Source organism: Gardnerella sp. DNF01144, assembly GCF_049244245.1.
In the GTDB taxonomy this organism is placed as follows: domain Bacteria; phylum Actinomycetota; class Actinomycetes; order Actinomycetales; family Bifidobacteriaceae; genus Bifidobacterium; species Bifidobacterium piotii.
In genome coordinates this window covers 865071-980413 of record NZ_CP058390.1, presented here as the reverse complement: position 1 = coordinate 980413, position 115343 = coordinate 865071, and the positions used below count along the sequence as shown (strand labels likewise).

Sequence of the window (115343 nt, the reverse complement as noted above, 5' to 3'; positions counted from 1 at the left end):
CAGGCTAAGGGACGCTTACGCACTTTAGTTGGAGCTAAAGCAGGCTTGCGATTAACGCCTCAAATCCAATTTGTTTACGATGAAGTTCCTAGCGAAGCTCACGAGATTGAAGACATTTTGGTTGCGGCTCGCAAGCGTGACGAGGAGCTAGCTAAAGCGCGAGAAACAGCGCAATATGCTGGGGAAGCGGATCCGTATAAAAAGCCTCGTGAAGATGAGGATTTTGACGACGAGGATTTTGACGAAGACAGCGACTTTGAAGACGACGACTTTGCGGATTCTAGCGACTCTGCGGATTCTGGCGACTTTGATAGCGATGTAAATAGCGATTTTAGCGAGGGCAATGAGTAGTCCTGAATTACCATCTTCTAGCAAAGTACCATCTTCTGGCATTTTGCTAGTAGATAAGCCAAAAGGCGTTACCAGTCACGATGTTGTATCTTTTGCACGCGGCTTGTTGCACACTAAACGAGTGGGTCATGCTGGCACTCTTGACCCAATGGCAACAGGCTTGCTGATTCTTGGCTTTGGTAACGCCACGCGCTTGCTCAACTATTTGCTTGGTCACAATAAAACGTACGAAGCTGTGATTCGTCTTGGCGAGTCAACTAATACGGATGACGCAGACGGAAATGTTGTTTCAAGCGTGGATGATGAAAATGGCATTATAAACTTTGCAAATATTGATGAAATTCTTAAAGAATTGCGCGTTGTAATAGCAAAGAATTTTACTGGCTCGATTATGCAAACGCCAACATCTTTTTCTGCTATAAAAGTAAACGGCGTTCGTGCTTACGACTTAGCGCGTGAAGGTAAAGATGTTCATTTAGAGCCTAGAGAAGTTTTTATTTACGATTTTTCTTTGCTGGATGCGCATTTTAGTGTGGGCGTAAGTGGCGCGAAAGTTATTGATGTGCGCGCAAGCGTTTCTTGCTCTAGTGGCACGTATATTCGCGCTCTAGCACGCGATTTGGGGCGTGTTCTTGGAGTTGGAGGACACTTAGTTAGCCTTAGAAGAACGCGTATTGGCGATTTTTCTATAGAAGATAGTCGCGTGCTTAAGCTTAAAAGTGTTATTCGCACATTTACAAGCAAAAATGGCGTGACTCAAACTCGCGCGAAGGTTGTTTTAGACGATTTATACTATTCGCAAGGTTCATGCGAATCGCAAGCTGCTGGCGATTCGCCATCTGCTTTGCCAGCCTCGTCGCCTCTAGAAAACACTCTTAATCAACGCTTGCTAAGCATGTTTGAATCTGCAAAATTAACAATGCAAACAGTAGAAGTAAGTGAAAATCAAGCTAAAGACTTGCGATTTGGCAGAAAAATCACGATTTCTGCTATTAGTGCAAAAGACGCTACAAAGAACGCTATTGCATACGTAAAAGCCGCAAAAGATGAGCAAAACGACGTTGTTGCTGTTTTGCAGACCGCACAAAAGCGTCAAGCAACCGCAGATTTAAGCAGAACGGTTTCTATATCTCAAGCCAAAATTACAACAACAAACGAAAAAATCGAAAAAAATACAAATCAAATAGAAGCTAAACCAATTGTAGTATTTGTACAAAGCTAGTTTGCTGGTAAAATAGATGTTAGTGTGAAAATGGGGTTGCGGCAAAGTGGCGTCTAAAATAAAGCGATACCAATATTTGCGGCTCTTGCGAACAGTAAGGATATGATGAAGGTCATAGACATTCGACCAGATGCCAACGGTATGATTAGTTGGCCAACGTTGAGCGCTCAACGTAAGTCAGTTGTTACAATAGGTGTATTCGACGGAATGCATCTTGGGCATCGTAAAGTTATTGAGCGAACAGTGGAGATTGCTCGTAAAAACAACGCGTTCTCGGTTGTTATAATGTTTGACCCTCGTCCAAGCGTTGTGCACGAAAATCCAGATTTATTCGACGATTTTGGCGATGACGCGCAAATTCCAGTAGATTCGCAAGCGCTGACAAGCGTTCGCCAGCGGCTTAGAGTTTTACAGCAGTTAGACGTTGACCACGTTATTATAGTTCGATACAGCCTTGCTTTTGCTGCAAAATCGTACAGATTCTTCCTAGGGCAACTAGTTGGAAAGCTTGGCATGCGCGCGCTTGTTTTGGGATCGGATGCAGCTTTGGGCGCTAAAAGAGCTGGAAACGTTCATGCTATTAAAGAGCTTTCTCAAGCTACAGGCGTTTTTAGTCTTGTTGTTGTAGATGATTTTGGGCCAGGAGATGTTCGAGTTCCAGACCCGATTGTTCCAGAGGTTCCTTTAGAAGGCGGAGAGCCAAAAGACCCTGCAGATGGCATGAATAAGGCGGAATATCGCGCTTGGAGCAAGGGTATGCCGAATAAAAAGGTTCGTGCTTGGAGCTCTACAAATGTGCGATGGATGCTTGCAAATGGTAGGGTTCGAGATGCTGGAGATATTCTTGGCCAACCTCATAGAGTAGAAGGCGTTGTTGTTCACGGAGCTGGTCGCGGCCATCAAATTGGCTTCCCAACTGTGAATCTTGGAGAGCGAATTGACGGATATATTCCTGTTGATGGTGTGTATGCTGGTTGGATCATTGATTTAGACGCAGACGAGCAAAATGGCGCTTCGTATAGCAGAAACATTCCTAGCGTGGGTGTTTTGCGTAAAGATGAGCTTCATCTTGGATTGCATTCGCCTTGGCGTTGGGCGGCTGCGATTTCAGTTGGCACTAATCCTACTTTTGAAGATGACGCATCAAATGTATCAAACGCATCAAATAGCGCGGATGCTTACGACGATACTCTAGAAGAGCAATCGTCTAATCGAACTGTTGAAGCATATGCGTTAACAGATAAGATTCAAGACTTATACGGGCATAGGGTTTGCATTGAGTTTGCGCGCTTCTTGCGCCCTCAGCAAGCATTTGACTCGCAAGAGCAGCTTAAAGACGCTATTAGCAAAGACGTTGAGCAAACGCGCGCGCTAGTGTCGGAATGATTTAAAGAAGTTTTGCGTTTCTGGGTCGCTGCAAGCGTCCATAACTTCGTACGGCGTGCCGTTTTCTGCAACAACGCCGTTTCTAAGCAAAACTACTCTGTCGGCAGCTTCGTGCGCAAAATGCATCTCGTGAGTGGCCATTAAAATGGTTGTTCCTTGCTGCTTTAGCTCTGCAACCATGTCTAGAACTTCGCCAACAAGCATTGGGTCTAGCGCGGAAGTAATCTCGTCTAGAAGCAGAAGTTGTGGGCTTGTCATAAGCGCGCGAGCAATCGCCACTCGCTGCTGCTGTCCGCCCGAAAGCTGATCTGGGTAGGATTTTGCTTTATTTTCTAGCTTAATCCTAGATAGAAGCTCCATTGCGCGGCTTTCTGCGCGATCTTTGCTCCAATGATGAACTTTTCGCGCAGCAAGAGTTACGTTATCTAAAACACTCATATGCGTAAAAAGATTGAATTGCTGGAACACAACTCCGATTTGAGATCTAATTTGATCTTGATTTATGCGTGGGTCTGTAATATCTGTGTTTCCAAGCCAAACTTGACCGTCGTCTACTCGCTCAAGCAAATTAATGCACTTCATAAGAGTAGATTTGCCACTTCCAGAAGGCCCTAAAAGAGCCACCACTTCGTGAGGCGCAATATCAAAAGAAATACCTTTAAGAACAGGCGTTGAGTTATACGATTTTCGAATATTGCTTAAGCGCAAAACTGGGGTTGAATCCGTGTTATCGCTTGCATTTGTTTGATTGCTTGTGTTTGTGTAATCACTCATTTGTTGATTTACCTTTTGATTTGTTACGTTACTCATCACACAGTTCCTCCGTTTAGCTCGCGCTTGCGAAGTCTTGCTGTATACCAATCGTTTAGAACAATAAACGGAATGCTTAGCGCTATAAACACAACGCTTGCTACAACGTATGGAGTGAAGTTATAAGAAGTTGCAACAGATATTTGAGCGGCTCGAACTGCGTCTACAGCTCCCAAAACAGATATAAGCCCTGCGTCTTTTTGCATAGATATAAAGTCGTTCATTAATGCAGGAGCCACTTTTCTTAAGCCAAGAGGAATTACCACTAATCGCACAGTTTGACCAGATGTTAAGCCGAGTGATCTTGCGGATGCTCGCATAGAAGGGTGTACGTCTTCAAATCCTGCGCGCAATACCTCTCCAACGTATGCGGAGTAGCTCATAACAATGGCGATTGTGCCGAGTATTGCTGGTGGAATGCGCCCAAAAAGCTGCAATCCTGGTATGCCGAAGCCGATTAAGTAAAGCACAACAAGCATTGGTATGCCGCGCATAATGGTTGTGTAGAATTGCGCTATAGCGCGCAATGGGAAAAGCATTGGGCTTACGCTTGTGCGAATAACTGCGATTAAAGTTCCAAGTATTGCAACTCCTATTACAGCAAACACAAGCACTTGCAAATTAAGCATTAAGCCTTGCAAAACAGATGGCAAAGATAGCATAAAGTATTTGCCAGAAAAGAACGTTTCGCGCACTCTTGGCCAACCAGGGCTCATTGCAAGCGCCGCAATGCACACGCCAAGCAATACTAAAGTGCTTATTATGCTTGTTAAAACAGATTTAAGATTCTGTTTTTTGCGTATTGCTCTGCGCTCAAGCTCGATATTGCTTAAAGCGCACGTTCCTTCATCTAATGCCGTATTAGCGCTAGATAGTGACGACGCATTAGTGAGTAACTTATTTGATTCGTTGCTTGCAGAATCTGTTGTACTGCCGTTAAGTACTGTCATTGGCGGTAGCCTGAGCCTTTCGACATAATGAATGATACGCACTATTGTAAGCACTTTTATGTGACGATTGGGTTACAAATTGCTTACAATAATGCGTATTGGTAATGACGTTGGTACGATTTTTATTTATTTTGATCTATTTTTAATCTATTTTGTTTGATTTAATTTAGATCAATTTACTTAAGAACTGGCACATCAGTTGTGTACTCTGCAAGCCACTTTTCTTGAAGCTTCTTCAAAGTGCCATCTTTTTCTAGAGCATTCACAGCCTTAGTAACGTCTGCAGTAAGCTTAGATCCTTTTGGAAGAACAAGGCCAGTTCCTTCCTTATCTTCCGATCCTGCAATCTGTCCAAGAACAACACCATCCTTAACTTGCTTACTGCGAACAATGTTCACAGAAGATGGAGTATCTATAACAAGTGCGTCGATTTGCTTAGAGTCAAGAGCCTGAACCAAAGCGTCGTTATCGTTAAAGGTTTGAATATCGCTCTTAATCTTGTCTTTAGCAAAGCTGTAGCTTGTTGTTCCAACCATTGCGCCAATCTGCGCGGTTTTAAGATCTGCTAAAGTCTTTGCGTTAGCAAACTTGCTGTCTTTTTTAACAACAACGCCTTGAGTTGCGTTGTAGTAGCTTGGCGAAAAGTCTACTGCCTTCTTGCGTTCTTCGGTAATAGAGAACTGTTGAAGGTTAAAGTCAAAGTCCTTTGGGCCTGGAGTTACTGCGGAGTCGAAGGTTGTGCGAACCCACTTAACCTTGTCTTTGCCGTAGCCAAGTTTCTTTGCAACAGCGTATGCTACTGCGGATTCGTATCCTTTGCCGTTTTCTGGCTTGTTATCGTACATCCAAGGTGTGTAAGTTGGCTGAGCTGTGCCGATTGTCAAAACGCCTGGAGTGATCGTCTTTTGGTTTGGATCTTGTGCGTTTTGGCTTCCGCATGCCGCTGTGCTAACCATTGATGCAATTGCTAATGCTGCTGCAGCGATTTTTGTAGCTGCGATTGCTACGCGGTTAGTGTGCAAGTTGTTATGTACGAAAATAGCCATTTTTTCTCCTTGTTTTTGCTAAAACCTTAAAATTTTCGCTTATTCGTTTTTTAAGCGATTTAAGTAGGTTTTGCGGCCGTACATTTGATAGTTTATAAGACGATAGACGCATTTAAGGCTTAATTGTTACAGAATTGTTATCGTGATTGTTTATAACGTGCTATATTTTGTTGATTTAATGGCGTAAATTTGCTCTACTTATGTTCAATTTTGTAAATGTTAAGTGGCTGTTACAATCGGTGTGTTGCGGTGTGTTGTGTTGTTTTGGCGTGTATTTACGATTTTAGAGTCATAAGTATTTGACTGTATTTGGTTGTATTTGATTATGTTTGACTATATTTGATTTTGTTAGATTTTATTAGATTAGATTTATCGAACTTATTTTAGGGGAGACTATGCAAAAGGAATTTTCAATCGGTAATTCTGGCGATTTTAGCAATCTTTCAAATCTCGCTGTTATAGTGGCGCTTCAAAAAGAGGCTCAACCTATTTTGCAAGCTTTTAGTGGCGAATATAAGTCTTGGCAAGATTACGGTGTTACTTTTATTCAAGGTAAAATCGCGTCTAATAACAAATGTAATAAAGCAGTTCTTACAATATGCATTGCTGGAATGGGAAAGTGTGCTGCAGCTGCAGCAGCTCAGGCGCTTATAATCGAAACTAAGCCACAAGTGTTGATTTTTAGCGGAATCGCAGGAGCATTAAATCCGCGTCTTAATGTTGGAGACATTGTTATAGGCAAGAATCTTCACTATTTAGAAACAAATACGCAAATTATTGCCGAGTGCTCTCCGTATAAGGACGTTTTTGAATCGGATTCAAAATTATGCGATTTAGCGGCAAATCAAGCGAAGTTATTAGGCTTTAGGCTTGAAAAGTCTTTGCAAGAATCATCTTCGGCTGCTTGCGATTCTTCCGCGGGATTTAAGCAAAGCGCGTCTAATAAGAGCGAAAATGGCGTTGCATACGTTTGCGGAAACATAGCAACAAGCGACCAATTTAACACAGACCCAAAGATTCTAGACGCAGTTCGCGAAGAGGTTTTTGGCGATTGCGAAGAGATGGAAGGCGCTGCAGTGGCGCATATTGCAGCTAAAAATGGCGTGCCATTCCTTGCGATTCGCGCAATGAGTAATCGTTGCGGAGAATCCTATGAATCGCTTGATGCGCATAAAGACGATTTAGTTCTTGCTGCAAATCGCGCTGCAAGTTTGACTTTGAGCGTTTTGAACGCGCTTGTTAAATAGCTTACTCGTTTTTAGGCGCTAAATTAAATCCGCTAAAAGTAAAACCAGGGCTTACAACGCAAGACACTAGAACGTCTGCGTTGCTAGGAACGGTTCGCTGCCATGTTCCAGCAGGAATCACAAGGTGACCGCGCGTAGATAAGCCGTTGTGTTCTTTAGTGTTTCCAAGCGTAAAACGTTGCAAATCCGCCTCCGCGCAAGGATTTACGCCACAACCGCCAAGCTCAATCGTAAGATTTGCTGGCCCATGCCAAAGCCAAATCTCGTCTGCGTCAACTTTATGCCACGCGCTTGAATCGCCAGCTGGTAAAAGAAAGTAAATAAGCGATGCTAGTGGCCTTGGAGCGTTTGAACTAGAGTTTTCGTCAACTTTAGTATCACTTAAGTTTGCGCTCGCGTTTTCGTTGTTATTTGCGCTATACAGTTGAGATGCTTGCCAATCGCGAGCGTACCATCCGCCTTCTGGGTGGGCTTCTAAGTGCAATTCTTTAACAAGATTTTTTGCGTAATCGCTCATATCTTCTAATTTAATGCTCATAATATCTCCTGATATTTTCTGATTTATTTTGCGAGACTTATTAGTCAAGACTTATTGCGCAAAAGCGCCATTATTGTACACAAGATTTCCAGATATTACTGTTGCTTTTGCACTACCTGCGCCGTGACGAACAAAATTATGCAAAGTCTCTTCAACTCCTTGTGGCGAGCTTGTGTCTGTTGGAATGTTAAAGAATGCAAGGTCGGCCGTGGCTCCAGCATTAATTTGGCCAATTCTGTGCGGTCCTACGTGCAAGCCCATAACGCTTGCGCCGCCTAAAGTAAGCATGCGAATAATTCGATGCGTTAAATCATCTTTTCTATAGCCCTGTGCCGTTGCTAAGTCGTAGACTTTTGCAGCGTCGTCTAAAACGTCTAAAGATGGAGAAGAAGATAGGGAATCCGTACCAATCGCAAGTAAGTTTCCTTCTTCCATATAGTCGCGAATTGGCGCGTCTCTCTCTGTAACAGTAATGCGATTGGACCTTGGGCAAAGTGCCACTCCAACTCCGCGTTGGCGCAAAATCCTGCGGTCTTCGCCATCCGCCCAAACGCCGTGCGCAATATGAACGTCTGGCCCCAAAGACCCAAGCTGATCCAAAAACTGAATTGCAGATGCCGTCATTCCGTGCGATTTAAGTTCGCTATAGCTTTCCCAAACATTGCTATTCCAATCTGGCGCAGAATACGTAGTTAGCGTATCTGCGTGATTTCCTGCCTCCATCGGCGTTTCGGCCAAGTGTATGTGCAAGCGCATGTTTAGCTGCCGCGCAATGTCTGGCAAATCCACAAACGGCTCTGTTTCTAGGCTATAAGGCGCATGTGGGCTAATACCTATACTCGGTATGCTGCCGTTGTTCATCATTTGCCCAAGCATTTCTAGCAGCTTAGCGTAGCCTTCTTCCTTCCAATCAACGTTTTTCCAGCCCATTACCTCCCAATAGGCAATTCCGTGCATTCCCTGGCTTGCAAGCGCTCCAACCGCTTCAATATCGGTTACAATGTCGGCAGCTGCTGTTGTGCCAGATTCCACCATCATTCTTGCGCCTTCGTATGCAGAAGTCTTCCAAGTTGTTAGCGATGGATTTTTTTGTTTATCTTCTTGCAACTTGTCGTAAACAACGTTAAATCCTTGCTCCCAATCGTGGAAATTTCTATATTCTCCGCGTCCTACGCTTGCCATATTTGTGTATTGCAAATGCGTGTGTGCATTAATAAGACCTGGCGTCATAAGACCGTGCCAATGCTTCTCGTTTCTAAACATTTGCATATAAGAATCGCTTGGCATCTCGTCTTTTAGAATATTAAGAACCCATTGACGCGTTCCAACGTGCACAACGCGTCCGTTAGATACAGCAACGGCACCTTCGGGGATTATTGGCCCCGTTACTGGAATAACCATTGATGCACTGTATAGTGTGACTTCGCTAAGTGGTGTTGGGTGTGCAAGTTTGCGTATTGGGTCTGTAAGCATTGTGTTCCTTAAGGAATTACGTTGTACTATTTTTGCTTTATTTATTCTATTATTGCTCAGATTTATTATGTTTTGGTTAATTGATTTATGCTAAATGTTTGCTTCTTCTGCAAATCGCGTTAAATCCCACTTATATCCGTTGTTTTTATTGGCTTCGCTTGCGCTATATCCGCGTTTTTCTAGTGCGATTCTTGCTATTTGATTATCGGAGCTTTCTGGCAATTGGTAGATTCCAGAATCAAGTCGATTTTCGTTATTTTTATTGCCATTTTTATTGCTATTGCCGTCTTTATTGCCATTGTGCTCTAGCAAATACGCAACTGCGCTCACTTGAACAGCAAAACTAAAGTCCATAATCTCAATAGGATTTCCGCCGCCTGTAGTGTAATTTGTGCCGTCTCCTTCGCTTATTAGCGTGATCTGCGGACCTAGTGGAACTTGGATTTTTCTTTGTGCTGTTCCAACAACTGGCTTAAAATCAGGGATTTCGTCTAATGCAATCTCGTTTGCAATTCCACCAATAACAGCCAAAATTGCGTTTTCTTGCATGTTTTGCATATTTTGCAATGTAATCGTGTGTCTAACGCCTGTTGCAGAAACAATCATATTGCTTTCTTTAACAGCGCATTCAAGATTTTTAGCTTCAAATCCGTCGAAAACTGCGCGTAAAGCTTGAACAGGATTTGTGTCGCAAATCGTAACTTTTGCACCCAATGCGCGTATTCTTAATGCAAATCCGCGGCCAACTGGTCCGTATCCAACAACAGTTACTTTAGCGTTTTCAAAGCATTCGCTTCCAAGAATTTGTTGCATTGTTGTAACGCATGTTTCTCCAGTTCCATGACGATTGTCAAAATCGGTTTTTAGAGCGCTATTATTTACTGCGATTACGGGGTAGTGCAAGTGCCCAGCTTTTTGCATTGCTTCAAAAGCGCGCACTCCACTTGTTGTTTCTTCGGCAACGCCTATTAGATTTGCTGCGATTTGTGGGCGTTCTAGGCTTGCTAGGCGCGCAAAGCTTGCGCCATCGTCGATTATTATGTTTGGCTGTATTTCGTCTAGAAGTTTTAGAGCGCCTTCGTGCGTTTGCTCAGGAGACCAATCGCGGTTTGCTTGCACTAAAATGCCCTCTTTTTTAAGTTGATCTGCCACTCTCTGGTCGGTTTCGTCTGGGCTGCAAAAAACGCCAACAATCGCTCCGTGAGCGTGTAGCTCCCTCAGTAGCACGGCTGTTTTTGGCTCTAGCACAAGGCAAACAGCTATTCTAACGCCTTCTAGATTAAGGCCATTTTCTTGTAAATTGTTAAGTAACGTGCGCATTACTGGCATGTGGCTTTGCGCGTAGTCAATGGCATCTTTTCCGCTTAAATTAGGCGCGTCTACAGTGGTCTCTAGGTTTTTTGCGCATATTTTTACGCAAAAATCAGCATCTTCCTTAGAATTTACGGGAATTATTCCCCAAGATTGCGCATTTTGCAAGAATTTTTGCACATTGCTATTGTTGTCGCTATTGATGTTGTTGATGTTAATGTTGTTGTTTTCTTTATTTTCATCTTCAATAAACACTCGCGAACCTGCAAGCGAGCGATTAGTTTTTTGTGATGTAAAAGCAGCCCATTTGCTAAAGTCAACCATATTAATCTCCATTAATCTCCTACAATCCCAGCGCGCTCAACGCTTCTTTAAGATTATTTACTTCAACTACATCAATTCCTGCAACGTGAATCTTTTTTTGCAAATGGCAAACAATCGCACGTTTATAGCCAATTCTTGCAGCTTCTTTAAGTCTAGTTTCCATTCTAGAAGCCGATCGAACTTGGCCAGTCAAGCTAATCTCGCCAATTGCGCATGTAAAAGGTAAAACTGGCTTATTTTTTGCAGCGCTTGCAAGGGACGCCACTATTGCTAAATCGCAAGAAGGCTCTTTTGCTTTAGCGCCAGCAATCGTAGAAACGTAAATGTCTTTAGCAAGAAGATTTAATCCGCCATGCCTATATAAAACTGCTGTAAGCATAGCGATTCTATTTGTATCTACTCCCGAAACTGCACGTCTAGGAGCAGGCAGAACAGAGTCTGTAACAAGCGCTTGAACCTCAATAGCAAGGCTTCGATTGCCCTCTAAAGTAAGCGTTACGCATGTGCCTTCGTTTTTGCAATCCTCGTTAGAAGACAAAAACAGGCCAGAAGGGTCCAGAACTTCCTCAATGCCGCATCCGCTCATATCGAAGCATCCAACTTCGTCTGTAGGTCCAAAACGATTTTTAACAGCGCGAAGCATGCGCAATGCCGTTTGACTATCTCCTTCAAATTGGCAAACTGTGTCTACAAGATGTTCAAGCGTGCGCGGACCTGCAATCGAGCCGTCTTTTGTAACGTGACCAACTAAAAGCACTGGAATATTACAAGTTTTAGCAACGTCAATAAGCGCGCTAGCTACTTCTCTAACTTGAGTGGAGCCTCCTGTAATGCCATCAACATCGCTAGAAACAATAGTTTGTGCTGAATCAACAATTGCAAGTGTTGGCTTATACTTTTCGATTAATGCTAAAGCTGTGTTTAAGTCTGTTGTAGAAGCAAGAAGAAGATTTTGACTTATAGCGTTTATGCGTGATGCGCGCAATTTTACTTGCGACTTTGATTCTTCGCCAGAAATGTATAGGACTATGCTTTCTTTGGATTTGCCGCCATTTTTAGCTACTTTTCCAGCGGTTTCTAAAAGCAGAGTAGACTTTCCGATTCCTGGCTCGCCTGCTATAAGCGTTACGGACCCTGGAACAAGGCCTCCGCCTAAAACGCGGTCAAATTCGCTAAATCCCGTGTGTATTCTAATTCCATTATCTGCTTGAATGCTGCTAATCGGCTGTGCGTCTACGCTGGAATCGATGTTTAATGCGGCAATCGCGTTTGTTTTTGCGCTTCTTGAATTTCTAGACGATCTTAAAGCTTTAGAAACGCCACTTTGCAACTTTGGCTCGCTAAACTCGCTTAGCGTACCCCATTCGCCGCATTCTGGGCAGCGGCCGTACCATTTTGACCCACTCCAACCACATTCGGAGCACAAGTAATAAGTAGAAGATTTTGCAGCCATGATTTGACGCTAGCTGCATTTATAGACATTTTGCCGTCATACTTTTGTGAGATAATCCAAGTATGTTTAACAGTGTTATGTGGGGTAAAAAATGAATTCTTATACAAATAATTCTTCTACTTCTTCGCAAGGATTTTCTGCGTCTCATAACAATTTACGAAAAGTGCTTATTGTTGCATTAATAGTTGTTGTTTTGGCAATTGTTTCCGCGTTTGTTTGGCCAGGTTGGGCGTTAAATCACCAGCAAAATACGCAACCCGCTAAAACGCAAGTGCCTTCTGCAAAAACGCCATCTATTAAGGCTAAAGATTTGCCTAGCACGTCTACTGCGCTGTTAAAAGCTATGCCAGATACTGTTCTTGATTTTGCGCGTGTTGATGCTTCTGCTAGCGCAAAATGGTCTTCGGCTTCTCCTTTAGAAGAATACACAGTTAAGTATTCAACTGGAGAATCTGGAAGTGATGTTTCGCTTGTTGTTGCTCAATGGAGCAGTCGCGACCTAGCGAATAAGCAATATGAGCTTTTGCTAGATGGATTAAGTGGGGTAGATGTTGCTTCTGGAAAAATTCAAGTTTCTGGAAAAACCACTGGCAGCTATGTGTTAAAGACTGAGTCGGGCAATAAAGCTAAAGCTAGTGCCATTTGGCAAAACGACACAGCTGTGTTTGAGTTAACCGGATCAAAGCAATCTGTTGAAAGATTCTATAAGCAATTTCCAATGTAAACTTTGCAAAATATAAGCTGTTTTGCATGTGTTTTGTATGTGTTTAACGTATGGTTTTGCGCATGTTTTGCATGTGTTTTTGTAAAACTTTGCTTTAGGATTTTCCAAAGTCGTCAAAACGGTGTAACATTAGGCAAGTTGCACACTTTACATATGAATGGAGGCTTCAGATGGGTTCTGTCATCAAGAAGCGCCGCAAGCGGATGAGCAAGAAGAAGCACCGCAAACTGCTGCGTAAGACTCGTCATCAGCGTAAGTAATGCTGTTTGGCGCGCCTGCCCGTTTGGGCACGTAACACTTTTGAAAGCGTTGGATTTTCCAGCGCTTTTTTTATTACGATTGAAAATTACCCTGATTGAAGAATGTAAAAAATTTCCCGAAAATGTACGTAAAACAGTGGATTTTACGCACACTCTCGGGAAATGATTGGTTAAATATTAGATTATGTAGACTGCTGCTTACTTATTTGGGTTTGTAAGAGTGCGAGGGCCGTTTGGATCTCCAACAATCACAGTATCAACCATGTTCAAGAACAGGCCGTGCTCAACAACGCCAACAGTTTCAATCAAGTCTTTAGCAAGCTCTTGTGGGTGGTCAATGCGCTCCAAATGCAAGTCAACTACAAAGTTGTTCTCGTCTGTGCGTACTTCTTTGCCATTTGCATCAAGTCGCAAAACTGGCTTGTATCCGCGCTTCTCGAACTTACGAATCACTTGAGCAGATCCAAATGGAATTACCTCAACAGGCAGTGGGAACTTGCCGATTGTGTCAACTACCTTGCTTGCGTCTACAATCCACACAATGCGATCGGAGTTGATTGCAACAATCTTTTCCCAAAGAAGAGCTGCGCCGCCGCCCTTAATGCCGTTAAAGTTCTTATCAACTTCGTCTGATCCGTCAATCGTAACGTCAATATGGTCAACATCGTTAATGTCAAGAATCTTAATGCCGTAGCCTTCTGCCTGCTCTTGAGTGCGGCGAGAAGTTGTAACTCCAGTAAAGCTTAAGCCTTCTTCCTTAACTCTGCGGCCAAGCTCGTCTACTAAGAATCGCACTGTAGAGCCGGTTCCAAGACCAACCATCATGCCATTTTGTACGATTTTTGCGGCCTCAATGCCAGCTGCTTTCTTTAGCGCGTCTTGTTGTGCTTTATCCATTTGTGCCTACTTTCTTGCTTTTGGCAGGTTGTTACCACGCTATTTTGCGCGATTATGTGCGATTTTTAGCGATTGCTAATCGCATCTGTTCCATACATATTACATATTAGTCTGCTTTAAGATTTTTGTTCTGTTATTTTTCGCATTTGTTTGCGTTTGTTTGAATATAAAATTCGGTTGGTTCTAGGTTAAAAGTGCCATCTGGCATAACGTATCCGCTTAACTGTATTGTGCCTGTTATAAAGCGTGGATTTCCGTTAAAACTTGGGCTTGTGTTTGGAGCAGGCGTAAATTGCAATGTTCCGCATACGCGCAATCCTGGAACTGCTTTATATTTTTGCTCTGATTTATTTTGTGATTCGTTATTTTGGGATTCGTTATTTTCATGCGATTCGTCTGCGTCTTTTGATTCTTCTATGGCTTTCGATTCGTCATTTGTATTAATGATTTGCGTAGATGAGTCGCAAGCAGCATTGTTATTTGCGTATTTAGTGGCATCGCTAAATGTTTCACGCTCTGTTTCACGGCTTGTTTCACGCGTATTATCGCCATTAAAATCAGGATTAATATCTTCTCCAACGCATCTGCCAATGTGGTATTCGCTACTAGAAATTTTTCCATCCAATAGCATTTTTGCATCTTGCGGAACGTCAACGCCATCTGAATATGAGGAAGAAATCAACGATTTCCACCCTTCTAGTGGCAAATATCCATCCTTCAATTTGCTGCGGCAATCTTCGGCATAAGTTCTAGCAAGCTCGTCAACTTTCTCGTTTCCAGCGTTTCCAGCGTGTCCCTTAACCCAAACAAACTTAACGGAGCCTTTGCGCTTGCAAATCTCCGAATCGATTGCGCGAATAAGTTCTGCATTTTTTACAGGCTCTTTTTTGGAGTTCTTCCAACCGTTCTTTTTCCAACCATGAATCCAAGTTGTTGCACAATTAATTGCATATTGCGAGTCGCTTTCGATTGTTAAAGGTTCGCTTCCAGGATGCGCTCGCAAAGCTTCTAGAACTGCGCATAATTCGCCTATTTGATTCGTGCCGTTAGTAGCTCCGCCTGCATCCGCGTTACCAGCGTGATTGTGCTCGTGAGCGTTGCCCGCTTCGTCTATGTGGTCTGCCCAAGCCCAGCCCATTGATCCATTTGGATTTCCTAGAGCAGATCCGTCTGTAGAAACAACAATCATTGCAAAACCTTTCAAAAAATGCGCTGGCAGCATCAGCAACCAGCGCATATAGAAGCTGTTAACTTCGACTAATCGTAAATCAACTTCGATTAACAGAAGTTGATTTTAACTAATCGCAATTAAGCGTTACGCTAAAGCCTTGTCTACTACAGCAGTAGCTTCCTCAAGCACCTTGTCAAGCGCTTCTGGAGAAACGAAGGACTCAGCATAAACCTTGTAAATGTTCTCGGTACCAGATGGGCGAGCAGCGAACCAATTGTTCTTAGTTGTAACCTTCAAGCCGCCAATCTTAGCGCCGTTTCCAGGAGCCTCAGTGAGCTTTGCTGTAATATCTTCGCCAGCAAGCTTAGTCGCTTCAACGTCGTTGCCGCTAAGAGCTGCAAACTTTTGCTTTTGCTCAAGAGTGGTTGGAGTATCTACGCGCTTGTACCAGCTTTCGCCAAAGCGAGCAACCTGGTCTTGATGAAGCTGAGCAGGATTCTTGCCAGTCTTTGCAGTGATTTCTGCAGCGAGCAAATCAGGAATCAAACCATCTTTATCGGTGGTCCACACGCGGCCATCCTTGCGCAAGAAGCTCATGCCAGAGCTTTCCTCGCCGCCGAAAGCAACTTCGCCACTAAAGAGTGGGTCAACAAACCACTTAAAGCCAACAGGAACTTCCACAAGCTTTGCGTTAATAGAAGCAGCTACGCGGTCAATCAAAGAAGAAGACACAAGCGTCTTGCCGATTGCAGTATTCTTTGGCCAATCTGGACGAGCGCCGCCGAACAAGTATTCCACGCACACTGCAATGTAGTGGTTCGGGTTCATAACACCCCAGTTAGGGCACACAATACCGTGTCGGTCGGCATCTGGATCGGTGCCACCAACCAGATCGTACTTATCCCAAGCGCCAGCGTTAAGCTGATCAACTAAGCCCTTCATTGCGTAAGGGGAGCTTGGATCCATACGAATCTTGCCATCGTGGTCGATTGTCATGAATCGCCAAGTTGGGTCAACATCTGGGCGCACAACGCCAATGTTTAAGCCGTACTTTTCGTTCATAAGTGGCCAGTAGTTTACGCTTGCGCCGCCGAGTGGGTCAATTCCCAAGCGCACACCGCTAGAGCGAATTACATCGAAGTCAATAACGTTTGCCAAATCGCTAACGTAGTGTTCGCGGTAATCGAAGCCTTCAACCAAATCAGACTTGATTGCTTCCTCGAAAGGCACGCGCTTAATGGACTTGTAATTGTCGAGCAATTCGTTTGCGCGGTTTGCAATCGCATTAGTTACGTCTGCTGGGGCAGGGCCGCCGGTTACAGGATCGTACTTAAAACCACCGTCGGTTGGAGGATTGTGCGAAGGGGTTACAACAATACCATCAGCCAAGCCATCTCCGCTAAAACGCTGAGTGCCATCTGCTGCGCGATTATGCGTCAAAATAGCTTGCGACACAACAGGTGTTGGAACAAAGTCGCCGCGCGAGTCCACACGAACGTGAACGCCGTTAGCAACCAAAACCTCAATAGCAGTTTTTTGAGCAGGCTCAGAAAGAGCGTGCGTATCTCGACCAATATAAAGTGGGCCAGTTACGCCAGCGCTCTTGCGATATTCTGCAATGGCTTGTGTGATTGCAACAATGTGAGCTTCGTTAAACGAAGTTTTCAAAGCAGAACCACGATGACCAGACGTGCCGAAAATAACGCGCTGTTCTGGAATATCGGAATTTGGAACTTCATCGTAGTAAGCGCCAATCAAAGCGTCAACGTCTACTAGATCTTCTGGGGTGGCGGGCATTCCCGCATTTTTTGCTACCATAATTTTTTATTTTGCCACGGCGGCGGTATTTTCTAATGTATTTTTCTGTTTACTGTTGCGCGAGGGCTGCAGATTTCTCTCCTCGCAAGTCCCGTCGCTTCGCTCCTCTTTTATTGCTCGTATAGAAATCTATAGCCCTCTTACATGCTTGAACAATTGCGTATATCTTAAACGGCTGAAATCGTAGACTAAACGGCGGTATTTTGGGTTAAAGAAGATTGCAAACTCTGTGGCACGCGCACGCATAATGCTCGTTTATCTACACTAAAACGCAAGTGTTTTGTGTATCCCAAAATATCTCCATCAACCTGCACGGGAGCAGGCCGTTCTAGCTTAACTTCGGCTTCAACACCTTGCGATTGGTCAATCTTGGAGTTTGTAGAAAGTGGGCTTTGTTGCGCTTTTCCTGTAACGGTTTGGTGCACAACATCTCCAAACAAGTTAGCCCATCCAATTAATCCGCCAGAAGTGTCAATAATCTCAAAGTCGAGTATGCCATCGTCGTAAGCAGCATCTGGCATAAGTGAAAACATTGGAATCTGGCCGCAATTTCCAGCCATAAGCGTGCGGAAAGATATTGCACTAGATGTGTAATCCGTTCCATCTTTGCGCGTAAAAGTAACGTCTCCGCGGTATTTTGGCGCAAACAAGTGCTTAACGCCTGCAACAAAGTACGCAAGCCAGCTTATATTCTTTTTAAGCGCTGGATTAGTGTCGTCTATCATAAGCGCGTCGAATCCGATTCCCGCAATAATCAAAAACGCGTGACCGTGGTCTTCGTACGGTTTATCGAGTATAAAAACGCGACCAACGTCAACAAACCTAGATCCATGGCTAGTTGCCACTTTTAGCGCGGCTTGAACATCGTCTACAGGAATCCCCATGTTTCGCGCAAACAAGTTTCCCGTTCCAATTGGAATTATTCCCATTGCGTGGTTTGTTCCGCTAACTGCGCTCGCAACCGTTCTAACAGTGCCATCTCCGCCAACAGCAACAACAACATTTGCGCCATTTTTCAAAGCTTCTAGCGCGCATTCGCGCCCGTCTTTATTAAGCTGCGTATCTATTATTTCGTACGTAAAATCGTTAGAAGCACAGTAATCTTTAATGCTTTTTCGGTATTCTTCGGCTTGCGGTTTAGAAGGATTTAGTATAAAAGCGTAGTGAACGCTGTCTCCATGCCTTTCTGCCAGTTTTTCTGCTAAATGATGCTTCTTCAGGGTACGCGTAACTATCATGATGACGAATGGCGCAAAAACTAGCGCAAAAACAATCACCATTAACGCAATTGTTGCTTGAATTGGCATATCTGGCATATTTATTATTCTTGCACACATCTTTAAGATATGGACATTATTTTGACAATATTTATAAAATTTGATTATTTCTTTACATTTTCATCACTTATTACGTTATTTCGCGCGTTGCTGCGTCTGATTAAGCGCTTGATTGCTGCATTTGATTAGCGCGTTGATTATGAGCTTGATTATGCGTTTAACTACATTTTGACGCTGGCATGTTTGCTTAGTTAGTGCCATTTATATGATTTTTATATGCTAAGCAAGTGATAGACTTACAATGTGCGTTTGCGCGTAGAACTAGCAGGGGTTTAAGGTTATGTCTGAATCGCAAGAAAATAATATGAGCGTTTTTGAATCCGACGATACTGAACAATTTGAAGTATCGAAAAAACGTGTTAAAGGAAATAAGTCAGCGCTTGTATTGCTTTACTCGTTTATTATTTTCTTGATACTTGTAGTTGCGGCTTTTGTAGGGTCGCAAGCATACTTCCGTGACCGTGTTGCTCCTGGAGTGCATTTTGCTGGCAGCAGTGAAGTTTCGGGCGCTCAAGTTGAAAAAGTCACAGATGCTGTAAATAGGGCGATTGAAAACACAAAGATTGAGATTAAAGACGATTCTGGAAAAAGCTCTGTTGAAACGCTTAAAGACTTATCGGTAAGCGTAGATAAAAGTGCAACTGTGCAAAACATTATGCGCGCAAAGCACAATAATGTGTTTACAATGCTTATGCCTTGGTTGCAAGAAAACGTTGGACTTAAAGCCAAGCTAGACAACGAAAGCATGGACGCGTACATTGTTAAAAAGTTTGTTAGCGAAAAAGATAGGGCAATGCCTTATACTGCTAAGTTCGATTCTTCTTCTAACTCTTATGTTGTAGAAGATGGTGTTCCAGGGCGTACAATCATAACTTTGCCAGTTCGCGAGGCTATTAAGCGTGTTCTAGAAAATCCTGGTAAAACAGTAAAAGTTACGGTTGGCTCTCGTAAGGTAGAAGCTCCAATTAAACGTGATGTAGCGCAGAAAACTGTTGATCAACTCAATAATTTGATATCTAAAAAAATTACGTTAGACAATGGCGATTCAAAAGATTTTACGCTTTCAAAGGCTGTTTTAGCATCTTGGATTAAGATTGATGCAGATTGTGCAAAAAAGAAGATTTCGTACAAGGTTGATTCGTCTGCTGCCGACGCATGGCTTTCTAAAGAGCTTGCTAAAAATCTTAATCAACAAAAAGTAGACCAAGAAGATACGTACAACAAGCAAGGAAAGTTTATATTAACAACGCTTAAGGGTGCAAATGGCATAGAAGTTAAGTATTCTAAAGACTTTGCAAACAAGGTTGTTCAAGCTGTAGAAAAGTCGGCAGATGCAAAGCTTAGTGTTCCAACAAATGTTGTTAAATTTGGAATCGAAAAAAAGACTGTTGACATGCGCGTTGTTGTTAACAAGTCAAACCAAACAATAAGCGTTTACAAAGATGATCAGCTTCTTAAAACATTCCCAGTTTGCAGTGGCTCAAATGGTTATTACGAAACGCCAAACGGAACGTACTTTATTTACTTGCGCTACCGAGTGCAAGATATGCGCGGATTTAACCGAAACGGCTCTAGGTATTTCTTGCCCGGAATCACTTGGGTTAGCTACTTTAACGGCGGAATATCATTCCACACCGCTCTTTGGAACAATGTTGGTATATCTCAAGGATACCCTGCAAAGTACGGTTCTCATGGATGCATAAACATGTATGAGCAGGACGCAAAGTGGGTGTTTGAAAACTGCCCTCGCGGAACCGTTGTGGAAGTTGTTGGAGAACAACCAGATGGACCAGTTCGCTAATAAAGCACCGAATTTGAAGGGCGATTTGCCTGCTGCAGCTAGAAGAGTTAGTAGCACTCCGATTCAGGTTCGTGTTACAGAAACGCTGTTCGATGCTCCTTCTAGCGAAGAGCGCTTAGATAAAAAACCTCCGATTGTTCAATTTGCTAGAAAGTTCGCAACGTCTAGCTTTGGACTTTGGGTGCGCATAAGTGGCAAAATCGCTCGGAATTTTGGCTGGTTTCCTAGCGTTGAGCCATACATTGGTTACGGTACCGATCGCTACGCGCGCTTGATTTGCCGAACTGTTCTAGCGCCTAAAAATGGACATCATTCCGCGTTAAAGCGCGGTATTTACGCGATGCTTGTTGTTCCTGCAATTCGTGTTAAGGTTGCTCTAAGTATTGATAACGTTGCTGTTGAATGGGCGCAGGTTGGCGATTCTTCTGTTTACGATAAGCCAGATTCTGCGTATAACAGCAGCGCAGAATATTGCGTTTCGGATTGTTCGGGTTACTTGGATTTGGTTACCGAAAGGTCGCTTTTGCCAGGCGAACACAAGGTTTCGTACAAGGTTGATAATCGCAATCCTGTTGAAGCAAGCATGTTTGTTATATCGGAGCAAACGCCTTTAGGTATTATTTCCGACGTTGACGATACCATTATGGTCACTCAAGCGCCTTCGCCTCTTAGAGCTGCTTACAATTTGCTTATTATGAATCCAGAGCATAGGCATGCTGTTGATGGAATGAGTCACTTTTTTAAGCGTATTAAGGATTCAATTCCTAGCACTCCTTTCTTCTACCTTTCCACTTCTCCTTGGAATGTGGAAGCTTCAATCCGACACTTTATTTTGCGCGAAGGTTTTCCTGCGGGGCCTCTTCTTCTTAGGGATTTAGACCCGCGTCCTAAGACTTTTGTTCCAACTGGACCACAGCACAAGCTTGAGTTTGCTCAACAGCTTATGGATGATTTTCCAGACATGCGATTTGTTCTTATTGGAGATGACGGTCAAAAAGACCCTTCGACTTATGCAAAAATCATTGAAAAATTCCCAAATCGCGTTCTTGCTGTTGGCATACGTCAGCTTAAAAAAGACGCAACTTTGGTTGATTTTAGGCGAAGCATGTCTAAGAATTTTGGTGTGACTCTTGCATCTTCTAGAGTTGCTAAAACTTGCAATGATATTTTTGTTGAAGCTAAGGGTGCAGCTGGTACTTTTGAAGGTGTTCCATTCTTTGCTGCTCAAAATGGCAATTTGCTAGAAGATATTATGATTCCGTTTATTATGGATTCTGTTAATTGCAAAGAATGATTTTAATCAAAGACTGATTTTAAGTGTTCTAAGTGTTGTAAATATTTTAAGTGTTGTAAGTGTTGTAAAGATCATAAAGATTGTAAAGGTTATAAATGGAAGATAATTCGCTAAAAGTTGGTGATTTTAATACTGCTAAAAAGCCACTTCTTGCAAAACGAGTTGACTACGTTCGTAAGTTCCACAACGATGTGTTTGTAGACGAATATGCGTGGATGAGTAACACTAAATCCAAGGAGTTGCGCGAGTATATTGATGCTCAAAATGAGTACACTAACAAACGCGTTTCTAGTTTAGAGTCTTTACGTAAACATTTGTTTAGCGAGCTAAAAAGTCGTGTTCAAGAAACAGATATGTCGGTTCCAACTCGCATGGATGGCTATTGGTATTACGTTAGAACCGAAGAAGGCAAACAATATGGCGTTCAATGCCGTATGAAAATTAAGAGCGAAGATGATTGGAATCCACCTGTTATAGATGAGCGCGCTCATGCTGGTCAAACGCCATGCGAAGAGGTTATTTTTGACGCAAATATAGAAGCTAACCGTTTTAATGGCGGATTCTTTCAGCTTGGCGGAATGGATATTAGCTTAGACGGTAAGCGAATGCTGTTTGGAGTTGATTCTAAGGGCGATGAAAGATTTGACTTTTATATTCGCGATTTTTGCGCGGATAAAAGTGGCGATTTTGATTGCAAAAATGGCGAAAATATAGAAGAAAATGGTAGCGAAAGTGCCGATTACATCACTCGCTATAACAATAGTTTTGTAACACTTTCGGATTGCATAAAAGGCATATCTTCTGCGCTTTTAACACCAGATGGAAAATGGGTTTTCTACGTAACTTTAGATAGTGCTTGGAGGCCATACCAAGTGTTTAGGCATAAGGTTGGAACAAGTGTAGAAAATGACGTTAAAGTTTTTGAAGATTTAGACGAACGCTTTTTTGTTAGCGTGTACGAAAGCTTCGACGAGCGAAGCGTTATTATAAACAGCAGCTCTAAAACCACTTCACGCGTGTTAATGTTGCCTCTAAGCACACCAGAAGGCGATTTTAGAATGGTGCTTAAGCCTATAGAAAACGTAGAATACGACGTTTCGTTTGCGTGCTTTGAAAATGCTGGTCAAGATGGCAAAGACATTCCACTAATGTTTGTAAGCCACAATCTTAAAAATCCTAATTTTCAAATTGATGTTATAGATTTGCGAAAATACTCTGCAGATTCAATGCCATTTAACATTGGCGAAGGTTATTGCATTGCGCAAGGGTCTCCATACGGATGCCAAAATGGTGATTTAATAGAAAAAGGCGCGAGCAAAAAAGCCATTAGTGCGCCATATTACAACAGCCAAAATCCTAAGATTTTGCAAGGATTACGCGGCTTAAGCGTGGATGGTTTAAGCGTTTATAAAAACTACGTTGCTCTTTCTTTCCGCGCGAATGGCTTGCCTCAATTGGCAGTTATGACTAAAAGCAATGCCGTTGAAGATTTTAAGACTGGCTGTCCATGGAGATTCCGTCTTGTAAAAGAAGATGGGTTTGTAGGAAATTCTTGCGATTGCGCGGTTTCTTGCGATTCTTTGGATCTTAACGATTCGTTGGAGGCTAGCGATTCTTGCGCAAAAGTCGCAAGCTTCCGTTCCACAAGCGCTCGCAAAGAATTATCTAAAATAAGTCTTGAACAAGCAAAAAATAGTCGAATCAGCCTTATTGTTGCAACGGGAAATCCGTGTTATGAAGCGCCAAAAATACGTTATTCTTGCTCAAGTTACGCAACTCTTGGAGCGTTAAAAGAACTAGACCCAGCAACAGGTAAAAGCGTTTTGCTTAAGCGCGGAAAAATTTTAGGCGATTTTAACGAAAACGACTACGCAGAAAAACGAGTGTGGGTTAAAGTTCGAGATGGCGAGAGCGTGCCAGTTTCGCTAGTTTGGAAAAAAGACGCTGTTGCAAAAACTAATGCAATGTTTATAACCGCTTACGGAGCGTACGAGATTAGCAGCGATCCGTATTTTTCTGTTGCGCGTTTAAGCATGCTAGACAGAGGCGTGCTTTTTGCTCAAGTTCATGTGCGAGGCGGTGGAGAAATGGGTCGCGCGTGGTATGAGAATGGCAGGCGTCGCAACAAAAAACACACTTTTGAGGATTTTGTAGATGTTACGCGCGCTTTGCAACAAGCAGGGTATGCTGATGCAAATCATACTGTTGCAAATGGCGGTTCTGCAGGCGGGCTTCTTATGGGAGCTGTGGCAAATATGGCTCCGCAATGCTACGCAGGAATCGAAGCGGATGTTCCTTTTGTAGACGCGCTTACGTCTATGCTAGACGACTCACTGCCTCTTACTGTTACCGAGTGGGACGAGTGGGGAGACCCGTTGCACAATGCGCAAGATTACGTGTATCTAAAGTCTTACACGCCTTACGAGAATGTGCCTGAGCGTATTGAGCAGGGAGAGTTTCCAAAAATTCTTATAACGTCTTCGATTAACGACACTCGCGTTCTTGTTACGGAGCCGCTTAAGTGGCTTGCGCGATTGCAGGCGGCTGGAGCGGATGCTATTGCGCGCATTGAAACAGAAGGCGGCCACGGCGGAGGCTCTGGCAGGTATAAAAAGTGGGAAGAAGTTTGTTACGAAAACGCGTGGTGTTTAGATGCCATGGGTATTTCGTAGAATATTTTTAAAACACATTGGAGGCTGATTGTGGTAATAGTAAAGCCAGATAAGCCCTACGTGGAAGACCTTCCGTTAACGCATACAGCGTTATTTAAGCAAGTGCCGCTAGACCAAGCGAGGGAGCTGCTAGAACACTTGCATGAGTCGGTTTTTTCTAAGGGGCAGGCGATTTTTAACGAAGGAGATACGGATCGCCGCATGTATCTTTTGGAGCGCGGCCGCGTTAAGCTAGTTCGTCATTCTAGAGATAATCGTGTGCAATTGCTTAGCATTCACACACATGGAGAAATTCTTGGGGAGATTCCTGTTTTTGACCCGTATGGTGGGCCGCGCACGGCATCTGCGATTGCTATTACAGATAAAACTCGCGTGCTGTGGCTAGAAAACGAAGTACTTTTTAACTGGTTAGGTCACCATCCTAGAGTTGCTGTAGACATGCTTCAAGTTTTGGCAGCGCGTTTAAGGGCAAATAACGAGCATATTTCTGATCTTGTTTTTATGGACGTTCCAGCAAGATTAGCTAAAACGCTTTTGAATCTTGCTTCTAGATTTGGAGAGCCTGTTAGAGAAGGCGTGCTTGTTCCTCACGATTTAACTCAAGAAGAGCTTGCGCAATTGGTTGGATCTTCTAGAGAAACAGTTAATAAAGCGTTGATGGATTTTGCGCAAAGAGGTTGGATTAAAAGGCACGGAAGGTCGATTATTATTTACGAGCCTGGAATGTTGATTCGCAGAGCAGAAAGATAAATCGCGCAAATAGCGCAAATCTTATAAATTGCGATTTTTGCGTGCCGCAACGTAGAGGCAAGCCTCTAGAATAGTACGCATGCCTAAAAAGAAATCCCTAACAACTCGTAGAGTACTCGCACTGTTTCTTACGTACATCACTTTGTGTGTTGCAGGTGGTGTGGCTTCTAGTATTCTATTTGTTCCAGGGGTAATGAGCATAAACAGCGTTGTTAAGTCTGTTGTGCCTTCTCTTAGGGTAGATGGCATTGATTTTGACGTTACTGCATTGCCGCAAAAATCGCGATTATACGCTTCCGATGGCAAAACTGTTATTGCCACTTTTTATGCTCAAAACCGCACTGTTGTGCCGCTTAGGCGAATATCGCAATACATGCAACAAGCAATGGTTGCTCGAGAAGATCGACGATTCTTTGAACATTCTGGCGTAGATGTTCAAGGCGTTATGCGTGCGTTTGTGCAAACGTTTATTAAAAAGTCAGATATGCAAGGTGGATCTTCCTTAACGCAGCAGTACGTTAAAAACGTTCTTATGATTAAAGCTAGGGAAGATAACGATCCTATATCGGAATATCACGCTGCAGAAAGTACTGTTGCCAGAAAATTGCGAGAAATGCTAATCGCAATTCAAATGGAGAAAAAATACTCAAAGCTAGAGATTCTACAAGGTTACTTAAACGTTGCACAATTCGGTAGTAATAACCTTTATGGTGTAGAAACTGCTGCAAAACGCTACTTTAATACTACGGCAGCAAAGCTTAATCTTGTTCAGTCTGCAACGATTGCATCAATTACAAAAAATCCTTCTAGGTATGATCCTTCTATAGAAGAAAATTGGCCAGAATCTCAAAAGCAGAGGAATATTGTTCTTGATTTAATGCTTAGGCAGAATTTTATAACCCAAAAAGAACATGATGATGCTGTAAAAATTCCAATTAAAGATACACTTAATATTCAGCACGAAGTTGCAAATGTTGGATGCCAAGCTGCTGGAGATGCTGCATTCTTTTGCGATTATGTTACTAAGAAAATCTTGAATTCACGCGAGTTTGGTAAAACCACTGTTGCGCGTCAAAAGCTTCTTAACGAAGGCGGATTAGACATTTACACAACAATGGATATTCTTGCAAACTCTTCTGCAATGGATACAGCTAGGGCTACTGTTCCAATACACGATCCAAGCGGTTTTGAAGTTTCGATTGCTGCTATTAAACCTGGAACTGGAGAAGTACTTGGATTTGGAAGCAACCGTATTTACGATGCTACAGATGCAGCAAAATCAGACCCTACGCACACTGCGATTAACTACGCTGTAGACGAGCGAGACGGCGGAGGCTTAGGCTGGCAGATTGGTTCTACGTGGAAGCCAATTAACATTGTTGCTTGGTTGCTTGCTGGAAAGTCGATTAATCAGCCTCTAAGAACAAGCATGCTTTATAACAACACTGATTTTTCTTGCGCAAGGTATCGTGGAATTGGTCGCTGGTCTGTTCAAAACTCTGGTGGCGGTAGTGTTAGCCCAGAAACACCTTTAATGGGTCTTGTTCATTCTCATAACACTATTCAGGCAGCAATGGGAACCCAGCTTAAGCTTTGTGCTGTTGCGGAGGCAGCTAAAACGTTGGGGTATCACAATTCGCCACTGGGTCAAGAAGATGTGTTCTCTAAGAACTCGTTCAATCCTCCTATGTTGATTGGTGCTGTGCAAGCTTCGCCGCTTACAATGGCAAATGTTTATGCAACAATCGCAGCTAATGGCGTTCAGTGCGATCCTATAGCCATTAAGCGCGTAGTAGACAAGAATGGTAAGCGTTTGCGTGTTCCTAGCGCTAATTGCCATCAAGCAATACCAAAGAAGGTTGCTCAAACGGCAGCATACGCTATTAATCAAGGCGTTGTTCAGCCAACTGGTGTTGCGCATATGGCTCAGCTAGAAGGTGGGCGAAAAACGTTTACTAAAACTGGTACTAACGAAGACTTTTACATGGCAACAGCTGGATTTGTGCCAAATAAGGTGTCTGCGTTTATTGCGGTTGGAAATGCGGAAGTTCAAAAGAGCTTTAACAACATGCGCATTAATGGCGTCTACCACAGCACATGGTATGGTACCTACATTGCTATGCCTGCTTGGAAAAAGTTTATGGATACGTACCTAAAGGCATCTAACACGCCTATGGATAACGATTACGGAAAACCAGATCCAAAGTATATGGCTGGCGGAAAAATGCCGTTGACTAGCGAGCAGATGCGCAGGCAGTATGAGTTGCAACAGCAGCGTGATAGAGAAGAAGAAGCGCGCAGACAGGCAGCTCAAGAGCAAAGCCAGGATTCGCAAAGCGACCAGAGTGCGCAAGGCTCTCAGGATTCGCAAGGTGATCAAAACTCGCAACAAGATGCAACTACAAACGGACGCTACGCAACGGGCGACGGAAGGCAAGACCAATATTCTGGTAACGCCAGCAGTGGAGATACCTCCAGCTCGTATTCTGGCGGAACTCGCTAGCGTATGGTCGCTAGCGTGTGGTCGCTAGTGTGTGTTGTTGCTAGTGTGACTCGTCGCCTAGAGCGCGTCTACTCCAACAGCATCTTTAACACTATTAAAGCCGTCTTTTCTAAGTATTTTTGCAAGACCGCGCTTTAGCGTTGTAATTTGTTGAGGGCCTCTGTACATAAGAGAAGAAACGAACATAACTAAGTCGGCGCCGTTTCTAATCTTTTGATACGCTTGTTCAGCGGTAAATACTCCGCCGATTCCAGCAATTGCAAAGCGAGACCCAAACTCGCTTCTAGTGCGCTTAATAAGATCGTTGCTTGCGGCAAATGTTGGAGAACCCGAGATTCCACCTTGCCAATCTGCAGGAATGTCTAGCCCATCTCGATTCTTGCGCAAATTTGCAATGCTTACGCCATCAACCTTATGCTCGCTTAAAACGTCTAGCAAAGACTTAAATTGAGGCCATCCGCCCTTTAAGTTCAAAGGCATTTTTACAAGAGTTGGCTGAGGCCTGCTAACTTTGTCTAAAACACTAAAAAGCTTATCTAAAGCATCTGGATTGCTAAAAGGCTCGCCAGCCATAGTGTTTGGGCAAGAAATATTAACCTCAATCATCGAGCTTTTGCCGCTTGCGCGCTCCATGGATATGCGATAATCTTCAATGCCTTCGTCTAAATCACCAACAAGATTATCGTTAGTTCGCGCGATGCTTACAGAAATTTGCATGCTTTTAGCATTCGTCCACGCTTTTTCTACTCTAGGAATCACAAATTCGCTGCCGTCGTTTGCAAGACCTGCATGAACAAGAAGCGAATCATATTGCGGAAGCCTATGATACCAAGGCTTAGCGTTTCCTGCACATGGACGAGCGGTTGTGGAGCCAACTGTTTCAAATCCAAAACCAGCGTTGTCTAGAACTGTGCACAAGTCGCAGTTTTTATCGAGTCCTGCGCTTAAGCCAAATGGATTTGCAAAATCCACTCCCATAACTTGCGTTTGTAAAATTGGATCTGTGTAGTCAATCATTTGTCGCAAAAGCCACATTAATCCAGGAACTCGTTCGCTTATTTTGCAAAATGCAATCATGCGGTCGTGTGCTTCGTCTGGCGGAATGTTAAACACTAAGTGTGGCTTAATAATGTGCTTGTAGCTAAAAGTAAATAAGTCTGTTGCGGCAAGATTCACAGAATTGTGTAAAGAATTTTCAGATACGTAACTCATGATTCAATACTATACGACGTTGAGCATTTTGCAATTTTGGTACAAAGCGAATCGACTTGCATTAGCGCGCTACGCTCTAAGCGAAAAAGGCAGGTCGTTGCGAATGGTATAGCAGCACAGCTATATTTGTGAGTTATGCCTACTTATGATTTGGGACTAGAACATGTTTCCCTTGAATTTGCAACAAAAACGATTTTCAAAGACGTAACTCAAGGCGTTTTTGAAGGCGATCGCATAGGAATCGTAGGCAAAAATGGAGATGGAAAGTCCACTCTTTTAAAGCTTCTTCAAGGCGCGATTAGCCCAGATTTTGGAAGAGTTACGCGTAGAAATGGCCTAACTTTTGGCATTTTAAGCCAGCGAGATCCGCTAGACGATAATGCTACGGTTCGCCAAGTTGCATTGGAGAATCGCCAGGATTACGAGTGGGCTGCAGATTCAAAGCAGCGAGAAATTGTGGAGGCTCTTTTGGGCGGAATCAACCTTGAAGCTAAGGTTGGTACGCTTTCTGGCGGACAGCGTAGGCGCGCGGATTTGGCAAGGCTTCTGCTGCATGATTGGGATATTTTGGCTTTGGACGAGCCTACGAATCATCTTGATGTTCTTACAATTCATTGGCTTGCGGAGCATCTTTTGCATAGGTGGCAAGACGGGCAGGGCGCTCTTTTGCTTGTTACACACGATAGATGGTTTTTAGACGAAGTTTGCTCTTCTATGTGGGAAGTTCACGATGGCGCAATCGACCCGTTTGAAGGCGGCTACAGTGCGTACATGATGCAGCGAGTTGAGCGCGAACGCCAGGCGGATGTTCGCGAGGAGCGCAGGCGGAATTTGGCTCGTAAAGAGCTTGCGTGGCTTTCTAGAGGTGCTCGAGCGCGTTCTACAAAGCAAAAATTCCACGTTAAGCAAGCTCGCGAGCTTATAGCAGACGTTCCACCAATGCGAGATACTCTTGAGCTAAAAAGAATGGCAACTTCTCGACTTGGCAAGCAAGTTGTTGATTTGATTGACGTTACGCAAATTTTTGAGGATTCATCAAAGCCTGTTGGAACAGATGCGGATATTGTAAAATCGCCATTTTCGCAACCTACGCATGATGGTAGCGTTACGATTTCTGTAGAAGAATCGCAAGTAGAATCGCAAGAATCGTCATTATTGCAAGAAGAATCGTCATTAAAAGAAACGTGTGCAGCATTACAAAAAACGATTAGCGGCCGCATGATTTTAGACAATCAAACGTGGCTAATAGGACCTGGAGACAGATTCGGCATAGTCGGAGCTAATGGCGCTGGAAAATCAACGCTTTTAAGCATAATCGACGGATCTTTGCGTCCAACTAAAGGTCATGTAAATATTGGCAAAACTGTAAAATTTGCCGTTCTTTCTCAGCGCTTAGAAGAGCTGGAAAAGCTTGGAAAATATAAGGTTAAAGAGGTTTTGAGCCGATACAAGCCAAGCTACATAATCGACGGCAAAGAAGTGACTCCTGGTCAGCTTATGGAGAGGCTTGGTTTTAAGCCAGAGCAGCTTATGACGCCGATTGCAGACCTTTCTGGCGGCCAAAAACGCCGCATGCAATTGCTTTTGATTCTTCTAAACGAGCCAAATGTGTTGATAATGGACGAGCCTGGAAACGATCTAGACACCGACATGCTTGCAGTTATGGAAGATTTACTAGACACATGGCCAGGCACTTTGATTGTTGTCTCGCACGATAGATACTTGCTTGAGCGAGTGACTGATCAGCAATTTGCGTTGATTGACGGCAAGATTCGCCATCTTCCAGGCGGAGTTGATGAGTATTTAAAGATTATGGAAGACTACGAGCGTGCAAATATGCAAGAGTCTAAGGCAGATTTTGCGGCGGAATCTGGGAGTAAGTCGGAGTCAAAGTCGGAGTCTGCAGAAGGTGTTGGATTAGATTCAAATCAAAAGTCAAATCAAAAGTCAAATCAAAAAACTGAAGCAAAATTAAGCGGAAAAGCGTACTACGATGCTACAAGAAGAGTTGCTGCAATAGAGCGCAAGCTAGAAAAGCTTGAAGAAGAAAAAAGCGCGATTGAGCAAAAAATGGCAAGCCACGATCCTAGCGATTTTGTTGGCTTGCAAGAGCTTAACGAGAAGTTGCAGGCGAATCAAAGCGAATCTAGCGCGTTAGAAGAAGAGTGGCTTGAGCTCAGCGAGCAGATTTGATACAAAAGTCTACAGTTTTGCATCGCGATTTTGCTCAAGATTAATGCCACGTGCTAGTTAATGCCGCGTGCTAAATTGTTGAATTATGGCTCAAATTAAGGATATGTTGGAATCTGTAAAACCTATTCGCTTTGATGGCAGAGACGTGGACGAGTTGCGGCCAGTAAAAATCACGCGCAATTTTACAAACGTTCCAGAAGGCTCCGTTCTTATTGAGTGCGGAAATACGCGCGTTATGTGTACTGCCACTTTTACTATTGGAGTTCCGCGCTGGAGGCGAGACACTGGTTTAGGTTGGGTTACAGCCGAGTACTCAATGCTTCCAAGGGCCACTGCCGAGCGCACCGATCGCGAGTCTGTTAAGGGCAAAATCGGCGGACGCACGCACGAGATTAGTCGTCTTATTGGTCGCTGCCTTAGGGGCGTTATAGACATGAAGGCAATGGGCGAGTGCCTTATTCAAATCGATTGCGATGTTCTTCAAGCAGATGGCGGCACGCGTACAGCTTCGATTACGGGTGCGTATGTGGCTCTTGTGGATGCGCTAAATTGGGCCGAAAAGCACAAGCATATTCGCAGCGCTAAAAACGTTATTAAAGACTCTGTTTCTGCTGTTTCAGTGGGCGTGATTAATGGCACTCCAATGCTTGATTTGCCTTATGTAGAAGATAGTCAAGCTATGACAGATATGAATGTTGCTATGACTGGTTCGGGCAATTTTATTGAGATTCAAGGCACAGCGGAGCATCGCCCGTTTAATCGCGATGAGCTTAACGTTTTGCTTGATTTGGCATCTAAGGGGAATCGCGAGCTTCAAGCGGCTCAGCGTGCAGCTTTAAGTCAAAATTAAATTAAGTCAAAATTAAATAAAGTTTATAAAAATTTATGTCTGTTTATTAGATAAATTACTAAGGAGTGGCGAGCGTGAAACTTGTTGTGGCAACGCATAATGAGGGTAAACTCGTTGAAATTAAGCGGATTCTTAGCGAAGAGTTTGCGGAAATATCGGAGCGCATTGAGCTTGTTACTGCTGGCTCTTTGGGGCTTCCAGACCCAGTGGAAACAGGCGTGACTTTTGAGCAAAACGCGCTAATCAAGGCTAGAGACGTTGCGCAAAGAACTGGATTACCTGCGGTTGCTGACGATTCTGGCTTGATTGTAGACGTTTTGGGCGCGGCTCCAGGCATACTTTCTGCTCGCTGGAGCGGTGTTCATGGAGATGACAAAGCAAATAATGCGCTTTTGCTTAAGCAGCTGGAAGATATTCCAGACGAATGCCGAACTGCGCGATTTAGATGCGCGGCGGCTCTTGCTGTTCCTAAAGACTGCGTTGATGCGGATCTGGAAAACGCTATGTGGAAAAATAACGGTTTTGAGACTGTTCGCGTGGGAGAGATGGTTGGGCGTTTGATTCGCGAGCCTAGAGGTTGCAATGGTTTTGGCTACGATCCGCTTTTTGTGCCAAATAATCAGCCCGTTAGGGATGGCGTTCAAATGCACGATTTAACTAGCGCGCAACTTAGTCAGCAAGAAAAAAATGCGATTTCTCATCGCGGCAACGCTTTGAGGGCGATTTTGCCTGAGTTAAAGGCGATGTTTATTGAGTAGTTGTGATTTAATTTGCGATTAGTAGTGGTGATAAACTCACGATTTTAGCTTGCGATTAAACTACAAAATGTGCGCGAGATGGGACTTGAACCCACACGTCGTAAGACACAGGAACCTAAATCCTGCGCGTCTACCATTCCGCCACTCGCGCAAAATCGCCTAAACAGGCAAAAAATGGGTTTTTTAAGAGCCACTTGACAGAATCGAACTGTCGACCTTCTCATTACGAGTGAGACGCTCTACCGACTGAGCTAAAGTGGCAGCTGCCCGAGAAGCATTCGCGACTCGCGCACAAATCAAATACTATATATGAATATTTCGATTTTGTCTAGTGCGCCGCGCCGTAATGTTCGCATGTGTTCTAGTCAAAGTGTATTTCTGTCCGCTTTTGTGAGTATCTTGGCAATTGGAAGATGTGATGCAAGCACCTTGCTTAAGCTCATTTTTACACTTGTTTACATTATGATTTTTGCTTACGATTCATGATGATTTTGCATTGTGTTTAAGTGTGCCAAAGATTGTGCTTAGACTTAAAACATTTATATAAAACATTTATAAATCATCACATCACATAATAAAGATGAAAGGACCTAGAAATGGCCATCAATCCACCAGTTGACGCCGTTAAGACCCCAGAATGGGCTGCATTGCAAAAGCACTATGATGAGTTGCAATCCGAAGGCGTGAGCCTGAAGAAGTGGTTTGCCGAAGATGCAAATCGCGTGGATAAGTTGAGCTTCGAAGCTGGAGACCTCCACTTCGATCTTTCTAAGAATTTGATTAAGCCAGAGACGCTTAAGCTTTTCGCAAACCTTGCTAAGGCTGTAAAGCTCGACGAGCGCACTAAGGCAATGTACACTGGCGTGCACATTAACAACACCGAAGACCGCGCAGTTTTGCACACTGCTTTGCGCCGCCCAGCCGAAGACGCTGGCAAGTTTATTGTAGACGGCCAAGATACCGTTGCAGACGTTCGCGAGGTTTTGGGTCGCATTTACGACTTTGCTAACGAAGTTCGCTCTGGAGAGTGGAAGGGCGTTACTGGCAAGAACATTAAGACCGTTGTAAACATTGGTATTGGCGGCTCCGACTTGGGTCCAGTCATGGTTTACGAAGCCTTAAAGCCATACGCCGACGCTGGTATTAGCGCTCGCTACGTTTCCAACATTGATCCAAACGATATGGCCGAAAAGACCAAGGATTTGGATCCAGAAACCACACTTTTCATCATTGTTTCTAAGACTTTCACCACTTTGGAAACTTTGACTAACGCTCGTAGCGCTCGCACTTGGTTGCTTAACAAGCTTCAGGAGAGTGGTGTTATTGACGGCAGTGATGCAAAGAAGGCAGAAGCTGTTGCAAAGCACTTCGTGGCTGTTTCCACCAACCTCGAAAAGGTTGAAGAGTTCGGCATTAACCCAACCAACGCCTTTGGCTTCTGGAACTGGGTTGGCGGCCGCTACTCTGTAGATTCCGCTGTTGGCACTTCTTTGGCTGTTGTTTTAGGACCAGAGCGCTTTGAGGAATTCTTGAAGGGCTTCCACGCAATCGATACCTACTTTGCTGAGACTCCATTCGAGAAGAATGTTGTGGTTCTTCTTGGTATGCTCAACGTTTGGTACCGCAACTTCTACAAGGTTGCTTCCCACGCTGTTCTTCCATACGATCAGTACTTGCATCGCTTCCCAGCGTATTTGCAGCAGCTCACTATGGAATCCAACGGCAAGTCGGTTCGCTGGGATGGCACTCCTGTAACAAGCGAAACTGGCGAAATCTTCTGGGGCGAGCCAGGCACCAATGGCCAGCACGCTTTCTACCAGTTGATTCACCAGGGCACTCAGCTTATTCCAGCTGATTTTATTGCCTTTGTAAATACGCCAAATCCTACTAAAGATGGCGATCAAGATGTTCACGAGCTCTTCTTGGGCAACTATCTTGCACAGACTAAGGCTCTTGCTTTCGGTAAGACTGCAGACGAAGTTCGCGCTGAAGGCACTCCAGAAGAGATTGTTCCAGCTCGCGTATTTAGCGGCAACCGTCCAACCACTTCCATCTTTGGCGATGCTTTGACTCCATTTAGCTTGGGCGAGTTGATTGCTCTCTACGAGCACATCACCTTTGTTGAAGGCACTGTTTGGGGCTTGGATTCTTACGATCAGTGGGGTGTGGAGCTTGGCAAGCAGCTTGCAAAGCAGATTACTCCTGCAATCTCTAAGGATGATAGCGCTTTGGCAGCTCAGGATGCTTCCACGCAGAGCTTGATTCGCTTCTACCGCGCTCATCGCAAGTAAGTGAGCGAGTAGCAATCTTATTTGATTGTTAATCTAAAGCCTCTTGTTGAAAAGCCTCTTGGCGTCTACTTGTCAAGGGGCTTTTTTGTACGTGATTTGGGTTAAATATGGTACAAAGTGCGTCGATTGGTTCCGCTTTTTGTACGTGTTTTAGGCCAAATATGGTACAAAATGCGGAAAGTTTGTTGCTTGACACAAGATTGGCGATATTTTATAATTAGCACGAACTTAAGGAGGTGATTGCTGTGAAACATGACAGTACGGGCTGTAATCAAAGTGCTAATACTGTTAACGCTGTTAGTGACGATTCAGACAGTGTTAGTAGTAGTACGGACGTTCCTCCTGAATATAAAAAGCCAGCAATCGCCGCCAAAATACTTGCGTTTAGTGATTTAGTGATTTAGCTGATTAGGCTTACTAGCTTTATTAGGATTACGCAAAATAGTGGTGATAAGCGGCTCTCAAAGAAAATACGCGTTACCAGAGGACTTATCATGACAATATTTACAACATCTGGAAAAAGTAGTGCCAGCGCGCAAGTAGACGAAAACACTCGTTTTTGGTCCGACATTATTGTGTGCGTTGGCATAATCGCACTTTTTGGAGTAAGCGCTTTCCTTTTGCAGCGCATTAACCAGCCGATTGGACCTAGTGGCATACCTTCCGCGGTTTCAACAGACCTTATTAATTTGCCTTATTACACGCTTAGATCCGTGTTCCGCATGATGCTTGCGCTTATAGCATCGCTGATTTTTACGATTATTTACGGATCTCTTGCAGCGCGCAGCCGTCGTTTGGGCAAGGTGCTTATTCCGTTGCTAGACATTTTGCAATCCGTTCCAATTCTTGGCTTCCTTTCGGCTACAGTAACGATTTGGCTTGTTATTTTCCCAGGATCGATGATGGGCGTTGAAGCCGCTTCGATTTTTGCGATTTTTACAAGCCAGGCTTGGAATATGACTTTCTCATTCCACCGTTCGCTTTTAAGTGAGCCTAAGGAGTTAGACGAGGCAGTGCGCAGCTTGCAACTTACGCATTGGCAGAGATTCTGGGTGCTGGATATGCCAAATGCAATGATTCCGCTGCTTTGGAATTGCATGATGAGCGTTGGCGGCGGATGGTTCTTCCTTACTGCTTCCGAGATGATTTCCGTAAACAATCACACTTATGCGCTGCCTGGAGTAGGTAGCTTTGTTGCGCAATCTGCTGCAGAAAACAAGCTTGGAAATATTTGGTGGGCCATTTTATCCATGATTATTGTTGTGCTTGCAATCGACTTCTTCCTTTGGAAGCCGCTTACCGCGTGGGCAGAGCGATTCCGCATAACGCAAAGCGCGTCCGATGAAGAGCGAAAGAGTGCGATTTTAACGCTGATTCGTCATTCGCATGCCGACGAAGTTATTAGCAAGCTGTTTTCGCCTATTCGCGAGTGGCTGGAATTGGCTACGCGCCCATTCGGACGCACGGGTGCAAAATGGCCTCGTAAAGCGTCTGCCCGCAAGCTTGGCGATTTAGTTTTTAACGTTGTAATGATTGTTCTAATTATTGCTGCGGCTGCGCAAATGCTTTACTTTGTAGCAACTCGTACGGGTTTGCAAGAGTTTGTTACAGCTGGAGCGTTAGGCGCTTTGACTTTTGTGCGCGTTGCAGTGTTGATTTTTGTAAGCTCGCTGATTTGGGTGCCAGTAGGCGTGTATATTGGCATGAATCCTAAGATTTCTCGCATTATGCAACCTGTTGTGCAAATCTTGGCTAGCTTCCCAGCAAACTTTATATTCCCATTTGCAATGATGTGGTTTATGGCTTGGCACATTGACCTTGGCTGGGGAAGTATTATTTTGATGGCGCTTGGCACGCAATGGTACATTCTGTTTAACGTTATTGCAGGCGCTAGTGCGATTCCAGACGATTTACGAGAAATGACAAGAAGCTTTAGATTAAATCGTGTACTTAAGTGGAAGACTCTTGTTTTGCCTGCGATTTTTGGATCTTGGTGTACTGGCGGAATTACGGCTGCTGGCGGCGCTTGGAACGCTTCGATTGTTGCAGAGATTGTTGAATACGGCAAGAATCACATGGCAACTCAAGGTTTGGGCGCGTATATTACGAATGCAACAACCGTTGGTGATTCCGTAAAAACGCTTGTGGGAGTAACTGTTATGAGCTTAATAGTTGTGTTAAGTAATCGACTGTTCTGGGCGCCTTTGCAAAGGTACTCCGCAAAAAGATTCGTGTTGAATTAAACGATTGGCTAATCGCAAGTAACCGATGATTAGTTGCTTGTTAGTTGCCATTAATCGCTAAATCAATATAAATAAAATCAATAAATTCAAAAATTAAACTTATAAACTTACAAACTTTACGAAAAGATTGGCAAAATTATGAACACTTTGAACAAAAACGCGCAAAAGGCTGCGCAGTCTTCAATTACAAGCGACATTATTGACGCAAAGCACATAAGCCAGAGCTTTACTTCGGATAGTGGCACTACTCAGCACGTACTTCACGACATATCGTTTACGCTGCGTGAAGGCGAAATCGTTGCAATTCTAGGGCGTTCTGGCGCGGGAAAGTCAACCTTCTTGCGAACAATGGCAGGCTTAATTCAGCCAACAGAGGGAACGGTTACGTATCGCGGACGCGAGCTTACAGGGCCAAACCCAGGAGTGGCAATCGTTTTCCAAACCTTCGCACTTATGCCGTGGCTTACAGTTCAAGACAATGTGGAGCTTGGCTTGCGCGCTAGAGGCGTTAGTAAAGAGAAGCGCACGGAGCTTGCGCTCGCAGCAATAGATGCAATCGGCTTGGACGGCTTTGAAACAGCGTACCCAAAGGAGCTTTCGGGCGGTATGCGCCAGCGTGTAGGCATTGCTCGCGCGCTTGTTTTGCGCCCAGACGCTTTGTTTATGGATGAGCCATTCTCGGCTCTCGACGTTCTTACAGCAGAAAATCTTCGCCAAGAAGTGCTTAAGCTTTGGTCTAGCGAAGAACGCGATATTAAGTCTGTTTTAATTGTTACGCACAATATTGAAGAAGCTGTGCAAATGGCGGATCGCGTGGTGGTTTTGGGGTCTCATCCAGGTCATTTGATTGCAGATGTGCAAGTTGATTTGCCTCGACCAAGAGACAAGCATAGTGCTGAATTTGAGGCGATGGTAGATAATCTTTATGCTATTTTGACTGGCTCGAATCCAGAAAGCGATCTTGAATCGCAGAATGCGGATTCGTCGGCTGCTAGCGATTCGTCTAGTGCTGCTAGCGACTCTTTGCCTGCGGAGCAAGCGGATGCGGAAGAAACTGAGGCTGCTGCAATCGCAGATATGCTTATTCAAAAGCATTACGATGCAGAAGTGGAAGCTAAACAAAACGAAGAGCAAGCGGATGCGGGCGAGCAAAAGCCAGAGCCAGTTGCTGTGCGCTTGCTGCCTAATGCAACGCCAGGAGGCATGGCTGGTTTGCTAGACGTTATATCGGAAGAGCCAGATGGCATTGATTTGGCTGATTTGGCTGCGGATTTGTCGTTTGAAATCGATGACTTGTTCCCGCTTGTGGATGCTGGAACAATGCTTGATTTGCTAACAGCAGAAAATGGCCATATTACGATTACGCAAGCTGGTCAAGAGTGGCATAATGCCGACATTTTGCACAGCAAGCAGGTGTTTGCGCGACTTGCGATTGAGCATGCGCCTCTTGTTCACGCGATTGACCAGGCTTTGAGTCGAAACCGCAACGGCAAGCTTCGCGGTGAGTTGATTTTGGATTTGCTTCGCAGTAAGCATACGGACGCTTTGGCTCGTCAGCAATTTGATATTGCGATTAGCTGGGGCCGTTATGGTGAGCTTTTTGACTACGATGCAGACGACGACGAGTTAACGCGTACTGTTGAAACAGCGCCGCTTAATGGCGTTGCGTGATAAAATAGTGCGAAATAGTGCTAAATAATGTCCATTATTGAGCATAAATTTATGTTCGTATGCTTTCAATAAGCGGATGCCGCATAGTCTGCTTATTAGTAGTCTAGCCAGCTTTTGAAGATTGGCGGATGGAAGCCCCAAAAAGCAAACTTTTTGGGAAAGATTATTCAAAGTAAAGTTAAAAAGTCAAAATTAAAATTAGACAATTTACTTTGATAAAACTTGCGCTGATATGCGGCGGCGATGGAGGAATTATTATGGTGAATGCTGTAGAAGCATTTGATGCTAAGCATCTTAAGGCTGCAGAAGAAATCCCAGCTTTCCGTCCTGGAGATACTGTTGACGTTAACGTTAAGATTCAGGAAGGCAACAACACTCGTATTCAGACCTTTACTGGCGTAGTTATTGCTCGTAAGGGTGCTGGCGTTCGCGAGACTTTTGTTGTTCGTAAGGTTAGCTTTGGTACTGGTGTTGAGCGTCGCTTCCCACTTCATTCTCCAGCTATCGATTCGATTAAGCTGGTTCGTAGTGGTCGCGTTCGTCGCGCTAAGCTTTACTACTTGCGCGCTTTGCGTGGCAAGGCTGCTCGTATTGCCGAGCGTCGTGACAACAGCGCTGCTAAGTAAATTTATTTAGGTTAAGGATTTACATAAGGATTAATATGCATTCCGAAGACTTGCAAAATAGCGATAATCATATTGTTAATGTAGCAGGTCACGGCTTGAATCCTTCTCCTGTTCCACCCGAGCCAGAAGTCAAGCGTAATCTTGCTTCTGGCTTTGGTGTTATGAGCGTTTTTAATTTTGGCTCTAAGAGTGCTGGGGCTGGTATGCACTCTAAACATTGCAAAATCAGGGGAAATCACGTTTCTGGTAATTGCGTGAATAATCGCGATTATACGAATTACGCTTTGCGTGGTAATAATTCGGAGCAAAATAATCGTCAAAATTCTCAAGAGCAAAATGGCTCTAAAGCAAGAACAGTAAAGCTTTTCAAAACTTCTTGGAAAGAGCTTATTGCTTGGTATCTTGTTCCTATTATTGTTGTGATTCTTTTGCGTATTTTTATTCTTGGCGTGTATTTTATACCGTCGGGATCTATGCTAGACACAATTCATATAGGCGATTACGTTGTTACATCTAAACTAACTCCTAGGGTTTTTCCGCTAAATCGTGGTGATATTGTTGTTTTCGAAGATCCCGCTAATTGGCTAAGTGGAGAAAGCAGCAGTGGTGGCATTCTTGCAGGCAAAGATTTAATTAAGCGTCTTATTGGTCTTCCTGGAGATACAGTTGAGTGCAAGGGAGATGGCGACCCGATTTTGGTTAATGGCGTTCCAGTTCTTGAATCTGCTTACATTAGGCCAGGAGTAAGTCCGAGCGCGTTTGCGTTTAAGGTAAAAGTTAAGCCAGGTCACGTTTTTGTTCTTGGAGATAATCGCGCTAATTCCGCGGATTCTAGGTATCATAAGAACGATGGAGACGACGGTTTAGTGCCAATTTCTAAAATTGAAGGCGTTGCGTTTATGCGTTTTTGGCCACTTAATCGTATGGGTATTTTTGAAAATCACAGCGATGCTTTTGACGATGTAAAAGCCAAATCTGCAAATAAGTAGACGTAAGTAGACGTAATTAAGCATAAGTAGATATCGCAAATAAGTAGTGCAAATAAGTAGTTAAGAGTAGGCAAATTTGGCAATTATTCCATCTTTTGACTTTGAGCAAAACCTTATAAGCAGCGGATTTGACTGGGTTATTGGCTTAGACGAAGTTGGCCGCGGTAGTCTTGCTGGTCCTGTTATGGTTGGTGCAGCGCTTTTTAGTGCGCAAAAGATTAAATCGGGTAGTTTTCCGCAAGGTTTAGCGGATTCTAAGCTTCTTAATGCGCATAAGCGAGAGGGTCTACTGGATCCGATTGAAAATTGGTGCGATGCTTTTGCTGTTGGCTCTTGTACAAATCGTCAAATTGACGAGTGGGGTATTAGCTACGCTCTTGGTGTTGCTGCGATTAATGCAATTAACGATGTTCAAAATCGCATGCGCTCTAGCCTTAAAGATGCGCGGATTGCTGCGATTTTGGACGGTCCGTTCAATTACGTTGGCAAAGCTTTAGGTACTTTTGATGCGCCTAGTATGCAATTTTCTGTAAAAGTTCACACTTTAGTTAAGGCAGATCAAAAGTGTGCTAGTGTTTCTGCGGCTTCTGTTATTGCAAAGGTGACTCGAGATTCGTTGATGATTGATTTAGCGCAAAATCCAAAATATGCTGTTTACGATTGGGCGCATAACAAGGGCTATGGTTCTAAAGCGCATAGGGATGCGATTCTTGAGCACGGCGCTAGCGATTTGCACCGTTTGAGTTGGCATTTGGGGTAGTGCGCATTTTGTGTAGCTAGCAATCTACAATTCGGCGTGTTGATGCCTGGCGTTTAGCGTAATCTTATGTGTTGTAATAGGTAGCGAATCTGTGTGTTAGAGAGTGCTTGTAGAAGTGCATTTTACGGGTTTGAAAAGTGATTTATAGTGCTTTAAGAGTTTAGATGTTAGATGTGCTGTGAGTATTAGATTTGTTTGATGTTTGATGTTTGATGTTTAGATATTTAGATGTTTGACTGTTTTTGTGTTTGTTTGCACTGGTTAAATGTGTTCGCTCTTATGCATAATATAACTACGTTGATTTTGTAGGTTTTATGAACAAGAAAAGGATAGTTAAATGATTAGTCGTTTCTTTGCTTTTGTTCCAGGTGTTAAACATCTGGTTGCCTTAAGAGCGGCGTGTCTTGCTATATCTTCTCTTGCAAACATCGGTTTTGTGTATGTTTGTGTTGGTATTCTTTCGCCTATTTTGATTCCAGCAAAATATACTGGTAAATCTTTGCTTAGCTCCGTTGAGTTAACGTCTTATTTGATTTCGCTTGTTGGTATTTTGATTATAAAATACATTGCTTTCCATCAATCTTGTATTTTTTCTACCGAGATTGGCACTCGCGTAGCTATGAAGCTTCGACCGAAGATGTTGCGATCTATGATTTCGCTCAGTTCGGCTAACCGTAATGATTCTGTTGAATATTCTTCGATTTGCGTAAATGAAGATATTGCTTGGGTTCAGCGTTGGGCTGGTTTGCTTTTGCCGCAAATTTTTGCAGCTTTTCCTATGCCTTTTGCTGTTAGCATTGCGTTGTTCTCAATCAACACTTATCTAGCGAGTATTTGCCTCGTTGCGGCCGTTTTTTCTGCTTTAGCTCTTTGTACTGCGCTTTATAACGTTCGTGTTTTGTTGCGTTGTTTGTGCGCTTTTTTGGCGTATTTTATGGTTGCGGTTGCTGTTGTTTGCACGGTTTGGCTTCTTTCAGTTAGGTCTGTTGGTCTTCCTGCAGCAATGCTAACTTTGCCTCTGCTTATGTTAAGCGTGGATCCAATTCGCCGAGTTGCTAATTGCATGCATATTAAAAATCGTGCTGTTTTGGGGCTAAATAATATTGGCAATTTGTTCAAAAGTGTTGCTGCTAATGGTGGTTCTTCCAATAATTCATCTACTTTGGATTCCGAATATTCACAATCCGTGCTAGAAAAAATAGACAATAAGTCGTCTTTGAGTATTCCAGATGGCGCTAGCAACGTTTCTCTTCATGTTCGTTGTAATTTTGTTAAGAATAATCGTCCTTTGCGCGCATCTTTTAATGTTTCTAGTGGAAAACTGAATGTAATGCCAAGCGAGTATTACGATTTAGTTGCGAATAACGTTATTAATGGCGTTACTTTTAGTTCTAAATCGAATGTTGCGCTATCTTACAGTGATAGTTACGCTTTGCCTGATTTGGGTGCGGATTCGCCATTTGTGGCATCTGATTTTGGCGATATTGTGGGAAATCCTTCTTATATAACTCTAAATAATGTAGATCCTGGTGCATTGGCGGATCTTGTAACGATTGTTCGCAAGAATAGTCACATGTTTTCTGCCACTTTGCGAGAAAACTTACTGATGGCGTCTAAAAATGCTACTACAACGTCTATGTGGCAGGCACTTGGGGCTGCTCGCGCGGATGGTGTTGTTTATGCAGATTACAACGGTTTAGACTTGCGAGTAGAAAATATTCATGCCGAAAATAAGCAAGACATTCTTAGGCGACTTGTTATGGCACGCGCGTTGATTCGCCGCACTCCTGTATACATTTTTGACTATTCTTCTAAAAACATTAGCGCTAAAGAAGCTAAAAACTTATGCGATATTTTGCGCAAAATTGCCAAAAAAGCAACTATTCTTGTGTTTCTTCCAAGCGATAGCTACGCCACTAGTGCAGACAATTTAGTTAAAGTTAGTGTGTTTAGTGATTCGCGTGCGCGAGCTGCATCTGTAGGCGCACTAAGTGGTGATTCAAATGGCGATTTACGCGCGCACAATGACGATACAAGTAGCGATTCAAGTGGCGATGAGCGTGAAAATGAGCGTGAGAATATTGCGCATAATAGTGGCAAAAAATCAAAAGTGTCTTACTTAAAGAAAGCATTATTTGCCATTCTCAGTGCCTTCTCAACTGTAATAAACATTGTTTGTGCTTTGTTGATTCCTGTTTGCGCAATCGCAGCAATGTTTGCTATAGCAAGCAGGCCGCTTTTTGGCTTAGGTGTTAAAGACTACGTTCTTGTTGTAGTTGTTTGCGCATGCTTAAGATGCTTAACGCTTGTTGCGTCTTTTGCAGGACTAGACCTTCATCACGCTCACTTACACAAGGCAGGTCTTAGTATGAGCGTTGGAATGATTCTTTCGATTATTCCAGCAATCGTTTTGCTAAGCTATTTTAGTGTTCAAATCGCGATTTTTGCGTCTGTGATTTGTTTGCTAATCGTGTTTGTAATCCCAGGATTGTTTAGTTTGAGCCTTAAAAGCTTTATTAATAAAGTTCATCTAGATCAAAAAATGGTTGAACTAGAAGTAGATGATGTAGAGCTTGGTTTGCAAGAAGTATTGGCATTCCGTCAAGGAGACTATTGCGTTAAACGAGTTGTTGATTCAATGCGAAAATTGGCTCAGCAACGCGTAAGATTATCGCGCAAAGTCGGCAGAATGCAAGCGATTCTTATGTCGGTTTCTCTTATTGGAATCGCAAACGCAATAATGCTTGTTTCTAGCACAATACATCCGCTTGTAACTAAGAATCCGCAATGGAACGTTGTGTACGCAGTTATGGCAATCATTATTCTTATTAGCCTTATTCAGCAAGTGCTCAACATTGTTATACGTCGTATTCCTTGGGTTGTAGATATTAATCATGCTGCGCAATCGTAGTAACCGTAGTAGTCGTAGTAACCGTAGAGTAGGTGATGCGCGCTATAGCAACGCTCCAATCTCTAGGAGCGTAACGTCTTTTATATGGCTTATTGCGCTCGCGATTCTTATAGGAATTGTTATTGGCTTAGTTTTGCCTAAACTCAACCAAGATGTTGGGAATATTACTGGAGAATACGTTGCCAGTGGAGATGCTGCAGAAAAGCTTAGCAAGTTAAAAGTAGATAAGTCGCATGCTTCTGGATATAACAGAAGCGTTTTTGGGTATAGAACTACAGACGATGATAAAAACGGTTGTGATGTTCGAGAAGACGTTCTTGCGCGCGATTTAACGCATGTTCGCTTTAAGTATGCGGGATCTTGCAAAGTTGCGTCTGGGCTTTTACACGATCCATATACAGGATTAGATATTAACTTTGTGCGAGGCAGAAAAACTAGCTCGCTTGTTCAAATTGACCACGTTGTGGCTCTAGAAAACGCTTGGCAGTCGGGTGCTTGGAAGTGGAATCGCGCTAAGCGACTTAAGTTTGGTAACGATATGCTTAACCTTCTTGCCGTGCAAGGAGCAGCAAACCAAGAAAAAGGCTCTGCTTCTGCGGCCTATTGGCTTCCATCTAATAAGTCTTTTAGATGCGGTTATGTAGCTAGGCAGATTGCTGTTAAGTATAAGTACGACCTTAGCATTACAAGCGCCGAAAAGCAGAGTATGGCGTCTGTTTTGCACGGGTGTTCTGCGCAAGAGCTGCCTACAAAGTAGAGCGGTGAGCGGTGAGCGGTGTTGTGTTGTTGCGTTGTGGCATCGACGTTCGCTGTGCGAATGTACTTCGATTTTCCGCATTTTGTACCATTTTTGGCCTAAATCACGTACAAAAAGCGGCGTTGTGCAAATAAAAAAAGTGTGCAAACCAAAACTGATTTGCACACTTATTAATCAACGTTAAATTAAAGACTTAAAGCTATGTTAGGCTTTTTAGGCTTCCCACTTAGTAGGCTCAATAACCTCTTTGCCGCCCATGTATGCTTGCATAGCTTTTGGAATGTCAATCGAACCATCTTCGTGCTGATGATTTTCCAAAATAGCAACAAGCCAGCGAGTAGTAGCCAAAGTGCCATTAAGCGTGCTAACTGGGCGAGTTCCGCCATCTTCTATGCGCTCGCGAACATTCAAGCGACGAGCCTGATACTCAGTGCAATTAGAAGTAGAAGTAAGCTCGCGGTAGCGACCCTGAGTTGGAACCCAAGCTTCGCAATCAAACTTACGAGCAGCAGAAGAGCCAAGGTCGCCAGCAGCGGTATCGATAATGCGGTAAGGCACTTCCACCTTAGCGAGCATCTCTTGCTCCATTCCAAGCAACTTTTGATGTTCTGCGCGAGAATCTTCCTGCTTGCAATAAACAAACATTTCTACCTTATCGAATTGATGCACGCGAATAATGCCAGAAGTATCTTTTCCAGCAGCACCAGCTTCTCGGCGGTAGCAGCTCGACCAGCCACAGTAGCGCAAAGCGCCATTGCTTAAGTCAAGGATTTCATCCTCATGCATGCCAGCAAGAGCAACCTCGGATGTGCCAACTAGGTATTGGTCATCTGGCTCGCGAAGGCGATAAATCTCGTCTGCGTGCGAATTTAAGAATCCAGTTCCGCGCATAACTTCTGGACGCACAAGTGTTGGCGTAATCGCAAGCGTAAAGCCGTGCTCTTCTGCTTGGTCTACAGCCATTGTAAGCATTGCGATTTGCAAGCGTGCCACAGCTCCGCGCAAGAAGTAGAAGCGCGAACCTGCAACCTTAACGCCTCTGCGCATATCGATTCCAGCAACGCCAGTTCCAAGAGTCAAGTGGTCTTTTGGCTCAAAGCCTTCTGCTGCAAAGTCGCGAGGTGTGCCAACCTTTTTAACAACAACGTAGTCGTCTTCTCCGCCTTCTGGAGCTTCGTCTTCTACAATGTTAGAAAGCTTCCACATTGCTGTTGTGTAGTCGGCAGTAGCTTGCTCGGATTGAGCCTTAAACTGTGCAACTTTTTGCGCTAACTCTTTTGTTTGTGCAATAAGTTCGGCTTTTTGATCAGCGCTTGCGGCAGCTACCTTTTTGCCAATTGCTTTTTGATCGGCTCTAGCTGCCTCAAATGCCTTTAAGCTTGTGCGGCGCAAATCATCTGCGCGAAGCACTTCATCGACAAGTTCTACGGACTCGCCACGTTTGCGTTGCGACTCCTTAACTACGTCGGCATGTTCACGAATAAATTGGATATCAAGCATGTTTTCTAGCCTAGTGCCGTAAGGCGACAGATAATGCGTATGAGCATGGTGCGAATGGCATACGCAAATGAGCATGTGTACGTGTAAAATTTATTAAATCTTGTTTTAAGGAGTAAAAATGGCACTTATTCACGCTACTCAAGAAGATTTTGAGAAGATTGCAAGCACCAACGAGGTAGTTGTTGTTGATTTTTGGGCCACTTGGTGCGGTCCTTGCCGTGCTTTTGGGCCGATTTTTGAGCAAGTAAGCGCAAAGTTTGAAGATGTTCCGTTTGTTAAAGTAGACATTGATCAGTCTCCAGATTTGGCGAGTGCAGCTGCGATTAAAGCGGTTCCAACAGTTATGGTTATTAAGCGCGGAGATGTTATTTATCGTCAAGCTGGCGCTTTGCTTCCCGCTGATTTAGAAGATTTAGTTAATCAAGCTAAGGCTTATGATTCTAGTAAAGATGATGAAAATAATAAAGATAATGAAGGTGATTCTGTAAGCGAGTAAAGCGAATTTAATAAGAGTGTGAAATAATCGCAAGAACCTTGATTTTTAGCGCTTCTCTTTACATAAGACTACAATTATATATACTTTGTGCAAAAAGTCGTATAACTAAAGATCGTATAAAAGATCGTATAACGTTTTAGATTTACACTTTGCACTAACTTCTATCAAGGAGAGTTATGACAAGTCACAGAAAGAAAACTGTTACGCTTACTTCATTGAGCATGCGTCAATGGGCAAGAGTTGCAGCAATTTTTGTTAGTATTGTGGCTGTTGTAGTTCTTGGAATTGTTTCTCGAAACTTTTATTCTGGTTCCAAATCAAATTCCGCAAAGTCTTATGTAACCGCCTATTCGGCTACAGATAGCGAAAATCAGGTTTCTCGTGGTGCATACAGAAACTCGCTTAAACCATCTAAAAAAGGCGCAACTTCTTATATTACTGTAAATATAAATGGCCATCATCGCGCGGTTTTTGGAACAGATTTTACAAATGTTAAGTCCGTTTTAGAAGCGGGAGACATAACTTTGGATTCACACGACGTTGTTACGCCGTCTCTTGATTCAAAGGTTAGCGAATCTACAGTTATAACTATTAAGCGTGCGGGAGCAAAGTTAGAAACTTCCGACGAGCCTATTGCGTTTAATACGGTTAAAAAAGAGACATCTGCTCTTCCAAAAGGCACGGAAAAGGTTAAAGAGCAGGGCGCGCCTGGTGTTATGGAAACAAGCAAAATTGTTACGCGTGCAGGTAAGAAGATTTTGTCTTCCAATGTTTTTGTATCTTTTGTTAAGCAAGCTCCAAAAGATAGGGTTGTTCTTGTTGGAACTGGCGGTGCTAGTGTAGATTCTGATTTTGCTGCGTCTATTGGAACCACTGTTCCAGCAGGCGAGATGCAAGAGTGGGCGCATTCGTGGCTGCTTTCAAACGGATATAGCGAGGCTGATTTTACTGCTACCGTGTTTATTATTTCGCACGAATCAGGCTGGCGCGTAAACGCTATGAATCCTTCTGGCGCATACGGTTTGCCACAAGCTTTGCCTGGAAGAAAGATGTCTTCTATGGGAGCCGATTGGGCAACTAATTATCAAACTCAGCTTCGTTGGTTCTGGAATTATTGCAATGGTCGTTATGGGTCGATTCAAGGCGCGTATAGGCATTGGTTGTCGCATCGAAGCTACTGATTTGGCGTGTAGCTACTGATTTGGCGTGTAATGAATCTTTTGAGAATCGTTGGTTTTTGAGAATCGTGTGTTTGTAGTTTGTAGTTTGTAGCTTTGTAAACAACAAACTCACGGAGTAGACTTATAGGCTTGTTTTAAGGCGATTATTGTAGAGTCGAGTATGTTTCTTGGTTTTGCAATAATCGCTGATTATTTTATGCGTGTTTTGCAAATATGGAAGGAAGTTTAAGTGACAATATTGCCTAGAAAATCATGGTTTAATAAGAGTAGTGACTCTGCTAGCAAGTCTTATAAATGCAAGCCTTTTGGGAATTTGCGTGAACTTAGCCATGCTCTTGTTGGTGAGCAAGCGTATAAGAACAATCGTCTTACGCGAGCAGCCTTGGTTTCTTTGGCAATTCTAACTTTTATAACTTTTATTGGTAATTTTGCGCAATTGCAACTTACGGCCGCGCTGCCAACGATTGTTCGCGAATTTAACATTAGCGTTACTACAGGTCAGTGGCTTACGTCTATTTTTCAGTTGATTATGGCCATTATGGTGCCGCTTACTGCGTTTTTAACTAGGCGATTTTCCACGCGTCAAATCGTTATATCGTCTATGATTCTTTTTACGCTTGGCTCGATTATGGCGTGGCTTAGCAATGATTTTATTATGGCGTTGGCTGGCCGCACTTTAGAGGCGATTGGTACTGGCGTTATGTGGCCCGTGTTGCAAATCACCGTGTTTTCTGTGTATCCAGTAACGCGGCGTGGAATGGCAATGGGCAGCGTTGGCATGGCTATGAGCATTGCGCCAGCAATCGGGCCAACTGTTGGAGGCATGCAAACTGATTTCAACGGGTGGCGTTCAATCTTTCTTTCGCTTAGCATTATTGGCGTAATTTCTATTGTTCTTTCTGCGTTCTTCTTGCATAATTTTGGCGAGCAAGATCGCAGCGCAAAAGCCGACTTTTTCTCCGTTGGTCTTTCGATTATTGGTTTCGGCGGCGTTATGTTTGGCTTTACAAACATTGAAGCGTACGGAATTTCTAGCGCGTTTTCTTGGGCGCCTATGCTTGTTGGTGCGTGCGGAGTTGCATGGTTTGTTGCGAGACAGTTGCGCGCGCACGCTAGTGGTAAGCAACCACTACTTGGCATTAACGTTTTGAAGAATCGCTATTTTACAATTGGAACGGCTTGCGCATGCTTAACGTTCTTTGCATTTAGCTCGATTATGGTTGTTATTCCACTCTATATTCAGTCTGATCGCGGTTTTTCCGCCACTATGAGCGGACTCGTGCTTTTGCCTGGCGCGTTTGGAATGGCCATTTCGCAATACTTTGGCGGACGCATGCTCGATCGTTTTGGCGTGCGGCCAGTGGCAATGGCTGGCTCGTTGATTTTGCTTTTTGGCACAGTAATGATGAGCCTTATAGACATGCATACGTGGATTTGGTGGATTTCTATTTGGCAATTTACGCGTCAAATTGGTATGGGATTCTTGCTTATGCCTGTTACAACGTGGTCGTTAAACTGTTTGCAACAAAGCGAGCTTGGCGACGGGTCGGCTGTGACTAATACAATGCGTCAGCTTTGGGGTGCGATTGGTGCGCCTGTGCTTGTTGTAACAATGGCTACTTTTACGCAATGGCATCACTTGCTTACGGGTGTTGGAAGTGCGGATAATGTTGCGGCTAGTATTTTTGGCGTGCAATGGACTTTGCGAATTAGCGCGATTATTACGGCTATTATGGCGTTGATTGTTATTTTTGGCGTTAAGGGAGAAGGCACTGGCTCTGCTCATCAGCTTGCGCGCAGGGCGATTGACCGTATGCGCGTTTTGCACATTCCGCACGCATCGGAGCATAAAGACGTTATGCACGATCATACGCATCATCAATACTGATATCTCGCACAAATCTTTGCCAACCTTACTGTTGCGCGACTTCCTATTTGGTGTGTAGGAGGGCTGGGTGTTTCTTGTCTCACAACGCTCCGCCTCTTACGTGTTGTTTGTTGTTGCTGTTGTTCCGATTTGGCTTTGATTTTGTTTTTTATGTTGAAGTTTGTTTGTAGGCGTGAGCCATTGGATTATTTGGTATCGGCTGCCGCTCTTATACTGTTCGACCAAGAATCACCCAGCCCTCTTACGAGTCTGAACAATTGCGTATAGTCTAATAGCCTGAGATTCTCGATTTTTCTTGCTGCTTCAGCGAATCACCATTTCATGCTGAGGTTCGCTTCATCCGCTGCGAAAAATCTCGAATCTCTACAGTGCTTGGTAATGCGCATTTTGCGTAAGCATTTGTTCGTTTTGCCAGATTTTATACATTTTTTGTTAAATACATAACGTTTTGAGCCTAGAAACGCTCATCTGCGTTTGTTTTTTGCGTTTACTTGTGCGATAATGTTCACATGATTTCTTCACAGCGTCAACAATTGATTTTGAGCCGCCTTCGCACCAGGGGGGCCGTGCGTATTACCGCTCTTTCTAAGGAACTCGCCGTTTCTGCAATGACAATTCGCAGGGATATTGCGGAGCTTTCGGATCGCGGTCTTCTAAAACGCGTGCACGGTGGTGCTGTTACAACTAACACGCTTCTTTCAGAGCCGCTGTTTTCCGTAAAGTCGCAGATGGACATGGGTCTTAAGGATGCAATCGCTACTAAGGCTGTTGATTATGTTCAGCCAGGGGATGTGATTGCAATCGGCGGCGGCACAACCGCATACGTGTTTGCGCAGCATCTTCTTGAGTCTCGCAGAGCGTCTGGAATCACGATTTTAACAAATTCAATTCCAGTTGCGGAGCTTGTTCAAGCGCTTGAATCTAAAGATATTGAGGTTATTGTTACGGGCGGTGTGATTACGCGTTCCAACTCGTTGGTTGGGCCTATTGCCGATAAAGTTGTTTCGTCTTTGCGCGTAAACACTGTATTTTTGGGCACGCATTCCGTTAGTTTGCCTCGCGGGTTCCTTATGCCAAATTCTCTGGAAGCCGCTACAGATATGGCTTTGATGGATATTGCGGATCGCACGATTATATTAACGGATCATACTAAGTGGACTTGCACGTCGCTTTCGCTTTTTGCGCGATTTGACCAGGTTGACACTGTTATTACAGACGATTGCTTAGATGCGGATTCGCAGCTTCGCACTCGCGAGTTGGTTAAGAATCTGGTTCTTGCGCCAACGGTTACTGGTGAATAGCTTGCATAAGAATAGCTTGCGTGCGCTTTGACTACGCTCGCGGCGATCTGTCTTCGCGCAGCTAACCTGCGCTAACGATTCTCGAGTAAATTAACTCCGCACTTTGTACGTGATTTATGTCAAATTTGGTACAAAGTGCGGAGTTATTTTCTGGGTTTTGTACGCGCGACGATCTGCCTTTCGCAAGTTGGAAGTCTACTTCCAAGTTTAGTGCAAAATGGTAAAAGTTGGAAGTCTGCTTCCAACTTACGCAAAACTAGATCATGTTTGGAAGTCTACTTCTGACCACTCTGTAATGCCGTTAGTATATAAATACTCTGATTAGTAAAAGCATAAGGTGTTGACCTGCTTTTAGAACTAATATTTGCGGTCAAAAAATTTGATTGCAAATATTTCAACTCAGATTTGTTTAATTGAAACATAAAGTTGTTATCAAATTTTTCTATGTTATTTTTACTTGCTGATTGAACTCTCTTGTACTGTACCCATAGATTTCAGCAAGCTCAAAATCAAGCACAAAATAACATACTTACTGCAATAAATTATGACCGGAGCGCTGAGCTTGCTCAGGTTAAAATCACACCGTGCTTTCAACGCAAGCGGGGTCTGCTGCGTCTCGATTGACGCAGCAGATGTGACGCACTTTGTACCAAATTAGGTCAAATTTGGTACAAAAAGCGGAAAAGGCAGGTCGTCGCGCGGCAAAGTGATATTGCTTTTGATACAAAAAAGACCGCAGTGACGAGACTGCGCGCTTGGACCTCGCGAGCAACGCGACACACCCGAAAAGTCTTTCCTTAAAAAAACCTGGGAAAATTCTTCAAAAACCTTGAAATGCATATTTTTACGGTTTAAGCGTTGTTTATCCACAAATTTTACGGCAATGTGGCCTTTATTGTGGATTAGTTTGCGTATAACATCATTTTTTTCGGTTTAGCATGTGTTGCTGGGGCTTGACTTTTTCAAACGGGGGGGGGGTATGTTAATAGCAAACATGGCCGCACCTAGTTTGGCCGTGTGCCACAGTCCGCTTTTGGATTGTGGAGCAAATTTTTCTATGCGCCCCTAACGCATAGGAGAAGAAGAAAGGAAATAAAATGATGAATAAGAAGGCTATCGCCGCTTTCGCTGCTGGCGCAACTTTGCTTGCCGGCTTTGCAATGGCAACCCCAGCATTCGCTGCTGATGCTCCTAAGACTCCTGAAGCTGCAAAGACTCCAACGACTGCTGATTTAAAAAAGCAGTATGATGAGGCTAATAAGACTCTTAAGGGCATGACTAAGCCAGATGAGAAGAAGGATAAGCCAGCTGATGTAACTGATCCAAAAGTTGTTGCTTGCCTTAAAGATGAGAATGGAACTAAGGTTCTTGACACATCCAAGGAGAAGACAGCTGTGGCATCGGATTATGCAGCAGCTAAGAAGTATGCAGATGACTTGGCTGCTTACAATAAGAAGGTCAAGGATTACAACGATCAGGAGCAGAAGGTCAATGATCTCCATGCTCAGTATCTTGCTTCCTTGGAGAAGGATGCTAACACTCCAAAGGGTGAAGATCCATCTGATGCTGATTACACTGCTGCTTTGCAGGCTGCGTCTACTAAGCTTCAGGCTGCCGATAAGAACGTTCGCGACGCTTTTGCTAAGGCTAACAAGCTTGACGGTGAGTTGAAGGCTGCTAAGGCTAAGGCTTCTGCTGCTTTGAAGGCTTATACTGATTTCCAGAATGAGCATTCCGATGATATGTCTAAGCGTGATGCGGCTACACTTGGTCGCTTGCAGAAGGCTAAGGAAGATGCTGACGCTGCTGTATCTAAGCTTGAGGGCAAGGTTAGCGACGCCAAGGGCAAGTATGATGAGGCTTTCGGCAAGTATGATGTGGCTTTCGGAGCTTACGAGAAAGCGTATGGTGATGCTAAGAATCATAAAGAGTCTTTGGTTCTTGGTTTTGTTGCTCCAGAGACTGCTAAGTTGCTTCGTAGTGACTTCCAGTATGGTGTTGGTTTTGTAGGCTCTTCTGATCCATTCGTTGCTCCTGGTGCTCCAGCTGGCCAGCCAGGTAAGCCAGGTGCTCCAGCTGCTGGCGCAAACGGTGCTGCTGGTAAGGCTGGTGCTAAGACTGAGGTTGAGAACAAGAAGGACAAGGACAAGCGCGGTAACACCCACACTGGTACTGGTGTTGGCGTAACTTTGACTGCTTTGGCTGCCACTATGCTTGCTGGCATGGGTGCTGCTGTTCGCAAGGCTCGTCACTAAGCACTGCGCGCGCACTGGTGTTCGCTGGTGCGCGTGTAAAAAATAGGCTTGCGTTAGGCGGCGGCGCGTGTTTTGCGTGCTGCAGCTTGCACGCGGGGTTTAGAGTTTGCTCGGTTTGCCGAAATTTCCTTTTCTTACCGTGTAGGTTCTTTATTCTGCTTGCAGGTGCTTAATGCTTGTTGCTAGAGATGGTTTTCCGCTAGGGACGGGATTCTGTTCTTTAGTTTTAAAGGCTTGTTAGGTTTCTAACAAGCCTTTTTCTTTTACGTGTTTTGCCCACAATGCGCTGATTATAACTACAAAAAGCGTCTACTGGTTTATCAAACTGCTTTTAGGCATAGTTATACTTGTTTCTAAAGTATATTTGTCTATAAAAGATGGTGTTATCTCTTCTCTAGAATTCGAATAATTTGCAGCGTAGGCCGCAATTTCTGCTGCTTGGTTTGTGGTGTAACCATATAGCATATATGCTGCTAGTGCTGATACAAAAGCATCACTGCAGTTGCTATACTTCTCGATGTTGGGTTCGTTGCTATTTACTATTTTTTCTTCTTTGTAATCAGATAGTAAGTATCCTTTATGCAGCATATTTATAATTACTGTTTTTACGCCTTTATTTATAAAAGATGAGGATTTTTCTTTTGCTATTTCCTCAATTCGATCAGTGTTTTTACTATCTATATTCGTAAATAAAATATCTATTTTATCTATTATTTCTTTCGGTATGTTTTCGGATGAAACATGATTGAATATGATTTTTGCACCAGCTTTTTTAGCGATTTTGCACGCAGATATTATTGCATCGACAGGTATATCTGATTGAATTATGCAATATGCTGTGTTTTCAAACAAATTAGCTCTATCTTGTATGTTTGATTGATTTAATGTGCCATTTGCGCCAGATATTACAGATGTTATTGAATCTCCGCAAGCGTCTACTAATGTGTACGCTTTTCCAGTGTGAGATTCATGTTTGCGTATTACGCCAGATGAATCTATTGCCCATTGTGAAAGTGTTTTATATATTTTGTCTGCATCCAAGTCGTATCCAACATTTCCTATTAGGGTTACACGTTGGCCAAGGTTAGATACTGCTATAGCTTGGTTTATTGCGCTACCGTTTGGATAAGTTTTAGAAGTTTGAACATTAATGCTTTCATTTTTACTTGGCAAATTTTGCACAGATAGGCATGTGTCTAGGTTAATAGATCCTATAATTGTTATCTTTTGTTTTCTTAGCTGAGATGGTGATCCTATAGTTCTTGTGTTGTCCAGATGGAATTCTTGAACGAAAGAAGTCTTTGATTCATGTCTTTTTTCTATTTCGTCTATAAGCTTGCTGCACAAGTATGACCCAAAATCAGCGTTGCGGATTGTATATGTAGATATTTCAGAGTTTTTTGCCAATATAGGCTGTTCGTTTGTGTCGTTTTTTATGGATACGAGTGACACGTCCTCGGGAATGCTTCTATTTAGAGAAGTCATTAACTGTTGAAATTCTAAAGCTTTTCTATAATGAGAAGACACGAGCGCAGTAATAGAGTGATCGCTTATTTTTTCTACTAATTTGTCGTTGAGGTCAAAAAATATTCTGCTTTCGTCAAAATCGAGGTGATGGTCAAATAAGCATGATTTGAATCCGTTAAGAAAATCTTTTGTTCTTCTTCCATCTGTCATTAAGCATCCTATTGATGTGTGGCCATGCGATATTAGTTGTTCCGTCAGTTTATATGCCGCATCTAAATAGGGCAATAATAGTGATTCGTCGCCTCCTATTGATCCAATAGTTAGCCATGGTATCTCGTGTTCAATTCCTTTTAATTTATTAAAGCTTTCTTTGCTTACTGGCTCCCATATAACGCCGTCGATTTTGTGCTTGCTAAGTGCGCTTATATTTTTACTTTCTTGTTCTATGTTTGAATAGCTATTGAAAACTACTGTTCCATAGCCTGATTGTTGTGCTGTTTGTATTATTCCGTCTAAAGTTGTGTCAAAAGATATTGAAGATCTAAGAATTACTGCAATATGCCAAGTTTTTGATTGCGACGATATTTTTGCATATGGAGTGTAGTGATATTGTCGTATTACAGATAAGACGCGCTCGCGAGTTTCAGAACTGATTGAATCATCTTTACTGTTAACAATTTTTGACACAGTTGATGCTGAAACTTTGGATAATCGAGCTATGTCTTTAATGTTCATTTGATTCCTTCTTTTTTGTCTTCAAAGATATAGTTTATTCATAACTGTGCATTATTGACAATAAGTATTTATTATTCTAAGATGAATTATGAAAACTGTTTAGGAAACAATTTTCATACAGTGTTGTTTTGTTGAAATTTTGAAAGAATTAACAACTTTGCAAGACTTATCAACATTTTGTTGAAGGGTGGTGCATGATGGCAAAGAAGCTATTATTTATTGAGAATATTAAGAATCAATTCTCAACTAAATCGTTAGTTTTGATTCCTATTGCAGTAGGTATAAATCTTATTGGCGGTACTCTATGCTCAACGCTAAAGCTCCCTCTGTTTCTAGATATGATTGGAACTATGGTAGTTGCCTGCTTATCGGGACCGTGGGTTGCTGCCTTAACTGGGTTCTTAACAAATGTATTTTTAGCATTGGTGGCAAATCCAGTTAATTTACCTTATGCGGTAGTTAGCGTTTTATGTGGTCTTGTTGTTGGTTATATGGTTAAGGCAGGTTTATTCAAAAAGTGGTGGGGTGTTCTAATTGTTTGGGTTGTTGTAACCTTAGTAAACGCCGTTTCTGCATCACTTATAACAGTATTTGTTTTTAGTGGAGCAACTGGCATTAATGGAACCTCGGTTCTTACTGCAACGCTTGTTGTAGCAATGAAAAATATTTTTGCTTCTGTATTTTCATCATCAATTATTGAGAACCTATTAGATAAGGGAATTGCTGTTGCTGTTGCCTACTTTATTGTTAAAAAGGTGCCTAAGAGGTTCTTAAGTCAATATGCTGCAGGCAATTCAGATGATTCGGATAATTCTGATGAATCAGATGAATATGATGAAGATTCTGTTGATTAATTAGTTTTTTGGCGAAGAAGCTGATTTAACAATCTTGAATCAGCTTCATGGTTTTATGGTTTCATAAGTTTAACGAGGGAGTTATGTTGCAATGAGTGATAATAAAAGTTGTTTAACATGGCAGCGTTGCGATAATAATCCTGTTTCTATGCTGAATCCTATAACAAAAATAATTGCTATTTTTACTTTAGGAATCTCATCTATGGCATGGCCAGATCCTTGTCTAGGAATTGCATTTATTGTAGTTCTTTTTGTTGTAGCAATTATTGCAAGGATTGTTGTTCCATATGTAAAACTTATGTTTGGCTTTGGAATACCAATGACATTAATGCTTATGTTTATACAAGGGCTATATAGTCCCAGTAATAAAACCTTTATAGCGGATTTTGGATTTGCAAAACTTGGACTTGAAGGAATGATTTATGCGGGAAGAGTAGTAGTTACTGTTCTAGTATTTTTGGGCAGTTTTTACATTATGAATAAAACTACTTATATAGGCAGTATGGTCGCTGCTTTAACTGGTATAGGTCTTCCTGCAAAAATAGGTTACTTAGTTTTAGCAAGCTTAAATGTTGTTCCGCAAATGCAAAGACGAATGTCTGTTATTAGCCAGGCTCAAAGCGCTAGAGGGTTAAAAATGTCTGGAAGTGCGATTGGCAGATTGCGTGCGCTAATACCTTTACTTGGGCCTGTTGTTTTAAGCTCTTTGACTGATGCTCAAGAGCGAGGAATGACATTAGAAACGCGTGGCTTTGGTGTAAGTGGAGTAAAAAGAACAAGCATAGTAGAAGTCCAATGGAGAGTTTATGACTCAGTTTTGACTTACATGTTATTACTAATTCTTGCTATCTCTTTAGTCTTGTCTACCTGTTTCTATGTTGGAATTATTCCTTATTATGGGGGTCTAAAATGAATAATATTCTCTCCGTAAAAGATTTTTCATATAGATACAGCGGTAGTAAGAAAAGTGCATTAAAACATATAAGCTTTGATGTTAAAGAGGGAAGCTTTTTATGTATCATAGGCGCTAACGGATCTGGTAAATCAACATTATGTAATGCATTAGTTGGTTTAATACCGCATTATTTTGTTGGCAAATCGCGTGGAAAAGTGGTTGTTGACGGCAATGATGTTTCTTCTTCTAGTGTAGCTAAACTTTCTAAAACAATCGGTCTAGTATTTCAAAATCCGTTTAATCAACTTAGCTACACTTCGGGCACTGTTGCAGAAGAGCTTGCATATGGATTATGTAATCAAGGTGTTGCTCGTAAGGAGATGACTGAAAAAGTTATTCAAGTTGCAGAATTAATGCGTATAAGTGATATTTTAGACCGAAATCCTCTTGAGCTTTCGGGTGGACAGATTCAAAGAGTTGCATTTGGATCAACTTTTATTATGGAACCTAAGATTTTGGTTTTAGATGAGTGTACAACACAACTTGATCCACTTGGCAGCGAGGAGATTTTTGACATTGTAAAACGTCTCAATAATAGTGGCGTAACTGTGATTATGGTTGATCACGATATGGAGCGCGTTGCAAGGTGCGCTGATACTGTTATGGTGCTGGATAATGGCGAAGTTTTTACAAGTGGATCGCCTTATGAAGTATTTACAAATCCAGATATTACTAATCACGGAATTGAACCTCCAGATTACGTAAAACTCGGTTTTGCTATTGCTAATTGCGGAGTAAATGTGACTAAAATTCCTATCACTGAGAATCAGGCAGTTGATCTTGTTAAAAGTAGCATACGTTCTAATAAAAGTGAGGTTAACTCATGAAGTTAGATGTTATCAATCTTGTGCACGAATATAAATCGGGGCACAAAGCACTTGATGGTGTTTCTTTTAGCATTAGCGGCAACGAGCCTGTTGCAATAATTGGTCAAAATGGCGCTGGTAAAACAACGCTTGTTAAGCATTTTAACGGTATTCTTAAAGCAACTTCGGGCAAAGTCTTAATTGATGGGATAAATGTTGATACTAAAGATGCCTCTGAATGGGCTTGCGAAGTTGGGTATGTATTCCAAAATCCAGATGACCAGCTGTTTTTAGAGAGTGTTCGTAAAGAATTTTCGTTTGGTCCAGAACAAATAAAAATGGATTCAAAATTAATCGAAGAACGCATGGAATTAGTGTCAAATCTTGTTGGTCTTAACAATAAGTTAGATATCCATCCTTTTGACCTATCTTTAACAGAGAAAAAATTCTGCACTATTGGCGCAATACTTATGATGGATCCAAAAGTCATTATTTTTGATGAGCCTACATGTGGTCAAGATGTTTTAGGAAATCTACGTCTTAAGAAGATTATAAAGACGCTGCAATCTCAAGGAAAATTGTGCATAACAATATCGCATGACATGAAGTTTGTTACGGAGAATTTTAGTCGAATAATTGTTATGCAGTCTGGAAGAGTTTTGTTAGATGGGCCAGCAGAGAAGGTGTTTTCTCAAACGGATATCTTGCGATTATCTTTTGTAACTCCTCCACCGATTACAAGAGTTGCGCAAAAAGTTGGTATGAATGGCACTCCATTTACTGTGCCAGCGTTTGTTGAATTGTTTAACAGTGAAAGGTGAATAATATGGCTGACGTTATTGTACAAATTTATGGAATTAGGACTGTGGAAGATGCGCGTATGGTTGTAAGTCTTGGCGCTAAGCATATTGGCGTAAGCTATGGGCATATTCAACATACTCCAGGTCAGTTGTCTTGCTCGCAAGCAAAAGAGATTTTTAATGGAGTACAATCAGGTGCCGTAAGAATTGGCTTAACATGTTCGGAGAATATAGACGAAATTAGTGAAGACTTAAATTTAGCAATGCCAGATGTTTTGCATTTATCTGGAAACATAGAAGGTATAACTCCTGAACAAGTTGGTGAGTTAAAAAGTAGGTTTCCTGAGCTTCTTATTATGCAAGCTATACCTGTTCTTAAAGGCGTTCCTTTAGAAGAGCAAAAAGTTCTCCAATATGTTAAAGATTATGAAAAAGTTTCCGACTTCTTTTTAATAGACACAAAATCGCCAGATGCTAACGACATAGGCGCAACTGGAATTGAGCACGATAGGTCTATTGATAAGGAGATTATTGACTCTACATCTGTTAAATGCATTATTGCTGGAGGCCTTGATGCTTCTAATGTTGCTGATGCGATTCATGATACTAACCCGTATGGTGTTGACTCATTTAGTCTTACAAATTACAAAGACGAGCGTGCAAATACGTTGAGATGTAAGGATCCTGTAAAAGTGGAAGCTTTTATTAAGGCGGCGTTAAATGCATAATGTTATTGTTGTTGGCGATGCAAATGTAGATATTATAGTTCCTTATCCGCGATTTTTGAATGAGCAAAGAACTATTGTTAAGTATCCTGATGTATCTATTCAAGGTGGAGGTACTTCTGCCAATACTGCTGTTGCGCTTTCTAGATTAGCAGTTAATACATCTTTTGTTGGTTCTATAGGGAATGACCAATATGGTCGTTTTGTTTTAGATGATTTTGCTAAGGAAGGCGTTGACACAACCTATTTACGCACGCATGCTGAGTTAAATACCGTTGGAGTGTTTGCATTTGTAGATGAGTTTGGTGAAAGGTATTTGTGGGGTTGGCCAAGAGAGAGCCAATCCTTTAAAGTGCTAGATATTGATGATCGCATTATGAATGCTGTTAGAAACTCTGATTGGATTCATTCTTCTGGTATGTGCCTTGTGTATAACAATTCTGCAAGAGATTCTATTACGCGCATATTTAGAGAGGCTTATAATTTCGGAATTCCTACTTCATTCGATTTGAATTTACGAGTTGATAATGGCGTATTAAATCCTGATTTTTATGATGCTTTGATGGGAATAATGCCATATGTAACTCATTTATTAGGTTCTGGTCCAGACGAGTTTTCTTATTTAGGAGATGATACATGGGAAAATAATGCAAAAGATTTATCTGTTAACGGACGTACAGTTGTTGCAAGAGATGGTGCAAACGGCTCTATAGGATTTAAGAATAGTAGCGTTATATCTGCTCCACCGTTCAATGTTGATGTTGTAGATACTATAGGTGCTGGCGATATTTATAACGCTGGTTACATAAAATCTATGTTGGATTGTTCTAATATTGAGCGATCCTTGCTGTATGGGAATGCTGTTGCTGCGTATTCAGTAGCGCATAAAGGTGCTAGGAATTCTCCTAATATCAATCAAATTAATGAATTTTTGTTGCATTATGATGTAAAAACTTTCAAATAACAATTGAGGTTATTGATTAATAAATAATGCAATAAATAATAAGTTACCAAACAATATGATAAGGAAGTCATTAATAATGAGTAATAAAAAGAAAGTAATTTTGGATTGTGATCCAGGTCATGATGATGCATTTGGAATAATGATTGCGGTTAAGCATCTTAATGTTCTAGGAATTACAACAATTGGCGGTAATAGTCCATTAGAAAATGTGACGACTAATGCAATTAAAATTCTTGAAGTTTTAGGCGAGGCAGATAATATTGGTGTTTACCCTGGGCATAGTTGTCCTATGGTTGCGCCTCTTGTTACTGCGCCTCAATTCCATGGTGTTACTGGTCTAGATGGTCCAGTTCTTCCAGATCCTGTTCATACGCCACAGAATAAGCATGCTGTAGATTTTATTGTTGACACAGTTATGAGCACAGATGATGTAACTCTTATAGCTACAGGTCCGCTAACAAACATAGCATCTGCAATAAATAGAGAACCTAGAATTGTTGATAGAGTCAAAGAAATATGCATCATGGGTGGTTCTGTTACTTTTGGAAATTGGACTCCATCGGCAGAATTCAATATTTTTGTTGATCCAGAAGCAGCATCTAGAGTGTTTAATTCTGGAATTCATGTAAAAATGACTGGAATTAATTTAACTCGTCAATGCGATCTTAAAGCAGAGCATGTCGCTAAATTTAGGCAAATTGGAACAAAAGCAGCAATGTTAGCTGCTGATTTAACTGAATTCTTTATAGGAACATGTGCTGAAGAAACAAATCTAACAGGCGCAACAATGCATGATGCTTGTGCTGTAACATGGGTTGCTTTCCCTGAACTTATTAAGGCTGTTCCAATGCATATTGACGTTGAGCTTGATGGAAAGCTAACAAGAGGAATGACTGTATGTGATTACAGACATCTACGTGGCGAAAATCCAGCTGTTGATTTAGAGCGTACTCCAACTATGGAGCCAAGAGGCAAAGAGCCTAACGCAGAAGCAGCTCTTGAGCTAGATTTCCCTGGATTTGTAGATATGCTTTACAAGACTCTTGAAAGTTATAACTAATTTAGTTTTAGAAACAGTATTAAGAAACGCTATTTAGAAACATTGTTCATTATTAACAATCTATAAAGAAAGGGCTTGGGATGAGGTATAAATTGATCCTTTGGGATTTTGATGGAACCATAGCCAGTACAAGCGAAGACGTGTGGCGTTCCATAAACTATGCCGCATGTGCTTGTGGGTCTAAGCTTCCTGAAGGATTTATATCTAATAGTTCTAATTTGAGTAAGTCAACATTAGAAATATTTAAGTACCTCATCCCATATCCTGGATTTGAATTTTATAAAAAATTCGATTCAGATATTAGTAATCATTATAGGAATTTAAATAATTTTCATAGTACGCACATGTATGCGGGTATTGCTCGGCTTATTTTGAAACTTAAAAAATGCGGAGTAATAAATGCAATAGTTACGAATAAGCCATTGGATGCATTGGAAAAGATTTTGAATATAAAAAAATGGATTGAGCTATTCGACAGTTGGATTTCTCCAGATTCTTTGTATTCTGAATCGAAAGTTTATATGAGCAAGAAAGAAATGATTTCTTTAATGATTAGTAAATATAATATTAGCCCTTTTGATTGTGTATATATTGGAGATTCCTATAGCGACGTTGAGTCTTCTAGAGAAAATTGTGTTGATTGTATTGCTGTATCTTATGGAGACGGTGAAAGCTCTGCATTGAAGTTGGCCAGGCCAAAGTATTTAGCTAATTGCGTAAATGACATTTCTTCAGTTCTATTTTCTTCTGATATTGCAAATGAAGAAAGAAACTCTTTGCTGGAGGTTCGGTAATCATGATTAATAATTTTGATCTTTGCATTGGAACTAAGTTTGTGTTTGGCAGGAATGCTCAATGTAAAGTTGGAAAAGAATTAAAAGATAGAGGTATATCTAAGGTTCTTCTTCATTATGATGGGGGAGAATACCTTTCACATATTCTTTTTGATATTAAAAATAGTTTGCATAAATACAATATTGATTTTGTTGATCTTGGTGGAGTTGAGCCAAATCCGAAGCTATCGCTAGTTAGAAAAGGTATTGAAGTTGTAAAAAATAATTGCATTGATGGCATCGTTGCAATTGGAGGTGGTTCGGTAATTGATTCTTCTAAAGCTATAGGTATTGGAGCTGCTGGTAATTGTGATGTATGGGATTATTTTACTGGGTTTGCGAAAGTAAAGTCTAGTTTGCCAGTGTTTTCTGTGCTTACTTTGCCTGCGTCTGGTAGCGAATCAAGCAAAGTAGTGGTTATAAATAATGACTCTGAGCATCTTAAGCTGCTTATATCTAATACAATAGTCAGACCTGTTGTTGCTTTTATGAATCCAGAGCTAACTCTTAGCGTTCCAGCATATCCAACAGCATGCGGAATAGTAGACATGTTTAGTCATATTTGCGAAAGATATTTTAGCGATGATAACGATTTCGGGGTAGTGGATTCAATGTGCGAGGGCGTTCTGCGCACTCTAATTTCCATAGGTCCGAGCTGTTTGGAAAATCTGGAAAACTATGATTTGCGTGCGCAGATTATGTGGATTTCAACAATTGCTCAGAATAATACTTTTAGTATTGGTCGCAATGAAGATTGGTCTACGCATACGTTAGCGAATGAGATTAGTGCTCTATATAACACTCCTCATGGTGCAACATTATCTATAATCATGTGTTCATGGATGAAGGTTGCTTCTAGCAAGAATGCTAAGAGATTTGCTAGATATGCAAAAGAAGTGTTTGGCATTTCTACTGAAGCAAATGTTAGCACTGTAGATAGTGAATCTTATTTAGTAAATAAGGGAATTTTGGAAACTGAAAAGTTTTTCAAATCCTTAGGTATGCCTACGAGTTTTGAAGATGCGGGTTTGCCAAAAGATGGAATCGATAAGATGCTGAGTCAAATTGAGTTCTTTGGTGAAGATAATTCTATAGGTTCCGTTGCAAGGCTAAATCCAGATGATTGTAAAAAAATATATCAGCTTTCTATGCATAGGGAAATCTGTTAGAAAATTCGTTTTTTAGTGGGTATTGCTGATTTAGCTGATTTATAAGTAAATGTTGTTGACATAAGTCAAATGAAGATTTGTGCCAGCGATGCTGCGTCAAAAATATAGGCGTGGCAAAAATATTCCATTTAATTGGAAGAATAGAAGAAAGGAATAGCCATGACTAAAGTTGAAGTCAGTGAGCGAACTAATGGCATTCCAGTTCCTGAAGAGGGAACTGAAGAGTTCGCAAAAATGAATAAAATGGCAAAAGTTGCAATTCCTGTTGTGCTCGCTATTTTTACTCTTGGCGTATTGCAGCAGCAGGCTTTTGGAATGATTTACGTAAATATTGGAGACCAGCTAAAACAAGCAAACCTTGCTCCATTAATCACGTCTTTGCCAGGAATTGTCTTGGGTATTGTGTGCGTTATTTATGGTTCGCTTGGTGATTTTGTGTCGCTAAAGAAGATGATGACATTAGGAACTGTTGTGTTTGTTGCTGCATCGGTTCTTGGATGCTTTGGTCATCTTAATATTTGGATTGTAATTATTGCTAGGATTTTACAATCTGCTGGATGGCAAGTTTCTGGCTCTATATTCTTGGTGCTGGTTTCTAAGTATGTAGAAAAGAAGAAGCGAGTTATTTGGTACGGAATATTTGTTGCAGTATTCCGTGCTGCTGCCGCTTTAGGTGTGTTCCTTGCAGGATATATGACCCTAGTTGATTGGAGAATTCTGTTTGGCATTGGCGTGTTGGCAGTGTTCTTGCTGCCAGTATTGCGTAAGAATCTGCCAGATGAACATTGCAAGGGCGCAAGGATTGATGTTATTGGCTTTGCGCTTATAGGTCTATTTGCAGCATCTGTAACTATGTTCTTTACAGATATGAATTATTTCTGGCTTGCTGCTTGCGTGGTGACGTTAATCGCATTTGTTGTTTATATAAATAAGGCTAAGAACCCATTCATTACACCTAAGATGCTTACAAATCCAGCATTTGCAATGACTATGGTTGTAATCTTTGTTGGATACTTCTTTAGCTACACTTTGAATGCAGGATGCAATGCTATTGGATTAAATGTTTATAAGATTGATTCTTCCCAAGTGTCTAATTGGCTTGTTTGGTCAATCATCTTAGCTGCGATTATGGGATTTGTTGCTGGTCCTATTATTCAAAAGATTGGACGCAAAGCTTCGGTAATTCTCGCTCTTGCGTGCATGGGATGCGGCTTGATTGCAATAGCTATTTTGATTCCTGCAGGTCAGATTTGGGCGCTTGCTGTTGCTCCGTGCATCTACTACTTTGGCACTTCATTCTTCTACCAACCAATTGTTGATACTGCAACTTTGACAGTAGAACCTGAAGAATCTGGTAGAGCTTTAGGATTTAATGATTTGCTTCAAGCTATTACTGGTTCGATTGGTGTATCGTTATTCGGACAGCTTATGGCCAATGGCTCTATGAGCGGAGGATCTATGTTTGGAACAGCAAGCGGCCTTGCTTCCACATATGCAAACGTGTTTATGATAGGCGGAATTATCGTTCTTGCAGCTATGGTTATTTTCATCTTCTCTATGAAGATGATTTATAGCCATTCGCACGTTGAGAAAGATGAGGCGTAGTAGAGTCAGGTATTGTAGTCAGGTATTTTAGTAAATAAATTATTTATTGCCGTATTTAACTGTAATTGTTAAATTGCAGAGTATTAGGCATTGTTGAAAATTTTAGAAAGGTTTATAAGCAATAAAAGCCGCAGTGGATTTTCCGTTGCGGCTTTTATTTTTGTTTGTTCTGCGCGCGACGACCTGGCTGTGCGCTTAGAGCGCGCGAATCGACTATTTTGTGTAGTGTGTTTGTATAATGACATGCCGTAAATTTGTTACAATCGCACTACATAAACCTATTGTAGTACGTACTTTTTCTTTGATTTCCATCCTTTACATCAACTGTTTTATTTTATTGATTAAGATTTGCGCAGCATTTTTATGTGCTATTTTTCCAGGGTGACTGCATGCGCCAAGATTATTATCGCTAGTATTTTGTAATTCAATATAGAATATTTTCTTGTCGCTCGTTTTATTGCAGAAATCATTAATGGATTGTTTAATAAGATTCTCCAGCCTATTTCCAAGCATCCCATAGCACCAAATTATGGTTGAGTCTGGGTTAATATTTCTAACTGTTTCTAATAGGTTATTTACGCCGTTTTTAACTATCTTTGCAGACTCATTATCTAAGAAGTCATTTTCACTTGAGTTTAGAGCATTTTTATCTAAACTTAACTTGAATTTTTTATGTGTTTTCGGGTCTTCCCACTCGTTTGCAAGGCAAGCTGTGGCGTCGTTTGTTCCAAGATTTATAATAATAAAATCAGTGTTGTTTACTGGTTTATAGCTGTCGTTGCAGCCAAATTCAATGTTTTTCCCTTGAGCAGGTTTACAAATTTTTGAGTATATATTTGTTAATGTGCAATTAGGATTATTTTCGCAGTTGCAAACTATTCCCCAGCCTGCTTGAGATATTACGCTAAAATCTGCATTTAAGGCGTCTGACACTATTCTAGGGTATCCATTCCAAGCGCTAAAAATGGCAGAGCAATATTTCTGTATACTCGCATTCGCGCATGCTCCTTCTGCGCTTGTTATACTGTCTCCTATAAATTCAAGAGTTAAAGATGGTTTTTCTGGATTTCTAAAAGTTCCATCATATATGACTTTTTCTATAACAAAAGTTTGAGTCGGGTCTTCGTGCATAAATTGTGTTTCTTTTAGCAAACGTATTTTATGATATTTGTTATCTTCTAAATCGTTAGACAATTGGATTAAGTTAATGCCATTGTTAAGTGCTTGTTTGCTTATTTGGCACCCATCTATGTCTACGCTTACCCAAGGTTCATATTGTGTGTAAGATGACTCGATTACAACTTTTAGTGAGTTTCCTGAATATAAAAATTCAACGCCGCTTCCAGTCCAGTAAGTTGAATAGTATTTTTTGTTTCCACAAGGATTTTTTACATTATTATATCTTCCTAAAACTCTATGTTTTACATCGAATATGTTAGATATTTTTAATCCAGAGTCTAGAATTGCTTGTTCGTTGATTGAGCAGTTTGTGTTATTCATAAAAGCCTTCATCTTGTATTTATAATTTTCATAAAATAGTCATCGGATAATAAACAGTAATAAAAAGTAATATATTTAATTGGAATTTTTTAGCAGCCAATCTATGTACCAATCAAAAACTTGTCGAATCCTGTACAAGTCTGCAGATTTTCCTATAGAATTCCACCTATTTGCATATTGAACAAACCAATTGTTTATAGTCTGTACAAAGTAAGCTACTTGGTCTTTGCTTATTTTACTGCTGCTATTTGAATATTCTGCGCTTGCGTTAAGAATATACAATCCAAGGCTGTTAAGTATTTGCTGGCCTTGAATGCTTAAAATTGTTGTGTTTATAAAGTCTTTATTTATTCTTTCTTTGAGTGTGTAGCATTTGGAACAAGAGTACGTTTTATAAAGATCATTTATGCATTTGTACAATGTGTTGTTGTATTTTTCTGCATTTAATATTTGTTGATTTCTATCAGTCAAAAACTGTTTTCTTGCTTCTTTTAGAGATATGTCTTTTTTGAATCCTAATAAGAATAAAACATCTTTGTTTGAATTGCCATTATCATCAAGCTCTTTAAATTGCACCGCGTCTGACCAGCTAAATGCTTGTGAGTGTGATGCTTCTTGAAGAATATTGCATAATTGAGGGCAAACATTATCGGTAAGAATATTGCTTATATCTTTTAATAAGGTATTTAGCGAATTTATATCTGTAAAATCGTGTTCTACATTGTTTTTACTTATCTTGCTAGATCCCCATGAGTATTGAGCAGTCATAATCAAATAAGGCAAAGAGAGAATTGGGTCATTTATATGACCATAATCTCCCCAGTCTGTGAGTAATAATCCATAAGCGTTATTTTTGTGAGCATATTTACACATTTTGGATATGTTGCTAATTGCACAATCAAAATCTGGTATTAGCCTATTCCATGTTTGTGTTCCAGGGCATACGTATTGCTGTGCGTTTTGATTACGTATTAATTTAACACTATCTTCTGTAACGTTTGCTGCATAATTCCAGTTTGCAAAAATAACATTTTTTGGAATGGCGCATAACATATTTGGATGTTTTAATGCAATATCTGCATACATTATTGGCTGTGATCCTATTTCTTGTAACGTATTGCATAATTTTTGAACGTAAGATGAATATAGGTTTGCTACGCCATCTTTTTGCGCAATTTCTTTGCTTTCTCCGCAGCCAAGATCAAAGGTTTCATCTGCACCAATGTTGAATTTATTTGATCTAAATAATGCTGCATAATCTTTAATTCTTTTACTTATGAATGGTATTGTTTGTGGGTTTACAGGATTAAATGTGTGATGCAGCATTCTTTCTACAAAGCTAAACGGCCTTTGTGATTGGCTAGGGAATTCGCCAAGATTTTTATAAGACGGACTTCTTAAAACTTCGTACATATGACCAAAAGTTGCCATAGTAGGAACAAGCTCAATTCCTCGGTTGTAGCAATATTCGTCTAGTTCAATAATTTCACTGCATGTAAGTGGAGTATGCTTAATCCACGATTCAATAGTATTTTCTAAATCAATAGTATGCTCAACATAAAGCTGTAGTTGGTTATATTTGTATAAGCACAATTGATCTACCAAAATCTTTAGCCAAGAAAGCTTAGGTATTCTACCTCTTGAAACGTCGTAAGAGTATGCTCTGACTGGTATTTTTGGAAAGTCTTCAATTTCTATTAAAGGCATACTTGTTCCAAATTGTTTAATTAACTGTCTTATAGTTTGTATTGCAAAACAAATACTCTGAATGTCTTTAGCTTCTACAGTGATTATTGCACGATTTGTTCTTGGTTGATTATTTGCTAATGACGTATAAATTTTATATTCTTGTGCGCAAAGATCTTTGTTTATTGATACATTTATGGCGCTTTTATAGCCATCCCCGTAGCTAACATTCCAATCAAGATTAAATTGATTTTTTAAGTCTACGCATAACTGTTTTCCAGCAGTAGTAATTCTTGTATCTGGTTTAATATTTTTGAAACTAATATAGCTTGACTCTGGAAGAGTTGTGGAGTCATTTCCTGTAATTTCTAATTTTTGTGGATAAGGCACAAGTATGATTGTTGATTCTTTTATATCCATGATTAATGCTTCTTTGCTATTTTTGTTTAAGTTTTATCTTTTAATACATACAATATGATTAAAGATTTTTATTGGTAAATATTGGTATATTTTCGTATATTAAAGATGCATAATTCTGTTTTGAATAACAGAAATGCATTCTCCAATAAGAGTTATGTCGTTATTACACGTACAGCGTCTTACTGTGCACGAATGTTTTGGATTATAAGGGCCGTACTCTTGTATGGCTTCTTCCGTTGCGCTTATAAAGACTTTGTTTACAATGTCGGATGGTCCATAAATAACAACATCTGTTAAGTCTAAAAGATTAATAGTTGTTGTAAGAGCTTTTCCTAAATAATGTCCAGCTTCTGTTAGTATGTCTATTCTTGCTTGATTAGATGTGAACATTTTTTTATGCAATATTTCTGCAGATATATATGTTTCTAAACATCCCTTTTTTCCACATGTGCAAGTTGGACCATTAGAGTCAACGGTTATATGACCGATTTCTCCTGCAGAATTGTTTATGCCAGTAATTATTGCGTCATTTATTAATATAGATGCTCCAACGCCTAGTGATAATTGTATAAATATAGTGTTTGATACTCCGTTGCCGAAAAATCTTTCTGCTAGAAGTGCGCTATTTGTATCGTGGTCAATAATAATAGGGCAGTCAAAATATTTGTTTAATTCTTCTTTAAGATTTATATTTTCCCACTTAAGATTTAATGAACGTATAACTTTTCCGTTGTTGTCTACAATTCCAGGAACAGCAATGCCTATCCCTAATATATTATTGTTTGATTGCTTTATAAGAGTTTTGCACAATTCAACTATTTTGTCTGCGCTAACATCTGTGTTTTTGTATAGTGATATTTCTGATCGTTTTAATATATCTCCGCATAGGTTGAGGATTGCGCCTTGTATTAAGCATGGTTGAGAAATGTCAATAGCTATAATATTCCAATAAGTTGCATCAACTTCTAGTAATGTTCCTCTTTTACCACGTTCTATTTTTGATTCATGCCCACTTTCTATAAGCATGTGGTCATCTAGCATTTCGGATACAACGGTAGAGATTGATGCTTTTGAAAGTTCGGTCTTTCTTACAAGCATTGCTCTAGAGAGTATTTGCTTTGGGAATAAATAATTGAATACTAACATTCTATTATTTATTCTTGCATCTGCGGGTAGTGTTTTTTGAGAAACCGTCATCAGCTGATTTATCATCGACTGGGGTATTTGGGTATCTTCCATATTGCATCCCATCTTCAAGCCCTTTTATTTTTATATGTTACATATTATCAGATAAATATATAGTTTGGAACATATACTAAAAGATGTTTTTAGAAATTATTTTTTTGAATTTACGTTTTTTTGTATTAATAAGTTATATTGCGAAACGCCTTTATTTTCAATGTTTTTTGATAAATATTATAAATGGTATTGCTTTTTTATTTTTTAGTGCAATAATTGTACTTAATCCAATAAATATGGACTTTACTTCAAGGTAGAGGTAATTGTAAGGAGTTTATTATGGCACTTGATTCGCCAATACGTATAGGTGTAGATGTTGGTGGCACAAAGGTGCTGTGTGCAGCTTTTGACACGCACAATAAGCCTATTGCGTATTCTCAAGTGTCTACTCATCAAGGAGAAAAAGAAATCGTTGATGAGGTGTGTAATCTCATATCAAAAGTGATTAAGCAAGTTAATAATATATATGGAAAGGAAGTTGATTTAAGTATCGGTATTGGAGTACCTGGATTAGTGAATCAAAACACTGGTTGCGTATGTGAATCTGTGAATTTGGGATCGCATAATCTAGATTTCAAATCTGAAATCTTAAATAGATTTGGAATAAATGCCTACATTGATAACGATGTTAATGCTGCAGCATTTGGTGCATACCATTATTATGGAGCAAATTCAAGCAGCTTAGTGTTCTTGAATTTAGGCACTGGTGTTTCGGCAGGAGTAGTTATTAATGGGTTGCTTTTCCACGGTTCAACTGGGATTGCAGGAGAGATAGGACACATAGTTGCAGACAAAAATGGTGCAATGTGCCCATGCGGTCAGCGTGGGTGTGTAGAAACAATAATATCTGGAAGCGCTTTAGCGCAAATGTGGCCTACCAAAAATGGATATCCTATTGCATCGTTGCTAAGAGAAGTCTCCAATAAAAATGAAAAGGCTGAAAAAGTCTGGCATAAATTCATATTCACGCTTGTAAGCACAATACAAATGCTCACAGTAACTTTTGACCCAAAAATTATTGTTATCGGCGGTGGCATAAGCAAGATAGGAACAATTTTATTAAAGGATATACAAAAAGTTATTGGTGAACTTGAGACAAAATCGCCATTTTTGTCCTCATTAAATATATCTAATCGTCTAGTGATTGCAGATCAAGAGGTGTTTTTTGGTGCGTTAGGAGCAGCTCTTATCGGCAATCACAATGACGATATAAAAAAGGAGGGAAATAATTAATTACATACATTTTCCAACTAGATATTGCTAATACGTAACTGTTAATACATAAATTGATTTCAAAGGAGAAACATTATGAATGCTATTGGTAAAGGTGTTATTGCTGGATGCGTCTCAATCGCAGCCGCACTATCGTTATGCGCATGCGGTTCTTCTGCAAATAATTCCGAATCTTCTACAGTATCTTTCCAAACTTGGAACCTTAAGAACGATACTTACACTCCATATTTTACAAAACTTATTAGTGAGTTTGAAAAAGAAAATCCTGGAGTAAAAGTCAAGTGGGTCGATCAGCCTGCAGAAAACTATGATTCAAAGTTATCTACGGATGCTGCAGCTGGTCAATTGCCAGATATTGTAAATGTTAATGAACAGCAAGCATACAATCTTGCAAAGTCTGGAGCGTTGCTGAATCTTAGTAAAGAAGCTGCAGGAATGGCCAAGGACTATTTGCCTCAGGTTTGGGATGGATCTAAATTCTCGGGCAATGGTATTGACGAAGGAGTCTATGGATTCCCATGGTACTTAAATATTGATGTTGCTTATTTGAACAAGGATGTTTTTGCTAACTGCGGTCTAGACATTAATAAGCCGCCAAAAACCTACAATGATTTATTTGATCAGGCAAATACGGTTAATGAAAAATGCGGTGGTAAGAGCTACATGATTGCTGTTCCATACGTATTCCCTTCGCAGTTTGAAGAGTATGGTGTTAACTTCTTGAGTAAAGACAGATCAAAGTTTACATTTAACTCTAGCAAGGGTGTTGAGTATATTCAGCATTATGCAGATCTTTATAAGAAGGGTGCCATTCCTAAAGATGGAATGAACGCAAACATAATTAACGCAGAGAAACTATATTTCCAAGGAAACATAGCGTATATGCTTGATTCAACTTCTTCTGTTGCCGCATTTAAGGCAAATGCTCCGCAAGTCTATAAGCAACTTGATGTAGCACCATTGGCAACAAACAAGAAGAATACACTTAACCCAATGCTAATGGCAGTAAATTCTCAAACAAAGAATAAGAAAATGGCTTTGAAGCTCGCTAACTTCTTAACAAACAAGAAGAATCAAGTTGAGTTTTCTAAGAAGTCAAATACTTATCCTTCTGCAGCTGGCGCAATGGATGATCCATTCTTTAAGAGCATTGACGAATCTACTATAGAAGGCAAGGTTCTTAGAGTTGCTAAGGAAGAAATTGACAATGGTACTGTTGCAAACTTCCCACCAGAGATCTCCGATACTGACGGCGTAAACTATCTATCTCCTGAATTAACTCAGGCAATTCAAGGAGAAAAGGGAGTTAAAGAAGCGCTTGATAAAGCAGTTGCTGCACTAAACGACAGGTTAAAGTAATGATTTCTCCTATGAATAATCCACAAGCCGAGTCGGCAGTGAGTAGCAGCAATGCTGCTCCTGCCCCTCGGGGCATCTTCCGTAAAAAATTTAACGAAGATGGATGCATATCTTGGTTATTTGTTCTGCCAGCTTTAATCATACTTATATTGTTTTGCATCTATCCGTTTATAAACACTATCTTAAGATCTTTTACAAACGCTAGAATGCTTATACCTGGGCACAATGTTGGATTTGCAAATTACGTAAAACTATTTGGCGATAGTCGTTTTGTAACTGCTATTTTCAATTCTGCTTTATACACAGTATGCGTTGTGCCGTTTATGATTATTTTGCCTCTTATACTTGCTGCTTTAGTGAGTAAAGATTCAAAAATAATAGGATTCTTTAGAACAACCTACTACTTCCCAGTAGTGTTGTCTGCAGTGGTAATAGGGCTTATCTGGACTAACTTGCTCGATACAAGGGGATTAGTTAATTCCATTCTACAGATGATTCACGTAGTAACAGGGCCATTGCCATTCCTTACAGACAGATGGCTAACAATTTTTAGTGCAATGTTTGTAACAATATGGCTAGGTCTTGGATATTACATGATTATTTATTTAGCAGCTTTAGCTAACATAAATAAATCATTGTACGAAGCTGCAGATATAGACGGAGCTGGAATAATGCGCAAATTCTTCTGCATCACAGTACCAGGAGTTAGATCCACAATGACTCTAATAATGATGCTTTCATCTGTAGCAGCATTCCGAGTGTTTAACGAGGTGTATGTAATTACTCGTGGTACAGGCGGAATAGGTGGAAAAGATATAACAATGACGATGCTGATTCAGCAAGAAGGAACAGGATTGAGCGCTCGCACTGGCTATGCTAGTGCAATAAGCGTTGTTCTGTTAATTATTGTTGGTTTTATAACAGTTATTCAGCAAATATTTGTTCATAGGGGTGCTGGAGATGAAAACTAATAACACTCATCGCGTTAGAATCGGAACGATAGTTCAATATTGCATTCTTGTATTAGTGTTCATATTACTAGCTGGTCCATTAGTGTGGGAAATTGCACTAGCGTTTAAGGGCCCTAATGACAATGTTTTTGCAATGCCTCCGTATTTGATTCCGCATGATTTTACAGTGCAAAATTTTGTAAAAGCATTTAGAACAGTTCCTATACTTCACTATTTGTGCAACACCTTGATTGTTGTAGCAATGAATGTTTTAGGTAATATAATCGGATGCTCAATGGCTGGATATGCTTTTGGGTGCTTAAAGTTTAAGTTTAGTAAAATTGGTTATTTGCTTTTTGTTGCCGCAATCATCATGCCATGCGAAGGTATTCTTGTTTCTACATTCCTTCTAGTAAAAGGTATGGGATTAACTAATACTCTGTTTGGTTTGGCTTTGCCTGGTTTAATCGGTCCGTTAAACGTATTGCTTATGGTAAATGCGTTTAAATCTGTTCCGCAAGATTTACTAGAAGCTTCAAAAGTAGATGGAGCGAATATTTGGCAAAGATTCGTGTATGTAGCCTTGCCGCAGGTAAAAGGAACACTTACTGTTATTGGCATATTGTCGTTTGTTGGAAGCTACAACGACTTCTTGTGGCCATTGGTTGCATTAAGCGATGACGATAAATATACGCTTACTGTTGGCTTGAATCGTTTACAAGGAACGTTCTATACGGATCCTAGATTAGTTGCTGCTGGTGCAATAATATCGCTTGTTCCTATAGTTGTATTCTTTGCTTTATTCCAAAAGCATCTTTACAAAGGATTACAAGAAGGTGGGTTGAAAGGTTAAAATGAAAGTCTTATTTCTTCCATTAGACGAGCGACCTTGTAACTATAAGTTCCCAGAGCTTTTAGCTAAAAGTAGTGATTTTGACCTTGTAAATGTGCCGTTAGAATTATTAGGCAATAAAAAACAGTCTGCAGATATTAATGGAATAGTTGATTTCTTGATGGATAACGCCAAAAAATGTGATATTGCTATAATATCTGCAGACATGCTTGTGTATGGGGGATTAGTTCCTTCAAGAGTACATAATTTACAAAGCGATTGTTTGCAAAGTCGCCTGCGCGTATTAGAAAAGCTCAAAAAAGTTAATCCAAATATGACTTTATTTGTTTTTTGCACTGTTATGCGAGCGCCTGCGTATAACAGCAGCGATGAGGAGCCTGATTATTACGCAGAATATGGTAGGAGTCTTTATTTAAGAGCATATCTGAGTGATAAAAAGATTAGATGCAATGATCTAACACAATTGCAGGAGAAAGAGTTAGAATCTTTTGATATTCCTCAATATGTTATTGATGATTATGAAAATCGTCGTGATAAAAATCTTGGTATTAATATATCAATTCTTGATTTAGTAGCAAATAATACTATTGATTATCTTATTTTTCCACAAGACGATTCTAGTCCATACGGATATACTGCAGTATCTCAAAGAAGACTTCAATCAGCTGTTTATTCTAAGAGGTTAAACAGTAGAGTTGCTATGTATCCTGGATCAGATGAAGTTGGCATGACTCTGCTTGCAAGAGCGTTTTGTAAATCGCATAGAATAAAGCCTGCCATAAGTGTTGAATATTCGTCTATATTAGGGCCAACAATAGTTCCTTCTTACGAAGATAGGCCTATGTTTGAAAGCCTAAAATCTCATGTTTTAGCTTGTGGAGCAAGGCTTTTAGAAAATTGGGAAGATAGCGATTTAGGTGATTTAAGCGGTTTAAGTGGACTAAACAACATTTGTTTGATGATTAATGCTCCTGGAAAAGTTATGCAAGAAGCAGAATTTTCTGTATCTAATCATGATGTAACGTATGACACGTATAGAAATTTAAATTATTTTACTGATCATATCTGCGCGCTAGTTGAATCTGGTAAGAAAGTTGCATTATGTGATAGTGCGTATTCAAATGGTGGGGATTTGCAATTATTAACTTTGCTAGATGATAATAACGTTTTAGACAGAATTATTAGTTATGCGGGATGGAATACAAATTGCAATACTTTGGGAACAGTTTTATCTCAAGCAATTTTAGGCATTGATTCAAAAAGTATAAAGAAAAATATTGCATATAGAATAATCGAAGATGCGTTATATCAATCAAATATTCGATGGAATATAGCTAATAGGATTGATAATTATGGTGGTAATTATTTTGATGTAAAGCCATGCGAAGCGTGGGCTAAGTGCGAAGCTAAAAACTTGTTGCAGAAAGAGTATAGCAAGTTGAATTTATCAAAAGCGCTTCCTTTGAAAATCAATAATGTAGATTTTCCATGGAAAAGGATGTTTGAAGTTAATTTTGATTTGTTGTGAGTCTTGTTGTGAGTTTATTGTGAGGTAAAAATGTGTGATTTGTTAAAAGAAGATGAAAAGTCATACCTGATTTCGCAGACTGCAGAAGATGTTGAAAATCTGTGTAACGAATTGCATTTTGATGATTGCCTAACGCGCACAATAGTACAATCTTTTAAAAATATAGATATTTCTGTTTTGATGGATTGCATACAAGACCTTTTTAATGACGGGTTTAATCAAGAGTTAGCAGTTGCAAAATTGAATGAATATTGTGCTGATGATAGCGGAATGCGGATTCTTTCAATATTTATGGCATGCGTTCTTTTGGTGCGTAGAAGATATGAACAAGCTGGAATTAAAGATGAAGTCTTTTTAAGTACTTTTGGTTTTATTAAAAGATTTGTTAAGAAGATTCGTGTTGGCAAGTATCCTTTTGTTTTTAGCGAAGAATTTTGGTTCCCGCGTCTTCTTTCTATGAAAATATTTAGATTAGGTGAATTAGAATTTGAGTTTTGCAAAAGGCAAAATTTGGTAAGCGTACATATTCCGTCTGATGCAAAGTTAAGCATAGAAAATTTAACGATAAGTTTTATGTTGGCTAATGAGTTTATAGATAAGTACATTCCTGAGTTAAAGAATTGCACTTTTTATTGCATATCGTGGCTGCTTGATCCTGCTTTAGATAAGTTGCTACCAGAAAAGTCGAATATTCGAGTATTTAGATCTATGTTTCGCGTTTTTGGAATTGCATATTCTGACGACTATAAGCGTTGGGTTTTTGGAGAAAATTGCAAGATTTTTGGGCGTGGTGAAAATGGTGTAAATTGTGGCAAGGAAAACAATGTAGAAGCGTGTGGGGAAGTGCGCAAGGAAAGTGGCATGGAAAGTGGCATGGAAAGTGGCAAGACGGAAACAAGTTTGCAAAAAAATATTAGGGAATATGTTGAAAATGGGGGAAGGATGGCGATTGGGTACGGAGTTTTAAAGAATGTTAGGTAGAAAATTTAACAGTGTTTGCTATTCGACACGCCAACGGGCGGCGGACTTGAATTTATAAATATTTCTGGTATAGTAGTTACTCGTGCTTCGGACTGGCATTAGTTAGCGAGAAAGCATTGCGGACATAGCTTAGTTGGTAAAGCGCAACCTTGCCAAGGTTGAGACCGCGGGTTCGAGTCCCGTTGTCCGCTCTAGGTCTGGTGAGTTATCGGCCTTGTGGTGGGTTAGCCAAGCGGTTAGGCAGCGGCCTGCAAAGCCGTATAGATGAGTTCGACTCTCGTACCCACCTCGATTGAGCGTGTTAGCTTAATAAACAACCTGGGCGGTTGGCGCAGTGGTAGCGCACTTCCCTGACACGGAAGGGGTCACAAGTTCGAACCTTGTATCGCCCACTCGAAAGGATTGCCTTTCACGCATAATTAAAAAAATTTTGGGTGATTGGCGCAGCGGCTAGCGCACTTCCTTCACACGGAAGGGGTCATAGGTTCGATTCCTATATCACCCACAATATGTTTGTTTTCGCGGTATTTTACCGCGTTTTTTTTTTATTCATTGACGTTCGCGCGCTTAAACTGCGCGAACGACACGATCTGTTTTCCGCTTTTTGTACCATTTTTAGGTCAAATATGGTACAAAATGCGGAAGTTTTTTCCGGGTTTTGTACGTAATTTAGGTGGAATATGGTACAAAGTGCGGAAATATCGTTCGCGCAGGTTAGCTGCAGAATTCAGAAAATCGGGTAACAAAAGGCCCAGAGCAATCGCTCCAGGCCTTTGTTTGTTGGTTTATAGTTTACTAGCGCGTGCTAGCTAGTTGCGCTTCTTGCGGCGAGATACAGCCCTTCCTGCAGCACCCATGCCAGCAAGCATCGCAGACGCAAGAGCACTTAATGCAACACCAACGCCAGTATTACCTAGCGCACCCTTACCTCTTCTAGATCCACTATTAGATCCACTATTGCGAGATTGGTTTCCATGATTATTGCTGCCATTCTTGTTGGCGTTGTTGGCGTTGCTGGCGTTGCTGCCATTCTTGTTTGCGTTATTGGCGTTATTGGCGTTGTTGGCGTGGCTTCCGCTTTCGCCGCTATCGCCACTACCACCGTCTCCAGGCTGCGCAATCGTGCCTGTAACAGTGCTAGACGAGCCTCCAGCAGTGCTATCTGTGCTATTCTTTGCAAAAGCGGTGATTGTGCTTCCGTCTTTAACGTTTGCAGCTGGAATCGTAACAACGCCAGTCTTTGGATCAACAGTTACGCCGTTAGGAGCGTCTCCGTCAATCTTCCACACGCGCATATCGCCCTCGGCGATAACGGTGATTGTAACAGTTTGCGGCGTGCTTCCGTCGCCTTCAGGCGTATACGTAATAACAACCTTATCTACGCGCGTATCCGTAAGATTTGGCGTTATTGTGGCGCTTCCGTCTGCAGGCGTGTCTATGCGTGGAACGGCAATATCTCCGCCAACTGTTACTTCAACAGTGTTTCCAGTCTTAGCAAAATCACCAGTGCCTTTTGTAGGCGTAAGGTTTACAATCGAGCCAGGCGTTTGCTTGTTGATAGTAATAGTGAAGTTGCCATCTTTATCTGCAACACCTGTTCCGATTTGCTTGCCATTGTTATCGGTAACAGTAATAGTTGCGCCTGGAATATCGGTTTTACCAGTAATCACTTGTTTTTCGTGATTGCCACTATCGCCGCTTCCGCCACCATTTGGAGCGTCTGCTATAGACTGTTCGGTAATCTGTGGAGTCTTAAAGCCAGTTGTTTTCTCCGCTTTATCCGAAGAGTGGTCATCCTTATCCTTAGCAACAGCAGTAATCGTGCTGCCGTCCTCCAAGTCTTTTGCTGGAATCGTAACTTTGCCGGTAGCTTCATCAACCTCTACGCCGCTAGGATAAGGGCCGTCAATCTTCCACTTGTTGTCGTCACCCTTCTTAACAACAATCGTGCGAACTGGCTTTTCTGGGCCGTTAAGCGGATTTGGCTTAGCAGTAATCACAATCGTAACAACTGTTGCGCTGTCATCTTTTGTAGGCGTTACTGTTACGTTTCCGCCTGTTGCTTTTCCGCTTTCACTTTCCGAAGGAACGGTGATTGTAGGAGCTTTTGGCTTTGCAATAACGTTTACGGTAGTAGCTTCGCCTTCATCTTTGCCATTGCTTGGAACAAGCTCGAGTTTTGTACCAGGATTCTTCTTATCGATTTCGATAGTGAAGTTGCCATCGTTGTTAGCAGTTCCAGTACCAACAGTATTACCGTCTTTGTCTTTGACAGTTACTGTGTTTCCTGGCTGAGTTTTACCAGTAATAGTGGTTTTATCAGGATTTTCTGGCGTGTTCTTTGCGCTACTATCGTTGATAAATGGCTTGTCTGTAACCTTTAGAGTTACTTTGACTTTTACTGGTTCTTTTAGGCCTGGAATCTTGACGAGCACAGTGCCAGACACATTATCGCCAGTCTTAGACGTATCTGGCTTGCCAGTTTCCTTGCCGTCTTTATCCTTCTCCCACTCGAAAGTAGTGCCATCTGGGAAGTCACCATTGTTTGCAATGCTGTCTTCTGGCTTTGGCTTGGCGTTTACTGGCACGCTCACCGTCTTGCCTTCTGGATTTGGCACAACAAGCACGTTTACAGGCACATCTACAGGAGTCATTCCTGGAACCGTAATAGTCACAACGCTTGGCTGGTTGCCAACGTGTGACGTGTCTGGCTTCTTCTTCCAAGAAACCTCAGCATTCTTAGGCAAATCGCTATTATTCTTAATAACTTCCTGTGGCTTAGGAGTGTTGTCCTTGCCGTCAGTATTTTGCAGCACGGTTACGTCTTTTCCTTCAGGAGATGCTGTAACAGTAATTTTTACAGGCACTTCTTGAGGATCTTGCCCTGGAATCTTTACAATCACAGTGCCAGTAGTATTGCCTGGCTTGTCGGTCTTTGGAGCAGCACCTTTCTTCCACTCGAAGGTGGTTCCCTTAGGTAACTTATCGTTGTCTTTAATGCTGTTCTTAGGATCTGGATCGCTGTTCTGAATGACGGTGGTGTCCTGCGCTGTAGGCGCAGGGTTTACGTTCACAGTAACTTTGGCTTTCACTGGATCTTTCACACCTGGGATATGAACTAGCACAGTGCCAGTAGTGGTGACTGGCTTGTCGGTCTTTGGAGCAGCATCTTTCTTCCAGTCGAAGGTGGTTCCCTTAGGGAACTTATCTTTATTAGCAATACCCTTCGATGCGTCTGGAAGTTTGTCGCCAACCTTCACGTTAACAACATTCGTTTCTGGATTTGGCGTAACGTTCACTGTTACAGGCACCTCTACAGGGGATTGACCTGGAATCGTAACAATAATCTTGCCATTCTTTGCGCCAGGATTGTTAGTATCCGGTTTATCTTCAGGCTTCCACTCGAACTGCGTGCCATCAGGGAACTTATTCTTAATAACATCTTCTGCCTTTGGCAAATCCGTGCCTTGTGGCACGTTAATTTGTGGAGCACCTGGATCAACAACGTTCACAGTTACAGGCACTTCCACAGGATCTTGACCTGGAACTGTTACAACAACAATTCCTGACTTGTCGTTGCCTTCCGTGTTCGTGTCTGGCTTTTTGGACCACTTGAACTGTGTTCCATCAGGGAACTTATCCTTATTGGCAATGCTGTCTTCTGGCTTAGGTTCCACGCCCTTTGGCACAGTCACAACTTTAGCTGTAGCAGTTGGGTTGCCAATGTTTACAGGCACGTTGATCTTAGCAACGCTTTTATCCGGGTAGGTAACTGTTACAGGAACGTTGAAAGTGCCGCCCTTGTTGCCGTCTGGAATGCTATTAGAATCAACAGTCTTTTTGACTTCGCCTTTGTCAGATGGCCAATTAGGAATCTTTACAGCATTCTTAATTTCGTCTTCCGAAGGCTTTTCGCCATTCTTCTTGGTAATGCTATCTGCCTTAGGAGGATACGCGTCCGATTCTTTGCTGCTAATAGTTACTGGAACTTTAACAACTTTTTCTGTTTTATCAGGATATGTAATCTTGACTTTAACAGTGTAGCTTCCAGGAGTTTGACCATCTGGAACTGTGTTTCCGTCACCAGTTACAATGCTTATTTCTGGTTTCTTTTCGCCTTCTTTTGACTTAAAATCAGGAATCTTTACAGCATCCTTAATTGCATTTTCGATTTCATCTTTCTTCGTGTCATACGGCTTAACAACAGGTGTTACCTTCGGCTCGAAAGTATCCGACTGCTTGTTCTTAATAGTTACATCAACAGTAACTTCTTTTGTTGATGTGTCTGGATAAGTCACCGTAACTTTAACCGTCTTTGTGCCAGGTTCGGTACCGCTTGGAATATCTTTATCGTCGCTTGTAATGGTGACTGTTGGCTGTGGCTTACTCGTATCATTTTTATCTGGCCAATCAACAGTTACAGCATTCTTGATAGCTTCCTTGGTCTTTTCTTTACTAGTGCCATACGGCTCCTCAACTGGATCAGCGCTTGGAGGGTACTCGTCTTTATTCCAATCCTTAACAATTACAGGCACTTGCACAGTTGTGGACGTTTTGTCTTTATATGTGATAGTTACAGGAACATTAGTTGTGCCAGTTTGAGTGGTTTCTGGAATCGTATCCTTATCTAAAGTAATAGTTGGCTGATCCTCGCTTGCGCTAACACCAGTCTTAACTTTATCTTTGATTTGTTTCTCTGTTGGCTTTGCCTCGTTTTTATGCAACTCTATAGGTGTTGCAGAAGCCTTGTGAGTCACGTTATCTGGTTCGCCGACTGTTACAGGAACTTCCACGTGATCCTCAGAACCGTCTGGATACTTAACAGTAACCTTAACGTTTACGATTCCAGGAGTCTTAGTGTCGATCTGTGTTTGATCTTTGTCAACCGTAATTGTTGTACCAGATGGTGGTTGCTTGTTATCGTCAAACTTGACTTTAGCAATGATGTCACTGTCAGAAGGTTTGGTTTTATTACCATATCCAACGTTGATTCCATCAGGCTGCTCTGGCTCATACTTCTTATTCTGAGGCTCGCCAACCTTAACGGTTACCGTTGCGTGATCCGTTGAACCATCGCCATAGGTGATTGTTACAGGAACAGTAAAATCGCCAGGCTGAGTGCCATTTGGAATAGTGTTGTCGTTGTCGATGGTCACTTTTGCGTCATTAGGTAAAGTTACGTCAGCGCCATTCTTCTTTAGCTTAACGCCATTCGTCTCTACACTATTCTTTATGCTATTGTTCGGATTTGTATTGTAGTCAACCTTAATAGTCTTACCTTCTGGCGTGTAAGTTTTGTTTTGTGGCTCCAGCACATTAACAGTTACTGTTGCAACGTCACTAGAGCCATCCGAATACGTAACTTTAACCTGCACTTGGCTTTTGCCAACCTTATCGGTGCTTGGAACAGAACTGTTGCCTCCTACAATAGTTACAGTTGGATCTGTTGTTGGCTTTTTGTTATTTTCCCAAGTAAGAGAATTTACATTCTTAATCTTATTAATTAACTCGTTAGCATTAGAATGCCAAGGAACTTCAATAGTCTTCCCATTAGGATTGTAGATCTTGTTTTGCAGCTTAATCAACACAGGTACTTCAACCGTAGTGGTGGAACCATCTGGATATGTGATTTTTACAGGAACGGCATGGATTCCATCAGTTTTAGGAATCTCGCCAACTGTGAAAGTTAACTTGCTTCTATCAACAGTGGAGCTCGGGTCATCTTTCTTGGTAATAGTAATCGCATTGGTAATTGCGTTGTTATCCGTAGGATTATTGATCCGCTTGGCAGTAGCATTATGCTCTTCAGCATCCGTGTACACGGAAATCTGAACCTTTAGCTTGGATGTATTGCCAGCTTCATCTGTAACACTAAGCTCACGTGACCACTTATTTGCATCAGGATTAGTATTGTTAGCGCGATGAGCAGTACCTGTAATAGTAATTTTTGCAGGCTTTTCCGCAGAATTATTATCTTTATCAGTGATGCTAATCTTACTGCCAGTTATTTCTTCAGGCATACTAAGTGTTGCACTCTTGATCTTGCCGCTGTTGTCATAAGCGTTGATATCAATGTTGAACTGTTTGCCGTTATGTACCTTAAATTGGTAGTACTCAGCTTGTTCAGTGTCTGCTCTCTTTGCCTTATTGGTATTAGGCGTGTTAATAACAGGCGGAATATCGTCATTAACGGTAACTTTTGTATCTACGTCCTTAAAGGAACCGTCTGCAAAAGTTATGCGGACTTTAGCGGCTGTATCTTTGCCAGGCTTATTCCAATCTGGTTCCGTAGCCCAAGAGTAGGTAGCGTCGCTAGGGAGTTTCTTTAGATCAGTTGCATTAATGCCGCTCTTAGGATCTGGATGCGTTGTTCCGCTACTCATGTTGTACGTAACAGGCGTGTCTGTGACTTTGCTATACTTATCTGCCTGCGGCTTAACAATAAACTTAACAGTTACTTCATTAGTATTACCAGAAGGGTCTACAGCTTTTAAGGTACGCGTATACGTTCTAGGCTCAATGTTGAGCGGAGTAGTACCATCAAGCGTTAAAGTCTTAGGATCTGCTGTTGTGCCAGTTCCAGTAGGATCTTTTTCTTTCTCTCCTGGAGTTTTAGGCGTTAAAGTAAGAGTTGTAACTTCTCCACTATTGTCTTTTGCAGTAATCTTAATATCGTTCTTATCGCCGCGGTATGTAGTGATAGTTGCTATTTGAGTAAATATTTTTCCTTCAAATTTACCTTCAATATCAATATTTTTATATTCACTGCCGTTATTTTGCTTAATCGTAACCTCAGGCTCTTTACGATCCTTAACAGTTACCTTAACCTCAACAGTTTCAATGCGTGGATTCTTTGGGTCGTTAGTAGGAATAGTTACAATAACTGTTCCAGGCATTTCCTTACCAAGCTTTGAAGTGTTTGGTTTGTCCTTCTCTGCCCAAGCAAACTTAGTTCCCTTCGGAAGCTTGCGACTATTGGCAATAGCTTTCTTTGCCCATTTTTCGTCTAGCTTTTCACCTAAGTCAACAGTAATATCCCTAGCCTTAAGATCTTCTTTCTTCTTAACTGTTACCTTTACAGTTTTTTCTACTTTGTTACCAGCAGCATCGGTAACTGAGAACGTAAGTTCGTGTTCTCCAATTTCGCTTTCTTTCATGCCGAGTATTGTAATTTTTACTTTGCGATCTTTAGGATTATCTTGTGTTCCTTGGTAATCAATCTGCAAACGTGAAAAATCACCATTTACAAGTTTCGCTAGTGGAGCTGCAATATTGAAGTCGTCAATCTTTACATCATCTGTTGCTGTAAGGTTGATAGTTAAATCTTTGCCAACTTCGACTTCAACCTTGGTTTTATTGGCAGTAAGTGTTGGTTTTTGATCGTCTTTACTAGCGTTCTTAGGCTTGCTTTCTTCAGAGCTTACGGAATCTGCAGTAGTAGTTACGGCAGTAATCTTTCCTTCAGGAATGCCGTCTTTAACTGTAATCGTAACTTTGCCATCAGCTCCAACGGTTCCCGTGCCGATAGCTTTTCCGCTTTTATCCTTAAGTGTTACAGTGCTTCCAACTGCACCAGAGCCAGCATCAACTACAACTTCCTTGCCGTTTACTCCTGCAACACCAGTCAAATCAGTCTCAATTTTAGGCTGCTTAGGCTTAACAATAAAAGTGACTTTTTCTTCCGCAGTACTGCCGTCGTTAAACGTGACTTTAGCAGTGTACTCTCTCTTTCCTGCAACATCTGTGGAAGGCTCGTTGTCAACCCACTCTGCGCTCTTGATGTTCTTCTTAGTGGCGTCGTCAAGCTTGCCAAGATATTGCTTAGCGTCAACCTTGTTGGTGCCATTTATCTTTTTAAGATCTTCGCCAACAGTAGCATTAACGGTATTTCCATTAAGCTTATGTTGCAAAGAAAGTGGTTTTTTAATGTTTACAGGAATCGTAACAACGTGATACGAGTTATCTGAGTATACAACTTTTGCAGATGCGCTTGCGGGAAGAGTTTCCCTTCCGTTAAAGTATTCTTTAGGGATTTCGGTTGAAGGGAATGGATTAAAGACGATTTTTCCGCCGTTTACATTGGTTATTTTATTAGCGAAATCAGCTTCAGTAAGCTTATGACCCCAATTAACAGTAATTGGGGTAGTGGTTGGCTCCTTGTACTGTTGATTGAGATTTTTAAGATGTATTGTGACTTTCTTTTCTGCTTTGTTTCCAGAAGCGTCGGTTGCAGAAACAGTAATCGTGTAGTCGGATTTTACTGGATTGCCACTTTTATCTTTGTGTATAAATGTAGTCCTATTAATAACTTTTGTATGAGGATTGCTTTCGCTAGCATCAATACCATTATCATCTTTCTCATTAACATCGCCATTTTTAGCAAAGTCTGGGAATCCTTTTACAGAGAACTTCGTCACCTTTCCGCTGTCATCTGATGTGCCGAAAGTAATCTTTGGTGACTCACCCTGATACACGTCAATGCTGTTGTTGGAATCGCTAATTTCTTTGTCATTAAAATACAGCTTTGGAGGGATTTTATCGCTTTTTGTGCGCTTAAGATCTGGTTCAGTCCAGCGCTCGCGACCAGAAATAAATGTGTATGCTGAGTTAGTATTTTTACCATAAGTACTTGTATTTGCCCATGTATAAGCATCTTGAATCTCGTCAAGAGTGACTCCTGGACGTAACTTTACTTTGCAATGCATGTGCACTGCATAGTTGGCGTTTGTAGTTCTTAAGCCGATGCCGTAGCTCTTGCCGCTATATACGCCTTTCAATGTTGTAGCATTGCTAATGACGCCGTCGCCTGCATTATTGTGGAAAGTATTACTCAAATCTTGCTTGTTGCTATTTCCTCCTCTTATGCCGAAGGTTGGTTTGTAAATAGAATTTCCAAGGTGCTGGTCATCTTGCAATGGGTCATTAAGATTTTTTGATTGGCTATCTTCTTTAGTGAATAATGAAAAATCGCGTGAAAGAACAGCGTTTGTCATTTGTGAACTAGAGTTATTTCGTTTATAAAAATTAAAGCTTAAATCACTTAATGTGTCTGACTTGTAAAAGCCGTTATTATCCAAGTCAGCAACTGCAAAAGGAATTTGCCAAACATACTGCTGTTGTTTTGATGCTTTAAGCATGGACTTGCCGTCGTTGTTAAAGAACACGTCGAAGACTAGGTACTGGTCGTTTCCGTTCTTTTTAAGATGTGCATACATATCCGATTTCTTGGTGGTGTTATCGTAATCACCCAAACCGTCTGCTTCTATTTTGCCAGGTTTGCCATTGCTGTTAACAAAACGATACCTTTGGAACTCAAGAATATTCGGCGTATGTAGCCATGGAGTGGTGTTTGCATCACGCACTTGATCCGCAAAAGCCGCTGTAGTTGGAGGAAGAAGAATATTAGAGGATGCGAGGATTGGCTGACCGCCCAAGCAGGTGGCTGCAGTAAGAACTGTTGTAAGCGCGCTAAGTGACAGTTTGCGCGCGGTTGATGCGCTAAAATCGGCGCTTACGTTTACAAGTGAGCGATACTCTTGATTGCGAGCGTGCTTTTGGCGAGTGTTCTTTGCCATAATAATCCCCATTCTTTTTGTGCTTTGCTTTGTTCAATGGTTTTGTGACGCATATATTGCATTGATGTTCTGTTTGCTTGATGTGAATGTAATCAAGCATCGCGTAATTGTGCACAAAGATAAATATTCATTTATTCGAAATATTATATCGTATTTTTGTTTTTTGAGTGAAATTTTTTAAGTGTGACATTAGTTACAAGTGTAAAATTTACTGATGGGGGGGGGGGTATTTGATGCATATTATGTTGATATAACAATATATGGAGGATTTTATTATAAATTTTTAACCTTTTATAAGAATTTATCCAGATGTTATTTTGGCGTGTTGCACAAATCGTCGATTATACGAGGCGGGCAATAGTATAAATAGGGAGAAAAACGCGCGCGAATGGCAAGTAGAATAGATAGAACAGCTGTTGCGCAGCAAAAATCACATATAGCCAATAGGAGTGATTATGAACACCACTAATAATGATGAAAACAAAGCCGTAATCACCGTAGTGGGCAAAGATGCTGTAGGAATCATAGCAAAAGTTACGACTCATTTAGCAAATAGCAAGGCGAATATTTTAGATATATCTCAAACAATCGTCAACGGATTCTTTAACATGATGATGATTGTAGACGTAAACGAAATAAGCGTAGAATTTGGCGAGCTGGCCGAAGAATTGGCAAAGCTGGGCGAAGAAATAGGCGTTAGCATACACTGCCAGCGCGCGGAAATCTTTACAAACATGCACAGAATCTAGGGATTAGTAGGAGAAGCCCATGCTAAACATTATGGAAGTGAGCGAAACAAACTCCATGATCGAGCAAGAAAAGCTCGACGTTAGAACCATAACAATGGGAATAAATCTGCTAGACTGCGCAGACGCAAGCGTGCAAAAAGTGTGTGAAAACGTGTACAACAAGATTACGCGCCTTGCAAAAGACTTAGTTAGCACGGGCTGCGCGATTGAGCGCGACTACGGAATCCCGATTGTAAACAAGCGCATAACCGTAACGCCAATAAGCCTTGTTGGAGCAGCAGCGTGCAAAAGCCCAGACGACTTTGTGCAAATCGCGCACGCGCTAGATAAGGCTGCCAAAAAAGTTGGAGTAGATTTGATTGGCGGCTACTCCGCTCTGCCTGCAAAATCCATGACAGCTGCCGACCGCATGCTTATAGAGTCGCTGCCAAAAGCCTTGAGCGAGACGGATATTGTGTGCTCGAGCGCAAACGTTGGGTCCACGCGAACTGGAATTGATATGGATTGCGTAGAGTTGCTTGGACGAGTAGTTAAGCAAATCGCGCGCGCGACTGCAGACCGTGATTCGTACGGATGCGTAAAGTTCGTTGCATTTTGCAACGCTCCAGACGATAATCCATTTATGGCAGGCGGATTCCACGGTGTAACTGAGGGAGACGCTGTAATAAACGTTGGCGTATCTGGGCCAGGCGTGGTTTCGCGCGCGCTAGACGAGGCGCGTGGCAAGGATTTTGCGTTCTTGTGCGAGACGATTAAGCGTACGGCTTTTAAGATTACGCGAGTCGGCCAGTTGGTTGCGCAAGAGGCATCTAGAAGACTTGGCGTGCCGTTTGGAATAATAGACTTGTCGCTTGCGCCAACGCCAGCCGTGGGAGATTCCGTAGGCGAAGTCCTAGAGAAAATCGGACTTTCTACTGTTGGCGCGCCTGGCACAACCGCCGCTCTTGCAATGCTTAACGATCAAGTTAAAAAGGGCGGAATAATGGCCAGCAGCTACGTTGGCGGGCTTTCTGGCGCGTTTATACCTGTTTCGGAAGACGCAAACATGATTGCTGCTGCAAAGTCTGGCTGCCTTAAAATAGAAAAGCTAGAAGCAATGACGTGCGTATGCTCCGTAGGGCTAGATATGATTGCGATTCCTGGAAGCACAACTGCTGCAACAATATCTGGAATGATTGCGGATGAGGCAGCAATTGGCATGATAAACCAAAAAACAACTGCTGTGCGCATAATACCTGTGGAAGGAAAAAGCGTTGGGCAAATGGCCAACTTTGGCGGTTTAATGGGGTACGCTCCGATTATGCCAGTAAATACCGAAAGCTGCGAGGAGTTTGTTTCGCGCGGCGGAAGAATTCCAGCGCCTGTGCATAGCTTTAAGAATTAGGCGAGTTAATCGTAAGTTTAATCACGGTTTAATTGCGGTTTAATTGTGAATTAGCTAACGCTTAAATTGCGACTTAAATCACGCTTGAATGACTGCTTAATTACTTTTAAATCACGAATTAATGGAATTTTACGAAAGGATTTATGATGGAAAAGACTACGCCACTAAGCGGCGAAATGCTTGCTAGCGCGCTAAAAAAGGTAGGCGAATCAAGCAATAACGTTGCTGTAGTAGGCTCCATGAACGCAGATTACACAATAGTTGCAGATCGTCTTCCAAATCCTGGAGAAACAGTAAATGGCAGTGATTTGCGCGTTCTTCCAGGCGGAAAATCGGGGAATCAGGCCGTTTCTGCAGCGAAAATCGGCGCGAACGTGCAAATGTTTGGCGCGGTAGGCAGCGATGAAAATGCAAAATTCCTACTAAACACGCTAGAATCTGCTGGAGTAGACACGTCTAGAATTTTGCGCGTAGAAGGCGTAAAAAGTGGCGCAACAGTAATAACAGTAGACGCAAAAGGTGGCGAAAACACAATCGTTTACGCTCCAGGGTCTAATGCAAAAGTGAGCGTGGAATACATTAGCCAAAACAATATTAAGCAAGCAATTTGCAGCGCAAGCGTTTTAGGATTATGCCTAGAAAGCCCAATGGAAACCGTAACGGCGGCGGCAAAAATTGCGTGTGCGGCTGGCGTAAAAGTTTTGCTAAATAATTCGCCTTTTGTAAGCGAGCTGCCACGCGAGTTGATTGAAAACGCAAGCATCCTTCTTGTAAACGAGCACGAGATGGCGCAATTGCTTAAAATTAGCGAGCCAGAAGACGGAAATTGGGATGATTTTGACTGGCACGACGCTGCGCGCATTATGCACGAGTATGGTTTTGACGAGGCGGTTGTAACGCTTGGTGCAGAAGGATCGGTTGTTTTAGACTACGCTGCGCAAGATGGCAAAAAGGCTGTGCGAATTTGCCCTCAACGCGTTAAAGCAGTAGACACAACGGGCTGCGGAGACGCGTTTATGGGAACCGTTTTAGCAGGACTTGCTGCTGGATTTAGTCTAGCGCAAAGCGCGCAAGTTGCCACTTACGTTTCGGCGTATGCAGCAATGGGATTTGGAGCACAAAGCTCGTATGGAAGTGCGCAGCAGGTTGTTCGCGCATTTGAGTAGTGGCGTTGTATGCTGCTAAAATAGTCGCGTATGCGTTTTTACAGATTTTGCAAACGGGAAGGCAAATATGTCAACAATTCTTGAAGGCACTCCAAAAAAGCAAATGATGCTTGTAACGGGTAGAGCGTATCCGCAACTTGCGGAAGAAACCGCCAACTACCTTGGAATAGACGTGCTGGAAACAACTGCCTACGATTTTGCAAACGGTGAGATGTATGTGCGTTTTACGCAGCCAGTTCGAGGTGCAGACGTTTTTGTTTTGCAAGCGCACACAGATCCAATCAACAATTGGATTATGGAGCAGCTGCTTATGGTGGATTCTTTAAGGAGAGCATCCGCTAGAAGCATAAACGTTGTTGCGCCTTTCTTTGGGTATTCGCGTCAAGACAAAAAGCATCAAGGCCGCGAGCCAATTACAGCGCGACTTATGTTTGACCTGTTCCGATCTGCTGGAGCTACAAGAATTCTTACTGTAGACATGCACGCTGCTCAAGAGCAGGGATTCTTCGACGGTCCTGTGGACCACTTAACGGCTATGCCAGTTTTGATTGACTACGTTCGCAACACTATGAGCCTAGAAAACACTACGATTGTTTCTCCAGATGCAGGGCGAATCAAAGTTTCGGAGCAATGGGCTGCAAAGCTTGGCGGATTGCCATTAGCGTTTATTCACAAAACGCGCGATATAACAAGGCCAAATCACGCGGAAGCGCATGGAATTATTGGAGATATTCAAGGCCGCGATTGCATTGTTGTAGACGATATGATTGATACGGCTGGCACGATTTGCGAAGCTGTGCGCACACTTAAAGGCGCTGGTGCAAAATCCGTTACTTTGGTTGCAACTCATGCGCTGCTATCTGGCCCTGCAGTAGAGCGACTTAAAAGTTGCGGCGCGCGCGAAATCATTTTAACGGATACAGTTCCTGTTCCCGAAGAAAAGCGCTTAGAAAATATGACGGTTCTTTCGATTGCGCCTCTTTTGGCTGCTGGAATTAGGTCCGTGTTTAGGTCCGGGTCGCTTGTTTCGCTTAGAAACGCGCTTCCAGAAGACATGAAGCACAGGAATATTTACGCTCATTAGTGTTGTTGATTAGCTGCGCGGCGGTGAGTCGCAAGCATGATGTAGACTTAGTAGGTTGTTCGTAAAATTAAATATGCAAAAATTATTGCGTAATAATCGCGTAATAAATTGTGTAATAACTTGATTTACGAACGATTTTGCAAACACACTCCTGCTGTGGAAAGCCCGCAGCCGAATAGTCCGAAGGAGGTGGGTGATGTCTGCACACAAGTATGAACTGATGTTCATTGCCGATCCAGAGCTTGACGAGCGCGGTCTTAAGAAGTTGACCGAGCAGTATCTTGAGCTTGTCACCAAAGAGGGCGGTTCCGTTGATGGCACCGACTATTGGGGTCGCCGTAAGCTTGCTTACGAGATTGATGGCAAGAACGAAGGTAACTACGTTGTAGTGAATTACACTGCCGAGCCAGCTCTTAGCGACGAGCTTGACCGTGTTTTGAACCTTAACGAATCTGTAGTCCGCACGAAGATTCTTCGCAAGGACGCAAAGTAAAGCAAAGTAAAGTCAAAAGTTTAGGGACAATATCCAAAATTTTATTTAGATTAGTTTGATTAATTTATAGTCAAATAGTCAAATAGCCAAATTGGATTTGCTCTAAATTGTTCCACGAAATTGTTCCAAGTCTTAATAGAAAAGAGGCCGCGATGGCTGGAGAAACTGTTATAACTGTGATTGGTAATTTGGCTAAAGAGCCAGAAACTGCTACCAGTTCCAACGGTAGTGTTAGAACGTCTTTTACGATTGTTTCTAATTCCTCTACTTTTGACAGAAGAACAAACAGCTACGTTAACGGCACGCCATTATCGCTTAGATGCGTTGCATGGGGCGACTTAGCTGAGCATTGCGCACAAACACTTACTAAGGGAATGCGCGTTATTATTCAGGGTAGGTTGCGTGCAAACAACTACGTTGATAAAAACAGCAACGAAAAACGATACAGCATTGATTTGATGATTGATGAGATTGGGCCATCCTTGCGTTTTGCAACCGCTCAGGTTAATCGTTTGAGCTCGAAGGGCGGTTTTGCTGGGAACAATGGCGGATTCAATCAGGGCGCTGGCGCTGGAGCTGGTATGAATGCTGGTGGATACACTGGCGGTTATGCTGGCGGCGCGAATTATGCAAATAGTGCGGCTGCTGGTGCTGGAATGAATGCGCAAAATGGCGCTAATCAGGGCGTAAACGTTGAAGACCCGTGGAGTGCTTCTGCTCCATCAAATGGCGGATTTGCAACGTTTGGAGCTAGCTCCGATTTTGGTGGAACAGACGAAGAGCCAGAGTTCTAGTTTTTCTAGTTTTATGCGCGCGCTAATGGCGTCTAGTCGCCGCTGCTTTAGGGCAGATAGTTTAGCGAATGTGACTTATTGCTTGTAAAACTAATGCTGGTAAAAATCTAAATACGACTTTACAATTAAAAACATCAGTTTAGCGTATAAACAAAAACAAAAGTTTAACGCATTTAAGAGAGGACATCCTATGTCACGTAAGAGGCCGCAACCACCGGTCAAGCCTTTTAAGAAGAAGCCAAATCCTTTGAAGGCTGCCAAGATTACTGAAATTGATTACAAGGACGTTGCTTTGTTGCGTAAGTTCGTTTCGGACCGCGGCAAGATTCGTTCCCGTCGTATTACTGGTGTAACCGTACAGGAACAGCGCAAGATCGCGAAGGCCGTTAAGAACGCTCGCGAGATGGCTTTGCTCCCATACGCCACCACTGGTCGCTGATTGAGAGGATAAGAACATGGCAGAAACCAAGGTTATTCTCACCAAGACCGTTGCAAACTTGGGTCACTCGGGTGACGTTATTACTGTTAAGGCTGGTTACGCACGTAACTACTTGATTCCACAGGGCTTGGCCTTTGCGTGGAATAAGGGCGCTGCTTCCCAGATTGAAGAGATGCGTCGCGCACGCTTGGCTAAGGCTGTTGCCACTCGCGAAGAGGCTGTTGCAGCTAAGGCCGCAATCGAAGGCACTGTTGTAGAAATCGCCGCTAAGGTGAGCGAGTCTGGCAAGCTCTTCGGTGGTATTTCCGCCGATAAGATTGCTGCTGCTTTGGCACCAAAGGCCGCCGTTGAAGCACGCGCTATTAGCGTTGCTGCAATCAAGACCACTGGCGAATTCCCAGCAACTGTGGCTCTTCACCCAGAAATCAGCGCTTCCTTTACTGTTAAGGTTGTAGCTGAGTAGTTAAACGTGTTCCAGCTTCCCACGTGGGTTTTGTGAGTTCTTGCAAGTTATTGTGATTTTGCGATTGCTTGTGATTTTGCGGAATTTGCGATGGGAGGCAATCCATTTGGATTGATCTTAAGCATTGGCTCTGTGCGAATTGTGGTGAGTTTTACTTGCTGCGACTTGCGCGGAGCTTTTTTTGTTCGCGACGACCTACATTTCCGCTTTTTGTACGTGATTTGGGTCAAATTTGGTACAAAGTGCGGAAATGGTTGACGCTTTTTGTACGTGATTTGGGTCAAATTTGGTACAAAGTGCGGAAATGGTTGACGCTTTTTGTACGTGATTTAGGTCAAATTTGGTACAAAATGCGGAGTTGTTTTCCGTGTTTTGTTGTTGAACACGCTAATTAGAGAAACAAAATTCGGGAAATGTGAATGTGTTGTGTGCGTATTGCGCAAATCGTGGTGTTGAATCGTTTTAGCTACTAAATTATAAAAGTTGATAAATAGACTTAACATGCAAAAGCGAGCATTTGCGCAATTATGCAATGCCAATAATTATGCAATGCTAATAAGTGAACCAGTGCGTCGCAAAGGAGGATTAGTGACTGAGTGCAACACTTTAGCGAATCGCCACGCGTCTAATCCGTGTGATTGCAATAATGAGCGCGCGAAAAATCGCGTACATAATCGCATTGGCGTTGGTCAGACTTGCGCAAAAGTAATTCTTTTTGGTGAGCATTCGGTTGTTTATGGCTACAGTGCAGTGGCTCTTCCGCTGAAAAATCTTAAGATGCGCGCAACAGTTAGTAGCGCAAACGCAGAAAACGCATTAAACACACAAAATGCAGAAAACGAATTAAACGCAGGTGCGCAAAAGTCGCAAGCAGCCGACGAGCTAGTTGCACAAATCGAAAATAATCCTAATAAAAACAGCTTGCAAGAGCTTGCTCAAAGTTACGTAACGCTTAAAGCGTTGGATTTTTGCGGGCCATTAAAAAATGCGCCAAAGCGTTTGAACTCCATTAAAACCGCGATTTATAAGGCTTTGCAATTTGCGAATTGGCGCGGCGAAGCGTTACAAGTGGAAACAGCTTGCGATTTTCCACCAGAGCGAGGATTGGGGTCGTCGGCTGCAGCTGCAGGTGCTGTAATTCGCGCGATTCTAGGCTATTATGCGATTGAAGCCAGCGAGGATCAGCTTTTTGCGCTTACGCAGGAGGCGGAAAATGTTGCTCATGGAAAGGCATCGGGATTAGACGCTAAGGCTACTGCTTCGGCGCGCGCGGTGCGATTTTTGTGTGGCGAATTTAGCAACATAAATATACGATTGCACGCGTGGCTTGTTTTGGCTGATTCGGGATGCAAGGGTCAAACGCGCGATACGGTTGAAGCATTGCGCAAAAAGCGCGATTTGAATCCGCATGCGGTTGATGCGATGCTAGAGCAGCTTGGGAAAATTGCTATTAGCGCGCAAGATGACTTAGAGCTTGGGCAGCCGCTGGAAATTGGGCTTAAGATGAGCCGCGTTCACAAGATTCTTGCGCAATTAGGCGTGAGTACGCCACTATTAGACGAGTTGGTTAGTGCTGCGTGCAAAAGTGGTGCTTTGGGAGCAAAACTGACTGGAGGCGGCGGTGGCGGATGCGTTATCGCGCTTGCGCAAAACTACGAGGATGTGCTTAAAGTGGCGCTGGCTTTAGAGCGTGCAGGTGCTGCCAAAACGTGGATTGTGGAAATCGGCAGTTAGAAAGGTTATAGAAAGGTTATTGTGGAAAACGTTGAAATTGAGCCAAAAATAGCGTTTGACGAGTCGATGCAAACGCATTGCGCAATCACGGAAGCAAACGCAAATATTGCGCTAATTAAGTATTGGGGAAAGCGTGACGAGCAGCTTATTTTGCCGTATTCTTCCTCGCTATCTTTGACTTTAGGCGGATTTTTCACAAAAACTAGCGTGCATTTTGACGATTTTCTAAAAGAAGACTCCGTTTGCTTAAACAACACAGAGCTTAGTGGCGATTTATTGCAAAGCGAAGAGCGCGCGCGAATCGTAAGAATGCTAGACATGGTGCGGAAAATGGCTGGAATTGAAAGCCATGCGCGAGTCGTAAGCAAAAACACGGTTCCAACGGCTGCAGGTCTTGCATCTAGCGCCTCGGGTTTTGCAGCGCTAGCGGCGGCTTCAGCGTATGCGGCTGGTCTTAGGTTAAACGCGCGCGAACTTTCGATTTTAGCGCGCAAAGGGTCGGGGTCGGCATGCAGGTCGATTTATGGCGGATTGGTGTTGTGGAACGCGGGCGTGAGTAGCGAAACAAGTTATGCGGAGCCAATTGAATCGCCAAAAGATTTGAATCTTGCAATGGTGGCTGTTGTTTTGAATCCAAGCAAAAAGAAGATTTCGAGCCGCAAAGCAATGCGTCAAACGGTTGAAACATCGCCGCTTTATAAAAGTTGGATTGAAAGTTGTAAAGATGACATTGCAACGGCTTTGCAAGCGATTAAAAACTGCGATTTAGAGGCGTTGGGCGAGGTTTCGGAGCGAAACGCTTTAGGAATGCATGCTGCTATGCGCGCGGCCAATCCTAGCGTTGACTACCTTAGCGAAGAATCGCACGCCGTGCTTAAAGTTGTGCATCAAATGCGCGGCGAGGGGTGGCCTGTTTGGGCTACAATGGACGCAGGTCCAAATGTTAAGGTTTTAACTAGTGCGGAGCAAGTTTTGCGCGTTAAAAACGAGTTGAGGTTGCGCGTGTTGAGTGAGATTAAGAGTTTGCACGAGTCGCAGAAATCGGCGGATTTTGCGGATTTGCCTCATGTGGATTTGGCGGAATCTGTTGAATCAGCGGAGTCGGCGGAATCCAATCCGCAGTTTGTTATTGCGCGCCCAGGCGATGCGGTTAAAGTAAGGTTGTACGGAGAAAATCATGACTAAATTTCAAGCGGCAGCTCCTGGAAAGCTTTATATAGCAGGCGAATACGCTGTTGTAGATGGAAGAGCTGCAATCGTAACAGCCGTGAATCGTTATGTAAAAGTTACGGTTGATGCGGCTGGAGCTTGTGATTTTCTTGAAAATGGCGCACGTAGTAGGAATTTTTACGGCAGGAATTTTTACGGAAAAATTACGTGTGAGGATAAAAATTTTGAGCCGTTATATTGGAAGTTTGGCGGCGGCAATGGTTGCGGCAATGGTTGCGGCACGCGTTTTGGCAATAACAAGGAATTTATTTTAGATAAAAATGATGGATGCGGATGCGATTCGCGCTCGGTTGCTTGCGATTTGCCAGCGGAAGAATCGCCAGCAACCAACGATTCTCTAGAACAAACTAATGTAGAAAAAATTAAAAAATACTACGCGTACGTGATTTCTGCAATGAACGTTGTAGATGAATATGCGCGCGAGATGGGCGCGTTGGGTGCGGCGGAAGCACTGGGTTGCGCGCGCGAATATAACGTACACATTGAAAGCGATTTAGACGATAAAAAAACAGGCAAAAAATACGGGCTTGGATCTTCGGCTGCAGTAACGGTGGCGGCTGTGCGCGCGCTGTGCAAATGGTACGGATTAACGCTTGCAACGCCAGAATTGTGCAAATTGGCCATAATCGCGTCTTCGCTAGTAAAAAAGTCGGGAAGCGGCGGAGACGTGGCAGCCAGCGCATACGGCGGATGGGTATTGTACCGCGCGTACAATCGCGAATGGCTTAAAGCGGAAGTAGAAATGATTGAAAGCGGCGACTCAAGCCTACACGAGTTGTTGCAAAAAAAGTGGCCGCGGTTTGTTGTAAAACGCTTAAAAGTGGGCGGCGGCTTGCGACTTTTAGTTGGCTGGACGGGGAGCCCTGCAAGTAGCGCGGAGCTTGTTGGAAGTGTGAAGGCTGGCGTTAAGGCTGGCGCGGCAACTAGTGATTTAACCGCGCGCGAGCACGCTAAGACTTACGCTAAAACTTACGAAGATTTTTGCGTGCAAAGCGAAAAATGCGTGCAAAAAATCGCAAATGCGCTAGAAAATGGGGACTTTAGCGCGTTGTTAAGCGGATTCGCGCAAAATCGTGCGTTGCTAAAAGATCTTGGCGAAATCACGGGAACACTAATCGAAACACCAAAACTTACGCAGCTAATCGAAGTTGCCAACAGTGCAGGATTGCCATCCAAAACAAGCGGCGCAGGCGGCGGAGATTGCGGAATCGCGATTGCGCGTGCGCAAGATTTTGATGCCGTGTTTGCTCGCATTAAAGACGAATGGCAAAAAAGTGGGATTGAAGCGCTTAATCTGAAAGTCGCAGAAATTGATGAAAGTGGCGATTTTTCGCTTATCGAGCAACGCAAAAACGATCACATAAAACTTGCGTGCGAACAATATAAAGCGCGCGCGGATGCTGGCTTTGAATGCGTGCGATTTATTCCAAACGCGTTGCCGCAATTGGCGCTAAGCGATGTAGATACAAGCGTGAGCGTGTTTGGAGAATCCGCAAAATGGGACGTTCCGTTGTACATTAACGCAATGACGGGCGGCAGCAAGAATGGCGAAAATATAAACGCAATGCTTGCAAAAGTGGCGGCAAAAACTGGTGTAGCAATGGCCTCTGGCTCGCTAAGCGCAGCGCTTAAAAATCCGCGTCTTGCGGAGACTTTCAGCGTGATTCGGCGCTTTAATCCGCGCGGATTTGTGATGGCTAATGTAAGTGCTGGGGCAAGCGTTGAGCAGGCGATTAAAGCTGTGGAAATTTTGCAAGCAAACGCGTTGCAAATCCACCTTAACGCGGCGCAGGAGCTTGTTATGAGCGAAGGAGACCGCGATTTTAGTGCGTGGCTTAGCAATATTGAGGCCATTGCGCGCGCGCTTGACTCAATGAAAGTGCCAGTTGTTGTTAAGGAAACTGGATGCGGAATGAGCGCTGGGGATGTTCTGCGGTTGCAAAATGTGGGCGTGCGCGCTGTGGACGTTGGTGGGCGCGGCGGCACGAATTTTGTTGCGATTGAAAATGCAAGGCGTGGGGGTGTGCGCGGCTACGAGTTCCTTGATTCTTGGGGGCTTACCACTGTTGAGTCGTTGCTGGATATAGCGCAATGCGATGAGATTTTGCGCGATTCTTGCGATTCTTGCGATTGTGCGGCTGCTTGCGATTCAGCGGCAGCTTGCGATAGTGCGCAAATGCAAGTGTTTGCAAGCGGAGGAGTGCGTACGCCGCTTGATGTTGTGCGCGCGCTAAAGCTTGGGTCGAGCGCGGTTGGAGTTGCGGGCGAGTTCTTGCATACGCTCACTTGCGGTGGACAGGATGCGCTTGTTGATCAAATTGAGGATTGGAAGGCGCAGATTCGCGTGATTATGGCGCTGCTTGGATGTAAGAATGTTGCGGATTTGCGCCAAAATTCGCGCATCTTGATTGATGGCAAGCCGTGCGCGCTGTAATGTCTGGCGTAGTGATATACTTGTGTAGTTGTGCGTTCAAGCATGCTTATTTGTTTATGCGATTTAGCGTCGGTTAGTCGCGTTTGGATTTGCATGGATGAGCGACGCAAGACTTGCAAGTCAAAGAAAATAGGAGTCCATTATGGCAGCTCGTTGCGCAGTATGTGGCAAGGGACCGCAGACCGGTTTCAGTGTTTCACATTCGCACATTCGCAATAAGCGCACCTTCCGCCCGAACCTTCAGCCAGTTCGCACCACCATTGATGGCGAAAATGTTCGCCTTCGTGTGTGCGTAAAATGCATTAAGGCAGGCAAGGTTCAGCGTGTTGAAGCGTGAATCGCGTGTTAAATGTAAGGCCCTGAGCAGTGCTCGGGGCTTTTTTTGTTCGCTCCGACCTGCCTTCGCGCTTAGACCGCGCGCGCTACATTTCCGCTTTTTGTACGTGTTTTGGGTCGAATTTGGTACAAAGTGCGGAGTTGTTTGACGGATTTTGTAGTCCTATACGCTGTTTTGAGCTACAAAGTGCGGAAAGTTGTGCGAGCGTTACGGCGCGCTTAAAGCGTAGCGCAACGATTATAATCGAAGTATGGCAGCACGCATAACACTTAACACAGCAATATCGTCAATCGTAGGCAACAAGCGCCGCGTGTCTGCCTTAAAATCGCTAGGTGTAGTCACAGTAAAAGACGCGCTAACGTACTACCCGTTTAGAGTCACAAATCCGCTAAAACGCACGCATTTAAGCCAAATTTTGCCAGGTCAAGAAGTGGCGTTTTGTGCGATTATACAGTCCATAAACATAGTGCAAATGAATGCGCGAAGAGGGTACCGCCTAGACGTAAACGTTTCGCAAGATGCCTCGCGCGCTCAAATCGTCTATTTTTCAAAAAGCAGACAATATGCGCAATGGGTTGGTAGCCGCATGAGCGTTGGTCAAACCGTTGTTGTGGGCGGCACGAGCGGTGCGTTTAATGGCGTTTTGCAATTTACGCATCCGCAAGTTATAAGCGTTTTGGCGGCGCGTAGTGATGATGAGAAGTCGAGCAACGATAGCAATGCGAGCAACGATGAGAAGTCTAGCGCGTCTGTTGGAACATCTTCTGGCGATTTTACTGCGCAAAGTGTTGAAGAAGCGTTTGAAAAGTTATGCGCTCCTCGGCCGATTTACCACGCAAATTCGCGAATTTCTAGCGACCATATTCATGAGACGATTTTAGGATTATTGCAACTTTTTAAGAGTTGCGATAGTGGCGATTTTGCGCCTGAATCCTTGCCTGAATCCTTGCCTGAATCCTTACCCGAATCTCTTCCTGAATCCCTGCCAGACATTCTTCCACAATCCGTAATCGTAAGTAAAAATCTTATGCACCGCGCGGATGCGTTTGAATCAATCCACAATCCGCAAAACAAAGAGGATTTTGCGCGCGCAATCAACACAATGCGCTTTGAAGAAGCGTTTATATCTCAAATCGCTGTTTTGCAATCTCGCGAGAATTCGCGCCTAGGCTCAGCTTACAAATGCAAAAATAGTGCTTTAAGGCATCAATTTGAAGAAAGTTTGCCATTTGCGTTGACGGAAGGCCAAAAAAACGTTATTAGCGAGATTACGGAAGATATGCAAGGCGCGCAAGGCGAATCGCAAGCAGCCGATGATTCGCAAGCAGCCGCACTATCAGGCGAATTGCAAGCAACCGACGAATCGCCATTAAAACCAATGCGTCGCCTTTTGCAAGGAGAAGTCGGCTCTGGAAAAACGGTTGTTGCAATGAGCGCAATGCTTCAAGCTGTTGGTTCGGGCCATCAAGCGGTTCTTGTTGCGCCAACTCAAGTGCTGGCTCATCAACACGCCGAAAATTTGCGCAAAATGATTGCACGCGCGCATATAAACGTTGAAATTACGCTTGTAACAGGCGGAATGAAGCTGGCGGATCGAAGAAGCGCCCTGGCAAAAGTAGCAAGCGGCGAGCCTGCGATTATAGTGGCCACTCATGCCGCATTTTCCGCCAGTTTTAAGCCCACAAACCTTGCGCTGGCTATAATCGACGAGCAACACAGATTTGGCGTTGAGCAGCGCGATTCGCTTATACGAAAAATGAGCAATAATGCGGATGTTCATCTTCTTGTTATGACGGCTACGCCAATCCCTAGGAGTGCTGCAATGACTTGGTTTGGCGATTTAGACGCGTCTTACTTAACGGAGCTTCCAGGCGGCCGCAAGCCGATTCGAACGTTTGTTATAAACGAGTTGGATTTTGCAAAAATGGCAGCTATGTTTAGCCACATTCGCTCCAGGATTGACGCAGGGGAGCGCGCGTACGTTGTTTGTGCGCGAATTGACGATGACGATAGCGGTGATGGTGATAATGGCGATAATGGCGATAATGGCGATTCGCATTATGGTGCGGTTGCTGGCGATTTTGGCGCATACGAATCTGATACATTAAACGATTCGCAAGTTAATTCGCAAGTTAACTCGCAGGCCGATCTTCAAGTTCACACAGTATCGCAAATTTCAACTCGTCTTAAAAACCTCGCTCAATTTAGTGGCGTCAATTTTGCTGAGCTTACAGGGCGCACAAGCGACGACGAGAAGCGCAAAATTATGAGCGACTTTGAAAGCGGAAAAGTGCAAATCTTGGTTTCTACAACCGTAATCGAAGTTGGCGTAGACGTTGCAAAAGCAAGTTGCATAGTGATTTTTAACGCAGAGCGATTCGGGCTTGCGCAGCTTCATCAGCTTAGGGGCAGAGTCGGGCGCTCTGGCACGCAATCATGGGCTTTTCTGGTATCTGCAGCTCAAGACAACGAGTTGGCAGCAGAGCGTTTGCAAGTTGTAGAAGAATCGCTAGATGGTTTTGTAATCGCGCAAAAAGACTTGGAGCTTAGAAACGCTGGAGACGTTTTAGGAGATAGTCAATCTGGCGGAAAATCAAGCTTAAAGCTGCTTCGAGTTGTTAAAGACGCGCATATTATTGCAGACGCAAGGCAATGCGCAACTTCGATTCTTGCAAGCGACCCGACTTTGCAAAATCACATGCAACTCGCTGGAGCGGTTTTAGACTTTACTCGTGGAAGTAGCACTGCGATTTTGAGCAATTAGAAGAAAATCGAGAAGAAAATCGCACAATTTTTTACAATTTACGTGCGAAAAAGACAATTTTTGAATATTCTAGAGATATAAGGTAAAAACGCGAGAGACGAGGCAAAGATGACTGAACGCGAACAACAAATATTGTCGTGGATTCAGCAGAATCCTATGATTAGTCAGCAAGAGCTTGCAGATTTAGCTGGCATTACGCGATCGGGTGTGGCTGCGCACATTTCTAATTTGATTCGCAAGGGATACCTTAGAGGCAAAGGTTACATTGTTACGCCACCAAGCTACGTGACTGTAATCGGCGGAATAAGCATGGATGTTTTGGGAATCGCGTGCGGAGATCTTATGGACTACACGTCGAACGCTGCAAAAGTGCGCTACGCGCTTGGCGGAGTTGGGCGAAATATCGCAGTTGCTTTAGAGAGGATGAACACGCGCGCAAGTCTGGTCTCTGTGTACGGAGGCGACCACAATGGCGAACTGTTCAAAATCGACGCATCTGTAAACGGACTAGACATAGGATACTCAAAGCAGCTGCCAGACGCAATGACAGCGTCTTACATGTACGTTGGAGACGCTTCTGGTCAAAGGCTTTTGGCACTAGACGATATGAGCATCTACGATTACATGACGCCAGACTTTTTGCGTGAAAGAATATCAATCATAGAAAACGCAGACATTGTTGCGCTCGACACAAACATTTCGCAAAAGTCATTTGAATGGGTGTGCGATAACTACCATAAGCCGATTATGGTGCGCGCAATAACGGATGCAAAAGCTACGAGAATACTTTCGCGCTTAAATTGCATTGATACTCTTGTTTTAGACACTGCAGAATCGCAAGCGCTTACTGGAATTTGCGCTGTAGACGAAAGGTCAGCTGTGCAATGCGCAAAGGCGCTGCTTAAGCGCGGAGTAAAGCGCGTGTTTGTTAATTCTGGGCGAGAAGGCGTTGCGTATGGAATTCTTGGGGAAGGAATTGCATTTTACCCTGTTCCTTTGCGGCGCGTTCAAAGAATGATTGTTTCTAGAGGAAACGGATCCGAAGGCGCTAAGGCTGTTGGCAACGACAACGGTTCTAGCGATACTGCGACTGCTGCTTTGATTTACGCGCGATACAACCACTTTGACAATTCTAAGACTGGGCGATTCGCGGTTGCTGCTGCTGCGCTTAACATGGAGTCTGTTGAAGCTGTGCACGAGGCGATGACGCCAGAGCTTGTTGAGGAGCGTATGCAAAGCATTCATGAGCGTGCGTGATACTCGCTCCGACCTGCATTCGCTTAGAGCGAGCGAACGATGTGACGCTTTTTGTACCACATTCCACCTAAAAATGGTACAAACTCTGGAAAAATCTTCCGCATTTTGTACCAAATTTGACCTAAAAATGGTACAAACTCCGGAAAAAACTTCCGCATTTTGTACCATTTTTGACCTAAAACACGTACAAAAAGCGGAAAATCGCTCGCGCGCTACAGTGTGCTGTAACTCGCGAGCGATTTTACCTGCCTGAGCAAGCGCAGTCTAAGCGCTTATCAGTCGCAATCTTCTGGCTTAGGAATCAAGAACGAGCATGCAAACGCTAGCGCAAGCAGCACGATTCCAGCAATCATCGAAGCAACGTAGCCAGTTGTTGCTCCAGCGTTCTGCGCAAAATTGGTCATAACAGCGTAAAGAATCGCAAAGCTCAATCCTGCACCAAGGTTAAACGCGCCAGCATTCATGCCAGGCAAATATCCAGGATTATCTTTAGGAGAAAGCACAATTCCAAGGCCGTTAAGCATAATGTTTGCAACACCTGCGTAGCTAATTCCAAGCCACAAAGAAAGCACTACAAGAGCGCAAACAGAAGGCATTTCAGCAACGTACATTCCAAATACAACGCCAAGAACGCTTACAAGGATTCCAGCGCGCAAAACGAGTCGGTATCCAAACTTTGCAGCAAGCATGCCAGCAACAGGACCAAACACAAAGCCAATGATTGCGTAAGGTGTAAGAGTTGCAAAGCTAACCACACTTGCGCTCATTGCAGCTCCAGACTTAACATCTTGTGCAAGCTGTGGAACAACGCCATTCATGATTGCAAAAACGCCCGTCATTGTAAGAAGCGTGCAAGAAAGCAATCCCCAAGTGCGGCGTTGGCTCATATATTTTGTAGAAACAAGCGGAGCGGAGTTTTTGCCCTCTACGTTCCAGAAGATTACAAAGAAAACGATTGCAAGAACTACAAGAACTGCAACAAGAGTCAAGTTGGCGCTAGCAAGCTTGCCGATTTCGTTAATCGCAAGATATGCAGCCAAGAACGCGATGCCAAGCGTTACAACACCAACCCAATCCATCTTAGGAGTGTCTTGCGCGTGCGATTCTTCAGTCTGGAATATAACCAAAAGAACTGCAATCACGCCGATTACAGCCATTGTACAAAACACGGATCTAAATCCAAAGTTGCCTGCGAGCCAGCCGCCTGCAAGTGCGTCAACGCCTGCAATTCCGCCATTTACAGACGTTAAAATTGCCATCAACTTTGCGTAACGCTTTTCTTCGCTAACGCGCACGCGCAGCATAATCAAGCACATTGGCACAACTGGACCGCTTGCGCCTTGAAGGATTCGGCCAATCATAAGAACCGTAACATTTGGTGCAATGGCGCTAATCACGCATCCTAAAATGGTTGAAATCAGAATGCCTGTAAGTACTTTTTTGCGGCCAACAAGGTCTGCCAAGCGAGGTAGGAATAGCGAAAACAGCGCTGCTGCAGTAAAGAACACGGTTTGTGTTAGCGCGATTTGCGTATCCGTTGTTTTAAGCTCGTGTGTCATAGTGGCGAGTGCTGGGGAGAGCATGGATGCGTTTAGCTGGAACGCAAAAATGGCCACTAGAAGTGCGGTCATAAGTGCTACGATTGAGCGTCCGCCCTTGTCTAACATGTGTGGAGCTGGAGATGAAACCTCAGTCATAATAACTCCTATATATTGTTTGGTTATTAGGGATCTTCTCTTGTTAGGGATTTTCTCTATTATCTTTTATTTATTTGTTTGATGTATATTGTTTGACTATTTGGTTTATTTGACTTACTTGACTTATTTGATTCCATCGATTCGCTTTAGAGCGTCGATAATCAAATCCCAGAACTTGTTAAAGTCAAGCTTAGTGGCCACTTGCGTGTGGCATTCGCTTGCGGATGGCTCTGGTCCGCGCAAGTCTGCAACCGTCATTCCAAGTGTTAAATCGCCTTTAATTTCAACGTCTAGAGGGCATCTGCGAGTTTGTACAACACTGTGGTCAATCAAGTACGCAACCGTGCAAGGATCGTGCACAGGTGGGTCAATAAAATCTTGATTGTTTTGGTATGTTTTGCGGAAGAAGTCCATCAAGCCGCTTGCAAACGCAGAAAGAGGTGTGCCGATTGCGTCGATTTTAGCTTGTACTTGCGGTGTGCAAAGTGCTTGGTGCGTTAAATCAAGACCAACCATTGTAATAGGCCAATCTTCATTAAACACAACGTGAGCGGCTTCAGGATCTACCTTAATGTTAAATTCTGCGACCGCGCTCCAATTTCCAACGTGGTAGCCGCCGCCCATAAGCACAACTTCCTTAACGCGGCTAACGATTCGCGGCTCCATTCGCGCAGCCATTGCAATGTTTGTAAGTGGGCCAGTTGGAACAAGTGTAATCGTGCCTGGCTCGCTGTTCATAATCGTGTTGATAATCCAGTTTACTGCGTGGCCTTCGTCTAATGGGCGAGTTGGCTTTGGGAGAGTTACTCCGTCTAGGCCAGTTTCGCCATGAATGGATGCAGCCACTTCTAGCGGGCGAATCATTGGGCGATCGCATCCTGCGTGAACTGGAATGTTTGTTGCGTGAGCCATTTCTAGCGTTGCTCGCGCGTTGTATGTTACTTTTTCGAGGCTTTGATTACCGCCGACTGTTGTTACGCCAATCAAATCAATGTTTGGGTTGCCAAGCGCTAGAAGAATTGCCATCGCGTCGTCGTGGCCAGGGTCGCAATCTAAAATGATTGAAGTCATTGCTGCTCCTTAGTTGTTTAGTTGTATGTCAGTTGTATTTGGGATTTAGATATTTTATGCTTAGGCTTTTTAGCAAACTTCATTGTTTAGCGTAGTTTGGGATAAATCGCCAGAAACCAGTGCTAAGCAACATTTGTTGATGTTAATAAACAAATGACCAATACAATTTTAACAAGGATAAAATTTGACACAAGTAAAAAAGATGCATAAGGCAAAATAAATTAAAATGATATGCTTAAAATATGCACGTAATTGCAGGAAGATTTAAAGGCACGCCATTATGCGCCGCAAAGTCATGTACAAGACCAACAACAGACCGCACAAAAGAGGCGATTTTTTCTAGACTTGACTCGTGGGGAGTGTGCGGGGGAGCGCGCGTACTCGACTTATTTGCTGGAACCGCGGCGTTGGGTGTAGAGGCGATTTCTAGGGGTGCAAACGAGCTGGTGTGTGTAGAGGCTAACGCGGCTGCGGCGGCACTAATTGCAAAAACCGTTAAAGTGCTAGAAAGTCAAAGCGCGTGGAGCCAGGATTTAAGCGTGCGCGTAAATAAAAAGCGTGCGGAGCAGTTTGTGCAAGACTACAGCGGCGAGGCTTTCGATTTGGTGTTTATAGATCCGCCGTACGCGTTGGAGACGGCACAAGTTGAGCTTTTGATTGAAAACATGGTTAATAGGGGAGTTGTGAGCGCTGCTGCAGATACGTTGATTGTTTTGGAGCGTAGCGCGCGCAGCGTTGCTCCTAAGATTTGCGCGGGGTGGGAGATTTTCGACACGCGAAACTATGGCGAGACTGCCGTTATGTTTATTCAAGCTACGCGTTGACCTTTATTTGCGTTTAAAGATTTGCCAAGCTAGGTAGAGATTCGAGATTTTTCGCCGCGAAAGAGGTGAGCCTCAGCGCCGAAGGTGGTGACTCGCCGAGAGAGCAAGAAAAATCGAGAATCTCAGGCGACTAGCGATACGCAAAAGTTTTAGCATGCAAGAGGGCTGGGTGATTCTTGGTCGAACAGTATAAGAGCGGCAGCCGATACCAAACAATCCAATGACTCACCCTACAAACAAACTTCAACCAAAAACAAAATCAAAGCCAAATCGGAACAACCGCAACAACAGACTACACGTAAGAGGCGGAGCGTTGTGAGACAAGAAACACCCAGCCCTCCTACACACCAAACAAGGAAATGCGCTAGCGATAGCTAGATTTATAGGCGCTTTGGCGAATCGCCAGAAACCTCCCATCCAAGGCTAATCAGCGTTTTTCTATCCTGCTTACTAAGCGACTTGCAATCAAGTTTTTCAATCAAATCTGGTCTAATTTGACTTGTGCGCTCCAATGCATCGTCTCTACGGAATCGATCCACTTTAGCGTGGTCGCCCGAAGTAAGAATCGCAGGCACACTAATGCCGCGCCAAGTTGTTGGACGCGTGTACTGGTGATGCTCAAGAATCGCGTCCGCGCCCGTGTATGACTCTTCCACAATCGACTCAGGATTTCCCATAAAGCCTGGAATCAAGCGCGTAATGGCCTCTACCATAACGCTAACAGCAACTTCGCCGCCGTTAAGAACGTAGTCGCCAATCGAATACTCGCGCACATCTAAGCCGCGTGATTTGTAGTATTCTGGGATTCGCGCGTCGTAGCCTTCGTAGCGGCCACATCCAAACACGAGTCGCTTTGCGTTTGCTAATTGCGTTGCGTCTTTTTGCGAAAACAGTGGTGCAGAAGGATTTGGGAAGATTAGAATTGTGCCGTTATCAACGCTATTGTTTGCGATGCAGTTATTGTCGTCGCAGACATCGCAGACATCGTCGCTGTTATCTGAGATATTATTGCCACTAAAAAGCAGCTCATCAAGGCACTCCGACCACACTTCGGGCTTCATCACCATTCCAGCGCCGCCGCCAACTGGTGTATCGTCAACCGATTGATGAACGTTGTGCGTCCATCTTCTAAGATTGTAAGCGTTGATTTTAAGCAGGCCATTATCTTGCGCTTTGCCGAGCAAGCTTAAATCAAGCATACGAAAATATTCTGGAAATACGGAGATTATGTCGATTTGCATTTTTATAAGCCTTAAGCTTAAATCCTGCGCATTAAAGCCCAGGGATTAAGCCGCCTGGAGGGTCTAAAGTTAAATATTCGTCTTTAAGATTTACTTCTGGAACAAGCGCTTGAACAAAAGGAACTAGCGCAATTTTATCATCGCCAACTGGCTCCAAAAGGCGGATTTTAAGCAGCGACTGAGCGCCGTCCACAACGTCTACGACTTTGCCGATTTCGCGAGGAGCAACACCAAGTGAATTATTCTTACAAATGCGCGCGCTAAGGCCTACTAAATCCTTAATATACCAGGCGTTTTCTTGCTCTAATTCTTCCGCGCTTTGAGCCTTAGTGTAAAGCTCCAAGCCGTTTAGGGCCTCTGCGTCGTTACGATTTAGGCTTTGTTCAAAAAGTAGAATCCAGCGGTTTTTGAAAGTGCGAGAAGCTTCGATTGTAAACTCGCGCTCGCCGTCTTGCGTGTAAAGCACATTGCCTGGTTCAAAGCGATTATAAGGTTCGTCGGTAAATACCTGAACCGTGACTTCGCCTTTTAATCCTTGCGCTTTTCCAATACGACAAACCCTCAGTAGGGTGTTTGCACCTTGCTGAGGGTTGTCAAAAAGTTGGTTTTTAGCCACGTTCAATCTCACTTACGTACGTCCATAATGTCTACGCGCACGTTGCGATGGCTTAGAGCCTGCACAACAATACGAATAGCATTGGCGGTACGACCGTTTCTTCCAATAACGCGACCGATGTCTTCTGGATTTACGCGCACGCGCAAAAGTTCGCCGCGAGCGTTTGAATGAGAACGCACGGATACGTCATCTGGAAAATCCACAATGTTCTTAATGAGATGTTCCACAGCTTGAGCCAGCATAATTACTCAGCCTTTTCCTCGGCTTCAGCATCTGCTGCTGGAGCTTCTTCAGTGGCTTCTTCGGCTTCGTTCTTAGCGGCTTCTGCAGCAGCCTGAGCCTTTGCAGCGGCCTCGCTCTTAGCGGCCTTAAGCTTCTGAGCTTCGGCTTCTACAGCCTCAACGCGAGCCTGAGCATCTGGGCCAGCCTCAGAAGTCTTCAACGTGCCTTCTGCGCCGTCGAGACCCTTAAACTTCTGCCAATCGCCAGTAATCTTTAGCAGCTTCAACACTGGTTCGGTTGGCTGTGCGCCAACGCCAAGCCAGTACTGTGCGCGATCAGACTTAATCTGAATCAAAGATGGCTGCTTGTTTGGATCGTAGATGCCGATCTCTTCGATGGACTTGCCGTTACGCTTGTTGCGCGAATCAGAAATTACAACGCGATAGAAGGCGTAGAACTTCTTGCCCAATCTCTTAAGACGAATCTTGGTTGCCAAAATGGCTCTCCTTATAACTAGAGTCGTAGAATTTCGCTCGGGTGTGGGGCACTCCTCGCGAGTTCCACTGTTCCTCGCGTGGTCGATAAGAGGGCTTCGATTCACGCGAATAACTTTTCTATTATGACTGATTGCGTGGACTATACGCTCCGACCTGCCTTCGCGCTTAGAGCGTAGTGCGCGAACGATATTTCCTATTTCCTATTTGGTGTTGTAGGAGGGCTGGCTAATTCTTGTCTCACAACGCTCCGCCTATTACGTGTAGTCTAGAGTTGCGGTTGTTCCGATTTGGCTTTGATTTTGTTTTTGGTTGAAGTTTGTTTGTAGGCGTGTGTCATTGGATTATTTGGTATCGGCTGCCGCTCTTATACTGTTCGACCAAGAATCACCCAGCCCTCTTGCATGCTTAAACTTTTTCGTATCTTTCATCGCCGAGATTCTCGATTTTTCTTGCTGCTTCAGCGAATCACCATTTCATGCTGAGGTTCGCTTCATTCGCCGCGAAAAATCTCGAATCTCTACTTCACTTAGTGGAGTAATGTACGCAAAGAGCATTGTTATTCGGGCGAAGAAGCGCTTTGACTGAGCTTGAAATTGCATAACGCATTTCAAGCTCCTTCAAAGCGTGATTTGGCTCAAGCATAAAGTCCAGTGGACTTTATGTGCCAAATCAGCCGAGCGGCTACTAATAGCCGTGAGGAATAGAGCTAGAGGAGGAGTGAAACGCAAACGATTAGCGCAAAGTGGTCGCTGCCGTCCACGCGAATTGTGCTTTGCTCTGTGGCTTTAGCGCTGCAGCCTGTTGATTTTACTAGCACATGGTCAAGCGCAAGATTTGGCCATTTTTGCCACGTTGGCCATGTTTTTAGTCGCTTTCCAATTTGCATTGATGCGTCTAAAAATCCTGATTTTAGTAGCGCTCTAAAGCTTGGGTGGTCTGGAGTAGAGTTTAAGTCTCCGCCGATTATTGTGACTTTTTTGCATCCGCTTTTATTGTGATTTTCGCCGATTTTTGCAAGCGACATTATTCCGCTGCTCCAAGCATCGCACCCGCGCATAGGCGACTTTGGATGCGCTGAGGCGAATGTTATTAGAAGATTTTCCGCGGAAGAATCGCAAGCCTCCAAAGATGAGTCGCAAGCAACCGCCGTAAAAATTGGCACGTTTGCTGCATCAATCTTAATCGACTCGCCAAAAGATTCCTTAATATTGCTTAGTCGCGTATAAATCGCGTTAAAGCCGCCATTTTCGTTTTTGTTTGTATTTCCCAATTGCACATGCGCAAAATCGCGTTCAATCCCAAGCTTTTCAAGGCTTTTTACAAGTTTTTCGCTCACTTCTTGTAAAAGAATCGTATCGATTTTATGCGTTTTTGCGATCTTTATTATTTGACTTGCGTTTGCGCGGCCATATCTGCAATTAAGCGTCATAACGCGGATTTCTAGTGATTTTTCTGGCGATGATTCTGGTGATGATTCTGGCGATTTTTCCTGTTTTATTCGCATCAATCTTCTTGCAAAATACGGCGAATACGATTTCAAAGAGATTAAGAATAACAGTGCATATGCAACGCACAACAATACGTAAGATTTATAAAATCCATTTTGCGAGCGTGCTGCAACTGCAGCCACAGCGCTGGCGATTAGCACAAAACCTGCGCAAAGCGGCGCAATTGGAAGCAGCGCAATAACATAGGGCAGCGGTTTTAGACCGTCTGCTCCAGCTGGCAGCCACCTAAGCAACTGCCAAACTAGAAGCAAAACAAGCGCAACAAGTAAAATCGCAAGTAAAATCGAGTAAATCATCTACTGGTTATATAGATTATTTGCATTATTTGCATTATCTGCCGAAAAGTCCTGCGAGTCCGCCACCCAAATTAGGCGGCAAATCAGGCATTCCGCCAGCAAAATCACCTTCGCCACTCATAAGATTTTGAAGATTTTCTGGCAAATTATTAGGTAAATCCTGCTTCTTCTTCATAAAGGCAGATTCGCCAGCGTCATCGCCATCATTCGCATAAGAATTTCCAGACAAGCGGTCTCTAAGCGCGCGCTCTTCGGCCTCGCGGCGCATAGGATTGCCAGACTTTCCGCCCTTCTTCTTGCTCTTTTTGTCTTTGCGCTTAGACTTTCCTGCGCCGCCGCCAAACCCAGGAATTCCGCCCATTCCAGGCATTCCTGCGCCGCCGCCATTGCTCATGCGCTTCATCATCTTAGCTGCTTGCTCAAAGCGTTGCAAAAGCGCATTCACCGCGGAAACTGAAACGCCTGCGCCAGCTGCGATTCGCGCGCGCCTAGAACCATCAATAATCTTGGTGTCTTTGCGCTCCTTAGGCGTCATCGAGCGAATAATCGCCTCTGTGCGGTCTATCTCGCGGTCGTCAAACTGCTCAAGCTCTTGCCTGTGCGCCGCCATTCCAGGCATCATGCCAAGAATCTTCTTCATAGAACCAAGCTTTTTAACCTGCTGAAGCTGATCCAAAAAGTCATCTAGTCCAAAAGTTCCTTCAGATATTTTGGCGGCCGCTTTTCTAGACTCTTCCTCGTCAAACTGCTTTTGCGCATTCTCAATAAGCGTTAGAATATCGCCCATATCGAGGATTCTGGAGGCCATTCTATCTGGGTGGAAAATCTCAAAATCCTTCAAACCTTCGCCAGTAGAAGCGAACAAAATCGGCTTGCCCGTAACGCTTGCAACAGATAGCGCAGCACCGCCTCGCGCATCGCCATCTAACTTAGAAAGCACAACGCCCGTAAAGTCAACGCCCTCATTAAACGCTTGAGCCGTGCGAACAGCATCCTGACCAATCATGGCGTCTATAACAAACAGGATTTCTTGCGGATTAACAGCATCGCGAATTTCGCGCGCCTGCTGCATAAGAGCGTCGTCCACGCCAAGGCGACCAGCGGTATCGATAATAACCGTGTCGTACATTTTTGCGCGCGCGTAGTCAATGGAATCTCGCGCAACTTTAACAGGATCCCCAGTGGCTAAACCAGCCGAAACAACTTCGCTGCCGCCATCGCTTTGCACGCCTCGCTCTGGCGCAAAAACCGCCACGCCTGCGCGCTCGGCAACAACCTCAAGCTGCGTAACGGCGTTAGGGCGCTGCAAATCCGCTGCAACAAGCAAAGGCGTATGTCCCGAATCCTTAAGCCAGTAGCCCAATTTTCCTGCGAGCGTTGTTTTACCAGCGCCTTGCAAACCAGCAAGCATGATTACGGTTGGGGGGTATTTTGCAAAATTCAGCGGTCGCTCAACGCCTGCGCCCAAAACGTTTGTAAGCTCGTCGTTTACAATTCGCACAACCTGTTGTGCAGGATTTAGTGCGCTAGAAACCTCTTCGCCTAGTGCGCGCTCGCGGATTTTAGCTGTAAAAGATCGCACAACGTCTAGAGCTACGTCTGCGTCTAAAAGCGCGCGGCGGATTTCGCGAATCGTGCCGTCTATGTCTGCGTCGGATAATTTGCCTTTTCGACGCAAGTGCTTGAATGCGCCAGAAAGTCTTTCTGTTAACGAACTAAATGCTGCCATAATTGCTCTATTCTACAGGTTGTTTGGAACGTTTTGTTATGTTGCTTTTTATTGCTTTTATTATGTTTACATTGTTTTTGATTAAGACAAATGCCACGATGAACCTTGTGCGCAATCTTCGATTACAACGCCAGCGGCGGTTAAAGAGTCGCGAATCGCGTCTGCTCGTGCAAAATCCTTAGCAGCGCGCGCAATCGCCCTTTGTTCTAGCTGATTTGTAATCAAAGATTCAAGAGCTTTGTGTTCCGCGCTTGCGCCACTATTCGCGCCTTCGCTCAAATCTTGCGATTTTTGCGCGTTGCTTCGCCATTGTGGGGAGTAAGGGTCTAGCCCAATCGTGTCTAGCATTGCGCGAACTTGCAAAACACAAGTCTTAATAAGGTTTTTAATACTATCGTTTTGGCTATCGTTTTGGCCTTGCGCATAGTCGTCCAAAAGCGCGTTGCCAGAGCGAATCGCAGTAAAAATCGCAGCCAGCGCGCCCGAAACGTTAATGTCGTCGTTCATAGCTTTAGTAAAATCTTCTGGAAGATTATCTGCATCAACGCTTTGAACTTCCGCATAATCTGGCTGATTTTCGATTACGCGGCCTGCGCGCTCGAGGAAGTTAGATATGCGATCATAAGCCGATTGTGCCTCGTTCAAAGATTGATCCGACCACTCCAGCATTGCGCGATATTGCACGCCGCCTAGCGCATATCGCACAACCCACGCGGATTTTTGAGCCAGAACAGATGGAACCGAAAGGCCGTTTCCAAGGGATTTGCTCATTTTTTCGCCCTTAGATGTAACCCAAGCGGAATGCATCCACACGTTTGCACTCTTCCATCCAGCAGCGAGTGTTTGTGCCATCTCGTTTTCGTGGTGTGGGAAGCGCAAGTCTAGTCCGCCGCCGTGAATGTCGAAGGAATCGCCAAGATAGCGGTGACTCATCGCCGAGCATTCAATGTGCCATCCTGGTCTGCCTGCTCCAAACGGCGTGTTCCAGCGCGCGTCTTTTTGGTCAAAATCGCAAGGTGCCTTCCAAAGCGCAAAATCGCGAGCATCGTGCTTATCTGGGCTTGCGTCAGCAGGGTCAACTGGGTTGTATTTGTCGGCTTTGTTGGCTTCATTGCTGCCATCTGAATTGCCATTTTGATGCGTAAGTGCGCCGTAATCCTGCCAACTTGGAACACTAAAATACACGTTTCCAGTAGGATTGCCATTCGCATCCGTTATTTCGTATGCGTGGCTGCGATCAATCAAGCGCTGTATAAGTTCCACCATGTCGTTGATGTGACCTGTTGCGCGCGGCTCCACAGTTGGCGGCATAACGCCAAGCGTGTTGTAAGCTTCAGTAAACTCGCGCTCGTAAATGTAGGCGCGCTGCCACCATGTTTGGCCATTTTCGCTAGCTTTTTTGATGATTTTATCGTCTATATCTGTAACGTTTCTAACGAAAGTAACGTTGTAGCCAAGGCGCAAAAGCCATCGGCGAACAACGTCGAAGGCGATTGCTGCGCGAATATGACCTATGTGCGGCGAGCTTTGCACGGTTGCGCCACACACGTACATTCCAACGTGACCAGGAGTAACGGTTGTAAACTCGCTAGTGCTGTGAGTTGCCGTGTTGTATAAGCGCAATCGCGCGGCTGCTGCTGTAAGAGTTCTGTTCGTATTTTCAAGCATAATCTCAATTATATGTTTAGCTAATAACTCAATGTGTTTAAGTAATAACTCGCGCTTTGAGCACGCCGTAACGCGCGAACGATTCGACGCACTTTGTAGCTTTGGTCGTAGATAGGCGTAGGACTATGATTGCAAGCAGATAGAAATCGCAAGCGCAGCTACGGAAAAATGGCCACTAACCGCCTGCCGAATGCACGCCACTAAAATCGCAAGAAAGGATTAAAAATGCTTGATTCTTTTGATTTCGCAAAGTCTGAAGTAAAGTCCTACACAAACTCTTCCGTGCTCATGACCGATATGTACGAGTACACAATGCTAGACGCAGCGCTAAAAGACGGCACAGCAGACCGCAAATGCGTTTTTGAGATTTTTACGAGGCATCTTCCGCAAGGCCGACGCTACGGAGTGGTAGCAGGCACAGGCAGAATCCTAGAGGAGCTAGCGCGATTCCACTTTAGCGATGAGGATTTGCGATTTTTGCAAGACCGAAAAATCGTAAGCAAAGACACCATTAAATGGCTAGAAAACTACCATTTTAGCGGCAAAATTCGCGGCTACAGGGAAGGTGAAATGTTCTTCCCAGATTCGCCGATTTTGCAAGTTGAAGGCACTTTTGGCGAGTGCACATTGCTAGAAACGCTGCTGCTTTCCGTGCTTAACTACGATTGCGCAGTGGCGAGCGCCGCCGCACGCATGGTTTCCGCATCTGCTGGAAGGCCGTGCATGGATATGGGCGGCAGGCGCACAAACGAGTGGTCGGCAGTGGCTGCCTCTCGCGCGGCGGTAATTGGCGGTTTTAAGGGCACTGCAAACTTGCTTGCGGCAAAGCTTTACGGGCTTAAGGCGATTGGAACGGCCGCGCATTGCTTTACTCTTGTGCATGATTCGGAGCGCGCAGCCTTTGAGTCTCAAATTGCCGCGCTTGGCAAAGGCACAACGCTGTTAGTAGATACGTACAACGTGGAAGAGGCTGTTAAAACCGCCGTTCAGGTTGCTGGCGCAGATCTTGGCGGCGTTCGCATTGATTCGGGCGATTTGTGCGTTATGGCTCGTCGCGTGCGTGCGCAGCTCGATGCGTTGGGCGCTAAAAACACTAAAATCACAGTTACTAACGATTTGGACGAGTACG

88 protein-coding genes and 6 tRNA genes (2 of these 94 cut by a window edge) are annotated in these 115343 nt (G+C 43.0%); 64 read left to right on the top strand and 30 right to left on the bottom strand.

The annotated features are described in order from the left end of the window. From rbfA to ribF, 3 genes are all read left to right on the top strand, one after another. On the top strand, positions 1-351 hold the 3' portion of the coding sequence (gene rbfA / locus HXT36_RS03930; RefSeq protein WP_016796780.1) for a 30S ribosome-binding factor RbfA. The gene continues 222 nt to the left of window position 1, outside the view; 351 of the gene's 573 nt are visible here — the last part of the coding sequence; the start codon falls outside the window, past its left edge; the stop codon is at positions 349-351. After that, the gene (truB, locus tag HXT36_RS03925) at positions 344-1573 is read left to right on the top strand and encodes a tRNA pseudouridine(55) synthase TruB (RefSeq protein ID WP_421778614.1); all 1230 of its coding nucleotides are present in this window, start codon (positions 344-346) and stop codon (positions 1571-1573) included. Before rbfA ends, truB begins: the two co-directional genes overlap by 8 nt. Before the next feature lie 105 nt (positions 1574-1678). Further along, positions 1679-2959, top strand: a complete 1281-nt coding sequence (ribF, locus tag HXT36_RS03920) for a bifunctional riboflavin kinase/FMN adenylyltransferase (protein WP_172535018.1) — start codon at positions 1679-1681, stop codon at positions 2957-2959. Here ribF and HXT36_RS03915 read toward each other — a convergent pair. From HXT36_RS03915 to HXT36_RS03905, 3 genes are all read right to left on the bottom strand, one after another. Continuing rightward, entirely contained in the window at positions 2945-3769 is an 825-nt protein-coding gene (locus tag HXT36_RS03915) for an amino acid ABC transporter ATP-binding protein (RefSeq protein ID WP_004133426.1), read from the bottom strand. The genes ribF and HXT36_RS03915 overlap by 15 nt on opposite strands. Further along, entirely contained in the window at positions 3769-4719 is a 951-nt protein-coding gene (locus HXT36_RS03910) for an amino acid ABC transporter permease (protein WP_004131717.1), read from the bottom strand. The genes HXT36_RS03915 and HXT36_RS03910 overlap by 1 nt, the downstream gene beginning before the upstream one ends. Before the next feature lie 176 nt (positions 4720-4895). Then, the gene (locus HXT36_RS03905) at positions 4896-5765 is read right to left on the bottom strand and encodes an ABC transporter substrate-binding protein (protein WP_115761519.1); all 870 of its coding nucleotides are present in this window, start codon (positions 5763-5765) and stop codon (positions 4896-4898) included. A 395-nt stretch (positions 5766-6160) separates the two neighbouring features. Between HXT36_RS03905 and HXT36_RS03900 the strand changes: the two genes are divergently transcribed. After that, positions 6161-7012 carry a 5'-methylthioadenosine/S-adenosylhomocysteine nucleosidase gene (locus HXT36_RS03900; RefSeq protein WP_421778613.1) on the top strand — a complete coding sequence of 284 codons (852 nt, stop codon included), beginning with the start codon at positions 6161-6163 and terminating at the stop codon, positions 7010-7012. A 1-nt stretch (position 7013) separates the two neighbouring features. On the opposite strand, the gene HXT36_RS03895 is transcribed toward HXT36_RS03900, so the two are convergent. The 4 genes from HXT36_RS03895 to radA all read right to left on the bottom strand — a co-directional run bounded on the left by HXT36_RS03895 (position 7014) and on the right by radA (position 12111). After that, positions 7014-7550, bottom strand: coding sequence for a cupin domain-containing protein (locus HXT36_RS03895; protein WP_018642959.1), 537 nt, complete (start codon positions 7548-7550; stop codon positions 7014-7016). 51 nt (positions 7551-7601) lie between these two features. Continuing rightward, the gene (locus HXT36_RS03890; protein ID WP_421778612.1) at positions 7602-9023 is read right to left on the bottom strand and encodes an amidohydrolase family protein; all 1422 of its coding nucleotides are present in this window, start codon (positions 9021-9023) and stop codon (positions 7602-7604) included. A gap of 90 nt (positions 9024-9113) precedes the next feature. Further along, positions 9114-10658 carry an adenosylhomocysteinase gene (locus HXT36_RS03885; RefSeq protein WP_050567868.1) on the bottom strand — a complete coding sequence of 515 codons (1545 nt, stop codon included), beginning with the start codon at positions 10656-10658 and terminating at the stop codon, positions 9114-9116. 19 nt (positions 10659-10677) lie between these two features. Then, a complete protein-coding gene (gene radA / locus HXT36_RS03880) occupies positions 10678-12111 on the bottom strand; it encodes a DNA repair protein RadA (protein ID WP_421778611.1) in 1434 nt (477 codons plus the stop codon). Between the two features lie 91 nt (positions 12112-12202). On the opposite strand from radA, the gene HXT36_RS03875 reads away from it, so the two are divergent. Together HXT36_RS03875 and HXT36_RS03870 are read left to right on the top strand one after the other, a co-directional pair. Then, entirely contained in the window at positions 12203-12835 is a 633-nt protein-coding gene (locus HXT36_RS03875) for a hypothetical protein (RefSeq protein WP_032816110.1), read from the top strand. 170 nt (positions 12836-13005) lie between these two features. Then, a complete protein-coding gene (locus tag HXT36_RS03870; RefSeq protein WP_004268639.1) occupies positions 13006-13095 on the top strand; it encodes a 30S ribosomal protein bS22 in 90 nt (29 codons plus the stop codon). A 198-nt stretch (positions 13096-13293) separates the two neighbouring features. Here the strand turns inward: HXT36_RS03870 and rpiA are convergent, their stop codons facing one another. The 4 genes from rpiA to HXT36_RS03850 form a co-directional block, all read right to left on the bottom strand. Continuing rightward, a complete protein-coding gene (gene rpiA / locus HXT36_RS03865; RefSeq protein ID WP_004131725.1) occupies positions 13294-13992 on the bottom strand; it encodes a ribose-5-phosphate isomerase RpiA in 699 nt (232 codons plus the stop codon). 133 nt (positions 13993-14125) lie between these two features. Next, a complete protein-coding gene (locus HXT36_RS03860) occupies positions 14126-15229 on the bottom strand; it encodes a ribonuclease H family protein (protein WP_421778610.1) in 1104 nt (367 codons plus the stop codon). A 78-nt stretch (positions 15230-15307) separates the two neighbouring features. Then, positions 15308-16981: a phosphoglucomutase (alpha-D-glucose-1,6-bisphosphate-dependent) gene (gene pgm, locus HXT36_RS03855; RefSeq protein WP_421778609.1), complete on the bottom strand. Its 1674-nt coding sequence runs from the start codon at positions 16979-16981 to the stop codon at positions 15308-15310. Positions 16982-17169: 188 nt separating this feature from the next. Then, on the bottom strand, positions 17170-18297 hold the full coding sequence (locus HXT36_RS03850; RefSeq protein ID WP_016635463.1) for a diacylglycerol/lipid kinase family protein: 1128 nt from the start codon (positions 18295-18297) through the stop codon (positions 17170-17172). Between the two features lie 301 nt (positions 18298-18598). On the opposite strand from HXT36_RS03850, the gene HXT36_RS03845 reads away from it, so the two are divergent. The 5 genes from HXT36_RS03845 (at position 18599) to HXT36_RS03825 (ending at position 27338) form a co-directional block, all read left to right on the top strand. Continuing rightward, a complete protein-coding gene (locus HXT36_RS03845) occupies positions 18599-20119 on the top strand; it encodes a L,D-transpeptidase (protein ID WP_016782967.1) in 1521 nt (506 codons plus the stop codon). Continuing rightward, on the top strand, positions 20103-21413 hold the full coding sequence (locus HXT36_RS03840) for an App1 family protein (protein WP_421778608.1): 1311 nt from the start codon (positions 20103-20105) through the stop codon (positions 21411-21413). The genes HXT36_RS03845 and HXT36_RS03840 overlap by 17 nt, the downstream gene beginning before the upstream one ends. 95 nt (positions 21414-21508) lie before the next feature. After that, complete coding sequence (locus HXT36_RS03835; RefSeq protein ID WP_421778607.1) at positions 21509-24085, top strand: S9 family peptidase; 2577 nt, start codon at positions 21509-21511, stop codon at positions 24083-24085. Between the two features lie 30 nt (positions 24086-24115). Then, positions 24116-24835: a Crp/Fnr family transcriptional regulator gene (locus HXT36_RS03830; protein ID WP_116285544.1), complete on the top strand. Its 720-nt coding sequence runs from the start codon at positions 24116-24118 to the stop codon at positions 24833-24835. 79 nt (positions 24836-24914) lie between these two features. Further along, positions 24915-27338, top strand: a complete 2424-nt coding sequence (locus HXT36_RS03825) for a transglycosylase domain-containing protein (RefSeq protein WP_421778606.1) — start codon at positions 24915-24917, stop codon at positions 27336-27338. A 57-nt stretch (positions 27339-27395) separates the two neighbouring features. Here HXT36_RS03825 and HXT36_RS03820 read toward each other — a convergent pair whose 3' ends face one another. Continuing rightward, positions 27396-28550 carry a quinone-dependent dihydroorotate dehydrogenase gene (locus HXT36_RS03820; RefSeq protein WP_421778605.1) on the bottom strand — a complete coding sequence of 385 codons (1155 nt, stop codon included), beginning with the start codon at positions 28548-28550 and terminating at the stop codon, positions 27396-27398. 135 nt (positions 28551-28685) lie between these two features. Between HXT36_RS03820 and HXT36_RS03815 the strand changes: the two genes are divergently transcribed. The 3 genes from HXT36_RS03815 (at position 28686) to HXT36_RS03805 (ending at position 32351) form a co-directional block, all read left to right on the top strand. After that, positions 28686-30743 carry an ABC-F family ATP-binding cassette domain-containing protein gene (locus tag HXT36_RS03815; RefSeq protein ID WP_421778604.1) on the top strand — a complete coding sequence of 686 codons (2058 nt, stop codon included), beginning with the start codon at positions 28686-28688 and terminating at the stop codon, positions 30741-30743. A gap of 85 nt (positions 30744-30828) precedes the next feature. After that, a complete protein-coding gene (rph, locus tag HXT36_RS03810) occupies positions 30829-31593 on the top strand; it encodes a ribonuclease PH (protein ID WP_020973255.1) in 765 nt (254 codons plus the stop codon). A gap of 74 nt (positions 31594-31667) precedes the next feature. After that, the gene (locus HXT36_RS03805) at positions 31668-32351 is read left to right on the top strand and encodes a non-canonical purine NTP pyrophosphatase (protein WP_421778603.1); all 684 of its coding nucleotides are present in this window, start codon (positions 31668-31670) and stop codon (positions 32349-32351) included. Positions 32352-32421: 70 nt separating this feature from the next. Here HXT36_RS03805 and HXT36_RS03800 read toward each other — a convergent pair. Then, positions 32422-32502: transfer RNA gene (locus HXT36_RS03800), tRNA-Leu, on the bottom strand. 37 nt (positions 32503-32539) lie between these two features. After that, a tRNA-Thr gene (locus HXT36_RS03795) sits at positions 32540-32612 on the bottom strand. 335 nt (positions 32613-32947) lie between these two features. On the opposite strand from HXT36_RS03795, the gene pgi reads away from it, so the two are divergent. From pgi to HXT36_RS03750, 9 genes are all read left to right on the top strand, one after another. Continuing rightward, positions 32948-34642: a glucose-6-phosphate isomerase gene (gene pgi, locus HXT36_RS03790; RefSeq protein WP_016793376.1), complete on the top strand. Its 1695-nt coding sequence runs from the start codon at positions 32948-32950 to the stop codon at positions 34640-34642. Between the two features lie 245 nt (positions 34643-34887). Continuing rightward, a complete protein-coding gene (locus HXT36_RS03785; RefSeq protein ID WP_196227847.1) occupies positions 34888-35046 on the top strand; it encodes a hypothetical protein in 159 nt (52 codons plus the stop codon). A 90-nt stretch (positions 35047-35136) separates the two neighbouring features. Then, positions 35137-36885: an ABC transporter permease gene (locus HXT36_RS03780; protein ID WP_119529190.1), complete on the top strand. Its 1749-nt coding sequence runs from the start codon at positions 35137-35139 to the stop codon at positions 36883-36885. Positions 36886-37023: 138 nt separating this feature from the next. Next, complete coding sequence (locus HXT36_RS03775) at positions 37024-38556, top strand: nitrate/sulfonate/bicarbonate ABC transporter ATP-binding protein (RefSeq protein ID WP_421778602.1); 1533 nt, start codon at positions 37024-37026, stop codon at positions 38554-38556. 257 nt (positions 38557-38813) lie between these two features. Beyond that, positions 38814-39182, top strand: coding sequence for a 50S ribosomal protein L19 (gene rplS / locus HXT36_RS03770; protein WP_004127473.1), 369 nt, complete (start codon positions 38814-38816; stop codon positions 39180-39182). A 35-nt stretch (positions 39183-39217) separates the two neighbouring features. Then, positions 39218-40171, top strand: a complete 954-nt coding sequence (lepB, locus tag HXT36_RS03765) for a signal peptidase I (protein WP_016636362.1) — start codon at positions 39218-39220, stop codon at positions 40169-40171. A 76-nt stretch (positions 40172-40247) separates the two neighbouring features. Beyond that, complete coding sequence (locus HXT36_RS03760; RefSeq protein ID WP_116285552.1) at positions 40248-40931, top strand: ribonuclease HII; 684 nt, start codon at positions 40248-40250, stop codon at positions 40929-40931. A 337-nt stretch (positions 40932-41268) separates the two neighbouring features. Then, positions 41269-43842 (top strand): hypothetical protein, encoded by a 2574-nt coding sequence (locus tag HXT36_RS03755; protein WP_016808394.1) that lies wholly within the window; start codon positions 41269-41271, stop codon positions 43840-43842. After that, on the top strand, positions 43826-44599 hold the full coding sequence (locus HXT36_RS03750) for an HNH endonuclease family protein (RefSeq protein WP_421778601.1): 774 nt from the start codon (positions 43826-43828) through the stop codon (positions 44597-44599). The genes HXT36_RS03755 and HXT36_RS03750 overlap by 17 nt, the downstream gene beginning before the upstream one ends. Before the next feature lie 213 nt (positions 44600-44812). Here HXT36_RS03750 and serS read toward each other — a convergent pair whose 3' ends face one another. Further along, the gene (gene serS / locus HXT36_RS03745) at positions 44813-46099 is read right to left on the bottom strand and encodes a serine--tRNA ligase (RefSeq protein WP_004131752.1); all 1287 of its coding nucleotides are present in this window, start codon (positions 46097-46099) and stop codon (positions 44813-44815) included. A 118-nt stretch (positions 46100-46217) separates the two neighbouring features. Here serS and trxA point away from each other — a divergent pair, with 118 nt between their 5' ends. The 4 genes from trxA to HXT36_RS03725 all read left to right on the top strand — a co-directional run bounded on the left by trxA (position 46218) and on the right by HXT36_RS03725 (position 50965). Further along, positions 46218-46595 carry a thioredoxin gene (trxA, locus tag HXT36_RS03740; RefSeq protein WP_421778600.1) on the top strand — a complete coding sequence of 126 codons (378 nt, stop codon included), beginning with the start codon at positions 46218-46220 and terminating at the stop codon, positions 46593-46595. 176 nt (positions 46596-46771) lie between these two features. Beyond that, a complete protein-coding gene (locus HXT36_RS03735; protein ID WP_032815959.1) occupies positions 46772-47776 on the top strand; it encodes a G5 domain-containing protein in 1005 nt (334 codons plus the stop codon). Positions 47777-48005: 229 nt separating this feature from the next. After that, complete coding sequence (locus tag HXT36_RS03730) at positions 48006-49664, top strand: MDR family MFS transporter (protein ID WP_421778599.1); 1659 nt, start codon at positions 48006-48008, stop codon at positions 49662-49664. Positions 49665-50173: 509 nt separating this feature from the next. Further along, positions 50174-50965 (top strand): DeoR/GlpR family DNA-binding transcription regulator, encoded by a 792-nt coding sequence (locus HXT36_RS03725; protein WP_016636371.1) that lies wholly within the window; start codon positions 50174-50176, stop codon positions 50963-50965. 275 nt (positions 50966-51240) lie between these two features. Here the strand turns inward: HXT36_RS03725 and HXT36_RS03720 are convergent, their stop codons facing one another. Beyond that, the gene (locus HXT36_RS03720) at positions 51241-51411 is read right to left on the bottom strand and encodes an ORF6N domain-containing protein (protein ID WP_223293480.1); all 171 of its coding nucleotides are present in this window, start codon (positions 51409-51411) and stop codon (positions 51241-51243) included. Between the two features lie 651 nt (positions 51412-52062). Between HXT36_RS03720 and HXT36_RS03715 the strand changes: the two genes are divergently transcribed. Continuing rightward, entirely contained in the window at positions 52063-53220 is a 1158-nt protein-coding gene (locus HXT36_RS03715; protein ID WP_421778598.1) for a hypothetical protein, read from the top strand. 309 nt (positions 53221-53529) lie between these two features. Here the strand turns inward: HXT36_RS03715 and HXT36_RS03710 are convergent, their stop codons facing one another. Beyond that, positions 53530-55422, bottom strand: a complete 1893-nt coding sequence (locus HXT36_RS03710; RefSeq protein ID WP_421778597.1) for a PfkB family carbohydrate kinase — start codon at positions 55420-55422, stop codon at positions 53530-53532. A 197-nt stretch (positions 55423-55619) separates the two neighbouring features. Between HXT36_RS03710 and HXT36_RS03705 the strand changes: the two genes are divergently transcribed. The 10 genes from HXT36_RS03705 (at position 55620) to HXT36_RS03660 (ending at position 65193) form a co-directional block, all read left to right on the top strand. Beyond that, the gene (locus tag HXT36_RS03705; RefSeq protein ID WP_032813263.1) at positions 55620-56276 is read left to right on the top strand and encodes an ECF transporter S component; all 657 of its coding nucleotides are present in this window, start codon (positions 55620-55622) and stop codon (positions 56274-56276) included. A gap of 91 nt (positions 56277-56367) precedes the next feature. Further along, positions 56368-57189, top strand: a complete 822-nt coding sequence (locus HXT36_RS03700; protein WP_032815135.1) for an energy-coupling factor transporter transmembrane component T — start codon at positions 56368-56370, stop codon at positions 57187-57189. Then, positions 57186-58058 (top strand): energy-coupling factor ABC transporter ATP-binding protein, encoded by an 873-nt coding sequence (locus HXT36_RS03695; protein ID WP_004133372.1) that lies wholly within the window; start codon positions 57186-57188, stop codon positions 58056-58058. Before HXT36_RS03700 ends, HXT36_RS03695 begins: the two co-directional genes overlap by 4 nt. Then, positions 58055-58858, top strand: coding sequence for an energy-coupling factor ABC transporter ATP-binding protein (locus HXT36_RS03690; protein WP_421778596.1), 804 nt, complete (start codon positions 58055-58057; stop codon positions 58856-58858). Before HXT36_RS03695 ends, HXT36_RS03690 begins: the two co-directional genes overlap by 4 nt. A 5-nt stretch (positions 58859-58863) precedes the next feature. Further along, entirely contained in the window at positions 58864-59565 is a 702-nt protein-coding gene (locus tag HXT36_RS03685; protein WP_421778595.1) for a phosphoribosylanthranilate isomerase, read from the top strand. Continuing rightward, positions 59558-60526 (top strand): carbohydrate kinase family protein, encoded by a 969-nt coding sequence (locus HXT36_RS03680; protein WP_421778594.1) that lies wholly within the window; start codon positions 59558-59560, stop codon positions 60524-60526. The genes HXT36_RS03685 and HXT36_RS03680 overlap by 8 nt, the downstream gene beginning before the upstream one ends. Positions 60527-60602: 76 nt before the next feature. After that, on the top strand, positions 60603-61586 hold the full coding sequence (locus HXT36_RS03675) for a nucleoside hydrolase (RefSeq protein WP_004133365.1): 984 nt from the start codon (positions 60603-60605) through the stop codon (positions 61584-61586). Between the two features lie 80 nt (positions 61587-61666). After that, positions 61667-62380 (top strand): HAD family hydrolase, encoded by a 714-nt coding sequence (locus HXT36_RS03670; protein WP_421778593.1) that lies wholly within the window; start codon positions 61667-61669, stop codon positions 62378-62380. Between the two features lie 2 nt (positions 62381-62382). Next, complete coding sequence (locus tag HXT36_RS03665; RefSeq protein WP_421778592.1) at positions 62383-63588, top strand: iron-containing alcohol dehydrogenase; 1206 nt, start codon at positions 62383-62385, stop codon at positions 63586-63588. Between the two features lie 159 nt (positions 63589-63747). Next, a complete protein-coding gene (locus HXT36_RS03660; RefSeq protein WP_016635358.1) occupies positions 63748-65193 on the top strand; it encodes an MFS transporter in 1446 nt (481 codons plus the stop codon). Positions 65194-65508: 315 nt separating this feature from the next. Here HXT36_RS03660 and HXT36_RS03655 read toward each other — a convergent pair whose 3' ends face one another. From HXT36_RS03655 to HXT36_RS03645, 3 genes are all read right to left on the bottom strand, one after another. Then, positions 65509-66693 (bottom strand): GDSL family lipase, encoded by a 1185-nt coding sequence (locus tag HXT36_RS03655; RefSeq protein WP_421778591.1) that lies wholly within the window; start codon positions 66691-66693, stop codon positions 65509-65511. Positions 66694-66768: 75 nt separating this feature from the next. Continuing rightward, on the bottom strand, positions 66769-68799 hold the full coding sequence (locus HXT36_RS03650) for a family 20 glycosylhydrolase (protein WP_119529199.1): 2031 nt from the start codon (positions 68797-68799) through the stop codon (positions 66769-66771). Between the two features lie 99 nt (positions 68800-68898). Continuing rightward, positions 68899-70038, bottom strand: a complete 1140-nt coding sequence (locus HXT36_RS03645; protein WP_421778590.1) for an ROK family protein — start codon at positions 70036-70038, stop codon at positions 68899-68901. Positions 70039-70317: 279 nt separating this feature from the next. Between HXT36_RS03645 and HXT36_RS03640 the strand changes: the two genes are divergently transcribed. From HXT36_RS03640 to HXT36_RS03595, 10 genes are all read left to right on the top strand, one after another. Beyond that, complete coding sequence (locus HXT36_RS03640; protein WP_421778589.1) at positions 70318-71271, top strand: ROK family protein; 954 nt, start codon at positions 70318-70320, stop codon at positions 71269-71271. 75 nt (positions 71272-71346) lie between these two features. Further along, a complete protein-coding gene (locus HXT36_RS03635) occupies positions 71347-72630 on the top strand; it encodes an ABC transporter substrate-binding protein (RefSeq protein WP_016785565.1) in 1284 nt (427 codons plus the stop codon). Continuing rightward, positions 72630-73601 (top strand): carbohydrate ABC transporter permease, encoded by a 972-nt coding sequence (locus tag HXT36_RS03630; RefSeq protein WP_421778588.1) that lies wholly within the window; start codon positions 72630-72632, stop codon positions 73599-73601. Before HXT36_RS03635 ends, HXT36_RS03630 begins: the two co-directional genes overlap by 1 nt. After that, positions 73591-74433, top strand: a complete 843-nt coding sequence (locus HXT36_RS03625; protein ID WP_016635532.1) for a carbohydrate ABC transporter permease — start codon at positions 73591-73593, stop codon at positions 74431-74433. Before HXT36_RS03630 ends, HXT36_RS03625 begins: the two co-directional genes overlap by 11 nt. A gap of 1 nt (position 74434) precedes the next feature. Next, a complete protein-coding gene (locus tag HXT36_RS03620; RefSeq protein ID WP_421778587.1) occupies positions 74435-75961 on the top strand; it encodes a DUF4127 family protein in 1527 nt (508 codons plus the stop codon). A 30-nt stretch (positions 75962-75991) separates the two neighbouring features. Next, positions 75992-76942 carry an acyltransferase domain-containing protein gene (locus HXT36_RS03615; protein WP_421778586.1) on the top strand — a complete coding sequence of 317 codons (951 nt, stop codon included), beginning with the start codon at positions 75992-75994 and terminating at the stop codon, positions 76940-76942. A gap of 118 nt (positions 76943-77060) precedes the next feature. Beyond that, positions 77061-77133, top strand: a tRNA-Gly gene (locus tag HXT36_RS03610). Positions 77134-77160: 27 nt separating this feature from the next. Continuing rightward, positions 77161-77231, top strand: a tRNA-Cys gene (locus HXT36_RS03605). Positions 77232-77262: 31 nt separating this feature from the next. Further along, positions 77263-77334 (top strand) — tRNA-Val (locus HXT36_RS03600). Positions 77335-77374: 40 nt separating this feature from the next. Further along, positions 77375-77447 (top strand) — tRNA-Val (locus HXT36_RS03595). 304 nt (positions 77448-77751) lie between these two features. Here HXT36_RS03595 and HXT36_RS03590 read toward each other — a convergent pair. Then, positions 77752-86517: a Rib/alpha-like domain-containing protein gene (locus HXT36_RS03590; RefSeq protein ID WP_421778585.1), complete on the bottom strand. Its 8766-nt coding sequence runs from the start codon at positions 86515-86517 to the stop codon at positions 77752-77754. A 455-nt stretch (positions 86518-86972) separates the two neighbouring features. Between HXT36_RS03590 and HXT36_RS03585 the strand changes: the two genes are divergently transcribed. The 14 genes from HXT36_RS03585 (at position 86973) to HXT36_RS03520 (ending at position 102845) form a co-directional block, all read left to right on the top strand. Further along, on the top strand, positions 86973-87266 hold the full coding sequence (locus HXT36_RS03585; RefSeq protein ID WP_016836341.1) for an ACT domain-containing protein: 294 nt from the start codon (positions 86973-86975) through the stop codon (positions 87264-87266). Positions 87267-87285: 19 nt separating this feature from the next. Further along, positions 87286-88650, top strand: coding sequence for a PFL family protein (locus tag HXT36_RS03580; RefSeq protein ID WP_421778584.1), 1365 nt, complete (start codon positions 87286-87288; stop codon positions 88648-88650). Positions 88651-88793: 143 nt separating this feature from the next. Next, positions 88794-89816 carry a ribokinase gene (locus HXT36_RS03575; protein WP_421778583.1) on the top strand — a complete coding sequence of 341 codons (1023 nt, stop codon included), beginning with the start codon at positions 88794-88796 and terminating at the stop codon, positions 89814-89816. A gap of 67 nt (positions 89817-89883) precedes the next feature. Continuing rightward, positions 89884-90900 (top strand): ribose-phosphate diphosphokinase, encoded by a 1017-nt coding sequence (locus HXT36_RS03570; RefSeq protein WP_016794614.1) that lies wholly within the window; start codon positions 89884-89886, stop codon positions 90898-90900. 196 nt (positions 90901-91096) lie between these two features. Beyond that, complete coding sequence (rpsF, locus tag HXT36_RS03565) at positions 91097-91393, top strand: 30S ribosomal protein S6 (RefSeq protein WP_004131822.1); 297 nt, start codon at positions 91097-91099, stop codon at positions 91391-91393. A gap of 152 nt (positions 91394-91545) precedes the next feature. Continuing rightward, a complete protein-coding gene (gene ssb / locus HXT36_RS03560) occupies positions 91546-92187 on the top strand; it encodes a single-stranded DNA-binding protein (protein ID WP_016806626.1) in 642 nt (213 codons plus the stop codon). Between the two features lie 190 nt (positions 92188-92377). Further along, positions 92378-92626, top strand: coding sequence for a 30S ribosomal protein S18 (rpsR, locus tag HXT36_RS03555; RefSeq protein WP_004105399.1), 249 nt, complete (start codon positions 92378-92380; stop codon positions 92624-92626). A 16-nt stretch (positions 92627-92642) separates the two neighbouring features. Continuing rightward, positions 92643-93089 carry a 50S ribosomal protein L9 gene (rplI, locus tag HXT36_RS03550; RefSeq protein ID WP_410294007.1) on the top strand — a complete coding sequence of 149 codons (447 nt, stop codon included), beginning with the start codon at positions 92643-92645 and terminating at the stop codon, positions 93087-93089. Positions 93090-93677: 588 nt separating this feature from the next. After that, positions 93678-94823, top strand: a complete 1146-nt coding sequence (gene mvk / locus HXT36_RS03545; RefSeq protein WP_421778582.1) for a mevalonate kinase — start codon at positions 93678-93680, stop codon at positions 94821-94823. Between the two features lie 21 nt (positions 94824-94844). Further along, complete coding sequence (gene mvaD / locus HXT36_RS03540; protein WP_421778581.1) at positions 94845-96008, top strand: diphosphomevalonate decarboxylase; 1164 nt, start codon at positions 94845-94847, stop codon at positions 96006-96008. Then, positions 96001-98487, top strand: a complete 2487-nt coding sequence (gene fni / locus HXT36_RS03535) for a type 2 isopentenyl-diphosphate Delta-isomerase (RefSeq protein WP_421778580.1) — start codon at positions 96001-96003, stop codon at positions 98485-98487. The genes mvaD and fni overlap by 8 nt, the downstream gene beginning before the upstream one ends. A 142-nt stretch (positions 98488-98629) precedes the next feature. After that, a complete protein-coding gene (gene rpmB, locus HXT36_RS03530; RefSeq protein ID WP_004105392.1) occupies positions 98630-98824 on the top strand; it encodes a 50S ribosomal protein L28 in 195 nt (64 codons plus the stop codon). A gap of 250 nt (positions 98825-99074) precedes the next feature. Further along, entirely contained in the window at positions 99075-101588 is a 2514-nt protein-coding gene (locus tag HXT36_RS03525) for an ATP-dependent DNA helicase RecG (protein WP_421778579.1), read from the top strand. 108 nt (positions 101589-101696) lie between these two features. Further along, positions 101697-102845, top strand: a complete 1149-nt coding sequence (locus HXT36_RS03520) for a PfkB family carbohydrate kinase (protein ID WP_020757721.1) — start codon at positions 101697-101699, stop codon at positions 102843-102845. A 275-nt stretch (positions 102846-103120) separates the two neighbouring features. Here the strand turns inward: HXT36_RS03520 and HXT36_RS03515 are convergent, their stop codons facing one another. Together HXT36_RS03515 and HXT36_RS03510 are read right to left on the bottom strand one after the other, a co-directional pair. Continuing rightward, the gene (locus tag HXT36_RS03515) at positions 103121-104542 is read right to left on the bottom strand and encodes an MFS transporter (RefSeq protein WP_020758532.1); all 1422 of its coding nucleotides are present in this window, start codon (positions 104540-104542) and stop codon (positions 103121-103123) included. A 123-nt stretch (positions 104543-104665) separates the two neighbouring features. Beyond that, positions 104666-105613 (bottom strand): nucleoside hydrolase, encoded by a 948-nt coding sequence (locus tag HXT36_RS03510; RefSeq protein WP_004131838.1) that lies wholly within the window; start codon positions 105611-105613, stop codon positions 104666-104668. A 242-nt stretch (positions 105614-105855) separates the two neighbouring features. Here HXT36_RS03510 and HXT36_RS03505 point away from each other — a divergent pair, with 242 nt between their 5' ends. Further along, entirely contained in the window at positions 105856-106437 is a 582-nt protein-coding gene (locus tag HXT36_RS03505; RefSeq protein ID WP_410294012.1) for an RsmD family RNA methyltransferase, read from the top strand. A gap of 380 nt (positions 106438-106817) precedes the next feature. Here the strand turns inward: HXT36_RS03505 and trmD are convergent, their stop codons facing one another. The 7 genes from trmD to cysS form a co-directional block, all read right to left on the bottom strand. Next, complete coding sequence (trmD, locus tag HXT36_RS03500) at positions 106818-107678, bottom strand: tRNA (guanosine(37)-N1)-methyltransferase TrmD (RefSeq protein WP_421778578.1); 861 nt, start codon at positions 107676-107678, stop codon at positions 106818-106820. A 31-nt stretch (positions 107679-107709) separates the two neighbouring features. Continuing rightward, entirely contained in the window at positions 107710-108294 is a 585-nt protein-coding gene (gene rimM, locus HXT36_RS03495; protein WP_415680743.1) for a ribosome maturation factor RimM, read from the bottom strand. An 8-nt stretch (positions 108295-108302) separates the two neighbouring features. Continuing rightward, positions 108303-108536 carry an RNA-binding protein gene (locus HXT36_RS03490; protein WP_016636230.1) on the bottom strand — a complete coding sequence of 78 codons (234 nt, stop codon included), beginning with the start codon at positions 108534-108536 and terminating at the stop codon, positions 108303-108305. 2 nt (positions 108537-108538) lie between these two features. After that, positions 108539-109012, bottom strand: a complete 474-nt coding sequence (gene rpsP / locus HXT36_RS03485) for a 30S ribosomal protein S16 (protein WP_016636229.1) — start codon at positions 109010-109012, stop codon at positions 108539-108541. 707 nt (positions 109013-109719) lie between these two features. Then, on the bottom strand, positions 109720-110817 hold the full coding sequence (locus tag HXT36_RS03480) for an endonuclease/exonuclease/phosphatase family protein (protein ID WP_421778577.1): 1098 nt from the start codon (positions 110815-110817) through the stop codon (positions 109720-109722). Positions 110818-110851: 34 nt separating this feature from the next. After that, positions 110852-112546, bottom strand: a complete 1695-nt coding sequence (gene ffh, locus HXT36_RS03475; protein ID WP_421778576.1) for a signal recognition particle protein — start codon at positions 112544-112546, stop codon at positions 110852-110854. Between the two features lie 81 nt (positions 112547-112627). Further along, positions 112628-114214, bottom strand: a complete 1587-nt coding sequence (gene cysS / locus HXT36_RS03470) for a cysteine--tRNA ligase (protein ID WP_421778575.1) — start codon at positions 114212-114214, stop codon at positions 112628-112630. Positions 114215-114439: 225 nt separating this feature from the next. On the opposite strand from cysS, the gene HXT36_RS03465 reads away from it, so the two are divergent. Further along, positions 114440-115343: the 5' portion of a nicotinate phosphoribosyltransferase gene (locus HXT36_RS03465; RefSeq protein ID WP_421778574.1), read on the top strand. The gene runs 503 nt beyond the window's last position; the window shows 904 of its 1407 coding nt (coding positions 1-904); its start codon is at positions 114440-114442; the stop codon falls past the right edge of the window.

Coding starts and splice junctions, on each gene's coding strand:
- HXT36_RS03620 (WP_421778587.1), top strand. CDS start 74,435: ATGAAAGTCTTATTTCTTCCATTAGACGAGCGACCTTGTAACTATAAG.
- HXT36_RS03915 (WP_004133426.1), bottom strand. CDS start 3,769: ATGAGTAACGTAACAAATCAAAAGGTAAATCAACAAATGAGTGATTAC.
- ffh (WP_421778576.1), bottom strand. CDS start 112,546: ATGGCAGCATTTAGTTCGTTAACAGAAAGACTTTCTGGCGCATTCAAG.
- HXT36_RS03650 (WP_119529199.1), bottom strand. CDS start 68,799: ATGGATATAAAAGAATCAACAATCATACTTGTGCCTTATCCACAAAAA.
- HXT36_RS03515 (WP_020758532.1), bottom strand. CDS start 104,542: ATGACTGAGGTTTCATCTCCAGCTCCACACATGTTAGACAAGGGCGGA.
- HXT36_RS03850 (WP_016635463.1), bottom strand. CDS start 18,297: ATGCCAGATATGCCAATTCAAGCAACAATTGCGTTAATGGTGATTGTT.
- HXT36_RS03640 (WP_421778589.1), top strand. CDS start 70,318: ATGGCACTTGATTCGCCAATACGTATAGGTGTAGATGTTGGTGGCACA.
- HXT36_RS03755 (WP_016808394.1), top strand. CDS start 41,269: ATGATTAGTCGTTTCTTTGCTTTTGTTCCAGGTGTTAAACATCTGGTT.
- rplS (WP_004127473.1), top strand. CDS start 38,814: ATGGTGAATGCTGTAGAAGCATTTGATGCTAAGCATCTTAAGGCTGCA.
- HXT36_RS03870 (WP_004268639.1), top strand. CDS start 13,006: ATGGGTTCTGTCATCAAGAAGCGCCGCAAGCGGATGAGCAAGAAGAAG.
- HXT36_RS03675 (WP_004133365.1), top strand. CDS start 60,603: ATGAGTAATAAAAAGAAAGTAATTTTGGATTGTGATCCAGGTCATGAT.
- HXT36_RS03520 (WP_020757721.1), top strand. CDS start 101,697: ATGACTGAACGCGAACAACAAATATTGTCGTGGATTCAGCAGAATCCT.
- HXT36_RS03815 (WP_421778604.1), top strand. CDS start 28,686: ATGCCTACTTATGATTTGGGACTAGAACATGTTTCCCTTGAATTTGCA.
- HXT36_RS03630 (WP_421778588.1), top strand. CDS start 72,630: ATGATTTCTCCTATGAATAATCCACAAGCCGAGTCGGCAGTGAGTAGC.
- HXT36_RS03695 (WP_004133372.1), top strand. CDS start 57,186: ATGAATAATATTCTCTCCGTAAAAGATTTTTCATATAGATACAGCGGT.
- lepB (WP_016636362.1), top strand. CDS start 39,218: ATGCATTCCGAAGACTTGCAAAATAGCGATAATCATATTGTTAATGTA.
- HXT36_RS03505 (WP_410294012.1), top strand. CDS start 105,856: ATGCACGTAATTGCAGGAAGATTTAAAGGCACGCCATTATGCGCCGCA.
- serS (WP_004131752.1), bottom strand. CDS start 46,099: ATGCTTGATATCCAATTTATTCGTGAACATGCCGACGTAGTTAAGGAG.
- HXT36_RS03570 (WP_016794614.1), top strand. CDS start 89,884: ATGTCAACAATTCTTGAAGGCACTCCAAAAAAGCAAATGATGCTTGTA.
- rph (WP_020973255.1), top strand. CDS start 30,829: ATGGCTCAAATTAAGGATATGTTGGAATCTGTAAAACCTATTCGCTTT.
- ssb (WP_016806626.1), top strand. CDS start 91,546: ATGGCTGGAGAAACTGTTATAACTGTGATTGGTAATTTGGCTAAAGAG.
- HXT36_RS03885 (WP_050567868.1), bottom strand. CDS start 10,658: ATGGTTGACTTTAGCAAATGGGCTGCTTTTACATCACAAAAAACTAAT.
- HXT36_RS03890 (WP_421778612.1), bottom strand. CDS start 9,023: ATGCTTACAGACCCAATACGCAAACTTGCACACCCAACACCACTTAGC.
- HXT36_RS03690 (WP_421778596.1), top strand. CDS start 58,055: ATGAAGTTAGATGTTATCAATCTTGTGCACGAATATAAATCGGGGCAC.
- HXT36_RS03820 (WP_421778605.1), bottom strand. CDS start 28,550: ATGAGTTACGTATCTGAAAATTCTTTACACAATTCTGTGAATCTTGCC.
- HXT36_RS03750 (WP_421778601.1), top strand. CDS start 43,826: ATGCTGCGCAATCGTAGTAACCGTAGTAGTCGTAGTAACCGTAGAGTA.
- HXT36_RS03710 (WP_421778597.1), bottom strand. CDS start 55,422: ATGAACATTAAAGACATAGCTCGATTATCCAAAGTTTCAGCATCAACT.
- HXT36_RS03660 (WP_016635358.1), top strand. CDS start 63,748: ATGACTAAAGTTGAAGTCAGTGAGCGAACTAATGGCATTCCAGTTCCT.
- cysS (WP_421778575.1), bottom strand. CDS start 114,214: ATGCTTGAAAATACGAACAGAACTCTTACAGCAGCAGCCGCGCGATTG.
- truB (WP_421778614.1), top strand. CDS start 344: ATGAGTAGTCCTGAATTACCATCTTCTAGCAAAGTACCATCTTCTGGC.
- HXT36_RS03910 (WP_004131717.1), bottom strand. CDS start 4,719: ATGACAGTACTTAACGGCAGTACAACAGATTCTGCAAGCAACGAATCA.
- HXT36_RS03645 (WP_421778590.1), bottom strand. CDS start 70,038: ATGGAAGATACCCAAATACCCCAGTCGATGATAAATCAGCTGATGACG.
- rpsR (WP_004105399.1), top strand. CDS start 92,378: ATGTCACGTAAGAGGCCGCAACCACCGGTCAAGCCTTTTAAGAAGAAG.
- HXT36_RS03845 (WP_016782967.1), top strand. CDS start 18,599: ATGTCTGAATCGCAAGAAAATAATATGAGCGTTTTTGAATCCGACGAT.
- ribF (WP_172535018.1), top strand. CDS start 1,679: ATGAAGGTCATAGACATTCGACCAGATGCCAACGGTATGATTAGTTGG.
- HXT36_RS03905 (WP_115761519.1), bottom strand. CDS start 5,765: ATGGCTATTTTCGTACATAACAACTTGCACACTAACCGCGTAGCAATC.
- pgm (WP_421778609.1), bottom strand. CDS start 16,981: ATGGTAGCAAAAAATGCGGGAATGCCCGCCACCCCAGAAGATCTAGTA.
- HXT36_RS03665 (WP_421778592.1), top strand. CDS start 62,383: ATGATTAATAATTTTGATCTTTGCATTGGAACTAAGTTTGTGTTTGGC.
- HXT36_RS03705 (WP_032813263.1), top strand. CDS start 55,620: ATGGCAAAGAAGCTATTATTTATTGAGAATATTAAGAATCAATTCTCA.
- HXT36_RS03490 (WP_016636230.1), bottom strand. CDS start 108,536: ATGCTGGCTCAAGCTGTGGAACATCTCATTAAGAACATTGTGGATTTT.
- HXT36_RS03590 (WP_421778585.1), bottom strand. CDS start 86,517: ATGGCAAAGAACACTCGCCAAAAGCACGCTCGCAATCAAGAGTATCGC.
- HXT36_RS03635 (WP_016785565.1), top strand. CDS start 71,347: ATGAATGCTATTGGTAAAGGTGTTATTGCTGGATGCGTCTCAATCGCA.
- HXT36_RS03525 (WP_421778579.1), top strand. CDS start 99,075: ATGGCAGCACGCATAACACTTAACACAGCAATATCGTCAATCGTAGGC.
- rpiA (WP_004131725.1), bottom strand. CDS start 13,992: ATGGATAAAGCACAACAAGACGCGCTAAAGAAAGCAGCTGGCATTGAG.
- HXT36_RS03480 (WP_421778577.1), bottom strand. CDS start 110,817: ATGATTTACTCGATTTTACTTGCGATTTTACTTGTTGCGCTTGTTTTG.
- HXT36_RS03575 (WP_421778583.1), top strand. CDS start 88,794: ATGATGGAAAAGACTACGCCACTAAGCGGCGAAATGCTTGCTAGCGCG.
- HXT36_RS03615 (WP_421778586.1), top strand. CDS start 75,992: ATGTGTGATTTGTTAAAAGAAGATGAAAAGTCATACCTGATTTCGCAG.
- HXT36_RS03715 (WP_421778598.1), top strand. CDS start 52,063: ATGATGAATAAGAAGGCTATCGCCGCTTTCGCTGCTGGCGCAACTTTG.
- HXT36_RS03625 (WP_016635532.1), top strand. CDS start 73,591: ATGAAAACTAATAACACTCATCGCGTTAGAATCGGAACGATAGTTCAA.
- HXT36_RS03825 (WP_421778606.1), top strand. CDS start 24,915: ATGCCTAAAAAGAAATCCCTAACAACTCGTAGAGTACTCGCACTGTTT.
- HXT36_RS03685 (WP_421778595.1), top strand. CDS start 58,864: ATGGCTGACGTTATTGTACAAATTTATGGAATTAGGACTGTGGAAGAT.
- HXT36_RS03680 (WP_421778594.1), top strand. CDS start 59,558: ATGCATAATGTTATTGTTGTTGGCGATGCAAATGTAGATATTATAGTT.
- HXT36_RS03735 (WP_032815959.1), top strand. CDS start 46,772: ATGACAAGTCACAGAAAGAAAACTGTTACGCTTACTTCATTGAGCATG.
- rplI (WP_410294007.1), top strand. CDS start 92,643: ATGGCAGAAACCAAGGTTATTCTCACCAAGACCGTTGCAAACTTGGGT.
- HXT36_RS03860 (WP_421778610.1), bottom strand. CDS start 15,229: ATGCGCTGGTTGCTGATGCTGCCAGCGCATTTTTTGAAAGGTTTTGCA.
- HXT36_RS03875 (WP_032816110.1), top strand. CDS start 12,203: ATGAATTCTTATACAAATAATTCTTCTACTTCTTCGCAAGGATTTTCT.
- rpsF (WP_004131822.1), top strand. CDS start 91,097: ATGTCTGCACACAAGTATGAACTGATGTTCATTGCCGATCCAGAGCTT.
- fni (WP_421778580.1), top strand. CDS start 96,001: ATGACTAAATTTCAAGCGGCAGCTCCTGGAAAGCTTTATATAGCAGGC.
- pgi (WP_016793376.1), top strand. CDS start 32,948: ATGGCCATCAATCCACCAGTTGACGCCGTTAAGACCCCAGAATGGGCT.
- HXT36_RS03580 (WP_421778584.1), top strand. CDS start 87,286: ATGCTAAACATTATGGAAGTGAGCGAAACAAACTCCATGATCGAGCAA.
- HXT36_RS03585 (WP_016836341.1), top strand. CDS start 86,973: ATGAACACCACTAATAATGATGAAAACAAAGCCGTAATCACCGTAGTG.
- trxA (WP_421778600.1), top strand. CDS start 46,218: ATGGCACTTATTCACGCTACTCAAGAAGATTTTGAGAAGATTGCAAGC.
- HXT36_RS03780 (WP_119529190.1), top strand. CDS start 35,137: ATGACAATATTTACAACATCTGGAAAAAGTAGTGCCAGCGCGCAAGTA.
- HXT36_RS03900 (WP_421778613.1), top strand. CDS start 6,161: ATGCAAAAGGAATTTTCAATCGGTAATTCTGGCGATTTTAGCAATCTT.
- rpmB (WP_004105392.1), top strand. CDS start 98,630: ATGGCAGCTCGTTGCGCAGTATGTGGCAAGGGACCGCAGACCGGTTTC.
- HXT36_RS03670 (WP_421778593.1), top strand. CDS start 61,667: ATGAGGTATAAATTGATCCTTTGGGATTTTGATGGAACCATAGCCAGT.
- HXT36_RS03655 (WP_421778591.1), bottom strand. CDS start 66,693: ATGAATAACACAAACTGCTCAATCAACGAACAAGCAATTCTAGACTCT.
- HXT36_RS03775 (WP_421778602.1), top strand. CDS start 37,024: ATGAACACTTTGAACAAAAACGCGCAAAAGGCTGCGCAGTCTTCAATT.
- trmD (WP_421778578.1), bottom strand. CDS start 107,678: ATGCAAATCGACATAATCTCCGTATTTCCAGAATATTTTCGTATGCTT.
- HXT36_RS03510 (WP_004131838.1), bottom strand. CDS start 105,613: ATGACTTCAATCATTTTAGATTGCGACCCTGGCCACGACGACGCGATG.
- radA (WP_421778611.1), bottom strand. CDS start 12,111: ATGGCTGCAAAATCTTCTACTTATTACTTGTGCTCCGAATGTGGTTGG.
- HXT36_RS03700 (WP_032815135.1), top strand. CDS start 56,368: ATGAGTGATAATAAAAGTTGTTTAACATGGCAGCGTTGCGATAATAAT.
- HXT36_RS03725 (WP_016636371.1), top strand. CDS start 50,174: ATGATTTCTTCACAGCGTCAACAATTGATTTTGAGCCGCCTTCGCACC.
- HXT36_RS03895 (WP_018642959.1), bottom strand. CDS start 7,550: ATGAGCATTAAATTAGAAGATATGAGCGATTACGCAAAAAATCTTGTT.
- HXT36_RS03835 (WP_421778607.1), top strand. CDS start 21,509: ATGGAAGATAATTCGCTAAAAGTTGGTGATTTTAATACTGCTAAAAAG.
- HXT36_RS03840 (WP_421778608.1), top strand. CDS start 20,103: ATGGACCAGTTCGCTAATAAAGCACCGAATTTGAAGGGCGATTTGCCT.